The following is a 115343-nucleotide window of genomic DNA, read 5'->3' as shown; positions in this document are numbered from 1 at the left end:
CGTTGTGTTCATAATAAGCGAAATATCTTTTTAATTCATTTTTTGTTATTTGATAATTAGGATCTGTTGAAACGGTCAATTTTTCCATTTGATTGATATCTTTATTCCTCACGATCTCTATCATTCGTTTTAGCTGGTTCTCTTTACTGTAATAATTTTTTGCTGTAAAATAGCTTCCTATAACTAAACAGAAAAGGATTGCAATGATTGCTAAGAAAACTCTTTGACTTTTTTTCATTCGCACTTTATTCTTACTCGTTTTACTTCCTTCTGATTGCAGTGAATTTGTGTGCGATACTGATTCACCACAGGCAGGACAAAATCGAGCCTCTTCTTCTATCAATGAACCACATGAACAAACTATTTTGCTGTCCTCTTCTACTTTTTGGCTTACTTCAAATTGTAGTCCACAGTTTTCACAATAGACTGCATCCTCGTAATTTTCATGCTGACATGACTGACAACTTTTCATGTTTATCTCCTATTTCTACAATTTTTACTCCCTACCTTATCATTCTATTTCGCAAACAAAAAGTCAACTATTTTTGTGATTAAATTGGAAATAAATGAAGATTTATAAAAAAAGAAAGCCTATGCCATCGATTTAAATAACAGTTTTCATTTAATCCGTTATTTTTGACAAAAAAATAAACACATGAGATGCTCTAGTCGTAATCAACAAAAAATGAGAGAAGGTTGGATCTTATGGCAACAATGGTTTTTGTAAATTTCCCAGTCACTGACGTAAAACGTTCTACTGAGTTTTATGAAAAATTAGGGTTTAAAAAGAATCAAGACTTTTCTACAGACGAAACAAGTTCGATGGTGTGGGATGATAACTTTTGGATCATGCTCTTAAATCATGCGTTTTACAGTAAGTTTATTAAGGATAAAACAATTGCAGATACTAAAACAACTAGTGCTACATTGATCGCTTTTAGTTTGGATAGTGCTGAAGCGGTGAAAAAATTTGGTGAAACTGCAAAGGCCAACGGCGGTGACTTTTACAAAGTTGATATGGGGATTTCAGAAGATCAAATGTTTGGTCTTGAAGTACAAGATCCTGATGGCAACTCTCTAGAACCAACTTGGATGCAGATGTAAAAGGGAACGAATAAACTTGATTTTTACAGAGTAGATTTTTCTACTCTGTTTTTATTTTCTAACTAGTAACCAGCTTTATTATTTGGTAGAAGCAACTTCTAAGTTATCATTTAAGCGAGTAATGCAAAGTTAGGCTTAAATCTTAGTTGCAGGAGGAATAGTTAATGAAAAATTTTATAAAAAATCACTTGATGTTATGCCTAACCATTGTGATTGGAATCTTTTTAGTGTTTGTTTTAATTATCCATCAAACCGTTTCACCACATTGGATGCTTTATCAATCGATTTAATGGACAAAACATGGAATGAAATACAGGAGTTAGATAAGTTGAGTAAAATTAATTGATTTTCATCATAGAATATATTCAAGTACAGCAAAAATTGTAGCGATTATCAAGCTAGGCTGGATAATCGCTACAATTTTTCATTACGTAAGACTTTAAGCTAATTTAACTAACGTTATGAACTCTTCTCAATCAAAAAAACGATTCTTACTCTTCGGACGAAAAGTGGTTTTTACATCCCTCTCCCCAAAATCAAATCGAACAACTGTTGTCTGTCTTTTATTCCTGTCTTTGATTGTATCCTGCATGTTAATAATGACTGATTTTACAACCTCTTGCAATTTAAGTATTGACGTACGATTCGTTGCATAACCTATTCTGATACTAAACATCGTTTCCGCTAGATCTTCATCTGAAAAATCATTTTCAATGATCTCTTTATAAATTGGTTTCAATTCATAAACCTGTTCTAAATCAACGTTGAAAATAGCTACTTTTAAACAACTAGACGTCACCTTTTCCAGTTCCTCAGGCAATCCATCTAACAACTGCTCATAACTCTTATTTGCAATCATATTTTCAACTAAATAGTCTGCTTGTTCTTGTTTTTTTACTATGACCTCTTTTGCTTCTTCATACAGACTCAGTTTATATTTTGGTATCAGCGAACACTTTGATTCTAAGACCTCGTCATCGATATCATATTCAGAAACAAACTGACTTAAACGACTAAGAAGGTTCTCAGCATAAGCGTCTGATACTTTTTGAGCATCTGTTATCATTAAGTTAAACATCAGGAAGGTAAATTGTTCATTTTCAAAATAATTAGCAAAAAGATTGTCTCCAATCTCTTGATTTGTTATCATCCTTTTTAGTATGTTCTTTCGTTGATCAGAGATAGTTCCTAATTGATTGATTTTTTTTGGAAAAAAATAGTACATACAATAGTATTTTAACGCTCTGAGCGCTTCATTTTTATTAGAATATCTATTATAAACATTCTGACTGCTTTTTAACCAATGATCAAAGTCTTTTTGATTAAACAGTGCATCTTTCACTAATCTATTGGGCAGTATCTTGTGTAAGTAAAACTGTCTTTTCACACCGTTGTTCTTGTAGCGCAAATAGATGATATACGCCATCCCAATAAGAAAAACCACTGCGGCCACTGTGATGATCCGTTTCATGTTCCCAAATTCTTTTTGCTTTTTTTTATCTGCTCTGATTTTATCACTGTCTTGCGTGATTTTTGCTAGTCCCTTTTCCGCATAAGCTTTTTTTACATCGGCGTAGACACGATCACTTGCTTCGATGACTGCTTCGTTATAGTTATCTGTTTTGATCAATTCTAATAATTGATGTTTCAGTTTTTCATCTTCATTCAACGGCTCAAATATTGAAGTAAGTTTTTCACCATGCGCAAAGTATACCTCGTCTTGCGCTAAAACAAAGATGAGAAGACTATTTACAGGAGCATTTCTAGTTTGAAAATCAAAATTTCTAAATTTATTGCCTAAATGTAATTCCAGGCTATTTCCTTGAGGTTCCACATCATGAGTGATGACAACACCATATTCCGGCTTACCTTCTAGAACTGAAAATTTTTCTTGATTTAAGTTAGAAACATACTCTTTAGTTTCTTGATTGATTTTTCCAGTTTGATCTTCAATATAAGATTCTGCAGACACATGTTTGTCACCAATAATTAAAAAAAGCCCAACTATACAAATAAATAACAACCCATACCTAATTCTTTTCATTTACTCCCTGATCCTTTTTTATTTTTATTGTAACATAGACTAACGGGCTCTATAAAAAAATTTAATGAAAATAAGGTCAAGACAAATAAAAATCGAGCCAAAACGTACACGTTCTAGCTCGGACTATTCACTCAACTTTATTTTTAGCTCTTTTCAAATCGAGACATACTCGTAGGAACAAACAGCTTAGGATTGATCTTAAGCACCAATAGCAGAACTACTGATGTTGCAATTGCAGTAGCCAACCCGCTTAAGCCATTCATTATAAATGAAAACAACCAAGGATTCATCCCCCACAAAGCAAAACTGCCCCAGAAAATAACTCCAGCAAGAAAATGCCAAAAATAACGCATTGCCGTACCTAAAAATGTTGCATAAAGAATAATGCGACTGCTCTTTCTAAAGTCTCCTGCTTTGATCGTTTGTTGTAATTTCCCACTATAAAGCCCCGCAAAACCGGCAAAACCAAAAGCTAAGATATATTCAATTATGACTTGAAGTGGCGTTAAATAGTACACTTGGGCTGATGGAAAATGAAGTAATCCCCAAATGAAAGCAGAAAAAAATCCTGCTTTGGCTCCTCTTCGCAAAGCATATAATGTGATTGGAATCATGCCTAACGATATGGAAAAGCTACTACCAATGTTCATCGGAATAAATGACAAAACCATTGCGATTGCAGCAACTATCGTTCCTTCAATCCAAATTTGTAACGCTGCTTTTCTTTGCATAAAAAAATCCTCCCTGTAGAACGACCAATTCACAAAGGAGGAGTAAACGAATTTATTTACTCCATCACAATTCCTACGCTCGTACTAACGAACAGGTTCAAGGGTTTAGAGTGGTTACTCATTCTCAGCCATGGGCTCCCCTTTGTGATGGGTTCTATTTAATTTTTTGTGTTTATCTTCTTTTGAGATAACACTAGAACTTTAACATGATATCCTGAAAAAGTAAAGATGCACGTATGTTTCTATTTTAAGTGGAAAAATTCTTTGAGCTTAGCACTTACATCCCAAGCTCAAATTTTATCATAAGTATTGTTTTACTTAATCTTATAAAATACCAAAATAGGTAGCGATCACTTTAGCAATCAAAAGAAAGATTATCGTTGCTGCCGTGTATTTTCCTGGGGTCTTTATATGTAAGGAAATAAGGATTGATAAATAATAGAACAGACGAAATATAGTTTTAATCTAATTATCTCATTCTAATCTAAAAAAAAGTTGTAAACTTGGTTATTCTTTATTATAGTTAGAATAAGAATGAGGCAAAATGCACCTCACTCTTCGTTTCCTATTTTTCTGTCAGAGCTAAACGAGTTCACTCCACTTTTAGTTTAGGGAGGTTTTAAGTTTGAAGATCCTTTATATATCAATATCTGGCAATACGCGTTCTTTTGTTAAGCGTCTTGCTGAATACGCTTCTAAGCAGTATGCTATACAAATTGACGTACAAGAAATTCATGAAAACTCTGTTTTTGAAGATGAGGAAAGTTCTTTTTTCACTTTTGTTCCAACTTATTTAGGTGGAGGAAATGGCTTAGATAATGGTGATACGGAAATTTTAACAGACACAATGCGAGAGTATTTGGACTTTCATGAAAACTTTCGTTATTGTTTGGGAGTTGTCGGTAGTGGTAATAAAAATTTTAATCATCAATATTGTCTAACTGCTAAACAATATGCTCAAAAATTTAATTTTCCTTTTTTAGCAGATTATGAACTTCGTGGCACACAGGAAGACATAGAGTACGTTTTAAATACGTTGATTGAGGCAACCGATAAGCATTAACTATTTTTAATTCGATTACACAAAAAACAGAGAATCTTATAAATAAGAATTCTCTGTTTTTGGCTGATTTCTACAATAATTCTTTCCGTAATTCCTCGTCTGTTCGAGGTGATAAATACTTCGGCGGAATATCCAAAACAGTATATGCACCAAATTGTTTTTCTTTTGCTAAGCGAACACACGCTCTCGCATAGGCTACCAATACACTCGCAGTAAATTCTGGGTTACTTTGTAAGTCCAAATTGTATTCGATAACTTGTTTGGTATTTTTATGTGTTATTCCAGTGTGAAGAACCGTTCCGCCATGAGGCATTGCTTTGTGTTCTTGGTCTAGTTCACTCTGTGAAATAAAATGAACTTCTGTATCATAATCAGCAAAATAATTTGGCATCGAGATGATTTCCTCACGAATTTTTTCTTCCTCAGCACCCACTTCCAATACCACAAAACATTCTCTAAAATGTTTATCACGAGTCGTTAAAGTCAATTGTTCTCCAGCTTTTAGTTTTTTAATAACTTCACTATTTGGAATGGTATATTGAACAGCATCTATTACGCCTTCGATTCGTCTTAAAGCGTCTGAATGTCCCTGACTAACACCTTTTCCCCAAAATGTGTTTGTCTCTCCAACTGGTAAAATACTTTGCGCATATAAACGATTTAAGCTAAATAAACCAGGATCCCAACCAGTCGAAATGATTGAAGTCGTTTGATTTTCTTTTGCGACTTGATCCACCTTGGTAAAATGTTCTGGTATTTTCGCATGTGTATCGAAACTGTCAATGGTATTGAATAAATGCGTCCATTCTGGCGTTTGTGTGGGTAAGTCTGTTGCTGAACCTCCGCACAAAATACAGACATCAATGTCCCCTTTTTTTAATGTTAGTTGATCCATTGTAAAGGCTTTTGCGCCTTCTGTTTGAACACTTTCCGGAGTTCTTCTTGTGTAAACACCTACCAGTTCCATATCTTCATTTTGTTTGATTGCGCGCTCAACCCCACGCCCTAGGTTCCCATACCCGATGATAGCTACTTTTATCATACTTACATTCCTCCACTTCTATAGAATGAATTATACCAAAACAAAAGATTCCCTGACAATAACCCTTAAGAAATTTGATCAGCTTTTCCGCTTACTCTTGTTAAAATACTTTTTTTTTGCTTATACGGATTAAAATCTTATTCAGCTTCTGCAATAACCAAAAAGAACAAGTGTATCCTTTAGCTGAAGGTACCCGTTTATAGTAAATATACTCTGGAAAATATTCAGCCCCTCTTGAAAGCTTAAAGGGCCCCACTCCTGAACTCATATGAAATATCTGCTCGTCATTCACACGAAGGAGCGTAAAATACGTTAATAATCGATAAATACCAGCCTCCTTTGGATAACTCAAATCATAGCCTAAAATGGGAACGGTCAAGACGCCGTCAAAAGACCAACTCATCGTGACTCCAATCAGTTTTTCATCATCAAAAATGCCTATAAATTGAGTATTTTGAGCATCTGTCATCGCTTCAATAAACACAGTTGTATACAGCGGATTGATCTTAGAGTATTTTGAAATATACAATTGCGAGTATAGTTCGATAATCCGTTCAGTATAGTTTTCTACATCAAAGTCTATTCGTATATCAAACATTGTGTCCTTTGCCAATTTACAGTCTTTTTTGAAACTCTTTTTGCGTTTGATTACTTGGGCTTGATGTGCAATGAAAACCTGTCGTGATATAAAGGGTTGATAGTCTAATACATCCAGATGTTCCATTAGTTCTTGATTTAGAAAGCTATTTTGTGAACGATAAACAATCGTTTTATTTGGGAAATGTTTATTCAAAAGAAGCTCGATTGCCTGTACTTCTTCCAGCGTAAAATTTGGAAAAAGGTTTGTCGATACTAAATAGTTTCCTACATAAACGGCTTCATCTATTTTTTGAGGTACAATCGTCTTTAATAGTCGGAAAGCCCCTGACAATAGTTTTTGCCCTTTTATCTCAGTCAACGCTAATTCTTCTTGGGCATAATCTAAATATTGCGCTCTTAAGGATGTCGGATATGTTTGTCCTGCCTGAAACTGTGCATCCACAACCAAAATAAGCTCTTTACCAAATTCGATTGCGTAGCAAGTGGCATTCCTACAGTTTTCTACTAGACAGGAAATATCATGGTTTAGAAAGGTTTGAATATAGCTATATAAAGGATGCTGAGTCAATTGACATTTAGAAAAATCGGTTTTTGAATACAAACGAACGTCATTCATCCGATCCCTCCGTTCCCTCATTTTTATCTACTTGATACGAAATATCCTGTACAACAAAATCGGTTATGCTTAATTTTTGTTTTTTTGCTTTAAGAAAATATTGAGCTAAGACCCATGGCAGCATCAGCCAGGTCTGCCAAACAAATGCTTCCGCCAAGACATCTTGTGTTTTAAGATAAGTCGGATATGTTTTTCGCCAGTTTTTTTGTGTGATTATTTTACCTAGCCAAAGCAGTTTGATTCCATAAGATGTCGTTATCCTTTTGTTTATTTCTTTGACAGGCGTATCTAAAAGGCCTGCAATGATCCGTTCATTATCCAAAACAGCACCAAACGTTAGACGTGGGTTACATTCAATCGGATAAAAGGTTGTGCCATCAAACATAAAATCAAAGCTAAAAAAACCATTTTGGCTTAAATGTTGACTCAAAATTTCAATGATCTGCGTTAATTTAGGATGCTCAAACGGTACATACGTAATGCTGGCAAAGTTTTCGATTCCTAGATTTGTATCATAGGCACAAGCAGAAATCAGTTGACCGTTTTTGAGCATCAGTGAGAGACAGATTTGCTGTCCTTCAATTTTTTCCTGTACGATATAGTTTTCAGAATCTATCGTAGTAATAGCTTCTTCAGAAAAGAACACAGATTGACCAAAGCGCGAATAGATAGGCTTGACTAATTGCTTAGAAAAATCAACAGCCTGCGCCACATACAACTCACTTTTTGGTACTAACAATCCAATCGCTTCACACCAAGTGATAAACGTCAATTTATTGTGTAGTGTATTTAGTAATTCTTGTTCACCAATCAAAAAGCTAGTCCCCCTATGTTGGATCTCTTCTTGAAGTAATCCATAGTAAAGGGTTTCTTCATTTATCGGTAAAAGAAGATCGATGGCATTTCTCTCTATAAAAGATAGAACTTCTTTTCTAAAAGTTTCAAACTGTTGCGCGGGTGGTGCAATCACTTCAATTTTTGTGAAAATATTTGTATAATTGGCAAATGTTGGACTAAAGTGTTCCAGCATATACATTTCATGACCCATCTGCTTTAATTTCTGCCCAAAAAACAGCGCCAAAGGGGAACGCCCCCCTGTTAAAACTATACGCATCCATTAGTCACTCCTTTTTACGTATGAGATAACACGCCGCATTTTCTTACCATACTCATTGGTCAGGTTACCAATGCTTACATTTATGTTGATCCGAGTCTGTAAGCTTGATGGAAATACTTTGTTTAACTGATCTATAACGATTGGAATAATCGTTTGCTCAGAACTAGCTGATGATAACTCTAATTTAAGATCAATACGTTCTTTTGTTTGCTGAATGCATTGAAATTGTAGAATTTTATCACTGCTCCGTGCTATTGCATAGCGGATGAAGTCTGGAAAAACAATCTGCACTTCATTCTCAACATAGAAAATAAAGCAATCATCTTCTCTGCCTTCAATTTTTTCTAGTGCAATAAATGAGCTACCACAAGGACATGGTGTTTTACGCTCAATCAGGATATCAGTATGACGATAACGGATCAATGGTTGTGTGGTTCGGTATAAATCCGTTATGATTGGAATAAATCGATTAGATGTTTCAGAGAGATATTCTTTTTCAATAAACACAATGTCCTCATTTAAGTGTAATGTTCCATGATGACAACTGATGCCTAGGAATCCTTCTGTTGCTTGATAAATTTCTTTTAGACGACAGGATAAGCTTGTTTCAATGTATACTCGATCCATTTCTTCTAGTACTTCTGCAATACTGAATACTTCTTTTAGCTTGTATTCTAATGAATGATCTCCATAAAAAGCAGCGATCAAGCGCAACATAGAAGGTTGCGCTACAATAACGTTTGGCTTCAGTTGATCAAGTCTAGCTAAATTTTCATCGATAGGATTCATCAAGTCAAAAAAATGCAGCCGAATTTTGCCCTGATTGATTGTTTCATATAAATTATTATTGGCTCGCATGAAAAATGCAATGACAATCGTTTCTCCTCGAAATTTCCGTCGATCAATCGCTTTTTTCATCATCGCTGCTGACCATTGGATTGTTTCTTGATCACTCACTAAAAAAACGCCTTGGTTTCCTGTCGTACCCGAAGAAAGGCCAACGGAAATCGTTCCGATTTTCGGTGCAAAATCTCGATTTTCTTCTGCCTTTAGAGCCACTTGCTTCGCCTGTTTTAATGAGATTCGTTTCGTGTTCAATGTATCGAATTCATTCATCATCACGTCCTTGTTGATTATCGGAAACTGATCGTAAACAATTTTACCAGATTCATTTACAAAACGACTATAAAATGGGGATTTAGGAACAATTTTTTCTAAATGTTTTTGTAATCGTTTCTTTTGATAATGACGAAATTTTTTTGGGCGCTTTTTGCTTAAATAATCCTGATAAGAAAGGTCAATATACGTCCTCAAAAATGGTTTAATTTTCTTGATATCCAACGATTGCGCCTCCTCGTTTTTGGTTCCATTCAAGTAGCTGAGTAAGCGACGTTTCACAATGAGATAAGAAAATGGGCAGCTCTGGCTGTTGTTCATGGATCTGAGCTAAACAGGTTATATCTTGTTTCATCTGAGCAAAATCATGAACAATTACTTTTGTTAATCTATTTGGCAGCCGACCTTCGGTAATTGATTCTAAGTGCCAAGCAACATCGATTGCTAACAATACTGGCCCTTGAATCGTTTGTAGATAAAAAATAAATTGTCCTAAAGCATGTCCTGGCATGTTAATTGCACAAATACTTTGATCACCAAAAAGATCATGCGCATTCAGTTTTAACTCAAAAAGTTCTATCAACGGAGCTGCTTCAAAATAGTTCATTTGCTCAAAGGATTGCGGTAATAATTCCCGAAAAAAACCTTGACGTAATTGCATGACACGTGGTTGCTTTTTCAATTGCTCAATGGCAGCTGATAATTTGAGTTGACGATAGTTTACTTCACATACCCCACCCAGATGGTCCGGATGGAAATGAGATAAGAATAGCCAATCATAATCTGAGTTTAAAAGCATTTGTTTTTCCATTTTTTTCTGCTCTTTTTCTATGAATAATTTTCCATAAACAGTTTGGGGCAGTTTTTTTAATCGAGATAAAAAGTGGGTTCCATAGCCGGTATCAATCAAGATTTTCCCTTTGGTTTCATGTTCCAGCTCAATACAGTAAATGGGGTATTCTTTTTTTTGGAAAGAACCACCTGCCATTGTCAAAAAAGGCCGTTGTCTGGCAGATCCTGTTTTTATTATGTTGATATGACGGATCATCGGCGATTCACCTTCAATAATTGTCCCCCAATTGACATCCCCGCACCTGTTCCTAATAAAAGTACCAACTTATCTTGAAATTGGTCTTCTCGTTTTAATAAATGTTCGAATGTAAACGGGATTGATGCCGCAATTGTATTTCCAGTTTCTTCAATAATATCAACCATTTGTGTGTGCGAAAATTTAGCCATTCGCGCAGCAATTTTCATACCAGGACCACTGGCTTGGTGAGGCACCACAAAATCAATTTCTGAGACTTCTGTACTGCCTTCTGATAAAAGTTCGCCAAGAAATTCTGGCAATTTACGGCGCATTGCTTTAATTAATTCAAAACCATCCATATGAAAATATCGGTCTTGTTCATGCTCAGGAATAAAATCAGCACTCCCTCCCGCTTTGATCTCGGCACTATGGGCATATTCGGGATATGTCATGAATTTTGCACTCAACACTTCTACGTCATATTGTGCCTTTGGTTGTTCAGCCGTAGAAAAAATGAAAGCGGCACTAGCATTTCCAATCAAAGCGCTACTTTCAAATTCAGTTGGATCAAGTGCATCATCCCCAGCTTCAGCTGAAACAACTAAAATCGTTTTATATTTACCTGTTTCAATAAAAGCTTGTGCGATTTCGCAAGCACTAATAAAACTCAAGCAGGTTGCATTCACATCAAAGCAGGGAATCTGATGATTCTCTGCTAAAAAATGCTCTGCAATCAAGCTAGCCGTACACGGAATTGGCTGTTCAAATGTACCTGAAGCACAAATCATAATATCTAACTCTTGGTAATTCATTTGTGCATCCTTTAGGGCCGCTCTGACAGATTTTGCCGCCAATTTGGATGTTCCCTCATCGTAAAAATGACGTTTGGCAATGCCTGTTCTTCGTTTTGTTTCTCCTGGTTCCAGTCCAAACTGCTGATCGATTTCATTTGATAAAACAACTCTTTCAGGCAAATAACTGCCTGACCCAACGATTGTAAAGTTCATTTTTTTCACCCATCCAGTTTCATTTTATAATCCGTAATATATTTTTGGATTCCTTCATCGATCGTCATGATCGGTTGATACCCTAATTTCTCTTTTGCAAAACGAATATCCAATGTTTGGCTATAAGCCAAAATACTGACCGTATAACGTGTCAATAGCGGTTCTTTTTTTAGTTTGAATAAATAATGGAATTTTTCTAATAAATGTGCAATTTTATAAATAAACTGTTCATTAAATTGACGATAATGGACCTCTTCACCCAAAAGCTGAAAAATTCGATCAATCAGTCGTTTGAAAGAAATAGGCTCATCATTCGTGATATTAAAAATGCAGCCATTTATTCCATTTGCCTCAACACATAGTCTGAGGGCATAGGCAACGTTTTCTACACATGTTAGGTCCATGATATTGCCTTGCCCATTACGAAATAATGGGATGCCAATTTTTTGATTGACTGCCATCAATCTAGGAAAGATACTGGTGTCACCAATTCCAAACAAGCCTCTAGGGCGAACGATTACGAGTTCAATCTCTTCTTGATAGTGATGAAGTAGCCTTTCCGCTTCGATTTTTGTTTGAATATAATTATTTAAATACGGCGGATCGAAGGCTTTATTCGTTAAATCTACTTCTTTAATGTTAAAGTCGTCTTTGCATTTAGCGTAAATACTAGGAGATGACACAAACACCAAGCGTTTTACTTGTTTGGCAATTGAAGCCTCGATTACGTTTTTTGTTACTGCTACATTTGCTTCGTAAAAATCTTCATATGGTCCATAAACTGTTGACAGCGCAGCACAATGTAGACACGCTGATACCTCTTTAGGCCACAATCTAAAAACTTCACTTCTATGATTTAAATCTAGCATTAAAGGTGTAATAGTATATTCTTCCTCTAAAAAGTCCAACTGAGCTTTATTTCTACCAACTGCAATCACATCATAATGTTGTGCAACTAATTCTTGAATAACGTACTGACCTAAAAAGCCTGTTGCACCCGTGACGATTATTTTTTTTTTCACATGCTCCCCCTTAAGCTTTTTTCTCTTATACACTATTGATCAGGTGATACACGTTCTATTTTATCATAGATAAAACACTATAATCTATAAACAAAAAGCCAGAAATGACGGTAGGAAGTCATTTCTAGCTTTTTATCTTATTTTATTCATCCAACTCTTCAAATTGTGAATTGTAAAGTGATGCATAATAGCCACCTTGAGCAAGTAATTCCTCATGAGTTCCTTGTTCTTTGATATCACCATCTTGCATATAAAGAATTTTATCTGCATCTTTGATGGTTGACAATCGGTGAGCAATAACGAATGATGTACGCCCCGCCATTAAGTTGTTCATGGCGCCTTGTATCAATCCTTCCGTTCTTGTATCTACAGAAGAAGTCGCTTCATCAAGAATCAAGATTGGTTTATCTGCTAAAATTGCACGAGCTATTGTTAATAATTGTTTTTGCCCTTGAGAAATATTGGAAGATTCCTCATTTAATTCCATGTTGTAGCCACCAGGTAATGTTTGGATAAAGTGATGAACATGAGCGGCTTTGGCTGCTTCATATACTTCTTCATCCGTTGCATCTAAACGACCGTAACGCAAGTTTTCCATGATCGTTCCTTTGAATAACCAAGTGTCTTGTAAAACCATTCCAATATTTTTACGTAAATCTGCACGGTTAAAGTCTTTAATATTATGACCATCGATTTTAATCGCACCAGATGTCACATCGTAAAAACGCATTAATAATTTGACCATTGTGGTCTTACCAGCGCCTGTTGGACCAACAATTGCCACGGTTTGACCTGGATCAACATGTGAACTAAAATCGTTGATAATGATTTTATCTGGTGTATAACCAAAACGAACATGGTCAAAATCGACCATTCCTTTGGCTTTATCGATCTTAACAGGATTTGGTACAGTTTGTGCTTCCTCATCTTCTTCAAGAAATTCAAAAACACGTTCAGCAGCGGCAGCCATTGACTGAAGTAAGTTAGAGACTTGAGCCAATTGAGCAATAGGTTGTGTCAAGTTACGAACATATTGGATAAAAGCTTGAATGTCCCCAACGGTAATGGTTCCGTTATAGGCTAAGATCCCACCAAAAATTGCCACTGCAACATATCCGAGGTTTCCTACAAAGTTCATGATTGGTTGCATCAAACCAGAAAGAAATTGAGATTTCCAGGCTGATTTGAATAGGATATTATTTTGTTCTTCAAAATCATTCAAGGAATTTTCTTCATCATTGAATAAACGTACGATATTGTAGCCGCCAATTGTTTCTTCCACTTTACCATTGATCACCCCAAGATATTCTTGTTGGGTTTTAAAGTATTTTTGCGAATTTTTCACAACAATCATAATTAAAATCATTGAAATTGGCACAATCAAAATGGCAATACCAGTCATTTGCACAGAAATCGAGAGCATCATGACGATAACCCCAATAATGGTAAAGACGGATGTAATCAATTGTGTGATTGATTGGTTCAATGATTGTCCTAAGGTATCCACGTCATTGGTAATGCGAGACAAGACTTCTCCTGTTGTACGACTTTCAAAGTAATTCATTGGCATACGATTGATTTTTTCTGAAATTTCTTTACGCATCCGATAGGTTATTTTTTGCGAAATCGTTGACATGATCCAACCTTGGATGATCCCAAAGGCTGAAGCTGCTAGGTAAAGTCCTAACATGAATAGTAAAATCCCGCCGATTTTACTAAAATCAATCCCGCCAGTCCCTTGATATTTTTTAATCAAACCATTGAATAATTCTGTGATCGCTTGTGATAAGATTTTTGGGCCCCAGATATTAAAGATGGTTGACGCAATTGCAAAGATCATTACAAAGAAAACAGGTATTTTATAAGCACCAATATAGGAGATTAATTTTTTTAGTGTTCCTTTAAAATCTTTAGCTTTTTCCACTGGAGCGCCATTTCCAGGTCCGCGTCCGCCACGAGGGCGATTTTGTGTTTGTTCTGCCATTATTTTTCGCTCCTCCCTACTCAGCTTCTTCTATGCCTAATTCAGCATTGCTCAATTGTGATTGGGCAATTTCTTGATAGACAGTGGATGATTTCATCAATTCATCGTGTGTTCCATGATCTACAATGCGACCTTCATTTAATACAATAATGTTATCTGCATGAAGAATTGTTGAGATTTTTTGGGCAACGATGATTTGTGTGGCGCCTTTGATATTTTCAGATAAAGCTTTACGTAATGCCACATCAGTTTTATTATCGAGTGCAGAGAATGAATCATCAAAGATCAAAATTTTAGGATTTTTCGCTAAGGCACGAGCAATTGATAGACGTTGTTTTTGACCACCAGAAACATTCGTTCCTCCTTGAGAAATTTCGCGATCATAGCCTTTTTCATTTGAATCAATAAATTCTTCTGCTTGTGCAATTTCAGCTGCTTTTCTCATTTGTTCATCTGTTATGTCTGCATCACCAAATTTAATATTAGAAGCAATGTCACCAGAGAATAGAATCCCTTTTTGAGGCACAAATCCAATAATTTCATGAAGCTTATGCAAACTCATTTCGCGAATGTCGATTCCATCAATCGTGATTCTTCCGCCAGTTACATCGAACAAACGTGGAATCAAGTTAACGATAGTTGATTTACCTGAACCAGTGGAGCCAATCAAAGCAGTTGTTTGACCTGGTTTAGCAGTAAAGTTGATATGATGCAAGACATCTTCATCCGCATCTCCATATCGGAATTCTACCGCTTCAAATTTCACTTCACCTTTAAAGTCATGGTCATCTTTAGGGTGTTCAGGATCTTTGATAGTTGGTTCTGTTTCAAGTACTTCTTCCACACGTCCAGCAGCAACGTTGGCACGAGGTAAAATAATTGAAACCATTGATAACATCATAAAGGCCATCACAATTTGCATTGTATAGGTGATAAAGGCCATCATATCCCCCACTTGGAGTTGACCGTTATTCATATTATGTCCACCGACCCACACGATCAAAACAGAAATACCATTCATCAATAACATCATGACAGGCATCATGATAGACATTGCACGGTTAACAAATAATTGAGTTTTCATTAAATCAGTGTTCGCACGATCAAAACGTTTTTCTTCGAATTTTTCACGAGAAAACGCACGGATAACAGGCAAACCAGTAATGATTTCACGAGAAACCAAGTTTACTCTATCGACTAAGTTTTGTAATGCTTTAAACTTAGGCATTGTTGTTAATAGTAGGCTACCTACCAAAACTAACACAGCGGCAACTGCCACTCCGACAATCCAGCCCATGCCTGTTCCTGTTTGATAGACATTGTAGATCCCACCAATACCTAAGATCGGAGCATATAACACAATGCGCATGATCATCACGATCCCCATTTGCATTTGTTGGATGTCGTTCGTATTACGTGTGATCAATGAAGCAGGAGAAAATTTCTCCATCTCAGTATTCGAAAATTGTAGTGTGCGTTTGTATTGTCCTACCCGTAAATTTCGACCAACTGATGCAGCAACTAATGAAGCAATCAATCCTACAATGATCGCAGCTATAGCTGATACAAGAGTTAAAAGAACCATTTTTGTTCCGGTTTTGACCATATAATCTGTTTGAATTTGTTGGGTATTCATATCTAGTGCTTTATATTCAGCTAATGTTAGTTGAATGCCCACAGTTTTCATTGAATCTGCACCGAGATCACCTAAACTTTTTTCTGTTGCTTTACGAGCGGCTTCAACTTTTGCTGGCATAGCTGCTGTCTTTGTTTTGATTGAATCTGCTAGGTCTTTTGCTGCTTCACCTTTTGCCTGTGCTTGGGCAGCTAATTCTTGTGCTTGCGTTCCTTCTTGGGTTGCTGTAGCAATATCTGTTGCAGAGGCAGCTGCTTCACCTGCCGCTTTTGCCTGTTCTCCTAAAGCTGTTGCTTCTTCCCCAAGTTGTTTTGCCTTAGCTGCATCTTCTCCAATCGCCTTATAGTCTTCAATGATTGCTTTGGCTTCACTTCCACTAGAAGAATCTTTTGATTGAGATGTTCCTAACATCATCATTGGCAGGTTAAAAATATCTGCAAGCTTTGCTTTTGTCATATTGTCTTGAAGATTTAATTGATACACTTCAACTTCTTTGCCATCGATTTTTTCAGTTGTTTGTTTATAATTGTCTTCAATCGTTTTCTTCTCATCATCCGTCATAAACATTTCAATTCCCTGAAGAGTTGTTTTTCTAATCTTTTCAGGTGTGGAGTATTCAAGCCCTCCTTGTTGAATTCCGACATCGACGATTCCCGATGTTAACTTTGGTAAGCTTAAATCACTATTTGCCTGTACAACTAAAAGCACAAGAACTGCGATGACCGCATACCAGTATTTGCCGAGATATTTAAAAATCTTCACTATTGGTCACCTTCCTCTTTCCGGGAAATTTGTTGGGAGTAGTCTACGAATTTCGCAGTTAGCTCGATGAACTGTTTTGTGTCCGGCTCTCCCATCAATTTAAAAATTTTAACAATCTTATCGCGCATTTCTTTTTTTTGAAACTTGGCTGCTTTTTTGCCACAATCCGTTAAAGTGACATTAATACGGCGACGATCATTTGGATCCATATTGCGCTCAATTTGACCTTTTTTTTCTAAACTACCTAAAACAACTGCAATACGAGCGCTAGACAAATTAAGCGATTCAGCTAGATGTTTTGGGCTAGTCGGTTTGCCATGACGAGCAAGAAATTTGATGACAATACTCTCACCTTGATTACTCTTTTCCAGTCTACTAAATGCGCTATGTCGATTTTGAACCATTAAGCGCATCAGCTCTTGTTCGGCCTCTTCTGCGAATGACATATGACTCCTCCTTCTTTCAAAATAATTACTTTCACAACTAATAGCTAACAGTATTAGTAACTAATGCTATTTGATATTAATGCAAATACCTTTCGATGTCAATAGAGTTGATTTAAAAAATAAAATAAATACGGTTTCATTAAAAAAAACTAAAAATTTATGATATTTTCGATAGAAATACTCCTTGTTTCAGAGAAAAATAGAACCGCCGATAATCAGCGGTTCTAGACTAAATTCTTCAATTTCTGGTAATTTTCCCAATGCTACACCTTACTCGTAATTCATTAGACAGGCCCGTTACGGTATAAAACGATTATTTTGCATTTAAAGCAGCCATCGTAATATAATTGTAGGGTTGATTAAAATGTGGTAAAAAGAATAAATCTAGCAGTTTTAGTTCATCAATAGTCATGCTCTTTTGGATTGCAAGAGAGAATAGATGAATCGCCATCGAAATATCTGTACGTGACGACATTTGCGCACCGATAATACGACGACTTCCTTTTTCATAAACAATTCGGATCGAAACCGAATCATTATCATTCATAAATGCTGGTTTTTGCAAATCAGTATAATCTGTATACAAAACTTCTATCTGATATTTTTTGGCAGCTTCTAATGAAAGACCAGTAGAAACCATGTTCAAGCCAAAAATAGAAATTCCATTTGAACCTTGAACGCCGATGGATGCAAGTGAAGCGCCACCAACATTATGGCCTGCGACAATGCCAGATCTTACAGCATTTGTTGCTAAAGCAATATAAGTAGTTTTCCCTAACGCATTAGAGTAGAGAGTCGCACAATCTCCCACTGCATAAACAGATGGATCACTTGTTTGCTGGTATTCATCAACAAGATAAGCGCCATTTCCAAACAACTCTAGATGATTTTTACCTAAGTCATTATTTGGTAAAAAGCCAATAGCATTAATCACTAAATCAACAGCATATTCCCCTTTGTTCGTTACAATTGCTTCAACTTTCTCTGATCCTTTGTAGGCATTGGCGATTTCATCAAAGTGTAGTTCGATCCCATTTTCGGATAAATTAAGATCCATTTCAGCTGTAAAATCTGGATCATAATAACTGGACAAAGAACGTGGTGCGCCATCGAAAAGTAAAACGTCTTTTCCACGTCTTTTAATGGCCTCAGCAATTTCAACACCTATATAACCTGCGCCTATAACCGCAACTTTTCTAATGGAAGCCATACCAACTAATTGATCCACTATTTGACCATCTTGAAACTTTTTCAAAAAGTGAATATTTTCTAAAGTATTCCCAGGTATTTGCGGTGTAATTGGGATTGAACCTGTTGCTAAAATCAACGTATCATAGTTTTTACAAAAATGAGAGCCATCACTTGCTTTGCAAAAAACTTTTTTATCGTAAAAATCGATTTGGTCAACAGCGGTTTCTAAATAAACATTTGCTCCTTTTGCTTCAAATTCTTCTTTATTTGTATAAAATAATTGTTCATATGATTCGATTTTCCGACCTACCCAGAGTGCTGTTCCACAGCCTAAATAACTAAGATTAGAGTTTTTATCGATCATGGTCACTTCTTGTTCTGGATAATTTTCCAACAGTGCATTGGCTGCAGCAATACCTGCATGGTTTGCGCCAATTATAATTGTCTTTTTCATGTAATGTCTCCTTTTATTGAATAAAAAAGACGAAACACATAAATTTTTGCTGTGTTTCGCCTTTTTCAGAATTTTATTTGTTACGCTTGCGTAATAGGCAAGATATTTTCAACTTCTGAGTGTGGACGAGGAATTACGTGGACTGATAATAGTTCACCAACACGTTGGGCTGCTGCTGCACCTGCATCTGTGGCAGCTTTGACAGCACCGACATCGCCACGTACCATCACGGTCACAATGCCACCTCCAACTAATTCTTTTCCTACTAATGATACGTTAGCTGCTTTGACCATTGCATCTGCCGCCTCAATTGAACCAATTAATCCTTTTGTCTCGATCATTCCTAGTGCATCTGATTTCATTATAATTTCCTCCTAAGATTCTATATGTTATTTTTTTTGATCACAATTTCAGTATTTGGCGTTATTCCTAGTGCATTGGCTTCTTCCGTATCAATGTGGCACTCTAAGCCAGAGTTCTCAACTGCGCGGATAATGACATTTGCTAAGGTCCCGCCTCGTTCTCCTGAAAACTCGATTGTTACGGATTCACCATCACGAACACCAAATTGAGTAGCTTCATGTGGCAGCATGTGAATATGACGTTTTGCAACAATCGTACCTTCAACAATTTCTGCCGATCCTTTAGGACCAATAAGTGTGACATTACCTGATCCAGCTAAATCTCCGGATAAACGCAACGGGGCTTTCACTCCTAATTTAAACGAATCGCTTTGTAAAATTTCAACTTGTGTTTTTTTTCTTACTGGCCCTAAAATGCGAACCTTTTCAATCGCCCCTCTTGGCCCACAAACCATTACGGTTTCTTTACAAGCAAATTGTCCTGGCTGAGAAAGATCCTTTAATTTCGTTAATTGATAGCCATAACCAAATAATTTTTCTACATCTATTTGGGATAAGTGGATATGCCGATTTGAAATTCCTACTGGAATCTTTTGAGCGCTTGATAATATTGGTGGTTGTGTTTGGTTTGGTTCAGCCAATTTTTCCATCAATTTACCAAGTAGCTCTTCATAATTGTCCAACTTTATCACTCCTTTTTTCAATTAGTTCATGTTAGCTAAAACTTGGCGGACGACATTTGCCAATGTTTCTATATCTGCTTCGTTCGTTTTATTCGTATCGATAGGCGTTGAGATTGCTTTTTTGACTTCAGCCATTTCTTGTACTTCTGTTTTTTCATAAGTAAAGGTTGGATCATCCTCTATTAAACTCGTGACATCCTTTAACCCATACGCAACTTTTTTGATGTTTAGTAAATGTTTTGGTCCAACATTTTCTGAAACCGAACTGCCGCCAAAAGTGCCGCAGCCTAAGGTAAATGAAATTGGTAATCCTGTACTGATCCCGGTTCCTCCTTGGCTTCCACCTGTATTTACTAAAATTCGTGACGCAGGCTTAGCTGCAAATTTCAACACGATATCACGATTGTTAGTGTGCAAGCTCATCGTATGTCCAATGCCATTTTGTAACAATTCAATACTTAAATCACATGCTTCTTCCCAGTCATTTACAACATAAAAAGCTAAAACAGTCGTTAGTTTTTCAAATGATAAAGGATAGCCTTCACCAACGCCACCTTGGGGACCAATCAATACTTTGGTTCCTACTGGAACAGTGATTCCTGCTGCTTGTGCAATCACGTTCGCACTACGACCAACAAATTTAGCATTCATGGCATAACCATTTTTAAAAAGTAATTTACATACTTTTTCGGTTTCTACTTCTGACATAAAGTAGCCACCTTGTGCTTTTAATTCTTGCATAACAGCTTCTTTATTGATTTCTTCGCAGATGATTGATTGTTCTGATGCACAAATTGTTCCATTGTCAAACGTTTTTGACGCTATGATTTTTGCTACAGCACTTTTTACATCGGCCGTCCGCTCAATATAAGCGGGAGAATTACCAGCGCCAACACCCAATGCTGGTTTTCCCGAACTATAAGCGGCTTTCACCATTCCAGGACCACCTGTTGCGATGATTAGACTCACTTCTTTTGCAAGTAATAATTCATTTGTTCCTGCCATCGTTGGAACAGCTAAGCAACTGATAATCCCTTCTGGCGCTCCAGCCGCTACAGCAGCACGGTTCAATAGATCTGCTGCTTTTTTGGTACAGTTGACTGCCGTTGGATGTGGCGAAAATACAATTGCATTTCTTGATTTCAACGCAATCATTGCTTTAAAAATAACTGTAGAGGTTGGATTAGTTGACGGGATGATACCGAGAACAAGCCCTACTGGTTCTGCTACATCAAATGTACCTTTTTCAGTATTTTCTGCAATGATTCCGATAGTTTTCTCATGTTTGATCTCTTCATATAGTAATTGAGATGCCGCATGATTTTTATAGGTTTTATCCATTACTTTGCCGAAACCAGTCTCTTCTACTGCCCTTTCAGCTAAACCAATAGCATATTTACTTGCTGCATTCTTCATGTTTTGTAAAATTTGATCAATTTGTTCTTCTGAAAAAGTTGCAATTTGATTTGCCGCTGCTTTTCCTTTACGTGTCAAATCACGTGCTTCTTGAACAGAACATAGATCTTTATCAAACATTTCCATTTGTATTCCTCTATTCGTCTATTATTAAAATGTCACTTAGCGCTTTTACTAATTTTTCCTTATTTGTACGGTGAAAATTTTTTTGTGGGATACTAAAATTAGGTTGCTCTTTCGCTAACTTTCTCAACTCTGTTACTTTCATTTGTTGGAGTTTGTAACGGACTATTTTTTTTGATCTGTTTCAACAATTTCGGTGTTTTCTATTTGATCACTTGTTTCTATTACAACTTCTTCTCGTTCATTTGGTTTTGACTCTGCTACCTTTTGAATTTCGTCTACAAAAGTTGTCGCTTCTATATGTGGTCGGGCAATGACATGGGAAGCCGTTAAAAGATCTTCACCCAAACGTTGTACGCTTGCACTGCCTGCTTGTACAGCTGTTTCCACAGCTGCCACATCACCAGAAATCAAAACCGTATTTAAACCGCCACCAACCTGTTTTTTACCTAAACAACGAACTTCAGAAGCTTTTAGCATTGTATCTGTTGCTTCAATCAAGGCTATTAGTCCTTTGGTTTCAATCATGCCAATCGCTTGCTTCATATGTTACCCCTCACTTTTAAATTTTCCAGATAGAATGGTGACTTTGCTTGTTGTCGACCAGCAAATAGCGGAATGTTTCGGAGCAAAAACAATGTCGCCTTGATATGCATCATACGTTATGCCGTCAATAGTTACATGAAGTTCGCCATTTACCACGTAGTTTACTGACTCTAGCCTATCTTCTTGATAAAACTGACTATTTTCGATTTCTAAAATTCCAAGCTCGAAATTATTTTCTTCTGATGTTAAAATTTCTTGATAACGTAGCCCGTTATTCTCATTATTTAATGGCGACAATTTAACTGTAGAACCGCGAATAATTTTTAAACCACCACTATGTTCTTGGTATTCAAAGGGCGACTCAGTAAAATCTGTTATTCCGGCTTCCTTCAATAGTTTTTTTAATAACGTCACTAAATACTCTTTTGAGACTTCTTGTGTGTTTGCTAAGAGATTTTTATTTTCAGACACACCCATTTTAAAGCTCATCTGATAATCTTCTGCTAAATCTTTAGCTGAAGGTGTGATTATGGTCTCTTTGTCTATACAAATAACTTGTTCTTTTTTGCTGTGAAGTTTTTCAATATCTTTTGCACATATCAATTTTTTCATTTTGTCACACTTTCTTTAAACAGATTCACAACTTTCATCAATGATTCCAATAACTGCTGCGTCTACGGGGATAGAATCATCTTCTAACATGCGTCTGGCTGCTGATCCTGTAGCAATGATTACTCGGTCACCGATACCCGCACCAATCACATCACAGACAATCATTCGCTCCCCTTCTCTAGAGCCACCAGTGACTTCTGCAAGCATTAGTTTTAATCCATTTAATTTTTCTGATTTTCGAGTTGCCCAAATTGTGTCCATCAATTTTGCAATTACCATAAGCGATTATTTTCTTTCTTTTTAATCTCTTCCATTGCTGCAATAACCGAAGCTGTATCCCCAAAAATAGCCAACAAAATCATATTTTGAGGGCAACTCCCTCGAATATCCTCAACTGTAACACCCACTGCTTTTTCGGCAATATCTGCAGCACAAACCATTTCAATCAACTTCCCTTGAACTAGTCCTACAGCATCAGGAACGCCTAAATTATCTTTTGAGCCCTTGCGACGATTTAAAATAGCTAATGTTCCTTCACTTGGCGACTTAATAATGCGACAATCCATTTAGATTCCTCCTTATTTTAAAAGCAAAACAAATCGCTTAATCCTGTAGAAAATTAGGAAATTGGCATTGAAACGTTCTTTGTTTCACTGACGATTTGTCTATTTTCATAAGGATTGATTTGTGTAGCTAGCTATGTTAAAACTTGATTGGTACAACTCATAGCAATCCCAAGCGGCGTCACAAACATTGGATTCATTGGTTTATATGTTGGGATTCCTGTTGTCTTTTCAATAATCGTCTCTATATTCTTAAGACAGGCTGTACCGCCAACCAAATAGATTCCTTCTACTTTGTATCCTTGCGTTTGCTGAATAATAATTGAAGAGATCTTCTCAATTACCGGCTTTAAGCTAGTCAATAATTCATCATGATTTTTCCCATTTCGTTTATACTTTTCAGCTGCTTCAAAAGTAAGCTTATATGCTCCAGCAATTACTAAGGATAAATGTGTACCACCTGTTGCTTCATCCGCTACTTTAACGACTTGCCCATTTTCTACAATAGAAATACCTGTTGTCCCTCCACCAATATCAACGACTGCACCATCAGTTATTTCTAATAATTGATTAGCTGCTGTTGGTTCATCCAATAAGTTTGTTAATTCAAATCCAGCGCTTTGAACAACGTTTTTAATGACCCCGCCATCCAACTCATCTGTACCAGGCGGTAATGAAGCAGCAGCATACACTAATTCTGTCTTCAATGTTTGTTCTATTTCCTCTTTAAGTTCTCGAACAAGTTCAACTGCACCAATATAATCAATGACCATCCCATCTCGGACCACATCTGCGTATCGATAAGCTCCTGCTACAGGCACATGATTTTCATCTAACACAGCAAGTACAACACAAGCAGTTCCTAGATCGATTCCCGTATAGTAAGTTTTTGACCGTTTTTTTTTCGGCTTTTTTATGACTTCTTCAAACGCTGCAACAAATTGATTACACGTTTTCATTGAATGTTTTTTCATTTGTTTCTCCTACTAATTGTTTCTTTAGATCATTTATTTTTTGATTTGCTTCTATTAGTATCTTGCTGTATTGAGGATATTCAGCTTGGATCAAATGGATCATGCCATAAATTTTCTTTAGTTTGATTAGTAACAACCCTCGTTCACTAAAAATATAAACTGCATCCAATTGAAATTCTTCTGTTTTTTCTAGACTAGCTTCTTCATCTGACACTACTTTTTCTAGTGCCGGAAGCAGCGTTTTTTCTATGTCGATGATTTTTTGACTCACATTCAACTGCTGATCTATCGCTAAACGAGCGGCTTCAAAAAGTTCTGAAGATAAAATTTCTTTATAGCCAGTCAATGAGTTTAATTGACGTTCAGTAGCGTTATCTTTCTTTTTTAGTTCTGCCTCAGACATTATTTTAATTCTCTTATCTAAAAGAAATTGCTTCGCTCCAGGTGTTAGGCGTAACTGATTATTTAAGTAAAATTGTGTAAATGGTTCTTTTTGAAAATCCATTCTAAGTTCACTTTCTGTCACAAAATGCATTCATAACCACCTCTTAGCAACCTCTTATATAATTGTTCTAATTCCTTATGGGTCGGTTTTCTTGGATTAGTCATCGTACATTTATCTTCCATAGCTTTTGTTGCCATTTCTGGAATCGCCGCTAAATATTCTTCTCGATCAATGCCATATTCTGTAATTACATTGGCTACATTTAACTGTTTCAACTGACGATTCAAGCCGTTGATCATTGCATGAACGGTTGCTTTCGGGGTTCCTGCTTGAAATCCTAAGATACCTGCAATTCTTTGATAAACTGCTAAGCTAGGAATTTCTTTTTCTAATTCTAAACCGGCATTGTAACGAATAACATGTGGTAATAATAAGGCATTTGCTCGACCATGAGCGATATGAAACTTTCCGCCTAACGCATGCGCTAAACTGTGACAAATTCCTAATGACGCTTCACTAAAAGCGATACCAGCTAAACAAGAGGCATTATGAACACGTTCTCGAAGTATTAAATTTTCCCCATCATTGACTACAGCTACTAAGTCATTCCAAATGATCTTCATGGCTTTTTCGCTTGCTGCATCCGTAAAATCGGTTGCAGCTGTTGATGCCAAAGCTTCTATACAATGGGTGAACACATCGATACCTGTATCAGCTGTCACATTTTTAGGTACGCTAATGGTTAATTCTGGATCTAAGATTGCCAAATCAGGAATCATTTGATCTGCTACAAGTGCATATTTGCTATCATTTTTAGGATCTGAGATAACTGCAAAAGAGGTTACTTCGCTACCTGTTCCGCTTGTTGTTGGAATACAAATCAGCCGAACCGTTGCCTTTTTCTCTGCGCTGGTATAGATATGACGAATCACCTTAGCCGCATCCATCGCTGAACCGCCACCTATCGCAATTAAGCCATCCGGTTGTAATTGAATCGCTGCCAGCAAGCCTTTAGTGACAACCTCAATTGTTGGGTCAGGTACAATCTCTGAGAAAACACTACAACAAATATTCTTCTCTTGTAGTAACTGTTCGATCTGATTAACCGTACCATTTTCTTCCATAAATGGATCACAAATAATCAATACTCGTTTAAGAGCAAGAGTTTGTACTGTTGCCAACGCATCAACACCTGTCACAATTTTAGTAGCCATTTTAAATTGCTTTAACATTTACGCTCCTCCTTTCATCTAATTTCTTCAACAAATGCCCTGATCTCTTCCTTATTTATATGCAGCCAATATTGTTGTTTTATACAACCAATTTCTTCTAACATTTTTTTTGTAATTATTTTTTCATTTACTGTATGTTCTTTTTCCTTATACATTACAACACCTATTACAGGAACTCGAAGTGCGTAAGCAAAGTTTGGAGGGTAACTTTTTTTTATGCTAGGAATCGGAACTAAAAATAACGCCTTGCTCGCTTTTTGTTGTAATGAAATAATATGTTTATGCATCCAGGGACTTTCTAAATAGGAATTTGGAACAATGATTGTTTCATTGGTATATAAGATATTTGCTACTTTGCGAATTGGTTGCTCAGAATCTTCAATCGCTTGTGCAATTATGTGATTATGTTGCTGATTTGGTCCGATAATCAAAATACGTTTCTTCATGTTCTACTCACTGGAACGATATCGTAATTTAATTTTTCTTTCAAAATCGTTACGACAGCTTTTAAAGCTACTTCAACACTTTGAACATCCCCATTGATCAATACCGAGCCTGTAAAGCGATCTAAGAAACCAACATTAATACCAGCGCTTTTTCCTGCTACATCTGCCGCAATAATGGCAGCTTCAACGGGGGAAATTGTCAAGATGCCAATTGCCCCCTCCGCTTCAATGCCTAATGATTCATAGACTTCTGGAATTGGTGAAGCAATAACATGCGCTAAGGTTACTTGTTTTCCTGGAACGGATTCTTCAATAACTCGCTTTGGCGCGTTTTCTTCCATAATGATTACGCCACCCTTTCTAATGACGGACAACTCGAACTGGGAACTCATACTCTTTGATCCATCCTTCAATCCGATCTAAATCTTCTTCTGATAATGATGGGTCTCCAGCTACTGGATATTCCATGCCTAGTTGGCCATATTTATTGACGCCTAATTTATGATAAGGTAATAAATCGATACCTAAAAAATTGGGATATTCTTTATATGGAAGTAAAAAATCAATAATTTGTTGAATCTCATCATGGCTATCATTGATCATTTTCAACATTGGCATCCGAATCTGAACTTGGTGTCCAGCCTTTAAAACTTCTTGTAGATTTTCTAAAATCTTTTCATTACTGATACCTGTTAATTCATTATGTCGAACTGGATTCATATGCTTTAAATCAAATAAGAATAAATTGACATATTCAGCTAATGCCAATAATCGCTCCATCCTTGAATGACCACATGTTTCTATCGCAGTATGGATTCCATCAGCTCGACATGCTTGTAATAAGGCTAGTGCTGCTTCTGGCTGTGCTGTACATTCACCGCCGCTAAGGGTTACCCCACCACCAGATTGTTCATAAAAAGCATCATCTTCATGAATGACTTCCATTAATTCAGAAATTGTTTTGATTTCACCAGTAATATTTAGAGCAGCCATTGGGCAAACATCAACGCACGCGCGACAGCCATTACAGGCAATATCGCGTCGTACTTGATGATGATCGTTCTCATCCATGTAATGAATCCCCATCGGACAGACTTCTACACACGCACGACAATCACTACAGACGCTTTCCTTATACATTACTTCGAATTTTCGTTCTAGTCCTTCAGGATTGGCGCACCACTGGCATCTTAAGGGACAGCCTTTGAAAAAGACGATCGTGCGAATCCCTGGACCATCGTACAAACTATATTTTTGTACATTAAAGATCATCGCTTGTCGTTCAATTGTCGTTGTGTTTTGAGTCATCATCTATTCATCTCCTGCTCTTAAAACTTCGTTAACATTGTTCGGCTGATGATTTCATCTTGAACATCCTGACATAATTCAACAAAGAAGGCACTATAACCTGCTACTCGAACAATTAAATCACGATATTGTTCTGGATGTCGTTGTGCTTCCAACAATGTCTCGTTATCTAAATAGTTAAACTGCATTTCACCATTTCCTAAAATACTCGCAGTTTTTAATAAAGTAATTAAACTTTCTTCACCTTCTGGTGTATCCAGTAATCCATTCATGATCTTGAAGTTATGCACCATTCCCATATTCATCGTATCATTTGCCATTTTAGAAATAGATTTCACAATAGCTGTTGGACCTTTAAAGTCAGCTCCTTGAGATGGACTAATACCATCTGATAATGGAATCCAAGCTTTTCGTCCATTTGCTGAAGCACCAGTCATTTGACCTAGTGGCGTATTGTTTGAAATCGACAATGTTCCATGACAAAGCTCTGAATAAAGTGTTTTGTATTGGCGATGCTCCGCTTCTGTAAAATGAATCAATTCGGCCGCAATTAAGTCTGCATAGTCATCATCATTGCCGTACTTAGGCGCATTCAAGCAATCCGTGCGGATTTGGTCATAGCCGACAAAATCAGCTTTTAACGCACGATTCAATTCTTCTAAGGTATATTTTTTGTCATCGAAAACCAGCTTTTTGATTGCTGCCATCGAGTCTGCATAGGTTGCTAAACCTGACCAAACAACTCCTGGTCCAAAATTATACATTGCCCCACCACTCGAAACATCTTTCCCACTTTCCATACAGCCTTCATACATCAAAGACATCAACGGTTTTGGTGCTAGATCGCGGTGGACTCTTTGGGTGATAACTGTTGCAACCGACGACCACTTCGTAATATATTTAATTTGTTCTTTAACAGCTTTTTCAAATTGTTCATAGGTTTTAAATTGAGAAATATCGCCCAAGTCTGGACAAACCTCTTTGCCATACCATAACGGTACACCTCGGTTTAAAACAAGTTCGATACAAATTGGCCATTGTGTATAGGCTGTTGAAGTCCATTGATATAAACGACCAGATTTTTGCGGTTCAACACACCCCATTAAACAATAGTCTCGTGCGTCCTCGATCGACACACCTTTAGCCAACATCATTTTGATATGGGTATCGTCAAAGTGACAGGCGGGAAAACCAATACCTGCCCGAACAACATCCACTATTTTTTTCAAGTATTCACGCGGTGAGCGATTATGAATCCGACAAGCTAAAGATGGTTGGTACACTTTTACGTGACGGACGGCATCCATTAATAGATAGGTTAATTCATTGGTTGCATCGTGGCCTTCACGTGTCACTCCGCCAACGCACATATTCACGAATGGTTGATAGCCCGCGAAGAACTTAGATCCGCCTTCACTTGTGATCCACATCATTTCAGACATTTTAATCAACATACAACCCGCTAATTCAAAGGCTTCAAACTCATTCATCTTGCCTTTATCTAAATCATTTTTGAAAAAAGGATACATGTATTGATCCACACGTCCAATTGACATTCCAGTTTGATTTTCTTCTACAACAAGCAAGGATTCAATTGTCCATATTGCTTGGATGGCTTCCCAAAAGGTTTCTGGTTTATTTGCAGGAACTTTTGCATTGATTTCTGAGATTTTTTGTAATTCTGCTTTACGTTTGGGATTCGTTTCCCGTTGCGCTAACTGTGCTGCATATTCAGACAGACGACGAGCGTAGATCATGACGCCCTCCGTTGTATCGATCAATGATTTGTAAAAGTAGATTTTTTGAATATCATCAGGGTTTTGATAATCTAATTTTTCTAAATGCTCTTTTGCCTCTTTTTGAATATCCAACATCCCTTTTTTCATTAAAATGACATCATAGCCTGGATTAGAATCACCACCGCCATTTAGTTGATGATAAGAACAGTCTGAAACAAAAGATTCGCCAGATAGTTCCCAAACTCCGGCTTCACGGAATTGATCTTCACAATACTCATCGATCGATCTGCCCTTCCAAAACGGGAATAATTCTTCACGCATAATCTTTTTGTCTTCATCCGAAATAAAGAAAGGATCTTGCGGACGGCTTGAAATTGTATCGATTTCGTCTTCCATCCAACGCCACGCAATATCTGGAGAAAAAGCGCCGGCGCGTGGTGCGCCATTTGGTGCGCCTACGATCAACTCATTGTCTTGAATTACAAGTGGTGCAGTTTCACAACAACGTTTGAATGACTTTGCTCTTAAAATATTTTTAGGCATTCCTGGATTTTCTTTTGCAAGTTCAGTGATCACTCTAGCTCGATGAGTTGTGATAGTCGGTTTTTGTTTTAAATAATTTACTTTTAAAGCATCTAATCGAGCAGTTGACCCATTTGGAATACTTGATTGATCATCAGAAGCAAAACCGCCACTTGTGGATGTTTCATCGGCAACTGTCGCAAACATCTTCATCAATGCGTTACGTTCTTCTGAACTTAACTCTTTTGTTGCTTCGGCTAATTTTGCCGAAAATTCTTTAATGTCCATTTTATTCCCTCACTTTACAACAATTTATTTTTCCATTATTTTTTTTAAGATTTTTTCTAAAATGTCTGTTTCTACATCACTTTTCGTTTCTGATTGTTTATTCTCTGATAATGATTCAACAGGATAGCTAATCTCTCGAACATAAGTTAAATCTTTTGCAGTAATATTTTTGGCACTTATGCCTCGTCCAGTTGTAAATCCCCCTAAAATGACGGACACTGGTAAAGTCGATTGCAAGCCCATACTTGCCATACTCGCTGGGGCATTAACAATCATGCGACCAACTGGTTTTTTTAACGCAAATTCTTTCAACACTAACTTATTGTGAGAATGAATTGCGAGTGTATGACCATTATTTTTTTCTTTTAACAAACGGATCGATTTCTCACAAGCATGCATCCAATCCGGTTCTAAATAAAATGCTAAAACTGGGCACTTCATTTCATTGGCAAAAGGATCTTCGTCATACATGTAATCCTGTTCTGAAACTAGCACTTTGGTTGTTGAAGTAACACCTATATTTGCCTCTTTGGCCAGCCATTGGGCATTCTTGCCCACACAAGATGGATTAATTTGGTTATTTTTAGGCTGTAAAAGTGCTAGTAAGTTTTTTTCTTCTTCTTTTGATAAAAAGTGTGCACCATATTCTTGTAACAACGCTCTAACCTCAGAAGCGATGACTCCTTCAGCTATTAGGTACTGTTCTGTAGCTGGAAGTAAACCACAATCATAAGAACGACTATCCACGATTGCCTTCACTGCTTTTTTAACATCTGCTGAACGCTCGATAAAAACAGGTGTAGCACCTGTTCCACCATAAATGATCGGCCGTTGGTAATTGGCTGCGTTGATATAGTTTTGATTACCAATAGCTAAAATCATTGCACTATCCTGACTGGTTAAAATCTCTTTTACACCTTTATCGGTTAAAGAGCTAACACATCCTAAACAGCCTTTTGGTAAGCCATTTGCTTCACAAATCTCTCTAATTTTTTGAAAAACAAGATATGTTGTCTTTTGTGCTTTTGGATGTGGAATAAGCACCATAGCATTGCCTGATTTTATCCCAATAGTTAGACTGTACAGAACATTTAATGTTGTATTTTCTGCTGGTAATAGGATTGGAATGACGCCCAATGGAACGCCAACTTGTAAAACATTCCCCGCTGAATCTTCTACAATATTCCCCACACAAAGCTGTTGATCCAGCTCTTTAGATAACGCTTTCAATAAGCGTTCCATCAATATTTCTTTATCTTTATAACATCCTAGATTTGTTTCTTTTATTTCAGTTGCTAAAAATCTACTTATATCTGGTTTGATCTCTGCCAACAGTTTTTCCACTATTGCATCGAGATTTTTTTGCTCATATTCTTTTACTAGGTGCTGTGCATCTCGTGCTGTTTCTACTAAAATCCGCCCTTCTTGAATAGATAATAAATCTTCATCTACTTGTTGCATGTATTATGCATCTCCCTCCTCAACAGGTAAAAAATCACCTAATTGATAACGATCAATCATTTTATTTAAATCGCCATGTGGGCTTGCAATCACGACCGAGCTGTAGATGTTTGCACCCATTTTTTCAACAGCTGCAATACCTGCTTCAACCGCTGATTGGCACGCCGCAACGTCTCCTTGTACAATCACAGAAATATATCCTGAGGCAACATTTTCATATCCTACCAACTCAACATTGGCCGCCTTACACATTGCATCACATGCCTCCAAAATAAAAACTAAGCCGAATGTTTCAATTGCACCAATTGCTTCGTATGTTCTCACTCTTTCTCCTCCTTGCACTACCGATCAATATCATGAACGGAAACAATGTCTCCAACGTATGAAATTGGTCGTGGCATCACATTGTGTGCAGTCAATTTGCCAATTGCTTCGGCAGCCTCAGCTCCTGTTGCAACAGAAGCTTCAACAGCGGCAATGTCTCCTTTAATCATGACCGTTACTAAAGTAGACCCAATATTTTCATATGAGATCAGTTCAACATTTGCAGCTTTCAACATTTCATCAGCAGCCTTTAGTGCTGGAACTAAGCCAATCGTTTCTACTAACCCTAAAGCTTCTTCGCCACGATATCTCAATGTATCTCCTCCTTACGCTGAACGATATTTTTTATCAACATATTTATCGACGGTTGCTCTACCTTCATCAGTAATTTTGTAATAAATAACTAGGTTCTCGTTTTTATCTAAATCATATGTTGCTAGCTCGACTAATCCATTTGCTTCTAGCGCCATCATATGCTCCAGATACAATTTTTCATTGAATTGTTTCTCTTGCCCATATTGTGGTTTTAACGCCTTCATGATTTGGGCAACATCTATTTCTCTTTGGTCATACATTTGATTTAAAACAGCTGTTCGACTAGGCAAAAGCATCTTACTCTTCCCCCTTTTTAAATAAATCTAACGGATTCATCGTAACTAAAATCGCGCCGATCACGATAATCACTGAGCCTATAACCATTGTTGGTGTTAAGGTTTGACCAAGGAAAATAACACTGAATAAGACACCCCAAAATGCATAGGTAACATTTAAAGACATGCCGATCGCAGTTCCAACCATAGCGTTCGCTTTGTACCAGGTCAAAAATGAAACCGCAGCGCTTAATCCGGACAAAACTAACCATAGAACTGGTGTTACTGCAGCCAATGTACCGAATAATAAATTAAATGCCCCCACAGCTGGAACAACAATGATCAGAACAACTAGACCAGAAATCAATTGACGTAAGTTTACCGCCACATCTGTATCGATCATCGCACCACCAAAGCTTGAAAATACACCTTCTAAACCCCAAGCAATTGCAGCAATCAATGCACAGACGATTCCTAGCGTAAAGTTAGGCGCTCCTTCTGGCTTCACCATGTTAATCGTAATAGCTCCGACAACGACAACGACCATACCTAATACAATTCGAGCAGTTGGCTTTTGCTTTAAGAATATCCAAGAAAATAATGCGCCAAACAAGCTACATGTCGCTGAAATGGGGATCGCATACGCACCCGCCATAGCTAACCCAACAAGATAAGCCCCGTTAGCAATTGGTCCACCTAGGAGAAATCCGATTACTAATAATTTCCCTGGTTTTGTATGCAATGTTCTGACTAATTCTTTTAATCTTCCTTGCTTTGCGTTATAGAATAAAAGTAAAATACCTGCAAAAAAATCATTTAAACCTGAACAAACAAAAGGTGCTGCCAAGAAGCCAGCCGCACTAACTAACGGGTCATAACCACTTGCTACAACGACTAGTGTTGAATAAATTCCATAAGTGATACCTGAAATAATCCCATTGCTGATTCCTTTCACTCGGAAGCCTTTTTTGGCTTGTTCCATTTGAACGTCAGCACTAGTACAAGAAATATTTTTTCCACTTTCCATGTCTATTTCTCCTCAATTGTTATTTTTCAATTATCTATTTGGCAGAATATTTTCAACTTCACTGTGCGGGCGTGGAATAACATGTACGGATAATAACTCTCCAACGCGTTCAGCTGCAGCTGCACCAGCATCCGTAGCAGCTTTTACCGCACCTACATCACCTCTGACCATCACGGTTACAATCCCACCACCAACAAATTCTTTACCAATTAGTGAAACATTAGCAGCTTTTACCATTGCATCTGCTGCTTCGATCGAACCAATCATTCCTTTAGTTTCTACCATTCCTAATGCATCATGTTTCATTTCTTTCTTCCTCTCATTTTCAAATTAAAAAACGCTTTCTTTATTGACAAATCAATCATATTGGATGACCTTAAGGGCGTAGTCAATCTATTTTTTTATTTCTTTTCTGTATATAACACAGAACTATCTGTACTAGTACAAATACTATTCTCAATTAGCTTTTTTAATTAAGAATAATCTTTACTATTAGCGCTATAATATTTACTTATTCGGCAGTGATAATTATTCTAATTCTAATTCTTGATTTTAATAACAGGATTCGAATTGATACACCTCATGATCATTTTTTCACATAAAAAAATAGCAGCTCGTTACAAATAATTTCCAATTGCTTTTAATTTCTATCATCACAATCATTTAATAACTTCAAAATAGACAAAAACACTATATTATGAACGAATAAAATATATTTAATAACAAAAACAAAAGGTTCCCCTAAGGGGGAACCTTTTGTTTTTGCATTCACAATAAAGAGGAACATTAGTGATCTACTCTTCAGTCCACTTGTTCCTCTCACTACCTAAGTTCTAATTTTCTCTGCGGGAATCAGTAACTCAACAACAAAATTATCCACATTCATAGTTGACCAATAATCAATGACATAGCGTTGATATACCTCATTTTGACATTGATAGTTATTTTCTTTTGCCCAAGTTTTCATCTTTTTGTATTGATATGAAAGTTTAGCCAGATCACCAATATGATAACTAGACAAAAACATTTGGCCACCTATCATTCTTTTTGGTATCTTAGGGTTTGGTATACCAATTGGTTTTTGCATTATCATCATTTTTGAACCTTGAAAATTACTAGATTCACAATCTTCAAATCGAAGAATAACCGGCCCTGTGATTGCACAGTTGTGTTCTTCTAAATAGTTAACCCAAGGAATATTTATTACCGCATCCATGTAGTTATGACAAAACTCTTGCTCCAAAAATACGTAGTTTTCTTGCTCAAAATACTTGACGTTCACACTTTGAATGCTGTTTTCACTGGCTAACGTTCCTTCTCTGATTAAGCCTAACCAATCTGAAACTGCAGTATAGCTATTGCGAATTCTTCTTTCTTCAAGCTTTAATTCCTCTAATTTTGTTAAGAATATATTTTCTTGATAGAAATAATCTCCTGTTTGCTGAACCCCTTTCATTTCCTGCAACTTAAAGCCCATCTGTTTATAGTATTTGATTACAGGAATACTATTCATTGTTTCTTCGGTGTAATACCGATAACCATTTTCGTTACTTACATGATCTGGTTTTAATAATCCTAATTGCTCATAAAAGCGTAATGTTTTGCGGGAAACATTACACAATTTCGCAACTTCACCAATAGAGTACATTTGATTAGTCTTTTTGCCTATTTTTGTATTATTCATTAGACATCTCCATTACTCGCAGCCACTTATATTATTGAGAATATCTACACAATTGTCAAGTAAATTTCGAGGTTATTGGTGTTTTATTTTTCGTCAAATAACAATCACTATCGTTAATTGTAAAGATACTTCTCACTATACATTTTACTGGTATAATTTGTGAAACAAGCCTATTTAGTTAACATAAAAAAAGGTATAAATATTGACGATCCAATATCTATACCTTCTTTCACTCTTTTAAATACGTAATGTACTTCTAATAAAAAATCAATCGGTATTAATCGCTGAATGATTGATCAATCGATTGATATGGACACCTAAGTAGACAATTTCATTTTCTGGTATCCGCGTGTGGTAGGTTTGATCAACATATTTTTTTACTTTTGTTGCACTTTCCATTGCAACAGGGTAAAGTGACCACATTTGGCGATACAATTCATCTTCTTTCTCTTGGAGCAGAGCATTGGAAAAAAATCGATCAACGAAAAAACGAACATGCGTGATAAAACGAGAATAATGAACCGAATTCGTATCGATTTCCTGTCCCAACGAATACCTCACCATATTAACGATTGTCCCTACTAATTTTGCTTTTTTTAAGCCATCTTGGTCCTCGTGATTTCCTGATTGCGCATTAATCAAGTGAAAAGCAATATTAGATGCTTCTTCATTTGGTAGTTCGATTTGATAATTTGCCTTCATTTGCTCAAGCGCAATCTCGCCAATATGAAATTCTTTTGGATAATAATTTTTGATTTCCCAGTATAAACGATTGGAACTATTTAATCCTTTTTCACTCCGTTCAACCGCAAAATGCAAATGATCTGACAGAGTTAAATAAATACTGGTATTCAATTTATAATCTAGCGCTCCTTCTGCAATTGAGACAACTTCTTTCGTTATTTCAAAAAATTTCATTGGAATTTCAGCCACTAACTCAGCAAATTGAGAAGACTTTTTCTCTTCGATTGGCAAGAAAATTTTATCAACAGAAGAGTCAGAAATAACGTCACCGATTTTCTTGTCATAACCAATCCCTTTTCCTAATGCAATCATCTCTTGCCCTTCTTTTTCAACAAGGACAACGCTTGTATTCAGCACTTTTTTCACCAAAATCATCGAAACCAACTCCTTGCTTCCTACTCCACTAAACTTGCTCCATTAGTTGCTATCACTTCTTGATACCAATCAAAAGAATCTTTTTTTGAACGGTCATATGTGCCATTCCCTTCATCATCCGCATCAACATAAATAAAGCCATAACGTTTTGACATTTGCGATGTTCCTGCACTTACTAAATCGATTGGTGCCCAGCTAGTGTAGCCTATTAAATCGACCCCTTCATCGATTGCTTCTTTCATTTGCTTAAAATGTTCTTTAAAATATTCAACTCGATAAGGATCATGAATGGCACCATCTTCCACGATATCCACTGATCCCATGCCATTTTCTACGATCATTAAGGGTACATTGTAGCGATCATACAATTCGATCAATGCAATTTTCAATCCTTTTGGATCAATTTGCCAGCCCCAGTCAGTTGATGGTAGATAAGGATTTTTAACACCTAAAACCGTATTTCCAGGTGTTCTTTCAGCATTTGGGTCACCAGATTCTGCCATTGACATATAATAACTAAATGACAGAAAATCAACTGTATTTTCTTTTAAAATTTGCCGTTCTTCATCAGTTATTTCAATATTGATCCCATTATTTTTCAATGCTGTTTCGATCATTTTAGGATATTCACCTTTAACTTGGACATCTGTATAAAAATTATTTTCAAGATTTTTCTTTAATGTTAATTCTACATCGATTGGCGCACAAGTTAAGGGATAGGTCATTAATTTTGTCAGCATACACCCAATTTTGTTGTTGGGATTTTTTTCATGTGCAACTTTGGTAACCAAAGCACTGGCAACAAATTGATGATGCAGGGCTTGGTAAATCTCTTGTTCTTCTTTTCCAGGTGTACACTTATCTGGCACAATTCCAGCCGTTGTAAACGGGTGCCGGTGAATACTATCGATCTCATTGAATGTTAACCAATACTCTACATACTCTCCAAATTCTTCAAAACAAACTGTCGCAAATCGGACAAAATCATCAATTACTCGACGGTTGACCCAGCCATTATAATTTAAACTAAGTGCTAATGGCATCTCGTAGTGTGACAATGTAACGATTGGTATAATCCCGAGACGTTTCATCTCTTTAAATACCGCTTGATAAAATAAAATTCCTTTTTCATTTGGATATTCTTCTTCTCCTGTGGGAAAAAGTCTAGTCCAAGCAATCGATAAGCGTAATGTCTTAAAGCCCAGCTCACTAAATAAAGCCAAATCTTCTTTATAACGGTGATAGAAATCAATACCACGACGTTTAGGATACCATTTATCCGTTTCATCTGCCATCGCAGCTTCTATTGTTGCAGTAGAAATATCCATATGAGCCGCATAGTCTTTATTATCAACATCTGGTTTATAACTTGCGATATCCGCTACAGATAAGCCCTTACCATCGAGGTTCCAGCCTCCTTCTACCTGATTTGCAGCGATTGCACCGCCCCATAAAAAATCGTTTGGAAATGTCTTCTTATTTTGCATAATATCCTCCTAATTTTAGAGTTGAAAGAACTCAATCGACTTCGACTAAAAAAAACTGTTCATCTACCTAAGTGGGGCAATAGACAATACGTTTGTCTGATTTGTCACCCTTTCTAAATGATGCAATAATTGCATATGATAGGCTTCTTTATTCGTTACAACACACACGACCGTCGGATCAAGTCCGGCAGACTTGATTTTAGCTAAATCAAAAGTAATCAGCTTCTGTCCTTTGACAACCTTATCGCCAACTTTGACAAACGTTTCAAAACCCTCACCGCCTAATTGAACTGTGTTTAAACCAATATGAAATAGAATTTCTGCTCCATTATTTGTTTTCAAGCCTAATGCATGCTTTGTTTCGAATACCATCGTAACCTCACCTGATTCTGGTGCTACTAAACAGTTGTCTTCTGGAATAATTGCAAGTCCTTCACCAATTAAACCACTTGAAAAAACATCATCCTTCACTTCCGACAAAGAAATTACTTTGCCAGAAACTGGACTAATCAGCTGTTCCGTATCGGATTCAGACACAACTTCCATCCCATCTGCCTTTTCTAAAGCCACTTCATCCTTATAAATAAATAATACCGATAAGAATCCAACAATAAACGAAATCCCCAATGTAACAAATGCCCAAATTAAATTCATTGAATTTGCTTTGTCTACAAACATTGTAATACTAGCTAATCCCGGACCAACTAACGCAAATCCTTTGATTGCCATAATTCCGGCAAAACCGCCACCAACTAAACTGGCAAACATTACGCTATACAATACGCGCTTATTTAAGATCGTCACACCATACAATGCTGGTTCCGTAATACCGAACAACGCAGATATTCCTGCTGATATTGCAGTAGAACGCAATTTTTGATCCTTCGTCTTGATACTCACAGCAAAACAAGCACCAGATTCAGCAATGTTATGCGCTAAAGAAGCAGGTAAATAGAGTAATTCAGCACCAATTTCGCTCATAGAAGATACAGCATAAGGAATCATAGCCTTGTGCATACCTGTCACAACCATGAAGGGTAAAACAGCAGCTAAGACACCTGTCGCTACCCACCCAAAATGAGTATACAACCAAACAATCACCGTTGAAAAAACAGTCCCTACATTGTATCCTAATGGGCCTAAAATAAGTAACGCAATTGGAACTGTAATCAATAGACTCATCATTGGAACAAAGAATATCCGAATCGGTTTTGGCGAATATCTTGTAAATAATTTTTCAATTTGCGCATAAAACAACACTGTTAAAATGGCCGGGAAGACCTGTGAAGCATACGCAATATTCGTTACATCAAAGCCAAGAAAATTGGCGCCTCCTGCTAACATCGTAGACATATCTGGCAAGATCAAGGCACCCACTGCCGATACAGCAACCAGTTGATTCACTTTCAATTTATTTGCTGTTGTCATTGCAACTAAAATAGGTAGAAAATATAATGGCGCACCGCCAATTAAATTAAGAATTTGATACGATTGGCTTTGATCACTCATTAATCCCGTCACAGAGGCAAGCAATAATAATGATTTTAGAACACCTCCACCTGCGATGGCAGGAACTAAGGGTTGAAAAATAGAGATGATAAAATCAAGTATTACAGATCCTATTTTTTGTTTTCTCTTCTGACTATCATCTGCTGGCAATTCCCCAAGAAGAGCTTTCATTTCATCATAAACTTCTACAACATCATTCCCGATTATGACTTGACACTGAACATTTTGACGTACGCCGATCACCCCCTCGACCTTTTCGAGTTTTTCAACATCTACAAGAGAATCATCTTTTAAGGTAAAACGTAACCGTGTTGAGCAATGTTCAAGATGAGAGACATTTTCTTTCCCGCCGATCCATTTTAAGATCGACACAGCAGTTTCTTTATAGTTCATCACTTTTTCTCCTTCATAATTAGTTACGCAAAATTGGCCAAATTTTACGCAAAAAACAGACAGAAACTAAATAAAACACTCACCAGAATCAAACTCAATCTGTTGAAAAATGCTTTATTTAGGTCCTGCCTGCATTACCAGTCACATGCCTGTTATTAATTGACTTTATGTTAGCACAGATTTTTTGAAAACGCAACCACAAAAGAATCTCAGGATTTTTGGGTGGTTGAAGGAGGAATCAAACTGTTACTTAAAAGAATCCACCCAAAAAGGGGAACTTGATTTAGATTGCTATCGAGAACTGTCAGAACACTTTATCAGGTTGGTACTCACTTTTAAGGTAAAATTATAATTAATATCTACATGTGTCAAAAAAGTAGCTTTTTAGCACCAGTAGATTCTTAAGTACCCAATAGATTCAAATTTACAGCTAATTCATTTTCATATTCCTAAATTTATTAAACTACCAATCCTATTAGTTTTAAAATTAATAGGATTGGTGGTCAGTATAATTTGAACAACTATCCTAAGTAAAATTGCATTCCAAAGTTTTAATATTTTAGTGTGTTACTGCTATGCTTGCTTCGAAGGTAAAATTGTCATTTCAGTAATACCGACTGATTCTGGCTGAGATATCGCAAATAGAACAGTTTGCGCCACTGCAACTGGAGTAATTGCAATTTGATAGAATTGTTCCATCCCGCTTTTTACTTCTGGTGTGGAAATCGTTTCTAGCAATTCAGTTGCAATTGCTCCTGGATAAAGAGTAGTTGTGCGAATATTCGTTCCTTCCATTGCAGATTCCATGCGAAAACCATCCATAATAGCACGTACTGCATGTTTCGTTCCAGTATACACACTGTTACCAGGGAAAACCTTAAGTCCCGCAATCGAACTTGTTGTAATCACGTGACCTGACTTTTGGGCTGTGAATTCTGGTAACACTGCTGCTAATGAATTAAGCATCCCATTGATGTTAATATCAACCATGTCATACCACTCTTTTGTTTTCAATTCACTCATATTTGAAGCAGGCATAATCCCAGCATTTGCAAATAAAACATCAACCTTACCAAATTTTTCTTTAGCAACTTGCACAAGTGTTTCTACCTCTTTTAGGTTACGAACATCTGTCACAGCATAAACACTATTATCACCAAATTTTTTCACGAGTTTTTTCAACCGTTCTTCTCTCCTAGCACCTAAAACCACCTTTGCACCATTCTCAATCAATAGTTGAGCTGTTGCTTCTCCGATTCCAGATGAGGCACCTGTGATAACTATAACTTTATCTTTTATATTGTTATTCATAAAGTTGACTCCTTTTTATTTTTTTATTTACACACGCTATATCTCAACCATAGCGTATCTTCTTCGATGATATCGACTGATTTTAATTTAAACCCAACTGGTGCTATTTCGGGCAGGCTATCTGCTCTTTCAAAAATTGTATTGGTATCTGTTCGTCCATCAGTTGCTGGTGTCATCACAATACTCACTTCATCAATCAATCCCTCTTGTAAAAATGACCAATTGATATAACCACCACCTGATACCATTAATGTTTTGATCCCAAATAAAACCAATAATTTTTCTGAAGCAAGTGTACAATCAATCAATTCTTGTCCAGCAAAAATATAAGAGATTTGTCGCTCTCAAAGATAAGCAATATACTCATCACTAGCTTTATCCGTTAAAATTTCAATAACGTGGGCTTCTGGACGACTTTCGTATTGAACGGTGTTTTCAATCCAGCCAACTTTACCAGAAGGATCAGCTGAAACAATATACATTTGGTCCTTTGCTTGTGCAACATAATCCGTTCTAGGATAAGGTGTTTTTATTTCTTTCAACTCAGGTTTATTGAAATTAGTAAAATTCTTTTCCATCGTAACTCTTCCACATAACCACGCTTGGCTAAGGTAGCTGTCATTGGTTGTTTCATAGGTTTCACCACCAGCAATAGCATATTTTGAACTCATATAACCACCGCTAATTTTTCCATTGATAGAAGTCAACATATGGCAAATAATTTTTGGCCTTTTCATCATTTTTACTTGCCTCCATTGATTTTTTGTTTTTTTGTTATGGTGCTGATTACAGTACAAAAAGCTAGCAACATCATGATCATACCTTCTACCATAAAAATGTCCGTGTTTTCGTTAGAAGGAAGGATATTGCCTAATAGAGAAATCGAAATTGGAGCAAAAGCCGCGCCAATATTGAAGCCTATCAATAGCAAAGATGTACTCTTTTCTGACTGGCCATTCGTATCTTGATTCACCTCATTAAACAAATATGGGATAAAGGTGCGGAAAGAAAAACCGCACAATACTACAGCAATTGAAATTGACACTAAATTTTGAGAAGAGGCAATCACAAACATTGATAAACTTAAGACAAAAAAGGATAGTGATAATGTCCATTTTTTTGTTATTGTAACAATTGACCCAAATAATGCACCGGCGGTCATGGCACCTAAACCTACCAAGGCAATTAAATTGCTACCATCTGTTGCATTTCCAAAACCTTTTTCAAGAAGCAAAGAGGTGATTTTGACGGTAACAGACATATAAATTGTTACAACTAGAATCAATAAAGCGATGTAGCCATATGTTGAAGGATTGATTGTCTGATCCTTTGTTTTGCTCTTATTCTCCTCATTTTCAAGAGCAACATCTGGTACAAAAGATGAAAATAGAAGTAAAATCGGTAAAGCTAACAGATAAGCTAAAAACGAACTCCGCCAGTTCATTACCAGCAATTGACCTACTGTAAACGTAATGACCATACCGCCAATTCCTTCGAATGCACTTTGAAAGCCAATCACAGATGAAAGTTCTTTTCCTTGGTACATTTTTCCAGCTAGAGAAAAGAGTAGCGGATTAAATAATCCAATCCCAATCCCAAATAATATTCTGCTGAAAAATAAAAACCAAAAGGACTGTACAAAGACAGGTATAATCCCTGTACCTAAAACAATACCAATACCAATTTGTACAGATAACTTGTACCCAAATTTCTTAGCGAATATATGGCTAAATGGCACGGTTAAGATAATAAACAAAGAAGGGATTGTGGTAATTAATTCTACTAAAGTAGGATTGATCGTCGGATAAGCTGTCATAATCGCTGGAATATTCGCAGCGATTGCGCCACCCGATACCACAAGTAATGACACAGATAATAATGAAAACTTGGTTAGTTTATTCACTAAGTTGTCTCCTTTAAAATACGCAAAATATAGTCCGTATTTTTATTCACCAAAAATTTCTTTTGCTAGAGCAAACGCGGACCATGCTTTTGGCCATCCTGTATAAAAAGCTAAATGAGTGATTAATTCCACCATTTCTTCTTTTGTCACCCCATTTTGTTTGGCGATGTTCATATGGGCTTCTAATTGGGGTACGTCTTGCGTTAATAAGCTTGCACAAGTAATCAAGCTACGATCACGCGGCGAAAGTTGTTCTTCTCTAGACCAAACTTCACCAAATAATACATCATCATTTAATTCTGCAAATTTTGGTGCAAATGCACCTAATTGATCTCTTCCTGCTGTTTGTTTTTTCATTAGGTAGGACTCCCATCTTTTATTCATTTTTATAATTGATTGTATAATTCATCTGAAACAGGTTCTAACCATTCTGGCGTACCAGCTGTAATTGCTAAATGTTCAAACCAGCTATTTTTTGCGGCACCATGCCAATGTTTCACGCCATCATGAGTAACAATTACATCTCCAGCAGTTAAAAATTGCGCTGGCTTCCCCTCTTCTTGATACCAGCCTTCGCCACCCGTTACTAATAACAGTTGGAAACCATCATGGTGAATATGCCAGTTATTGCGACAACCAGGTTCGAATGTGACATTTCCTACTCCTACATTAACTTCGGGATCTGCAATTAAATTCTTTAAATAGCTTTGACCAATAAAGTATTGCGCATATGCGTCATTTTTTTCTCCCACTGGAAAAATCAAACCATTTTTTACTTCTTCAAATTTTGCCATTTGTTATTCCTCCAATTCCTTTGTTTTCTGAGGGTTCATGTTGTAACCAATTTTTGATTGCGGTATCTGATTTTTCAACTCTAGAACCACGAATAGGTAACCCAATATGGATGGTTGAATTAGGACATAATTTCTTTAGATCAGTAATACTATTGCCCATTCCACTGCCTTCATGGGTGCAAAAAGGATAAATATTTTTTTCTGATACATCATTTTCCTCTAAAAAAGTTGCGACGATCATCGGAAAAGTCCCCCACCAATTTGGATACCCTAGATAAATCGTTTGATGTTTTGCTTAGTTAAGGGAGACAGGTTGATATTTGGGTCGCTCGTTTGTTATTTTTTCCTGTTCCGCTTGAGCTACCACTGCTTGATACGCTTTTGAATAGGCTATTTCTGGAATGAGTTCAAAATCATCAACATCGAGTATCTCGGCAATTTTTTGTGCAGCAACTTTTGTATTTCCAACAGACAGCTGTTCCTTCTTTCCATCAATCAAATTTTCAAAAGGTCGAGAAAAATAAATGATAGCAGTCATTTGATCACCTTCTTTTATCTTTTACTTATGCAAAAACAGGCTGCATCATCTACTTACAAGTAAATGATACAACCTGCTTCTCTACACGTCTAATGCCTAAATCCACTAGTTGCTATGCCTTAAAAGCATCGTTAAATCGTTGGATAAATTCTTTAACTGCCGGTGTTTGAATTCGATTTTTTTTCCAAACAAGGACACAATTTGTTTTAACCTCAGGAACTAATGGGACAAATGTCAGCCCCTCATGTTGCCCATTGGTCGTTGCGCCTTCAATCGTTAAAGCAGAGCCCACACGATTTTCCACTAAAGAAAAAACATTAAAAATCAAATTAAACGTGCCAACCACATTTAAAGATTTTAACGGCTTATCAAGCCAGCTTTCAAGCATCAACTGAACTTCTGAACGATTAGAACTTAATAGTGGAATTCCTTCTAAATCATTGGGACAGATAGCTTTTTTTTGTGCAAGAAAAGAGTCATTAGATACTAACAAACCCCATTTTTCTTCTCTGGGCAAAATAATTTTTTCAAAGTTAAGCGTAGCAATCGGTTCTAATAAAATAGCGAGGTCCAAAATGCCCTTTTCCAGTTTATCGCTAATATCATCGCTAGTCCCCGAAACAATATTAAAGGTCACTTGAGGATAATCGCTCACCAATTCCTCCAACATCATGGCCATCGTATCTGAATTATCTGCTTCAACACACCCAATTGAAAAATGTCCACTTAAAAAGCCTTTACTCTGTTCTTCAAATTCACGTTCTGTTTGGTCAGCTAAGGTTAATATCTCAGCAGCTCGCTCTTTCAGAAAATATCCTTCTTCTGTTAAAGTCAATTGCCTTTTTTCTCGGATAAAAAGCGGTGTGCCTAATTTCTCTTCAAATTCTTTGATTTGTCGACTTAAAGTTGGTTGCGTAATATGCAAAACTTGTGCTGCTTTAGAAAAATTCCTTTCTTCTGCAACGGTCCAAAAATAACGTAGTTCTCTTAATTCCATTGTGGTTCTCCTTTTTAAGTTCACATGTTTATTTTACAATAAAACAGAACGAATTTCTAAAAGAACCGTTTTATACCTTATAAGGTTTCCATATCAATCACAACGCGGTAGTTGCTATAGGCTCTTTGGCTGGTATACAAGACTTCTTTCGCTAATAGCACTGTTGACTTTCTTTATAGTGTTTTCACAAATATAAACGGATCTTTTTTTTAGATCGAGAAAGAATTTTTTTTAGATTTATTTCGCTACTATTCGTCTTTGAAGTTCAGCCTTTGCTGCTTCTAGTCGATTGATTTGTTCTTGCAACTCATTTTTTTGTTCAGTCAGTAGTTCTTTTCTAGCTTGGACTGTTCTTTCTGGTTGATTCGATAATGTTACATATTCGATCAATCCTTCGACAGAAAGACCAACCTCCCTCATTTGCTTGATGAAACAAATCCAACCCGCATCATCTTCAGTAAACTCTCTTAATCCATCATGATTTTTCTTTACCTGTGGAATCAAGCCAATTCGCTCAAAATAACGAATGGTATTGATTGGCGTATTGGTTTGCTTGCTCATTTCTTTACTATTCATATGCAGTGCACCCTTAATAAAAAAAGGTTTTGCTCAATCAGTATTAGGCTCGCTCACACCTAAACTGGTCTTCGCGTACTGAACTGGCTCATGAATAATCGTCATAATCAGTCTAGCTACAGCTTCTCTTGTTACTTGAGCACCAATGAATGGTTCACCTTTTTGGGTCAAGTCATAGTCTTCATTGTCTTTTTGATTGTATAACCAAGTTAATCTTAAAATGACATAATCTAACGAAGACTGCTCTAGCGCTTCTGCTGCTGCTAAATAGCTATGGGTAGCTGATCCAACCATATTAGCATTCCAGCGCCCAAATGCCCCCGCAACTTCATTGTAAATGCCTAAAACATTCGCTCCTATTAGATAATTTACCCCTGAATCTTCCATTGCTTTCACAATTGATTGGGTTACAGCTGGCGAACTCATATCATTCAAATACGCAATATCCACTCCAATTAAGGCTTTTTTCAATTTGTCTTGATCATTAAAATCACCTTCAATAATGACTTCTCTCGTTGGATCTTTCACAGAAATCCGACTTGAAAGATTGCGACCATATAAAACAAGATCATGATCTGTTTCTGTTAAAATCAATTCTGTAACCATTTTTGAAATTTGACCTGCTGCACCTAAAATTAGTATTTTTATCTTAAATCCCTCTTTCTAAATCACTCTCTTTTTTATTTATGACCAACAATGACATGAGGAACATAAGGTTCTTCTAGATAGTGCACTTCTTCTTCCGTCAAAATTAAATCCAATGCAGGAATCGCATTCGTCAAATGACTTTCTTTTGTTGCGCCAATAATCGGTGCGACAACTGGCCCTTTTTGAAGCAACCAAGCAAGTGCCACTTGGACACGTTCCACTCCACGTTTTTCCGCAATTTCAGCAACTCTTTCAACGATGATACGATCTTGATCTGCTGTTGTATCATATTTTGACCTCGCTGTTTTATCTGTTTCAAAACGTTTGGTTTGCGCGCTCCAATCACGGGTTAAGCGACCTGAGGCCAATGGACTATAAGGTGTCACCGCAATTTTTTGATCTTCACACAACGGTAGCATTTCTCTTTCTTCTTCACGATATAACAAATTCAAATGATCTTGCATGGAAACGAATTTTGTCCAACCATTTTTTTCAGCTACTGCTTGGGCTTTAGCAAACTGCCACGCAAACATCGCAGAAGCACCAATATAACGTGCTTTTCCAGATTTCACGACATCATGTAAAGCTTCCATCGTCTCTTCAATTGGGGTGTTGTAATCCCAACGATGAATAATGTATAAATCAACATAATCCATCCCTAAACGTTCTAAACTCGCATCAATTTGATGGAAAACTTCTTTTCTTGAAAGTCCACCACTGTTTGGAACGTCTTTTTTCATGGTAGTAAATAATTTGGTCGCCACCACGATTTCATCACGATTCGCATATTCATTCAGTGCCTTACCAAGAATTCGTTCACTTGCACCATATGAATAAACATTGGCAGTATCAAAGAAATTAATCCCTAAATCTAACGCTTTTTTGATAACTTTTTTACTTTCTTCCTCTTCTAAAACCCACTCGTGAAAGCCACTATTCGGATCACCAAAGCCCATTGCCCCTAAACAAATTCTTGAAACTTCCATTCCTGTATTGCCAAATTTTACATATTCCATTGTATTTCCTCCTCTATTTTATTTTTCGTTTTCTTCGGGTAATATTTCATTGATACAATTTAATGCGGTTAATGTTCTTGGATAGCCGATAAATGGTAGTAGAACGGTAATCGTTTCGATCAATAGTGGCTTTTCATTGCCAACACGCTGATTGTTGCGAATATGCCCTTTTAGTTGTGCATCCGCTCCACCCATTGAAGCCAGCATTGTGAAAATCAGTAATTCACGTTCTTTCGATGTTAGCCCATTTCTTGTAAAATAATCACCAAAACAATTATCAGCTAAAAATGTAGCAAAATGTTTTTGATTTTCCGGCATCGTTGTGAGCATCTGATCCACAGCATCTCCAGCAACTTCCCGTACAACTTCCAAGCCTTTTTCATAACGATTTTTATTGGTGGTTGTTCCTTGTTTTTCCAAAGGAAGTGAATTGCCTCTTTCGGTCAGCTCTTCATTGGTCGCGTGTAAGAAATCGAACACCTTCCCTAAACCGGCATATGGCACTGCTTGATAGACAATTTCTTTTATCTCAACTGGAGAAACACCCACATTTAAAGCTGCATTCATCATTACTTTATACTCATTAACACATTGCATTGCGATTAAAGAGGCCAGCGTTACTTTCATACGTAACCTTACATCTAGGTTTGAATAATGAAACACTTCATCGAACGTAAAATTGTCAAAAATTTCAATAAATTCTGGATCCGTTTTAGCTAATGCTGACTCATGGTTTGGAAATAATTCATCATGATTCTTCTGTGCAGTTTGACTGATTAACATAGCATTCCTCCTCGATTTAAAAGCAGTATCATAAATGAGCACTTTTTCTTACTAACAACAACAGTTTAGCTCTTGGAGTTCACTCCAAGTCAAGGGATTTGTTAAAATAAACAAAAAACTTCTAAATCAGACTTCCTCTATAAAATTTAGAAGAAAGACACGATTTAGAAGCCATTCATTTGCTATTATCTATTCATATTAAAATCTCTTAAGGCATTTTCAGCTGGGATCATATGCTCATCATAGTTGGCTAATTTAAACTCTAACCGTTCAATAGCTGTATTTAATTCCGAGGCTTTTTCTTTCAATTCCTCAATTTGATCTGCAATAATTTCTTTACGAGCAGGCACTGTTTTACTGCCCACTTGAAATAAGGTTAAATATTCCACTAACGATTCAATAGATAAGCCCGCATTTCTCATTTGTCTACTAAAAACAATCCAACGCAAATCTTCTTCATCAAAATTACGAATCCCATTATCATTACGTTTGACAGGTGGAATCAACCCAATTCGCTCATAATACCTGATGGTATCTGCAGACACCCCACTTAGTTCACTTACTTTCTTTATATTCATGCCCCATTCCTCCTCCACGCATTCCTTAGCTCGTCTACTTCATTTTCATTATAAAACAAACTTAGCCTCTTTTACAAACTTTCTTATTGACTTAGAGTCTACTTAAAGAGATAAACTAGCCCCAGAATGAACAATTTGTGGAATGCAATATGAAAAAACAAACTTGGCTAATTACTGGTGTCAGCAGCGGATTTGGCTTAGAATTAACAAAGCAATTATTGGCGAATGGACAAACTGTTATCGGGACGGTACGCAAGGATACAACTGTACAAGACTTAATGGCACAATATCCAGAAACCTTTGATCGAGAATTTTTAGATGTAAACGATGCAACTGGTATCAAAAATTGGTAGATAAAGTCTATGAAAAATATGGCGCAATCGATGTGCTTGTAAATAATGCTGGTTACGGCTTATTTGGAGCGGCGGAAGAATTAACGGATCAAGAGGCAGCTAAAATTATCGCAACTAATTTAACAGGTTCTATTCAAATGATACGTGCTGTGACTCCTTTTATGCGTGAGCAACAAGCTGGTCGCATCATTCAAATTTCTTCATATGGTGGACAAGTCGCTTTTGCTGGAAATTCTATGTATCATGCGACTAAATGGGGAATCGAAGGTTTTTGCGAGTCTGTCGCTCAAGAATTAGCGCCATTTAATATTGGCGTAACGATTGTTGAACCTGGTGATGCACGTACAGAATTCCACTATGGCAGTGCACAAGTTGCTGAATTGATGCCTGAATATGACAATAATCCAGCGTATGCCTTTTTAACTATGTTAGACCCAGTAAATGGATTGGCCGCTGGTGATCCAGAAAGAATGGCAACAAAAATTATTGAAAGTGCGGCGATTGAACCTGCTCCATTACGGATGGTTCTAGGATCACAAGCCTTGGATAGTACAATTCAAACATTGGAAAAACGAGTGGCAGATTTTAAAAAGCAAACTGAATTGGCCGCTTCGACTGATTTTTAATGGTTTATTGTAAAAAAATCATCAATTGATAGATGGATTGCGTATTTTTATAGTGTATAAAAGTAAAAAAGATGGTGGCTAACTCTCTGATAAAGGGGTGATGCCTATGGTTCTTGGCTTTATCCCTAGAAAGGAATAAGCATGTCCGTTTTTGAAGCACTAACGCTAATGATTGCCTTTGCAACTTTAGTTGTGCTATTGATGGATAAAAATAGACCAAAAAAATAACCATCTAACCTTTACTTTGGACAGTAATTAGATGGTCAAAACATTTAACGATAGCCACCGTCTTTTGAACGGGTCTACAGGAGAGGCGGGGTTTCCCACCTCTTTTCATTTATAATCGTAACACAATTTTTTTTGATTGTCAGTATTTTTGAAGCAAAAAATAAATCGCAAAAGATTCATCAAAATTCTGTATTTTTTGCGTATTTTTATAGTGTAAAGATGGTGGCTAACTTTTTGATAAAGGGGTGATGCCTGCGGTTCTCGGCTTTATCCCTAGAAAGGAATAAGCATGTCCGTTTTTGAAGCACTAACGCTAATGATTGCTTTTGCGACTTTAGTTATGCTGAAGACGTACGCTTAAAAGTAAAAAGCCACTAAACGTGAGCGTATAAGCACTCGATATCCATAAAAGAGTTGTAGCAGAGAGTCCTAAACTTTGTCCTATCTGAACTGAATTTGTAATAATAATTGAGTTATCCATTAATATCAAAAAGTAAGCTAGTAATATTATGGGTAATACGAGCCCAAATTTCTGTTTATTCAATTTTTTTAACTTCCTTCTAGTTATTACATTAATAGGATTTTTTATTAATATATTCTATTAATACTTAAAAATATTTTAATCTATTAATTCTATTTGATTAAACAAATTATCAATTGAGTCCGGCTGTAACGCCCAACGATAAGCTGGATGAATTTCATAAGAATAACCAAAATCAGTAAATGAATTATATATATATTGATTTTCATCATAATAAACACGTTGAATTTCACCATTAGATAAACTTTTTCTTGCAGTAATAAAATTTATCTTATATAAAAATGCAGCTACCCTTTCTGGATTAACTTCATCTCCATTACTAAAATAATATGAGCTCATAGACAAGATATTTTCTATTTTTTTTATTAATTCTTCTCTTGTAAACAAAGAAGGATTATCTTTTTTTAATTCATTTCTAGAAGGTTTCATTTTCAGTAACAAATCTCTTACATTAGAAAATTCAGCTTGATATTCAGTAGATGTATCCATTAATCTGTCATTTGAATAGTTTCGAAAATTACTTTCTAAGTCAAATGTCATTATCTTTAAATGATCATTTATAATTGAACTTCTTGCAGCCAACGTACATAATTTTATCATGTCTCTAGGTCTCTTCCTAATAAGCGACATTATAACCCTATAGATTGGTGCATTTTTCCAATGTCCTTTTCCTTTAAAACGTTCTTCAAACACCGGAATAAGATATGAACTTAACTCATCTTGAGATTTGCTCAGCAATTTACTTTCATCTACATTTCTAGAAAAATAAGTTTCTATTCTTTTAATAAGCATAACAAGAATTTGATGATTAGTCCATGATTGCCAAACTACGCTACCATCTATTTTATCTGTTGTTTCATCAGATGTTCTAACAGAATAGTAAATATCTGACCTTAACGAAATTCTAAAATGTACATTTTTTAATTCTCTACTTAAATCTCTAATAGCATTTATCATAGCAGATAGACTTTCAATATCATTTTTAGAATTTTTCCATCCCCTATCTAAATCATCTAAATAGATCATAATTTTTTCATTAGTAAAACCTAGTTTATTTATTAACATAATGAATTCATTACTATTAAATCCAATTTTTTTATCTTGAAAATCTTCAATCTTTTTTCCAAAAATATTTTTTGAAACATCAATTACTTTCCTGAATATTGAATCTTCAGTAGTAAATTCATCAACAAACATTAACGATTGGTTTAGCAACTCTGTAACTAATAGATTGGATAAGCCTTCCTTCCAAATTGAAATCTTTCTTAAAAAAACTTCTTTAGTCATATCAATTTGCAACACATCATCTGGCTGTATTTTCAATGCTATTATTTTATTTTCTTTATCTTCTTCCTCCATAATGTTCAGTAAAGCAGATTTCCCAACACCTTTATGTCCCACTAAAATTAATAATCTACGATTACTCCGCATCGTTGAGTATACATCTGACTTAACATAATATTCCATTAATCTACTTCTATCCTCATCTTCAGCAGCCTCATGACCAAACATTTCTGCTATAGCATCTTCACTAAATCTAAATGAATTATCCATAAAATCCCCCCTATTATAAACAAAAAGTAATTTATAACTATTATAACACAAAATATATTTTTTAAAATCAAATACTTTTTAATATACACTCACTAAAGAACTTACAAAAAAATTAGGCCTCACTGAAAAAGAATTAGAAATTCATATTGTAAAAATTAGCTTTTTATTGACAAAAAAGATATTTTCATTATCTGATACAGCTAAATTTACAGTCAATAAGGTAATTAATTTATCTTAAGTAAAAGAAAGATGAAGAGAAAAATAATTAAAATACTTTACAACATTGATTAATGGATAACATTTCAATACAAGAGGTATCAGTAGCTCCAGCAAAGCATCAAAAACCAAATCACTGATTATTAATGATAACCTTAACCGCTACTATGTCTCATCTCTAAATTCACAAATAATCTCTTTTATCAATTCTTGTAAGAAGCCCTCTTGATAGGCAACTTTTTGTTCTTCATGAATCAACTTTCCTAGCATTACTAATTGATAATCCTTAAGACTATCTAGTTTCTTCAATCGGCTGTTACTCATAGTCAAGTCAGATTTTACTAATTTAAAATTTTGTTGGTTCATTCCTAAAATTTTTAATTGAGAACCAAAAGTGTTTTTCAATTTTTGAGCCATTCCTAAACCTTCTGGATCAATATCACCGCTATAATAGATACCGGTTCCAGTAGATGCTATTTTACGCAATAACTGCCAAATAGCAAAGGTGAATTGGCCACTAGAGCAAAGAATTGGCACCTCTGGTAGTAATTCCACTAAAATCGAGTAAATACCAGAGTTCTCTACTACCAAAACCTTTTCACCAATATAGGGATGAATCGTCGTCATTCGTAAAATTTCTTTTAAAGGAACATTCCAACTAATTCCTTCAATACAAGCCTGTCGCCACATTTGATTTTCTTTATTTTTTGCATCTCGTGCAGTCAATCCTCGGATAGCTGCATAATTCATAATGTCATCCTTCAATAAGTAAAATTCATTTAGTAAACCATGACGTTGCTCCGCTTTTTCCAGCTCAATTTGATTCTCTAGCAGTTGATTTGACATTGCTGTCAGCATTTGTAAAAATAACACTCCGCCATCATTATTTTCATCAAATGCATGTGGCAAACCTGTAACTTTATAAGCAAATACTGGCAAGCGTAAAAAATCATTTTTAGGCAAGCTTTTTATAGCGTTTGATACTTGATTAAAGATAAGCAAATTCGGCAGTTTCTTCTTCCACCACTCTTTCAGTTGACGCTCTGTTAGTAATGAGGTAAAGCTAGCATCAATTGTGTTTACAGTCGCTTTAAAATGTTCAAAAGCAAGTGCTTCTGACTGTTCAAACGTTGCTTTTAAAGCTAATGGTTTCTTTGTAATGAAAACAACAAAATCTGATAATGACCATTCTAAGATACTTTCTACAAAAGCTTGCTCTAAATCTACAATCTGAATTCGTTTCTTTTGATCCCAAGAAAGTACTGTCATGCCAAGAAAAGATCGCAATGGATCAGTGTCTACTTTACTAAAAAGAGACAAGCCAACACTATTTCCAAATGCTCCGTTCAACCAGTACCGACGCAATAATTCCTTACCCAACAAATGAAAAACAGGTTGTTTAAAGTATTCTTTAGGATCAGACAAGTTCCTCACCTCCTGTTAGCAAATGCTTCTTTTGTCCATCCCAATAATAGCAGATTGTTGTAACAAAATTGACATTCTGTGGTCGTAACAGTTCATAAATCGCTAATTTAGAAACAGTAGGGTAATCCCCAAAAAGTGCCTGTGAATTCATCACATAGTTAAAATTAAGCTGCTCACAGGCTTTAAAAAGCTCTGCAATATTTTGATCATCAATTCCTGCAAAAGCTTCATCCAAGGTAATGACTCGAGGACATTGCTCTCCAGCATCTTCATAACGAGAATAAGTTGCAGCAAATAGCGGTAAATACATTGCTATCGCTTTTTCTCCTCCAGAGAATTGATTAAAACGACGATCAGTTAATGGTTGAGGCTGATAGCCTTCATTTGCCCGCTTATATTTCAGCTCAAATTCAAACCAATCTCGATAATCTAACACACTTGCAATGGCTTGGAATAAAGTACTTCGATCATCTGGTTCATTGTGTAATTGTTCTTGAGCTAAACGAACTTTTTCCTGAAAATGGCGAGAAACTAGCTCTCGATCATCTTCTGACAAGAGTTCCGTTGGTTTTTCTAATAGACGAACAAGTTGATTGGTGCTAAGATCATGGTCAGAATTAGCAGAAACTCCTTTCCAGCTAATACTTAAAGATAATCCTGAAGAATTTTTTTGTTCTTGCAACAGTTCGTTCATCTGCGCTACCCACTGCTGGGCTTGCTGAATGCGGATCCGAAGGACTTTTCCCACAGATTCCAAAATAACCTTTTTAAAGAGCTGCTCATCATCCTTCTTCAATAACTCCTGTAATGTCAATCGCTGTTCTTTCAGTCGCTCCAGCAACTCACTAGTTGTGGTTAACTGTCCATCTTCTAAAAATCTTGGTTCCTTATTGTGATTAAAGGAAGCAAATTCGCCCAATCCTTGTTCTTCTTCCGCTGACAAGTCCACTCCACTAACATTCACCAACTCAGGTCGATAACTCTGTAATTGATCTGCGATAAAACTAAACTGAGTTGAAAAACGATCTTCTAGCCTTTTCAAATCTTTCACATTTAATTCTTTGCCTTGCTTCTTAGCGATCATTAATAGATCCGTGCTTGGAAGATTGAATCTTTGTAGCTCTTTTTCAAATAGAGCACGCCAATTACTTTCTAACTTGATTAATTGAACCAAGCGAAGGTCTTCATGCTCTATATCCCCTGTAATTTTTGTCCTAGCCTTTTCTAACTTAATTTGCTCTTGATTTAACTGTTTGATTTCTTGTTGGTACTGCTGTTGCTCCTCTGTTGCTGCCGTCAATTTAGCAGTGAGTTCTGCAACATTAATAATTTGCTGCTGTGCTTCGTTCTCTTTAATTAGTCGTTCCAATTTAGTTATTTCACCTATTAACACACTCACTTTATCCAACAAAATAAGCTCTTCTTCTTGATAGTTACTAACATGAGAAGCAATGGTCTCTAGCATTTCCTGTTGCCGATAGAGTTCTGATGATTTACTGAAAGCCTCATGAAGGTTCTGTTCATAGTTTAGTGCATATTGTAACGCCTCTTCATACGTTTCCTCTTTTTGATTCAGTTGATCTCCAGCTGCTTTCTCCGTTATTTGCGTCTTTATCATTAAATATTTCTGTTGCAAAGCCTTTAATTCAACATTTTTAACAGTCAATTCCTTTTCCTTAACTGTTAATGCTAGCGCCAAATTTTTTGTTTCCATATATGTTTGATACACTTCTGTTCCTCTAGGACGCTCTTGATAAGCTTCTTCAATTAATTGAAGCTTATGCTTTTGTTCTCTAATTTGAGTAGAAAGCTCCTGATTTGCTTCTTCTAATTGCTGAATCTCTGTTTTCAGTCTCTGGATTTGCTCCTGACGATATCGTTCTTGACTGGCAACCCCAATAAAGGAAGCCTTATAATCAACAGGCATTTCACCACTAAGGTTGGCAATCTGAAAACGGCCATCTTGATGTATTATTGGTAAGTCTATCATCGGGTTCATCTCATTGTAAAAGATACTATCTAGCACATTTGCAACCTGACGCTGCAACTCAAGAGGCAAATCTGAATTTACAGTCAAAACGCTCGCTAAAGTAGAAGACATTAACTGTGGGTTGGATTTAATCATCCAGTCATCTGCCAATTGTAACGCTTCCTCACTAATGACACTATCTAAAATACCTGACGTGAATAAAGCTCCTTCGATGCAATTTCGTTCTTCTTCTGTTACATTTGCTTGAAAGTCTACCCCTTCATAAAATAAAACATACTTAGCAGCCTCACTCCAGCTCTTTCGATTGTTTTTTCGCCCTTCATTCTGATATGGTTTAGGCGCTTTCTGCCCTTTCCATTCTTCAATCTCCAGTTGAATATCCTCAATTTTAGTTTGATTTTCTTCTAAACGAGATTCCAAAGGTACTAATGCTAATTGCTCCTTTTTCAACGTCTCCTGATAAGAAACTGTCAAAGGAGATAGAACAACTTCCTCACGCTCTTCTGTTTCCAACAGACTATCAATGCAATAAAGCAACTCATGATATTGATTCTTTGATAATTGAAATGGAGACCTAGTCAACCAGTCATCAATCGCTAATTTCCACTTTTCTAGCTCATCGAGTCGTGTTTGTTGCCAATGCCGAAGATCCCGTTGCAACTCATCCAGTTCTTGCTGCACATTACCAACCAAGCGTTCCAGATCCACCTTCTGATTCTCTAAATGTACCAATTTCGATAACATCTGCAATATTTCTCGGAAATGACTTTGTTTTTGACGAACTTGTTCTAACCAATATTTTCGTTCAAAGGTTGTAATGGTTGTACGTAACTTTTCTGAATAGGAACTATCTAACTCTTCAAAACGCAAATAAGAAAGATATTGTTGGTTATCTTGAATTAGTTCTTCTAAATCATTGCAAAGCTCCTCCTGTAAATATTTTCGATTTTCCAATTCCATTTGTTGCTCTTTCACTATCTGTTGTTTTTTCACCAATTGCTCTTTCGTATAAGCTAAATCCTCTGATGTTTGAGTAAGTCGCTTGTTGAGTTCTAACCCCTGATGGACTAAATTCATTCCTTCGTGCTGACTTAATTGTGAGATAGTGGCTGTCAAGGCCTCTACTTCCTGCTCATTTCTCTCAAAATTCTTCCTGTTTTCCAATAAATCTATGTTATGATTTTCCAATTGTTGTTTAAGTTCAGCAACTTGTTTCTCTAATTGTTTCATATCATTAAAAAGCTGGTACCACTTTCCAGCAATTTGAGAGACTAATTCATCATGCCAATTATGATAATTTTTAGCAAAAGAATTTAGTTCTTTCATTTCACGGGTTAAATCTTCCAAACGTTCTCGATGAAGATCCAATTTTTCAATCGTTTTCGACAATGTCAATAATTCGTCTTCTTTCATTTTTGGTAAAGAGTTACGCAAAATGCCATAAATCACAGATGGACGAAAATCCTTAGATAGTTTTGGAGAACGTAGCTGCAACAATAACGTAATCAATTCATCAAACTGATCTAAATGATCAAATCCAAAAATCCGCTGATTAACAAATTGCTTATACTCTCTTTGTGTTTCAAAAATGCGGCCTTTTCCCGCTAAACGATTCTTTAATTTTGCTTTGGTTAAAGGTGTCAATTCATCTCGATGAAGTTCTTCATAAAGCTCAAAATCTTTGCCCACTCGCTGATTATTTTCAATAGCAAAAAACCATTTTTTGAGCGTTCCGCCTCGATTCGCATGCATGCCAATCCCAACAGTCAAATATTCCTCTCTAGTTTCCCGTTTTACTTCTAAAAATAGATAGCCTATCCCTTCATCTCGTTGAGAAACCCCTTTTTCACCTAATAAATAATCTTCCATTTTTCGATCTCTGGAACCAAAAGAATCCAAACGATAGGCACTGGTGTCTCCATCAAATAGCACTGGAAATAAACTTTGCATTGTCAATGACTTTCCCGACCCATTTGTCCCTCTAAGAAGCATTCGGCCTTCTGCTAATTCAAACGTTTCTTTTGTATAATACCAAAAATTTAGCAGGCCCACTCGATTCATTACCCATCTATTCGTCATTTTCTTTCCTCATTTCCGCAACTAAACGACCAAAAGCTGGTTGAATAATTATCTTATCTTCTACGCACTCAAACATCCCCCAAGAAGCGCCTCGATGAAATAAAGTGTCAGATAGCTGACTTAAAGACTTCTCTTTGAACTCCTTTGACCAAAAAATGCAATAATTTGCTTGCAGTTCTTTCACAAGACTACGCCATTGATCCTCTGTCAAGTAGACCTCTCCGTAAGCTGTTGGAACGAATTCATCCTGCCGTAAAACCGTGGCTAATTGTATTAAAATCTCATCCACTACTTGTCTACTAGGGAATAATTCCTGCCAATTATCTCGCTGTTCCAATGTAAAAGCCGCATAATCTCTATAAAGTTCAAAATGAAAGGGTGTATTGCTTTCAACATATTCCTGAGTATAACGGTAATAATTTCTCATTAAAGCAAAAATATTTTCATTTTGAGCCGTTCGCTTAATCTGAGGTGTCATTAACAATCGTTGATAAATCACTTGATTTCGTTCTAGACTGCTGCGACTCTCCTCTAAGTCTACTTTAAATTCACCAAAGGACTCATACTGTGTGTAAGACTGTGGTGCTCTTGCCAAGAAAGCACGAGCCATTGGTGTCGTCATAAATAAAATCTCTGTGTTGTCTTCCCCTTGCTCAAAAGCTGACACTTCTCCTTCAATTCTCTTAATTAACCGTAATTGCTCCATTTTTTTTACAGCTCGGACTAAACTCTTACGATGATTATAATTTGTCCAATCTATAATCAAGGCTTCAGGAATCATGAGTTGAATACCCTGTACAAGCTCATGCATCATAAAAGGCGCATCTGTTTCCAGTTCCTCCACATAAGCCATACCACAACAAAATAAAGAAAAATCCATAGGCATGGTGAATTCATGATTGCCCATCCATGCTTCTAATTGAAACGGACGTTTTAGCACCTGTATGTATTGAGGACGAATCGTAACATTTAACCCAAAACGTTGTCGGAATTCTCGTTGAATATACTGCTGATGGCGACGTAAAAAATTGTAATTTTCTGGTTGGTCTTCTCGAATAATCCAAAAATTTTCAACTAACAATTTTAACGCCAATCCAAACTCTTCTGGTTTCATCCTTCCACCCTTTCCATCACGACATAAGGCATAGTTAGCTGACCATCAACACATCCTACTTCAATACTTTGACTCAAGTCGATTTTAATCGTAACCTCAAAGTCTAATTCAGTTACGATTGTTTGCTGTACTATTTTTTCTATCTGTTGATGATTAGGTACTTGCATAGAAATTGCACTACTAATCCATTTTAAAAACATTTGACGAGCTCCAGCATCTAATCGATCAAGCGTTGAAAATTCAAGTATGCCCTCCTTGAAATAGCTATCAATCCGTTCACGCTGTGCTAAAACTCCCTGACGATACTGTTCTTGTGCTTCAAACTGAGCAGCCACATTCATTTTGAAACTAGAAGCCTTCCTTTCCTGACGCGCTCCATGTCCTCGTTTATTAAGAAAAAGAGTTCCTGGAGTTAATGTCCAACTATTTTCCCGATTGCTTGTTGCATCGGTACCTTCAGTCACATAAAAATGACGAGAATGCTCTAAACCAAAAATTCCAGCATACATTTTCTGTGCTTCTGACAACTCCTCTACTTGGGCAAACCAACTTGCTAGATGAAGATAATCCTTTTTCCGACTTTGATATTGTCTAATTTCCTGTCCAAAATAATAAATCAAGTTTGTGATCTTGGCGATCATTTGATTGGTTTGCTCCATCAAGTTATCATATTCACTAGGTCGTTGCCCACCACCTATAAACCAATCATGAAGTGCATTCATTTCCCCAACTACTTGATCAGCTACCTCAGATTCAGTAATGCCATCAAAAATAGGAACTTCTTGTTCTTTTAAATATAAACCAGCAATTAACTCCTGCTGATTGATAGTTGAAAATTTTTGAATCACTTCTTGAAATCGAAAATAAAGATTTTGTACACTAACAATAAATTCCCGCAAATAGTTCATGAAATTATCTTTATAAATGAGAAAAGCTTCTGTTTTCATTCGACTATCAACTTCTGGACTTGTAATATAGCGGATGTAATTTGCTGTTTTTTTACGAATCTGCCCAAACTCGGCACGAATGTCCAACCATAATTCTACTGGATCTCCAGCATTATTAATTAAATCTGTTAATAATTGTAATAATCTACGGAAGTCCCCTTCATCTAGCGCCCCTTTTGAAACTTGCTTAGAATGTGTTATTTGATAGACCATTTCTTCCACTAGTACACCCGCTTCAGTGATTTGATAGCGGAAATTTTTGTTACGCCACTCTTCAATAGATCGAGGTTGGATCATCTCTTGCTGCTTCTCTAAATTTCCCCATGAGACTAAATTTTCCAAATCCTGATCAACTTCTAATGCGCCATACTCTTCCGAATAGTCTTGCTGCATCATTTCTATTACTTCTGGTCGATATAAAGAACCTTGCATTTGACGATGACGTTGATAAAAACGCCCCATAATTCGTCTATAACGTTCAAAATTTTCTACTGTCAAATAATTGGCTGGCATTATTTTCTTCACTACTTAAAAACCTCCCAAAAACATATTAAGTAAGCAATCATCGATTTAGAATAATCAGATACCTAATTGGTAAAAAGAAAATTATCTTCGTCTCTTTTTTTCGTTTAAAATTACTTGACAGTAACTTATTCTACTTCTCAATATCTATTGCTTCATTAAACTACTATTTATTTAATCCATTATCAACTTCAAGTTAATTATAACACCATTTTGTCTTCATTTTCAGACAATATAAAAAATAAATTCCGTTTAGTTTTGTTAAAAAATACTTAAATCGCACCTTATGTTTTGGATTGGTTGATATAATAGTAAGATGAATATGGACGATGTTCTCTCATATAGCAGTTTCTTTTTTGTTTGATATCAAAACAAAAAGGCAGAAGCGCCATGATTCAAGCGATTCTAACCTCTATAGAGTTGCTCTTTATTTTTTCTGACAATGTAATGTTTCATCTCTTCTACATCGTGCTTTTCAGGCTCCCAGCCTTCAATCATATTTGTACTCAAAGCATACCAGACGCCTTTAAAATCTTTTTGGGAATCAAATTGTACACCCATGATTGTTAATTTTGATTTATCTATATTTAAAGTTATAGTCCACACATCCTTTGATATAGTAGTTAGCTACTATTATACTAGATTTTGAGTGAACTTTTAGAAAATGAATCTTGTTATTTCATGCTAACATAGTTTTTTATTCTTTAGGATCATTTAAAAATTAATGACATCGTACAACAAATCCGAATTTTTGTTCGCTTTTTTCTCTGTTCGCCTTGATTCTCGCTGTCGATTTATTTATACTTAGTGTATAGAATGGAAATAAAAAAGCTGAGTAAGTCCTGATTCAGAACATCACTCAACTTTATGACAATTTAATCCTTGGCACCTTTTTGTTTGGCTGGCACTGAACGGAAATGGTCTTGAAAACAGCAACCACTGCCCACACAAGTATGCCGATAGTAAATGAATCACTAGCTTTTTTGTTGTGTCTCTTTTTGAGCTACCACTAGAAAGGATTGCTAGGTTTCTTTAATGTACTATTGACTTATTCAGGTATTGGACATTGCGCCAATGCCTTTTTTGTTTCTATTCTAGGTCTGATTTTATTGATGGTGGTGATAACGAAACGTAACGATGTACAAGTTTAAAAATAGAAAAATAAAAAACGGCACCTTACAACCTGACTGGCATCACGTTGCAAGGCCCCGAATAAACAGCAACCACTGCTTATCCGAGTTGCCGATAGCGCGTACCGAAGTACTCGCATGTTTTATTGTACTTAATTTTGATTGATTTTACTAGTCTCTTTGCTAGATTCTTTCATCTTTTTGGCGATTTCATGTGTTCTTTGACGAACTATTGCACACGATGAGGCACAGATAGGTCTGATCGTTTTTTATTTTCCTGTTGGTTTTTCAAAAAAAAGGAATGGATGTGTAGTGATGAGTAAAGAACAGAATTTGAAAGCGGTACCTTATCAGGATATTTTGGATGTGAGGAGTGAGTTGATCAAGCTTCGGTCTTGGCAGAAGTCGTTGGTTTATTTGGATGAGTTTTTTGACGGGAAGGTTACGAGGAATAAGAAGGATATGCGGATGCGGTATTATTCTTGTCAGCAGTTGTATCAGGTTTTTTCTGGGGATTTTGAGGAGGTTTTGAAGGAGAGTGAAGAGATTGTAGCGAGGATGGTTCAGAGAGGGAAAGTTCAGTAGATATATCTATAAAAAAGCTAAAATCAATTTGTTCCCTTGGTGATTTTAGCTTTTTATGTGCATTGATTTTATACTAAATACCTTTCCATTTGACTTAAGTATTTGAAAAATTAAAAGTATCAAAGGATTCAATTATTTTTAAGAAAATTAAAATCGGTATAAATTTTTTTCGTCTTTGAAACGGATTAAAATCAAGATTATTAATTATTAAAGCTAAACATTGCATTTAGAAAAAACCTTTTCATAATGAAAATATAACATAATCGATTCTAACTTATTAATTTTTTTCAATTGATTTTTTACATTATAGAGTTTATGTGTACACCTATAAGAGACAATTTTTAAATTACTCTTCAAAAAGTAACTGTTTAAGTAAAGTATTTATTAATATCTAATTTTAATAGTAGAATTTTTAATAATTGTTTTAGGTGACTTGAGTTCAACAATTGGGCGCCAATAACTACAGTCGTCGCTATTAACACCGAAAACAACTTCTTCGAGTACTACGGTGTCAATTTCTAAATAGAGTTTAGGACTGTTTAAGTCATACTTAATATTAAAAATATCATCTTCAAATTTTGATACTATAGCCAATAATCTATATTCGTCCTCATATTCATATATTGAATTTTTAATTAAAAATTTGATCCTATCTAATTCAGAAGAAACAAACTGACTTATAAAATTTAATAATTCAGGCTCATCTATTTTCTCAACTAAATCACTAAGAGTTAGAAGGTCATTGACTACTTTGTTTAAAAAAACATTATCAAATTTATCTACAGTAGTAGAATCTTCTATATAATAAATTTTATACAGAGAAGCTTTCTCATTTAGAGTATAATAATTCCCTTTTCCAGTTAGGTAATTATATGTTTTTAAACTCATATTTTCTTCTTCATAATATTTACTTTTCTCAAATGGTAGATTACTGAATCCTAAAGATACGCCTTGGCTATCTTTACCATACATTGACCACATAGGTATTGCATCACTATTTGATGTTAAAGATGCAATAAATGCACGACTAACAACATGATTAGGTTCTAATATTTCATTCAAATTATGACTTTTATGACTCTTCGATATTATATTTAATAAATATTTTCCTTCCTCAGGATCATTCATGTAGTCAGTATTATATAATCGAATTTTGATATTGTTATCTTCTTTATTTTTATTAACCTGCCTCCCTAAATTAAGTATGCTGCCTAAAGTACTTAACGACGTATATTGATATAGTGTTAATTTTTTATCTTGTTTAACAGATAAACTATCTTTAAAATTATTTATATTTACTAATAATTTTATTATATTAGAGTATAATTTTCTTTTGTCATTGAAAAATTGTTCAGTGCTAAGCACTAATTCATATAAATTACTATTATAAGAATATAACTTTTGAAAAACAATATTAAATTCCTCAATAGATACTTTTTTCAATAATCTTTTAACATCTTCAAGTTCAATTTGAAAATTTCCTAGATTAGATAATAGAAGAACTAAGGCTTCACAAAAATCACTCATTTTTTCTAAGACAAATGATAACCTTCTCTTATATAAAACATTTTTTTTGTCAATATAAATAGCTTTTTGATACATTTTTTCAGCTTTTTCAAAGTCCTTCAAATTTATATATAATTCACCTAACTCAGCATAAGGAATATCGACATTTGAATCTAGAAAGATACTTTTTTCAAAATATTTTATTGCTTGTTCAAATTTTTTTTTCTCACTATACAACTTGCCTAAATTATAATAAGTGCTACCAATATTTGGATCTATATCAATAGCCTTATTATAGCTATTTTCAGCTTCTTTATATTTCTGTTGGAGATAGTATGTGTATCCTAAGTTATTATGTGCAGAGGTATCATTTGAATCTACATCAATAGCTTTTAAATAGTTCATTTGAGCCTTTTCATATTTGTTTTGTAGTAAATATAGATTACCTAGATTATAGTATGCTAATTCAGAAGCAGCATTTATTTTAATAGCTTTCTTGTAGTATTTCTCTGCTTCTTGAAATCTATTTAGTAGTACATACAAATTGCCTAGATTATTACATGCTATTTCGTTACTACTATCTAAAACTATAGCTTTTTTAAAAATTTTCTCTGCATCACTATACCGTTTCTGCTCTACATACAAACTTGCAAGATCATCATAAGGAAGAACATATTGAGGTTTATTTTCAATAGATTTTATATACATACTTTCTGCTTCAGAATAGTCACCTCGTTCAAAACATATTTTCCCATAATTATACAATGCTTCTGGCAATTTAGAGTTTATATTAAGTGCTTCTTTATAAGATTTTTCTGCCTCAAAGTTCTTATTTTGATCCTTATATAAATTACCTAAGTTGTTATGTATAGAAGCAATATTTGAATTCTTTTTTATAGCTTTTTTATAATATCGTTCAGCTTTAGAATATTGATTTTGCTTTTTATACAAATTACCTAGGTCATAGTAGGGTTCATATCTTTTAGGATTCATTTCTTTAGCTTTATTAAGATTTTTTTCTGCCTCATTATAATTTCCAGCTTCCGTTTGAAGTTCACCTAATAAAAGTTGTTTCATAAACTCATTTTCTGAGGATAATTTATTATTTCTCAATTTTTTTCTCCCTTTTAGTAATTTTAAACAATATTATCATATAAAAACAATTACAATACAATCGTATTACTCATAAAAAAATCAATTTTTGAATATTCTTTCAGTCTTACTTTAAATTCCATTTACAATACATATTTTCCAAAATAAAAATCAACTATAAAACAAATTAAGAAGACACAATGTAGGATTATCAACTCATTTTTTTCTACAGTCTAATACTAGAATTATCTAATGTTTAATCTTTTTTATAAAATTTCTTTTATTGACTTTGGAATATAATTAATTCCTTTCATAAAATCCTCAAATGTATACTCTAACCATTCAGTTGGAAAAGTAAACTTTGATTTATTTTTTCGTATCGTATTTTTGAATAGTTCAAATTCTTGATAATCGTCTACATGCAAGAAATCCCCTCCCCGCACTTTGTAACAGCCTACTAACTTCATTAAATTGATTGTTGCTTGTGTCTCCATTTTTAAATATGAAAATTCACTTGAAACACCTAAATCTTGAACAAATAGAATACATTTAGGTTTATATCTCTTTGTATATAGGGCTGAATGTGCTTTACTATTTGTGTGTTGATAAAATCTTTTGTCAGGATTTTTACTAATTCCTACATAATATCGCCCGTCCTCTAAGGATAGACAATATATATACTTTTTTTCCGAAATTAATTCAATGTTTTTTTTAGTAGGCAGTTGTATAGAACCTTCATAGGTTAGTATTTTATGCTTAATCAAAGTTCTTTTTAAAATCTTCTGATCAGAAACCACATATTTCCCACCTCTTACATTTTCCCATCCATATTGTTGCATGTATTTAATTACTAAACTGTTAACTAAGATTTCTATTTCAGCACTTTCTAAGTTTGAAATATCTTTTGATTCAACAATAGATAGTGGTTTGTATTTCTTTGTCCATATAGCTCCTTTTCCATCAAATTGTTTTTCCATTGTTTTTTTGTAATTAGATGTATATCCAATATAATAATTATTTTTTTCTAACTTTAATACGTACAATATTTTTCCAGTAGTTTTCATTTAATCATCCTTTCAGACAAAAGGTTCTATATAATTTTATCACATATAAAAATAAGGTCTATCCATTATTTAAATAAATTTAGAGATAATTTTATTCCTAATACATTCGTTTCTATTCTATTTGTTGTAATGTGTTACCCAACTCACAAAATTAACTTTTAATATTGTCTATCTCTTCCGAATCGACATCGGAGAATACAAAATTTTTTTCTAAATAGAGCTATTTTAGCTAATGATTTTTTCATCTTTAATATCAATTGCTAAGTAATATTTCAAGAAATTTACTATTAATTTATTTTCTGCTTGCAATTTTTCTTTCTCAAAAAAAATCCTTTACTATAAAAATATCAGTGAACTATCACGCACTTTGTTAATTGAATCAACTTTATCTTTTTTTATTTAATTCTTTCAAAATTTTTCGAACAATACCTTCAAAAAATATTGAATCTAAGTATTTTACATAGTTGTTACTTACCTATATCGCTTTCTTGTTTGTTAAGATAAACTAAAAGTCCCCCTTTTTCCTCTTTACTTCCTTTTCCAGATAAATAAATTTTTTGATATACAACCTAAGTCTTCTAAAAGAATGTTTAGCGCTATTGGCTTGAGTTTAATGGTTCTAGTTCAATTAATGGTGAATGAAGTTATTTTCGTTTTAGCAAAGATAGTTCTAGCTTCAAAATATCCTAATAAAGAAGCTGGCAAGGTGGTTCAACAACGATTAGGGCATGAAAACAGTAAAGTGACATTAGACAGCTATGCACATATTACGAACAACGCACCTAAGAAAACTGGTCAAGACTTTGCTGATACGATGGCTCATCAGTAAAAAAGCTGGTCATTTCTACTATCAAGGTAAAATAAAAAAGCTAGAATCCTTATACATCAAGGGTTCTAGCTCCTATAACAGGTTTATCCTACACTGCCTTCCATCTCATAACTAATCAATCGATTCAGCTCAACCGCATACTCCATCGGCAATTCTTTCGTAAACGGCTCCACAAATCCCATAACGATCATCTCAGTCGCTTCAACCTCAGTCAACCCACGACTCATCAAATAATAAAGCTGCTCTTCCGAAATTTTCGAAACCTTCGCTTCATGCTCTAACGCCACTTGACTGTTATGAATCTCATTAAACGGAATCGTATCCGATTTAGATTTGTCATCCATAATAATCGTATCACACTCAATATGTGAAATCGAACCAGCACTATCTTTCCCAAACGTTACTTGACCACGGTAATTCACTTCACCGCCGTCTTTGGCAATTGATTTAGAAACGATCGAACTTGACGTATTTGGTGCATTATGAATCATTTTCGCCCCTGTATCTTGGATTTGGTTTTCGCCAGCAAATGCAATTGAAAGCATTGTGCCGCGAGCGCCTTTTCCATCAAGATAAACACTTGGGTATTTCATCGTTGTTTTAGCACCTAAGTTTCCATCGATCCACTCAACTGTTGCGCCTTCATAAGCTTTGGCACGTTTTGTTACCAAGTTATAAACATTATCAGACCAGTTTTGGATGGTTGTATAACGTGTATACGCATCTTTATGCGTAAAGATCTCAACGATCGCTGCGTGTAAGCTATTGCTTGTATACGTAGGTGCTGTACAGCCTTCTACGTAGTGAACACTTGCGCCTTCATCCACAATGATCAGCGTACGTTCAAATTGTCCTGTGTTTTCCGCATTGATTCGGAAATATGTTTGTAATGGCACATCCACACGAACCCCTTTTGGCACATAGATAAACGTTCCACCAGACCAAACTGCTGAGTTTAGGGCTGCTAATTTGTTATCTGTTGGTGGAACTAATTTTGCAAAATATTTTTTGAATATATCTGGGTATTCTTTCAATGCTGAATCTGTATCAGTAAAGATGATTCCTAATTTCTGGAATTCTTCTTTCATATTGTGGTAAACCACTTCTGATTCATATTGCGCTGAAGCTCCCGCTAAATACGCACGTTCTGCTTCTGGAATTCCGATTCTTTCAAAAGTTTCTTTGATTTTATCTGGCACATCATCCCAGTCACGAGCGGGTTTATCGCTGGCTCTTTGGAAATATTTGATTTTTTCAAAATCAATATCAGATAAATCTGGTCCCCATTCTTGCATAGCCATTTTGTTGAATTGTTCCAATGATTTCAAACGGAACTCCAACATCCATTCTGGTTCTTCTTTTTTACGTGAAATTTCTCTAACAACTTCCTCTGTTAGTCCATTTCCCGTACTGAAAATTGGTTTCACATCATCATGAAAACCAAATTGATATTCTTCTAACTCAGGTACAGTACTCAAATTATCTCACGTCCCTTTCTTAGGTTGAGAATCAGGCGTTTAGGTTCGAGCTGTTGGACTAAAATAAACACAATCCGCTTTTTGGATTTTGATTATTTTAGGAAACAGCCGAGAACCTGCCTGACTTCTCACTGATTACTTAGTTTGAAAATCAGTCTGATTTCTCACCGCTTCAATTTATTTCTATTCTTCGCAGTGTAATTGTCCTGCGGTTCCTTGTCCGTCATTTTCAACTGCTTGTTCTAATGCTTTCCAAGCAAGTGTTGCACATTTGATCCGTGCGGGGAATTTGGCCACACCGCTAAGCATCGCTGCATCACCTAATTTTTCTTCTTCTGGTACATCATTTCCTTGTACCAATTGAGAAAAATCTTCAGCTAACTGTTCTGCTTCAGCTAATGTCTTCCCAATCACCGCATCTGTCATCATACTAGCACTCGCCGTACTAATCGAACACCCACTTCCGCTAAAGGCAATATCTTTAATAACATTGTCTTCAATAGCCACTTGCAATTCGATCACATCGCCACAAGTTGGGTTATTCATTTCGATTTTCTTGCTTGATTCTGCCAATGTTCCATGATGATGAGGATGACTTGAATGATCCAAAATCACTTGACGGTATAAATTATCTAATCTAGATAGAGCCATGTTGGAAAAACTCCTTTGTCGCTAAAATTGCTTCGATCAATCGATCAGCATCTGCCTTGGTATTATATAGATAGAAACTCGCTCTCGCTGTCGCTGAAACGTCTAAATAGTTCAGTAATGGCTGCGCACAATGATGTCCTGCACGAACTGCCACTCCTTCCATATCCAACGCTGTCGCCGTGTCATGCGGGTGTAAGCCATCTAAATTAAACGCCAAAACGCCTGTATGATGGGCTGGGTCTTGCGGTCCGTAAACCGTCAGACCTTCGATTGCTAATAATTTTGGTAACACATAAGCCACTAATTCTGCTTCATGTTGATGAATTTCTTCTAATCCGATCTCTGTTAGAAAATCGATGGCCGCACCTAGAGCAATTGCTCCAGCAATATGGGGGGTACCTGCCTCAAATTTCCAAGGCAGTTCTTTCCAAGTACTATCATATAAATTCACGAAATCGATCATTTCACCACCGTATTCCACGGGTTCCATTTGATCTAGTAATTCACGTTTTCCATATAATACACCAATTCCAGTTGGACCACACATTTTATGCCCGCTGAATGCGTAAAAATCAGCATCGATTGCTTGAACATCCACTGGCATATGCGGTACAGCTTGGGCACCGTCGACAACTAAGACAGCACCGTGACTATGAGCTAGCTCTGCCAACTCTGCCACTGGATTGATCACACCTAAAACATTAGACACATGCGCGATAGAAACAATCTTGGTTTTATCCGTGATTTGTCGTTTCGCACTTTCCATATCTAAAAAGCCATCTGCTGTGATCTCGATATATTTCAAGGTAGCGCCTTTGCGTTCCGCTAATTGTTGCCAAGGGATAATATTAGAGTGATGCTCCATATAGGAAATCACGATTTCATCCCCTGCTTCAACGGCTAAATCACCATAGCTTTTTGCGACCCAGTTTAAACTAGTCGTTGTGCCTCGGGTAAAGAGCGTTTCCGCTGTTTCTTTGGCATTGATAAAGGCTCTAACTTTTTCACGAGCTTCTTCATACTCTTTGGTCGCACGTTCTGCCAACGTATGCACACCACGGTGGACATTGGCATTATCATGTTCGTAATAATAAGTCAGTTTATCTAAAACTGCTTTGGGCTTTTGAGTTGTTGCTGCATTATCCAGATAAACAAGCGGCTCGTCATTTACTTCTTGAAACAAGATGGGAAACTGCTGCCGAATCTTATCTGCGTTTATCATGCATTCAACTTCCCTTCGATTACGTCTACAAATTCTTTTTGAACATCTTTCACAGGAATCGCTGTGATCACTGACCCTAAGAAGCCACGGATAACCAAACGTTCCGCATCATCTTTACGTAGGCCACGGCTCATTAAGTAGTACATTTCTTCTGGATCGACACGACCAACGCTGGCTGCATGTCCTGCAGTTACTTCATTTTCATCGATCAATAAGATTGGATTGGCATCGCCACGGGCTTTATCAGAAAGCATTAAGACACGACTTTCTTGTTGGGCATCTGCTCCTTTAGCCCCTTTTAGGATATGGCCGATTCCGTTAAATGTTAGCGTACCACGTTCACGGATAACCCCGTGTTGTAAAATATGTCCCACTGAGTGAGACGCTTTATTCGTTACACGTGTATCGATTCCTTGTGTTTGTTTGCCAGCACTGATTGCCACAACTTTGACTTCTGAATGAGAACCTTCACCCACTAAATCAGAATCAAAATCAGCAACCACGTCACCATCGTTCATCACGCCAAGCGCCCAATCAATAGATGCATCACGCATGATATGTCCACGACGATTCATGTAAGTTGAAACCTTTTCGCCTAATTGATCCACAGCTGAATATTTCACTTTTGCACCAGCTTTTGCAATCACTTCAACCACGATATTCGCTGACACTTTAACTTTTTGCTCGCCAATTGTTTGGAATCGTTCTAGGTAGCTGAATTCGCTATGTTCGTCCGCTACAATCAAGACATGTTTGAAGAATGATTCTTCACTCGCCGAATCTTGGATAAAGATTGCTTCAATCGGTTCTTCAATAACAACATTTTTCGGTACGTATAAGAACACACCACTATTCATAAAAGCTGTATGGAATGCTGTTAATTTATCTTCATCCATTTCAACTGCTTTATTCATATAATATTCTTTGACTAAATCGCCATGTTCTTGCAAGGCTGTAAACATATCAGTGAAAATCACCCCTTGATCGGCTAATTTCGCTGAAAGTTGTTCAAAGGCAGTGATCGATCCTTGTTGCACGATCACTGGATTATCTTTCATTGCGTCAAAGCTTGGAATGTTCATTGTTTCAGGTGCATACTCTTCAGTATTCACGTTAAACAAAGGCCAACGGTGAAATTTCACACGTTCGATCTTTGGTAATTCTAAGTTTTCAGCTTTTTCTAAAGCCGCTACACGTAAGTCGGTCATCCAAATAGGTTCTTCGTTACGGGCTGAAAAAGCGTTGATGTCGTCAAGATAATTCGCTGTTGTGATTTCCTTCATTTATCTTGTCCTCCTTATGCTTCTTCTTTAAATTCAATACCTAATTCTTGGCTGATTCCTGCATAGCCTTCTGCTTCTAAACGTTTGGCAAGTTCAGCACCGCCAGTTTTCACCACACGGCCTTCCATCATGATATGCACCACATCTGGTGTGATGTAGTTCAATAGACGTTGGTAGTGGGTGATGATCAAGGCGCCAAAGTTTTCCCCGCGCATTTCGTTTACGCCTTTTGAAACAACTTTTAATGCATCGATATCTAGACCAGAATCGATTTCATCTAAGATTGCAAATGTTGGTTCTAACATCAATAATTGTAGGATTTCATTTCGTTTCTTTTCCCCACCAGAGAAGCCTTCGTTCAAGTAACGTTCAGCCATTTCTTCTGGCATATTTAAAAGGTCCATTTTTTTGTCTAATTTTTTGATGAATTCCATCACTGAAATTTTATCGTCTTCATCACGTTTGGCGTTGATTGCCGCACGCATGAATTCAGCATTGGTGATTCCTGGAATTTCACTTGGGTATTGCATGGCAAGGAATAAACCTAAACGAGCACGTTCGTCCACTTCAAGATCTAAGACATTTTCGCCGTCAAACAAGATTTCACCTTCTGTGACTTCGTAATTAGGATTTCCCATGATCGCCGCAGATAAAGTTGATTTACCTGTTCCGTTTGGCCCCATGATTGCGTGGATTTCACCTGTTTTCATCGTCAGGTTAACCCCTTTTAAAATCTTTTTATCTTCGATTGATACGTGTAAATTTTTAATTTCTAAAACGGACATTTACAATTCCCTCCAACTTAAAATAATTATTTTATCGTTCTCATTCATTTTATCCTAATTGAGAATGATAAGCAATCTCTTTACTAGAATAATTCTTATTTAGTCTAGGTTTTCTTTGTGAAAAAATGGACTTAATTAGAATCTTTCTAAAATGGTTATTCTTTTCCTTTCTCATTTTTATAGTCTTTTCTCGGCTATACTTGATGAACTATTGACTACTAACAACCTAAAAAGTTTTGATTTCCCTCAACCTTTGTGAGATAATTTACAACGATTTCAGGAAATTTTTAACTAGAACAAAAATTACTTTGTTCCAGCCATTTGAAGGAAGGTTTTTCAATGTCTAAAAAAGGAATCATTATCGTTAATCTTGGTACACCAGATAAACCAGAAACCAAGGAAGTTCGAGCTTATCTTAAACGCTTTTTAGGAGATAAACGTGTTATTGACATGAACCGTTTGATCTGGCTACCGGTTTTATATGGGATCATTCTACGAACGAGACCAAAAAAATCAGCTGCTTTATACCAACAAATTTGGCAAGAAGCGGGTTCTCCTTTACTTATCTTTACTCGATCACAGACCAATCAATTGCAAGCGCGTTTTCCAGATCGTATTGTGCGGTATGCAATGTCTTACAGTAAGCCTTTGATCCCAGAAGTACTAAAAGAAATGCACGATCTTGGTGTTACTGATTTAACGATCATTCCATTATATCCACAATATTCAACCACTACCACAGCACCTATTTTTGATGAAGTTGCTAAATTTTATTTGAAAGCTCAAGCAATTCCTACTTTGCATTTTATTCAGTCTTTTTATGATGAGCCTTTATATATTGAAGCTTTAGCGAATCTAATCAAACAAGCGTTATCTAAAAAAAAGATTGATAAGATTGTTTTCTCTTATCACGGCATTCCGGTGTCTTATATTGAAAAAGGCGACCATTATTTAGAACACTGTGAACAGACAACTCAAGCTGTAATGAAACTGGTTGGCGATGTTCCTTTTATCAGTACATTTCAATCAAAATTTGGACCAGCTGAATGGCTGACACCAGCGACAGACCAAACGTTAAAAGAACTTCCTAAACAAGGTGCTAAAAATATTTTGATCCTGACTCCTGGTTTTGTTTCTGATTGTTTAGAAACAGTCGAAGAAATCGAAGAGGAAAATTATGGTTATTTTATGGCGCATGGCGGAGAGTATTTCCATTATATCCATCCATTTAATGCCGATCCAACGTTTGCAGATATTCTGGAAAAACTTGTAAAACAACGCTAAATATTACTCAAATCAAAATAATCTCTTATTGTTTGCCATGTTAAAATAAGTAGAATTGTCTTCTATTGAGAGTCAGTTCTACTTTTCTATTTATTAAACTTTATTTAACTTCAACATAAATTAATATAATTTCAAATCAGCAGATAATTAAAATACAAAAAAAGTGAGTGGGACATAACTCTTCGAGTCATATCCCGCTCACGTGGAATCCGGATAAACGGTGGGAGCAGACGCAACCCCTTCGGAAATAAGCTGAAATTCACAAAAATTTGAAGAACAATTTTCGTGAATTCCCTCTTATTTCTCGGGGTTTAACACTTCTGTCCCATCCTCTTTCAATAGTTTATTTTTCAACAGGTTTTACTGATCCATCCCATTTTTCAAGGATCCAATCTTGGATTTCTTTACTGTGTAATGCATCAACTAATTTTTTGATTTTATCACTCTCTTTATCTTCGGAACGAACAGCCACGATATTGACATATGGTGAATTATCTTTTTCCAACAATACAGAGTCTTTCAATGGATTTAAGCCTGCACTATAGGCAAAGTTAGCATTAATCGCTACAAGATCAGCTTCATCGTTATTATACGTTGTGGTTAACACCTCTGGATTAATGTTATGAATAAATTTCAAATTTTTAGGATTCTTGTCAATATCTTCAAAGGTTGCAGTTTCTAAATCAACGCCATCTTTTACAGTTACTAAATCAGCATCTTGTAAAATTGTGATAATTCGACCCCAATCAGATTCTGAATTTGATGTAATGATTGTTGCACCATCTTTCAAATCCTTGATATCTTTAATCCGTTTTGAATATAAGCCCATTGGTTCAATATGGATACCGCCAGCATTCGCAAAATCATAGTTGTTTTCTTTCACTTGTAAATTAAAGTAAGGGATATGCTGGAAATAGTTGGCATCGATATCCCCTTCCGCTAAATTTTTGTTAGGTAAGATGTAATCATCGAATTGAACGATTTCTAAATCAATACCTTCTTTTTTTAGAATTGGTTTTACTTGTTCCAAAATTTCCGCATGAGGTGATGCAGATGCGCCTACCTTTAGAACAGAAGAATCTTTGTCAGCACCTGAGACTTTGCTATCATCTGTTTTACTATTTCCACCACCACATGCAACTAATCCTAAAGTGACAACTGCTAGCGCTGCTAAACCGAATAATTTCTTTTTCATACTTACTTCCTCCAATATTTTCTATTTGATTGTTTATCGTTTGTCAGAACGTTTCACTAGTTGATCCCCAACAAATTGAATAATAAACACAATAACCAAGATTAAAACTGTAGCAACCAATGTAACTGTATTATTGTTGCGGCTAAAGCCTTCTTGGTAAGCTAAACCACCAAGACCGCCGCCGCCTATGATCCCCGCCATAGCGGTAAAACCGATCATCGTGATTGTTGTAAGCGTCACACCCGATAGTAACGCTGGGGTACTTTCAGGAATGAGCACTTTAAAGATTTTCTGAATTCTAGAAGCACCCATGGCGTCTGCTGCTTCCAACACACCACTGTCAACTTCACGAAATGCAATTTCAACTAAACGAGCATAAAAAGGGGCAGCCGATACGATCAACGAAGGAATCGCTGCTTTGGCACCAATCCCCGTACCAACCAGTTTTCTTGAAAAGTCCATCAATAAAATGATCAATACGATATAAGGAATCGAACGAAATATATTGCTGACCACTGATAAAATACTATAACAAACTTTAGCATAAGGTGATGAATTTCGACTTAAACTATAAAGCAGTAACCCTAATAAAAAACCAATAATAATAACAAAAACCATTGCAACGATTGTCATGAATAACGTATCGATCGCCGCCTGTTGCATTGATTCTGGATTCACTCGACTAAAGTCTAAATACTTCTCAACAAAGGTTTCATTTGCCATCGTGAATCACCTCCAAAACTACTTCTTTTTCTGTAAAGAAGGTCAATGTTTTTTCCACTTCATCTTTTGTGCCAGTGATCATCACAGTCAAAGAACCAAAAGCACCTTCTTTGGCTTGTTGAACCTGTCCTTGAACGACATTGATATCCACATCAAACTTACGAATTGCTTGAGAGATAACTGGCTCATTGGCATTATCCCCACTAAATTGAAGAGTTGCTACAAGACCTGCTGGATTTTCCTTGATCAATTCTTGCAATAGTTCTTCTGTATCTTCTTTCGGCTCTAACTCTTGTTGAACAAAACGCTTTGTAACCGCCTGTTTTGGCTGTCTAAAGACTTCTAAAACGTCTCCTTCTTCAACGATTTGACCAAGTTCCATTACAGCTACTTTGTTACAGATTTTACGGATCACATGCATTTCATGAGTGATCAAAACAATTGTTAGATTTAGGGTTTGATTGATTTCTAAAAGTAAATCTAACACTTCATCAGTCGTCTGCGGATCAAGTGCACTGGTCGCTTCGTCACATAACAGAATTTCTGGATTATTGGCTAATGCTCTAGCAATCCCCACACGCTGCTTTTGTCCTCCAGATAGTTGGCTAGGATAGGCATCTCCACGTCCTTTTAAGCCAACTAAATCTAAAAGTTCTTGTGCCCGTTCTTTTCTAACTTGTTTTGGCACATTGGCTAACTCTAACGGTAACATAATATTTTCTAAAATAGTTCTTGACCATAATAAATTGAAATGCTGAAAAATCATCCCAATTTTTTTACGAAACTGGCGCAGACCTTTATTCGTCAGTTGCGCAATGTTTTTTCCTTGAATAATCACTTCACCTTGAGTAGGTAATTCTAAACCGTTTAATAAACGAACTAAGGTACTCTTACCAGCTCCAGAATACCCAACGATGCCGTAGATATCACCTTGTTCGACAGATAGAGAAACATCTTTCACCGCTGTAACTTGTCCATTTTTACCGGAAAATTGTTTTTGTACTTGTTGCAATTCGATTAGAGGCATTTTTTCCCCTCCGCTTTCTTTGGTTTTACTTCATTTTTATTATACTACATGGTTTGCACTATGTTGTATGATAATCCGCAGGTTCATTCTTTTATTTTGCCAACTGCGTCGATCATTTCTTGTGCTACTCTTCTACCCTTTATTGACGTGATAACTTGATGGTGATTCACTAATACGGAAACTTCTCTCACTTCGTTCGCCAAGTACTGTTCAACATCAGTATACTTTGTAAACTGATGTTGAACATGCAAAAAGCCTCCGTCCTTCGTCACTAAACTGACAAAGGACGAAAGCCTGTCTTTCGTGTTACCACCTTGATTTACCATTATCTCACAATAATAGCCTTATACAGTACAAAATTTCAAATACTGTGGTGCTGTAACGGGCACTCCCGTAGTAAGTTCACATCCGCTCGCTTATTCCGCTCAAAGACCATCTTCCATTTCAATCATGTTGCCCATTTTCAGCGAACAGGGCTCTCTTAAAACACTTTTGATACGTACTCTTCTTTTCAAAGCTTTTACTTTATATTGATGAAATTATAGCAACATCCAAATCGCTTGTCAATCATTTTTAATCTTATTGCAACTCTGTTCCATCTACATCTGTTAAAACAGCGATCCATGCTTTGGTTTGATCTGCGTCGTCTAGGACACTTGGGTCTTGTTCAGCAGCCACATTGATTGCTGAAATCGTACCACTGATTGGTGAACTAAATTCACTGACCGCCTTTTCAGCTTCTAACTCTATTAAAGAGTCCCCTTTTACAAGGCGTTGACCAACTTTAGGCATTGTAGCAAAGGTGATCGTACCTAAATCTTCTTGCGCATCATTCGTTAAACCGATTTTATACCCTTCAGCTGTTTTTAAAACCCATAAACTATCAATAATCTTGATTTCTTCAGACATTATTTAATAGCTCCTTCATAATCAGATTCTTTAAATCCGTTTGCTAAAAATTGATAACCTTTAACAAAAATCGGACGTTTGATCAACATGCCATCAGTTGCTAATAACTCACTAGCTTCTTTGATCGAAAACTCATTGACCTTATCTTTTAAGCCTTGCTCTCTATAACGAATTCCACTTGTATTAAAGAAACGGCGAATCGGTAAATCACTTTGCTCCATCCAGCTTGCCAATTGTTTTGCAGTGGGTGGATTTTCGATCATATCGATCGTTTCATAGGGTACTTGACGCTCATCTAACCAGACCTTTGCTTTCTTACAAGTTGAACATTTTGGATACCAGAAAAATGTGTACATTTTACCGCCTTCTTTCATTTAATATTCTTCAATAGTTGCTTCTTTTTGATATTTCATCGACATGATCAGGCCTACACCTATCATATTCCCTAAAATCGAGGAGCCACCTTGGCTAATAAATGGTAATGGAATCCCTGTTAATGGTAGAAGTCCAATATTCGCTCCTATATTTTCAAATACGTGGAATAGAATCATCATGATGATCCCAGTTGCAATGTAGGCATAAAACTCATTGTTGGTCTCAAAGCAAACACGAATCATACGGTAAATCAAAATAAAGTATAACAGAATGATAAAGCAGCCGCCAATAAAACCAAAGTTTTCGCCAACCACTGTGAAAATCATATCTGATTCTCTAACAGGAACGTAAACATCACTGACATTGAATCCTTTTCCAAGCAGACCGCCGGAACCGATAGCAGTAATGGCCAATGCCGGTTGGAAGGAGCGGTCTGGATCATGATGAAACGGGTTCATCCACAAATCGATCCGGTCAAACTGATACGGTTTAAATCCCACAGAATACAAGAATTCACGACCAGTAGTAGTTGTTACCAAGTAAATAGTCCCAGCGCCTATCAAAATAGCAGCTAGAAAGGTTGGTAAAATAATCTTCCAAGAAATTCCAGACATTAAAAATACGCCGCCAAAAATAGCTAAAAAGACTAACATCGTCCCAAAATCATCTTGTAGTAAAATGAGGATGATCACCGGTAGTGTAACTAGCATCATTTTACCAATCAACCAAAAATCAGATTTTATCGTCCGATTGACGTTTTTTACATTATGCATCGTTACCACATAGGCCAACATCAAAATAAAAGCGACCTTCATCAATTCCGAAGGCTGGAAAGTTGTTCCGCCGATACTGATCCAGTTTTTAGAACCTGTTTGGGATTCTAGAAAGGGATCATAAAATTTCAAAAGCAAGCCCATCATGATCAGACCTATCACATAAAAAATCGGAGTCAATCGCCAAAGTAATTTAGAACTAAAATTCATCACAATCACAATACTAACACCGCCGACTAAATACCATAACCCTTGTTTCATCAGCATATTGCCGATCTCTGGTCGATTTGGATCGTTACTCAACGCTACATAAAGTGACAGTATCCCAATGATTGAAAGAAGGAATACTGGTAAGATCACACCATAATCAATTCTATTATCTAAATTACGCATTAGTTTATTTTTATTCATTCGTCATCCCTTTTCCTTAAATCATACGCCTTTTATTATAACTTTCTATAGGAAGAAAAGAAAGTATAGACTTGATGATTTTGGAAAAACTTTAAGGAAAAGCAATGAACCGAAACGAGTGTGACAAGCATACCTTTATTTCATTCTTTTCTCTTCTTATCGATTGATTCTTATTCTTGTGAATGTAGCTAATTTAGTTATTTCTTAAGAAAATATTAAGAAGTCGCTTTTCTATGTTACGAAAAAATGTTTTATATTGCAATTATTACATAAACGTTACAGATAGGAGTAAAACTGAAAAATTGTTTTGATTCATCGGCTATTATTCGTTTAGGCAAACAAAAATAAATTTATGAAAGGTGTAAAAAAATGAAAAAGTCCGTTGTATTACTATTAATGGTCCTATTTACAGTTGGATGTTCAAAGCAACCAACTAGTACAGCAAAAAAAGAGGCAAGTGATTCTTCAACAAGTACCGCACAAACTACCGCTTCTTCTGAAAAAATAAAAACAGAAAAGAGTAAAATTTCATCAGTAAAAACAAGTATTTCTAGTGATACCACAACTACTCAAACAACTGACATGGATGCAACTGTAAATTTACCAGAGCAAGCATCTGAAATGGAGAATAGTCCAGAAAATACGCCCTCTGCAGCTCAAACATTTGACCTTACAAGCTATCTTACTGCCAACTATCCAATAACAGGTGCTCACTACACCGTTTCAAACGATTCATTTAATAATGATACTGGCCGCTATGAATATTCGGTTACGATATTACCAGATACAATTGAGAGTGACAAAATCATTACTGGCGCGTTTCAAGTTTCTCCTGAAGGAAGTGAAACTACAGCAATTGTACTCGATGCTGCGAAAAGGTTGATGACTGATTTGCCAAAAATTGATTCTTCACTGCATATTCATCATGTATCTTTTATTTCATATGATGGCAGTTACGATCTAATGCTGATTCAAGATCGCGCTCAGGACACGCTTAAATAACGAATTCATGCATTGATTAATACTAATTAAACTGAATGGGAGAATTAGATAAAATGAAAAAAACAATTATGCTTATCACACTTTTACTAGTTACAGTTGGTTGTACTAAGCAAACGACTGATTCTACAAAAAAATCATCGGAACATTCAGCAACAAAAAATAGCTCTATTGTTTCTTCTACTATAGTTTCGACTGACAAAGTATCTGAAGTACCTGAAGCCTCAGAACAATCTAGCAAAGAATCAGAACCATCAGAAATAACAGCAACCACTCCACAAAATTTAAGAGGGTCTTGGATAGGGAACAATGGGGAACAAGATCTTGAAGTAACCATTACAGAAAATACTATTATTACCAACGGACAAACATATAAAGTAACAAGTTATACTGAAAGCAACAATACCTTTACCATATTATGGGATATAGATAGCGTAACTGTCCCTGGAAACCCTCAACCATTTATTTATACGTATGTTCCAGAGACAGATCAGATGACAAATGGTATTACTTTTCATAGAAAATAGACAAGTATTCTGTAAAAAAATAATGAAAGAAGAGAAAACATACTTAGTTTCCTTTTCTTTCATTATTTCTAATTGTTTTGGCTATCGTTACGTTGTTAAGTCATTATTTTACAATATCCAAAACTTCTTCATAAGCTTCGATTTGAGCATATAAACGTTGGATTTGCAATTCATTTTCAATATAATTGATTGAGTTACCAAGATTTGTTTGACGTTTATCTTCTAAACGTTCAACTTCTTTTTTCGCTTCATTCGCTAGTTTTGTAATTTTATCAACTTTTTCTGACATGATGCATTCCTCCTATATCCTTAGTTATAAATTAAGTGTAGGCTCTTTTTTGTAAATACACAAAAATTATGTCTTTGTATTTGGAGAAAGTCCAATCAAATAAACAACCCTATACTTTTAATTGGTAAATAGTCTTCCACTGGTTAGTAAAGAATCATACATGTAATTAGTATCTTCTTAAGTACATCTATTATTTGAATATAGCCGTTTTCTCTGACAACTGGAAGTGAGACGGTTAACGTTGGTATGACTGGACAGAGTCTCGCCTTTTAAGAAAACAGAAAAAAAGACCAACTAATTAGTGGTCTTTTATTCTGGTGTTCCTATCAAAGCAATATAGCTATCTATGTTCACGATGCGCATATGTTTTACATCAAATTGTCCTCTGCTATTATAGTTTCCTTTTACCTCAATTTCATATTGGTGCATCGGTAGCGATAGGACATACGTGGCAAACGGTCTATTTTTGATGACGCAATTAATACAGATATCGTTTTCCCAAATTAGCATGCCTGTTATAGCATATGGCTTTTCTTTAAACACCTTGATGTGGGTTAAAAGTCCTGTATGAGTTTCCATATCTTTATGATACACGAAATCGCTTCAATGTCCACTCTCATGTTCTATCAAGAAAATATGCCAGCTGTAGGAATCGAACCTACGACCTACGCGTTACGAGTGCGTTGCTCTACCGACTGAGCTAAGCTGGCAATATAGTCAAAATTATAAAACTAAACCAACCTTTTGTAAAGTCAAAGACAGTTCTTTTTTTTAATAAATTTAGTTTTCTGAAATTTCCCTTCATATGTGGTATAATAGAAGAAGTTAAGAAAGGAAGTTTTTTTGAATGTCAAATTTCGGTAACTTTAATCGTCCTGTTGAGCCTTCTGCAGAAGGGGATTTATTCACTGTTGATACCCAGGTCACTTTCTTGATGCATGGTCAACCGCAAACAGGAATTATCACGAAACAATTAAATAATTCCGCTGTGGTAGAAATTGATGAAAACTCTGATAATACTGATTTAATGGTTAAAAGTAACGGCGTCATCGTCATCAATTACAAAAAACTTAAAAAAGTATAGATCCTTCCATCCATTATTATTGGATGGATTTTTTATTTGTAAAAAATAGCTACTTGAAACATTTCAATGTTTCAAGTAGCTATTTTAGTTCAATTACTTAGTACCAAATAAACGATCACCAGCATCGCCAAGACCTGGAACAATATAGCCATCTTTATCTAAATACTCATCTAACGCTGCAGTATAAATATCGATATCTGGATGTGCTTCTTGTAAAGCTTTCACGCCTTCTGGTGCTGCAACGAGACATACAAATTTAATATTGCTGCCGCCGCGTGCTTTCAATGCATCGATTGCCATGATTGCTGAACCACCTGTAGCTAACATCGGATCAACGACAAATAATTGACGTGCATCAATATCTTCAGGCATTTTCACAAAGTATTCAACTGGCTCTAATGTATCATGATCACGGTATAAACCGATATGTCCAACTTTTGCTGCTGGAATCAATTCCAAAATACCATCTACCATTCCAATACCTGCGCGTAAAATAGGTACGATTGCGACCTTTTTACCAGATAATGTTTTTTGTGTTGTTTCACCGATCGGTGTCTCGATCACAACATCTTCTAAAGGCATATCTCTTGAAACTTCATATGCCATAAGCATTGCGATTTCATTTACGACTTCACGAAAAACCTTTGTTCCACAATCCTTATCTCTAATGATTGTTAATTTGTGTTGGATCAGTGGATGATCAATAACTTGGAATTTTCCCATGCTCATTCTCCTTCAATAATTTATTCCTTCCTATTGTAAAACAAAATCGAGCGATTGACTAGTCAATCACTCGAAACTTTTACTTATAAAGTGGATATTTTTTTGTAAGCTCACTAACAGACGCTTTAACTTCTGACAGAACCACTTCATTTTCATGATCTTTTAAGACTTTTACGATTAATTTTGCCACTTCTACACAGTCGTCTTCTTTAAAGCCTCGTGTTGTGATCGCAGGTGTACCAATGCGAATCCCACTTGTTTTAAAGGGACTAAGTTGTTCAAATGGAATGGCATTTTTATTTGCTGTAATATTGACAGTATCTAAAATGGCTTCTGCTTCTTTTCCATTCAAGCCAAAGCCACTAACATCGATCAATAATAAATGATTATCCGTTGAACCACTTACTAAACGAGCTTCTGGGGTTTGGTTGAATATTTTTGTCATCGCTTTCGCATTTTCAATAACTTGTTCACTGTATTCTTTAAACGAAATATCTAATGCTTCTTTAAAAGCAACTGCTTTGCCGGCAATCACATGCTCTAATGGTCCGCCCTGAATCCCAGGGAAAATATTGCTATTGATTTTTTTAGCTAATGCTTCATCATTTGTCAAAATAAGTCCGCCACGAGGTCCGCGTAATGTTTTATGTGTAGTTGATGTTGTGATATCAGCGTATGGTACTGGATTTGGATGTAAGTCTGCTGCTACAAGACCTGCAATATGAGCCATATCCACCATTAATTTGGCACCCACTTCATCCGCTATTTCACGGAATTTTTCAAAGTCGATCGTACGCGAATAAGCACTGGCACCTGCCACGATCAATTTTGGTTGATGTTCACGAGCTAAAATACGCACAACATTATAATCGATCACTTCTGTTGTAGGATCAACACCGTAACTTACAAAGTTATAGGTTTTTCCACTAAAGTTTACTGGTGAGCCATGAGTTAAATGTCCTCCCGCAGACAAATCCATCCCTAAAACAGTATCTCCAGGTTCGATCAATGAAAGATAAGCTGCTGTATTCGCTTGTGAACCTGAATGAGGTTGGACATTCGCAAATTTTGCACCAAATAATTCTTTGGCGCGATCAATCGCCAAATCTTCAACGATATCGATAAACTCACAACCACCATAGTAGCGTTTACCTGGATATCCTTCCGCATATTTATTTGTCAAAATACTACCTTGTGCTGCCATTACCCCTTTTGAAACAACGTTCTCTGATGCAATCAGCTCCAAGTTGTTTTCTTGACGGTCGTTCTCTTTGGCAATTGCATCCCATAAATCCGGATCAAATGTTTTATAATCCATTAAACAAGCCTCCATTTCATTTGTTTGTACCGATTGTATCATACTTAAATGCTCTCTACTCGAAAATCGAATCAATTTTTAGAATTTTTTGATTTGCTGCTTTTTTCAGCCGATTCATGTAAGCGATCCCTAAATCTACTTCTGGGAAAGCTTGGGCAAAAATCACATCGATACTTTGTTCATCTAAATTTCTGAGACCAGCAAATAATAACTTAGTGGCCTGGTCAACTGACTCTTCTCCAAAAGAAAAAACAGCCTCTACTTCATCCGAAAAAATCTCGATAACTCGATCGTCTGCAAATAAACCAATCCGTTGATTTTTACTTTTAGCTGATTCGATTGCTTTTCTAAACGTCTCCTGATCGCCATCTACAATCCAAACAGGGACATCTGGTGCATAATGTTTGTATTTCATTCCAGGCGCTTTAGGCGCTTCTTTTTCGCTGATTAAATGCTGATCGACTAATATCTGTCCAACAACTTGTTCCAAACGTTCTTTGGTGACAGCTCCTGGTCTTAAAATTACAGGGATGCCATCTTTTGCCGTTAAATCTAATACCGTTGATTCTACTCCGATTTGTGTTGGACCGTCATCTAAAATGCCAGCGATTTTGCCATGAAGATCATGATACACATGTTGCGCTGTTGTTGGGCTAGGCTTACCCGAAGTATTCGCACTGGGTCCTACTATAGGAACACCCGCTGCTTTAATCAATTCTATTGTTTTCTGATTATTTGGCATCCGAAAAGCGACAGTTTTTAAACCACCTGTTACTGTGGTAGAAAATGTTTGTGGTTTCACCTCAAATATCAACGTCAAAGGTCCTGGCCAAAAGGATTCAACTAAAGCTTTCGTATGTGCTGGAAAGTCTGTTACGTATTGTTTGACCATCTCAAAATCACTGACATGAACAATCAACGGATTATCACTAGGTCGTCCCTTGACGACATATACTTGCTTCACTGCTGCCTCATCCAAAGCATTTGCGCCAAGTCCGTAAACAGTTTCAGTGGGAAAGGCAATTAGTGCTCCTTGACGAAGTAACGCCGCAGCTTGGTCAAGATCAATTGCTGTAAATTGTTTGGTTTTCACTCTTTATCCCTCCTCTTCTTTAGATGAAATAATCACCATTCGATCGTTTCCAGATAAGTCTTGGGCGATTTGTATTTGTTTATTTGGGAAAGCTTGCTGAAAAAGCTGTTTTACGGATTCACCTTGCTGAAAACCGATTTCTAAATAGATTTTTCCATTCGGATTTAGTCGGTCTTTTGCTTCTTCAGCCAATTGCTGATAAATGGCTAAGCCATCATTTTTAGCAAATAGTGCGGTTTTCGGTTCAAAGGTTCGAACACTTTCATCCATCAAGTCCCATTCAGCGTTACTGATGTATGGAGGATTTGAAATTAGGATGTCGATTTTGGTATCGCCTATCGGTTTTAAGCCATCGCCATGAATAAAAGCAATCGGTGCATCTAAGCATTTCGCATTTTGTTCTGCAATCTTCAATGCTTCTTCTGAAATATCGATTGCCGTAACGTGCCAATTTGGTCGAGCTAATTTTAAACTGATTCCAATCACACCTGTTCCAGTACCAACATCGACAACGGTTAAGGGCTTATTTAGATTTTCTTTTAAGCAACGATCGACTAGCTCTTCTGTTTCTGGTCTGGGGATCAATGTATGCTCATTCACTAAAAAACGATGATCGTAAAAATCGCTATACCCTAATAAATAGTGCGGTGGATAGTTTTCTGTAAGTTTTTTTAGATCTTCAGCGATTTGCTGCTCATCTTCTGGCAATACCTCTTCTTTCAAATGAAGTAGCCAATCCGTTTTAGTCCAGCCTTTTCTTTCTAAAAAGACGAAAAGAATGTTATATCCTTCTATCCCTTGTTTTTCTAAAAAAGAAGAAGCCCGTTCAAGGACTTCAAAATAACGGTTACCCATTTTGCATCTCTTCTAATTTTGATGTTTGATCGTATAACACTAAAGCATCGACGATTTCATCTAATTTACCAGCTAAAATTTGATCTAGTTTTTGAATCGTTAAACCAATACGATGATCGGTCACACGGTTTTGAGGAAAGTTATACGTACGAATTCGTTCAGAACGGTCTCCTGTACCCACAGCAGATTTACGATTTGCATCGTATTCGCTTTGTGCTTCTTGTTGCATTTGGTCATAAACCCTTGCACGTAAAATTTTCATCGCTTTTTCGCGATTTTTGATTTGAGAACGTTCATCTTGCATAGCAACCGCAATCCCAGTTGGAATATGGGTCAAACGAACAGCAGATGCCGTTTTGTTGACGTGCTGACCACCAGCGCCACTTGCATGGTAGATATCTGTACGGATGTCTTTATCTGCAAGGTCCAACTCAACTTCTTCTGCTTCTGGTAAAACGACAACCGTTGCTGTTGATGTATGAATACGGCCTTGTGATTCAGTTGATGGAACACGTTGTACACGATGTGCCCCACTTTCGTATTTTAGTTTAGAAAAGACATTGTCTCCTGAAATCATCATAATGACTTCTTTGTAGCCACCAATCCCAGTGATGTTGGCTTCCATGACATCTGTCTTCCAGCCTTGTGACTCCGCATATTTTTGATACATCCCGAATAAGTCACCCGCAAATAAGGCCGCCTCATCTCCTCCAGCCGCACCACGGATTTCCATAATGATGTTTTTATCGTCATTTGGATCTGTCGGCAATAGCAAAATTTTGATTCGCTCTTCTAACACTTCTTTTTCTTTTTTTAATTCTGATAGTTCTTCCTTCGCCATGTCAGCCATTTCGGCATCTAGTTTTTCACCTAGTAATTCTTCCGTATCACTGATTCCTTCAACTACTTCTTTATATCGGCGGTAAACATCAACTGTTTCACGAGTGTTCGCCTCTTCTTTAGATAATTGCATAAAGCGTTTCGTATCACTAATCACTTCTGGGTCGCTTAATAATTCGCCCAGCTCTTCATAGCGATCTTCGATTGATTGTAACTGATCGTACATAGTTGGTTGCTCCTTTTTATTTAAGTAAGTGTCTTTTATTTGTCATTTTTTACTTGTTCACCATCGATTGGCGGATGAAAATAGTGATTTCGGCATACTGGATAATAAGCTTCATTACCACCGATCTGGACTTGAGTTCCTTCGTAAACGGGCTGGCCGTCGATATAATGAAGATTCATTGTGGCTTTTTTGTGGCAGAACCAGCAAATTGTTTTTAGTTCTTCTAATTTATCTGCGTACAACATTAAGTATTTTGAGCCTTCAAATAACTCATTACGAAAATCATTCTTCAAACCAAACGCCATGACAGGAATATTCAGTTCATCTACGACCCTAGCAAATTCGATTACGTGCTTTTTCCCTAGAAATTGGGATTCGTCCACTAAAATGCAATACGGTTTATAATCTAGTTTTTCGATTAATTCATAGACATTCGTTTCTTTAAAAATTGGGATTGCTTCTCGTCTAAGTCCGATACGACTTGAAACGACACCTACACCATCTCTAGTATCAAGTCCGCTTGTCATAATCACAACAGGTTTGTCCTGTTCTTCATAGTTATGTGCTACTTTTAAGATCTCAATGGTTTTGCCACTGTTCATTGCGCCATATTTAAAAAATAATTGTGCCATTCCTTCGTCGTCACCTCTCGTTTAGTTCCTCTCGTATTTTACTATAAAACCGAAGTTTTTTACAGTGGTAAATTTAAGGTGGATGTATTAAGGGGGTCTCTTTGATAACAACTTCTATATTTGTAGTCCCACTTGCTTTTATTTTAAGAGAATAAAAGAGAGTTGCCCACTTTCATCAGTGAACATTTATGTCATCTGCTTTATCAGTTATTTCAACTATGTAATTTGAACTTGTATGTTTATAACTAAATAATAACTCCTTGCAAAGTAATGTTCAGTGTGTTTATTTTTTTGAAAAAGTTAAGCATTGTAAAATAGCCAAAATTCTTCAACTTTATCTTTAAACTCTTTTGTAGGAAATGTTCCTCGTAAATTAAACTCGTGCTCTGTTGCATCGGCAAACTTTATCTGATATTTATAAAGGATTTTCACTTTATTATCTTGTTGTTTAAAACAGCCAACATCAATAATATCTCTCCATTTTTTTGTGCGCAATTGTTTATTATCGTAATAAGTTAGTCCATTTTCGTTCATTAAATAGATTACACCTTGATATTTCAGCAATATTCTTACGTCATAGATTCCTGATATGATTAGCATAAAGGAAAAACTTATAGCTAAGTAAGCTAAATAAAAAACGCCACTTATGAGAGCAAAAATTACTAACACAAATAAGAAAAAACGATTGAACACATCAAAATTTTTAAATACAGGAAGTAAGAACCAAAGTATTATACCTAAAGTTATAAAAAATATGAAAAAACCAGCTAATATTTCTATGCAGGTCTCTTTCCAAGTAATTCGAAGTTCAAAATGTTTATTTTCCATAGAATTGCTTCTCCAATATCAATTATTTTTTGACTTGCTACAATTTCTAGTTCAATTTTATCAAAAGTGTATTGAAATTGATAGTGCGGTTAAAGCTATATGATACGCCTCAATAAATTAATTTTTATTTTACTGGTATAATTTCTACTTGCTCTGATGCAGTTTCTTCCATTGCATGTTCGACTCGATTTTAACTAAAAAAGAACCCGTCGACAAACGCGAGCGTTTTATTCGACTGGCTCTTTTTGACTTATTTATTTATGTGCTGAAGCAAAGTTTGCCGCTTCTGTTCCTGATTGACGTCCAAAGATAATGATGTCGGCTACAGCGTTTCCGCCGATCCGGTTTGCACCGTGTAGTCCGCCAGTTACTTCACCGGCTGCATATAAGCCTTTGATTGGTGCACCGTCTTCTTTCAATACTTCTGTCTTTGTATTGATTTTTACTCCACCCATCGTGTGATGAATGCCTGGTGCGATTTTGATTGCATAGTAAGGACCAGTGGACAAATCATGATCCATACCTGTTGCACGATTAAATTGTGTATCTGATTTTGCTTGGACCTCTTTGTTCCATTGCGCTACTGTTTCTTTTAATGCTGCTTCTGGCATATCGATTTTTTTCGCAAGTTCTTCAATTGTTGCACCTTCTACAACAAAGCCTTGTTCATCATAAAAATCGATTGCTTTAGCACGATCACGAACACCTTGATCGAAAACTAAGTAAGCAGATTTTTCTGGTAAGGCTGTGATTGCTGCCGAAACTTTATCACGTGTATCCATTTCATTCACAAAACGTGTTCCTTCTTGTGAGGCTAAAATAGCTCCTTCACCACGAACTACTTCACCGATCAGGAATGATTTGTCTTGTTGGACTGTTGGATGGATTTGAATCTCTTTCATATCCACTGTAGCACCACCAAGTTTTTCGATCATCTTGATTCCATCACCTGTTGTCCCTTCTTGGTTTGTCGTGACATAATCTTTTAATTTTGGATCGTATTGTTCCAGCATTTCTTTATTCGCACCAAAACCACCTGTTGTCACAATAACAGCATTTGATTTGATTTCTTTGGTTTCTTTGTCATTTAGTTTGACTTTGACACCGTTGACTTGACCGTCTTTTTCAGTGATTTCAGTGACGTTGGCATTTACAAATAGCGGAATTTTTTCTTCTTTGACATTGCGAACGAGTCCGTCTACTAAGTAGCCGCCGATTGCAGAACCATCAGATGGACGGTGAGTGCGTTTTTCGCTCATTCCACCAGTAATAGTTAAGTTGCTCAGTTCAATTCCTTTCGTATCTAACCAATCGATCGCATCTGCTGAATGATCGACGAAAAAGCGTAATAGTTCTTTGTCATTCGTTCCTTTTCCACCTTTAAGTGTTTCTTCAAAGAATTTATCGTTGCTGTCGCTAATCCCTTCTGCTTTTTGGTATTTGGTTTCAGAAGCATTCATACCTGATGACGATTTGATCGTATTCCCACCTGCAACGGGCATTTTTTCTAGAATGGCTGGATTCATTCCAGCTTCTTTGGCTTGTAAAGCGGCCGTCATTCCAGCTCCACCTGCACCAATGATCACGATATCGTATTGATCTTCTAATTCACTTAAATCTGTATAGCCGTTGGCTGATGCGCCAGAAGTAACTTCTGTGCTTTCTTTGGATTCTTTACTTTTCTTAGCTGTCTTATCTTGATCGCTGGTACACCCCACAGCAATTCCAGCAAATAAGCTCAATGATAGTAAACTCATGATGACTTTTTTCATTTTTTCCCCACCTCAGTAATTTTTGACCAGTCAACCTTGATTACTCAATTTTTTGATAAGCTTTTTTGTAATGTGATTGTATTCACATTACAAAAAAGCTTAATTAACAAACAAAAAAATTGATTTTGCTCCTTTTTAAAAAGAATAAACATATGAATGTTACTTCTCTCACAATAAAAATAGCATGTTCTGGTGAATTTGTGTTATATTCTGATTTTTTTTAATCAATTTCTTATTTCTTCTAAGTCTTTATTCTTTGTTTGCCCATCATTTATTTTCTGCTATACTTGTTTTAACGATGTTCAGGAGGTCCATTATGAATCGATTTCGGCTTTTATGGCTGGCTCAACGCAAGGGAAGGCGTTTTATTTCCAATCATTTTTCATCTATTCAAATTATTGTTTCTTATTATATTATTATGACGATCGTCTCTTATATCTTGTTTTGCCTACCATTTTTTAGAGAACCAGGCTCTCATGTCGGTTTTATCGACATGCTATTTATGGCGATCAGTACCGTGAGTGTCACAGGGTTGTCTACCTTTGATATTAATTCTGTTTTTAATGATCGTGGCGTGTTGCTTCTAGAAGTTCTCTTTCAGGTCGGTGGTTTGGGGATCATGATGATTTCTACGGCCTTTATTATTTTATCCAAACGGAGGATTTCCTTAAAACAGCGACAATTGATCATGACGGATATGAATCAACCAAAATTAAGCGGGATCGTTCGCTTGATTCGAATTACCTTTACAATCATTTTATGGTTTCAAATGATTTTTGGTACATTTTTTTCTATTTACTTTTATTTTTCCGGCTATTATAAAACCTGGTCAAAAGCGATTTTCTTTGGTTTTTATCAATCGATTTCGGCAGTGACTAACTCTGGCTTTGATGTGACTGGCGATTCGATCATCCCTTTTGCCAATGACTATCTTTTTTTGATTGTCATCATGTTCTTGATTTTTGTTGGAGGAATTGGTTTTCCAGTATTGATGGAATTTCGTGAATGGCTATTCTTTAAGAAGAAAAAACGAGGTTTACCTTTCCGTTTCTCATTGTTTAGTAAAATTGCTGTTTTGGCCTTCGTGATTCTATTTGTCGGCGGAACGGTTTTGATTTATTTATTGGAAAAAGATCATTTATTTGTGGGAATGGGTGAAGTACAACGCTGGATCACGTCTATGTTTTATTCGATGACCACACGAAATGCTGGTCTGCAGATCAACGATTTAGGTGATTTTCAGGTGACAACATTGATTGTCTTTTCTCTATTGATGTTTATTGGCTGTAGTCCTAGTTCTGTGGGTGGTGGGATTCGGACAACAACTGTTGCGATCATTGGTTTGTACTTATACGCTTTTTTGAAAAGTGAGGACAAAATCAATGTATTCGGACGTCGGATTGATGACGATGATGTCAAAAAATCGATTGTGGTCTTTATGCTTTCGTTGATAATGTGCTTTTTCGCCGTTTTATTTTTGACTGCAACTGAAGATCACCCGCTGATCGCAATAATCGTTGAAGTCGCATCTGCTTTTGGTACAACTGGTTTATCTTTGGGTATCACTTCTGATTTAACAACTGTCGGAAAATTGATGATCGCTCTATTGATGTTTATCGGACGAATCGGTATGTTATATACTTTGATGTTGTTCGTACCAAAAGAAACGCGAGATATAGGATATGAATATCCATCTGAAAAAATTATTATAGGCTAAAAAATGACTCACCACGTCTCAATTGTGGTGAGTCATTTTTTTACTAAATCAATACATTAACAATCAAATACGTCAAAAATAAGCCCGAAATCAACCACATTGGTAATGGAAGTTCTGTTTTTTTCCTAGCAAACAATTTTGTTACTGGATATGCTACAAACCCAAAGGCCATGCCATCAGAAATGTTCATTGTAAATGGAATCAATACAATCATCAGCATTGCTGGAAAATAATCACTGAAATCCTCAAAATGCAACGCTTTGATTTGTTGGATCATCAAGAAACCCGTTATAATGATTGCTGGTGCTAATGCCGAATCTGGAATGTAAGACAGCAACGGCAGAGCGAATAAAGCGAAAATAAAGCAAATCCCGCTAGTGATCGAAGTAAGCCCTGTTTTTCCCCCTTCTTCAATTCCGGTTGCACTTTCAGCGGCAGCTATAGTTGGGCTTGTACCCAAAATGCTGGATAGCAGGGTAATAAATCCTGTCACACGATAGGCTTGTAAATATTTTTTTTCATCTGCTTCTGGCATCAAGCCTTTAAGTAATCCCATTGACTCAAAAATCAAAATCATCGATAAGGCAAAAACTCCGAGTAAAAAGCTTTTAGAAAAAATAGTGCTGAAATCTAGCTTTGCAAAGATTTGAGTATAATTTCCTAATGCGCTTAAAGAAAAATGTTCTGTTGGTGTTACCATGCCAAAAATATTTGCAATCAGAGTGACAACCACAATTCCAATAAAAAAACTGCCTTGAATCCCTTTAATAAAAAGAAATACAGTCAAAAGCAATGAAAATAATGTTAATAATGTCAAAGGATTATCTAACGAAGCCAGTTGTAAAAAAGTATGTTCACCACCAATAATCAAGTGTCCTTTTTCCAACCCAATCAGCACAAGGAAAAATCCGATTCCCACTGTGATTCCAGTCTTTAAGGTTTCAGGCACAACTTCCGCAAATAATTTACTCAACCGTGTAAAGGCGACGAATAAATAAACAATCCCTGCACAAAAACTGACTGCTAATGCCTGCTGCCAGGTCAATCCTAATGATAAAACTAAGGTATAAGTGAAGAATGAATTGACACCCATTCCGGTGGTTAAAACAATTGGCGCATCTGCACTAAATCCCATCAAAATCGATCCAATAATTGAAATGAAAATTGTACCAAAAATCGTCAATTCTTTTGGCATCCCTGCCTCAGCTAAGATTACTGTATTTACCATAATAATATAGGAGATGGCAAAAAATGAAGTTGTTCCTGCTAATATTTCTCGTTTAACATCGCCTTTTTTTAACTTTTTCCAATTAGACATAAAAATCCTCCTTATTTTTAAAAGTGTAATGCGCTCGTTTTGATTAGAGAGAAAATATATAAATTTTTTAATAAAATTATTTTTTACTGAAATTATACCACTGTAAGGATACCACATTGTAAACGCTTTTTAAAATTTCTGAACACTTTTTCTTTTAATGATTTCCGCAAAAAAAAAAACTGAGATCAAACTCAGTTTCAGTTTGATCTCAGTTGCCTTTTTCTTATTTTTTAACCTGACTCACTAATTTAACATAATTTTCTGAGCGATCTTCTGCATCATCTTTTGTTTTAGTTAAAAGATCTTCAACGATTTCTTGGTTATCTTTGATGGTATGCAGTGCAGAAAAACGTGTTTGTTTTTCAAGGAAATCACGCATTTTAGTAAAATCTGCTTTTTTATAGTCAATCACCATCGGATCTTTGCCTTTTTCAATAAGTTGTGGATTATAGCGATACAGTTGCCAATAACCAGACTCTACTGCTTCTTTGGCTAATGACAATGTTTCGATCATACCACCTTTGACTCCGTGATTGATACAAGGCGTATACCCAATGATCAGTGACGGTCCAGGATAGCGCTCGGCTTCGTCAATTGCTTTGATTGTTTGCATTGAATTCGCTCCTAAAGCAATTTGTGCTACGTAAACATTGCCATATGTCATTGCCATCATACCCAAATCTTTTTTAGAAGTCTGTTTCCCTCCTGCAGAGAATTTAGCAATAGCCGCAGCTGGTGTTGCTTTGGATGTTTGACCGCCGGTATTGGCGTATACTTCATTATCCATAACAAAGATATTCACATCGGCTCCACTAGCTAAGACATGATCGATTCCACTAAAACCAATGTCATAGGCCCAGCCATCACCACCAACGATCCATTGGCTGGTTTTTACAAGTAAGTCACTTTGTTTGTAGATTTTTTCTAAGCGTGGATCGATTTGACATTCTTCACTCAAAGCCGCAGCAAGTTTGGTTGCGCGTTGTTGTGTACCATCCCCTTCTAGGTAATGGTCTAGCCAATCCTGCAATAGCGCTTGAAGTTCATCTGAGCCTAAATCGTTATCGATTGCTTCTTGTACTTGGTCTGCTAAATATTGTCGTTTTGTTCTATTAGCTACATACATACCGTAACCGTATTCAGCGTTATCTTCAAATAATGAATTGCTCCATGCAGGCCCTTGACCACATTCATTCGTCGTATATGGAGTTACTGGGGATGAACCACCCCAAATAGAAGAACATCCTGTAGCATTAGCCATCATCATGCGATCACCAAATAACTGCGTTAAAAGCTTGATATAAGGTGTTTCCCCGCATCCTTCGCATGCTCCTGAAAATTCCATCAATGGTTGATTGAATTGAGAGCCTTTAACAGATAATTTTCTGACTGGGTTTTCTTTTTGTTGTAAAGTCATCGCAAATGCCCAGTTGATTGCTTGTTCTTTTTGTTCTTCATAAGGCTTCATCAAAATGGCTTTTTCTTTGACTGGACAAGCTTGCACGCAAAGACCGCAACCTGTGCAATCCTCTAATGATACTTGGATTCGATACATCAAGCCATCAGCACCGCGCATTTCTCTAGCTACAAAGCCTGCTGGTGCTTCTTCCATTTCTTTTTCATCTGCTAAAAACGGTCGAATAGCCGCATGAGGACAGACAAAAGCACATTCGTTACACATTGTACATTTATCCATCTGCCACTCAGGAACTTCTAAGGCGATTCCCCGCTTTTCATAGGCTGCAGTTCCCATGGGCATTTCTCCGGTTTTCATTCCATTGTCGATTAGATCACCAACGGTCAACGCATTGCCTTCTTGGCGATTGATTGGTTGTAAAATATTGGTAATATATTTAGGCAATGTCGTATCTTTCTTTTCTGGCTCGATAACGATCATTGCCCATTCAGAAGGAACATCAATTTTTTGAAGAGAATCAAAGGTTCCGTCGATAGCTTGGAAATTTTTCTCTACGATTTCTTTTGATTTCTTTCCATACGTTTTTTGGACTTCTGCTTTTAGTAGGGGCATATATTCGTCACGCGTCATAATATCCGTCACTTCAAAGAAGGCAGTAGACATGACTGTGTTGATTCTGCGACCTAACCCTACTTCTCGCGCTAATTCAACCGCATTGATAATGTAAAATTGAATATCATGCTCAGCCATGTATTTTTTTAGTTTTGCAGGTAAGAGGCGATAGACCTTTTCTTTGTCCCAAATTGTATTTAATAAAAATGTTCCGCCATCTTTCAGTCCGTTTAACAAATCATAATTGTGAATGTAAGAGGCGTTATGGCAGGCGATAAAATCAGCTTGTTCTACTAAATAAGTTGATGTGATCGGTTCTTCACCAAATCGTAAATGAGAAAGTGTCAAGCCGCCAGACTTTTTAGAATCGTAGCTAAAATAAGCTTGGGCATATAAATCAGTGTTATCACCGATAATTTTAATCGCTTGTTTATTTGCACCAACGGTTCCATCCGAGCCAAATCCCCAAAACTTAGCTTGGAAGGTTGAATTTGGCGTTAAGTCCAAAACATGTCCTTGCGGCAATGAACGATACGTCACATCATCGACAATTCCAATTGTAAAACGTTGTTTTAATTCGCCCAAAGGTAATAATAAATGATCGTAGACCGCTTTGATCTGATTCGGTGTCACGTCTTTTGAACCTAGTCCATAACGTCCGCCTATCACGATTGGACGATTCTCGTGTTGATATAACGCACTCTGGACGTCCAAAAGTAATGGTTCTCCATCAGCTCCGGCTTCTTTAGTTCTATCTAAGACAGCAACTTTTTCTACTGTTTTTGGTAATTTTTCTAATAGATTTTCTGTTGGAAACGGACGGTATAAATGAATGTTGATCAACCCAACTTTTCGACCTTGTTCATTTAAATAATCCACCGTTTGTTGAATAACTGGCGATGCAGATCCCATAGAAATAATAATTTCTGTTGCATCTTCGGCACCATAATAATCGGTTAAATCATAATTAGTACCGCGTATATCATTGATTTGTTTCATATATTTTTGAACGATTCTTGGCATAGCTTCGTAATTGGCGTTGACCGTTTCTCTTTGTTGGAAATGGATGTCCGGATTTTGAGCCGTTCCTGAGACAGTTGGATGATTCGGATTCATGCCTCTCTTTCTGAAACGATCCACAGCGTTTTGATCAAGCATTCCTTTTAAATCAGTGTAATCGAGTACTTCGATTTTTTGGAGTTCGTGACTTGTTCTGAAGCCATCAAAAAAATTGACAAACGGTAAACTGCCTTCAATACTAGCTAAGTGTGCAACTGCTGAAAGATCCATCACTTCTTGTACGCTGGATTCTGCCAACATACAAAAACCAGTTTGACGAGTTGCCATAACATCGCCATGATCGCCAAATATGCTCAAAGCGCTTGTTGTGATTGCTCTCGCAGCGACGTGGAAAACTGCTGGTAAAAGTTCTCCAGCAATTTTATACATATTTGGAATCATCAACAGCAACCCTTGGGAGGCAGTGTAGGTGGTTGTTAAAGCACCTGTTTTTAAAGAGCCATGGACAACGCCAGCGGCTCCTGCTTCTGACTGCATTTCAATTACTTGGACTTTCTGTCCGTAAATATTCTTCAGTCCAGTTTCCGCCCACTCATCTACCAATTCGGCCATTGTTGAGCTAGGGGTGATTGGATAGATTGCCGCTACTTCTGTAAAAGCGTAGGAAATGTAGGCCGCTGCTGTATTTCCGTCCATTGTCTTTGTTTTTTTCATTTTTCTCACCTTTTATCTTTCCTCAGACTTTTGTTGTTACAGGCGTTTTCATCTTTTCTTGTACATAGTTGTCGATTTGTACTGCTGCGACTTTTCCGGCACCCATTGCTAAAATCACTGTTGCAGCACCTGTCACGATATCTCCGCCGGCAAAGACGCCTGGAATCGATGTTTCTCCCGTTTTTGGATCCGCCTCAATGTAGCCCCATTTTGTCAATTTAAGTTCTGGGAAAGTGGATAATAAGACTTTATTGGACCCTTGACCGATGGCTTCGATCACTGTGTCAGCTTCGATAATAAATTCACTATTTTTAATTGGAACAGGGCTGCGTCGACCAGATTCGTCTGATTCACCAAGTTCCATTTTGATACATTTTACACCACTCAAGTCACCATTTCCGTTATCTATATATTCGATTGGATTTGTTAGCCAATGATACTCAATGCCTTCTTCAACAGAGTGATGGTACTCTTCTATGCGTGCTGGTAATTCTTCTAAAGACCTTCGGTAAACGATACTGACGTGTTCTGCACCTAGTCGTTTAGCACAACGGGCTGCATCCATCGCTACATTTCCGCCACCAATCACCACTACCTGTTGCGAGCGTTTGATTGGCGTATCATATTTAGGAAATTCATAACTATGCATTAAGTTGATTCGTGTCAGGTATTCACTAGATGAATAGACGCCATTTAAAGCAGTTCCAGAAATTCCCATAAAATTTGGTGCCCCTGCACCCACAGAAATATAACAGGCATCAAATTCTGACCTGAGCTCATCCATAGTGATCGTTTTTCCAACTACAACATTGGTTTCAATTGTCACACCTAAGGCTTTAATACTTTCGATTTCTTTTTTGACGATTCGTTTTGGCAATCTAAATTCTGGAATTCCGTATGTTAGCACACCACCTGAATCATGTAATGCTTCATAGACAATCACTTCATAATTTAATTTAGCCAAATCACCAGCTACTGTTAACCCAGAAGGACCAGAGCCAATTACTGCAACTCTGCCAATTTTAGGCTGATCACTTTGAGATAATTTAGAAAAGTCTTGATTTTCTAATGCCCAATCTGCGACTAATCGCTCTAACTTGCCTATTGCAACAGGTTCAAAATTTTTAGCCATCCCTAATTTGCAGACTTGCTCACATTGTTTCTCTTGCGGGCATACCCTACCGCAAATAGCTGGTAGATTCGTGTAACTACTTAAAATTTCAGCAGCTTCCTGCATATTTCCTTCTTTGATAGCTAGGATAAATCCAGGAATATCGATCATGACAGGACAACTTTTGATACAAGGAGCATCTTTACATTGCAAACAGCGGATTGCTTCTGCTTGTCCTTCTTCGATCGTGTAACCTAGACAAACTTCATTAAAATTTGAGTTACGAACTTTGGGTTTTTGTTCAGCAATTGGTGTTTTCGTTCTACTTCTTCTAGCCATTATGGATCACCTGCGCTTTTTGATAATCTGCCAAACATGCGTCTTCCTCATCTGTGTATTGCTTCATTCGGCTGATAAATTCATCCCAATTGACTTGTGTTCCTTTAAATTCAGGTCCATCCACGCAAGCAAACTTGATATTGCCATCTATCGTGACCCGACAACCACCGCACATACCCGTTCCATCGATCATAATCGGATTCAGCGAAACATTGATTGGTAAATCATAGTTGGAGGCCGTCTCTGTACAAAATTTCATCATAATACTCGGTCCAATCGCCCAACTATAATTGATTGGTTCTCTAGCTATCACTTGTTCCATTGCCTCAGTCACAAGACCTTTCATTCCTAGCGATCCATCGTCTGTTGTAATAATCAATTCATCGGAATACTCTTGACATTCTTTTGCAAGAATCACTAATTCAGCAGTTTTTGCGCCAAGAATCGTAATCACTCGATTACCAGCATTTTTTAATCCTTTGACGATTGGAAAAATCGCGGCGATTCCGACACCGCCTCCTACGATCAATACCGTACCATAATCTTTAATTTCCGTCGGCATCCCAAGTGGTCCTGTTAAATCCAAGATAAACTCTCCTACATTGAGCTGAGCAAGCTCAGCCGTCGTTTTACCGATCACCTGAAAAACAAGTCGAATCGTGCCTTTTGTAGCACTAGACTCAGCAATCGTCAATGGGATGCGCTCGCCACTATCATTAATTCTCAAAATGATAAATTGTCCTGGTTGTGCTTTAGTCGCAATTCGAGGTGCTTCGATCAAAAAATCATATTCGTTTTGCGAAAGCTGTGTGCGTTTGGTTATTTTATACATAGGGCGTACCATTAATGAATGAACTCATTCATTTTTTCCTTCTTTCGTATAATTTCAGCGTTATTCTATAAACTAGCTGTCAACTCTTTAACAAATTTTTTCAATGCTTCGATATCATCAGCTTCTGCATTGTTCTCGATTTCTACTGTTTCAGCAACTTTCTTAGCACCTGACTTTTCTAAAGCTGTAACGAAGTCATGAGCAGATTTACAGAACAAATCGCCATATTCACGATCTCCTGAACCGACAACACCAAAATTTTTCCCTGTTAATTCTTTTTCTTCTAACTCGTCATAAAAATCTTCAAATTCAAAAGGCAATTCTCCATCCCCATATGTATAGGTAGCAATAATACAGGCATCTGCATCATCAAAAAAGTCAACATCTACTTCTGAACATTCTTCTCTTTCTACCTCAAAGCCAGCTTCTTGTACAGTGTTTTCTAAAATTTCTGAAATCTCTTCTGTGTTTCCTGTCATACTTGCATATACGATTTTTACTAGTGCCATGTTTTACTCATCCTCTCATCTTTTTTACAAAATATTTTAAAGTACAAAAAGTTTCTGTAACCCTTTTCATTCCTCTCGTACTTACTAGCACAAATTGATACAGTTCTAGACTAGTTACGTAACTTCCTCCTTCAAATTACTTTTTTCACATATTAGAACCTTTCTTTAAAACGCTTTCTTTTCTTGGTATACAATAGGTTAAAACTTCACTTACACTATAACATAAACGCGTCGTTTAAAACAATAATTTTTAGGTAAAAAAAATATTTTTTAGCATACGCTGCTGGTTTAAGCATTTGTAGAAGGATTCATTGTTTTTTCTTTTAAAATAACCCTCTTTGGCACCCTAACCAAAGTACAGCTTCCAAAACAGCTCCACCTAAGGCTCGCGCTTTATCTGATATCGTAAAACAATCCACTTGTTCCACCGAACGTGGATCGACATCAGCACATTTCAGTCCTTTTTGGCACAACACTTTGTCTGAAATCAGTCCTCGCAACACACCATCTAAGGGGGAAACTACAGCTATTTGATCAATATAAAAGAGTACTTCTCCTTTTTTCACAATCGCGCCAATCGTTTTCACATGCTTTACCTTACCTGAAGCTGGCGCATGAATCACTCGCTCCGCACTTTTACCGTTAATTTCTCCTGGGATACCAGTATTTGGGATTGCACTGCCTTTAAAGTAGAGCTTGCCTAAATAGTGCCCTCTCATGGTTTCCACTACTGCATTGACCTCATTAGACGCTGTGAATCCTGGTCCTAACGCAATAGTGATGGGGGCCATTTCTTTATTTGTGCCTAAATTTTTTTTTGCTAAAATTGCATCCACAAGTACTGTCGGTTTTAATTCTTTCAATGATTCTGCTTTTGAATCAATTAGTATTGGAATTTGATGATTGTTCCAGATTACGGAACATTCTGATACAGAAGAAACCAAGACTGCTTCTAAATCTTCTACCTGCTGTCTGCCTTGAAAAACGGCATTACAGAATGCTACAGTTCGACGAATAGCTAGTGGTTTAGCTGTTTCTAAAATGATTACTTTAAACCCTGCATGAACTAATTTTTGAACGACTCCTGTCGCAAGATCACCGCCACCGCGTACAGCAACGATTGTTTCAGAAATCGGTCTTTTTATTTTTCCCATAAAATGATTCCTTCCTTTGATTGGATATTACAGGCTATTACTTTACTCAACCGTTTCAATAGCATATTTGGCAATAAAGATACGATTTTTTTAGCTTGGAGCAATTGTTCAGAAGATTCTACCTGATTGATACACAGAATTCGCTGACCTTGACTTTTTGACCACAATCCAGTTGGACTGGTGATGATTTCAGCTAATGTCTCTTCTTTGATTTTTACTCCCTGAACCGTATCCGTTGCACGCAAAAAAAGAGGCAAACGATGCACAGTCGTTTGATCTACAGTTTTGCCTAAAACAGAAATTGGAATCAAGCCGATTGTTGTCGTTGTTTCAGGTAAAATAACAGGTTCAAATGTTTCCCACCCTTTTAGTGGACGCTGCTTTGATCCATCTGCTTCTAATAAGACTTTATCAAAATGCTGTAAAGACTCCTCAAAAACGTGTACTGGTGGTGAACTAAGCTTATATCCATTGCCCATGACGTTTCCTGCTAATGTGATTCCTATCCCATCTTTTCCTAAATTCGAAAATTCTTCACTATAAAAAAAATCATAATTACGCTCTGTAGGATAGCCGATCTTAGTCGTTGTACTGACTAACACACGTTGATCATGATAACAATTCGCTAGATACCACATCAGGCTTGTTTTCCCACCACTACCGATCAGTGAAATCACTTGTCGCCCTTGAAAGTCGAAGCACTCGATCAGGGAATCCATCTTTTATACGTCCTTTCTTTATTCACTCCTTCTATTGTAAAAATTCCTTCTATCGGTATCTCGGCCTTGTTCAAATACACTCTTCCTTTGTCTAAATCTTGTGCAGCTATCCTTAAACAGATTCCACAAAAATCCCCAAGACTTGTAGGAAGAGCCATCACTGAAACAGGCAAGTTATTTTTGATGAATATTTTTTCACTATGAACTGCATAATGAGTATTTTGAAATGTTAAAAGATAGGCCATATCTTCACCTCGTCCATTAGATATTAATGACTTTTTTTGCTTGTGCCATAACTTCTGTAATGCCATACATATTTGTGATTTCACCGACTGCCAAGGTATCTTTGATTTGATAAAAGTCTAGACAAGCACCGCAAGTGCTAATTTGAGTCCCTTGTTCTGCCAATGTTTGTAAATCTTTTAACGCTCCTGAATTTTGATTCGTCAAAAACGCGCCAGCATTGAAAAAAAGTAAATGCTCAGGCGGTGTATCTAATTCAGTTAGAGAATAAATATAACTTTTCAATAATATTTCTCCTAAATCTGCGTCTCCTTCTCCCATTGTTCTTTTCCCAAAAGCAATCACCAATTCACTATTTGATATTTCTGATTTTGTTTGTTCCTGTTCTTTAGGAACGTCGATCGACATGATGAATTTATCTTTTTCCAATTGAATTTGCGTCATTTTCAAGCCAAGACCTACAGCCATTTTTTTGATATTTTGGACCGCTATTTCATTATCAACACTGATTTCTATTTGGCCTCCGTCACTTTTCATTTCTCTAACTACTTTTTTAGTCTCGATGACGGGAATTGGACAAGGCTTACCAATCGCATTGATTTTCTTCATCAAAGCCCCTTCTTTCTTATAAAATAATAATTTCTTGATCTTCTTCTCTTTCACAGACTTCACCGATGATCCTTGCTACTGGATCGTTTTTTTGGATTGCTTCAAGACATTTCGCAGCATTTTGAGCTGAAACACTGAGCAGTAAACCACCTGATGTTTGCGGGTCAAATAAAATCTCTTGAAAAGCTGGTGTAACTGAAGTCAGATCAATTCTTTCTCCTATAAATTCGCGATTTCTTTGTCCAGCAGCAGTTGCTAGAAATTCTTCGGCATAGTGATAAGCATCAGGCAACAGGGGCAACTGTTCTGAATCAATCACTAAGGTAGTCGTGTCACCAGCCATCTCTAATGCATGGACTAACAAGCCAAATCCTGTTACATCAGTACAAGCATTGACTGAAAAATCAGCCATTGTTTCTGCTGCATATTTATTTAAGCGTTCCATAGAAGCAATGGCTACTTTTTCTGTCTCCTCTGATGCCATACCTCCTCTTACAGCAGATTGGATCAAACCAACCCCTAATGCTTTGGTAAGAATTAAGCTATCGCCTATTTTGGGTGTGTTGTTATGAATCATTTTATTAGGATCAACTTGTCCAGTTACTGCTAATCCATATTTAGGCTCGTGATCATAAATCGAATGCCCTCCTGCCAATGACGCCTTGGCCTCTTTAAGCTTCTCTGCCCCACCAATCAGAATTTCTGAAAGCACTTGTTTCTCCATTTTTTCAGGAAAGCAAACTAAATTCAATGCAAACAAAACTTGCCCGCCCATAGCGTAAACATCGCTTAGCGCATTTGCGACGGCAATTCGACCAAATGTACGAGGGTCTTCTACCATTGGTGAAAAAAAATCGACTGTTGAGATCAGCGCAAGCTGTTCTGATATTTGATAGACAGCAGCATCATCCGATGTATCAAAACCTACTACTAATTTTTCATCTGAAAACTTAGGTAAATTACTTAACAATCCAGCTAAATCATTCGGACCAATTTTGGCGCCACAACCACCAGATGTACATTGCGATAAAAAATTCATTATTTTTCTCCTTAAGCTGATAAAATTTCTTTGATTGCTTGCAAGGTGTAATCAATTTCTTCAACACTCGTATTCCACCCAAAACTAAAACGAACAGCTCCGCTTTTTAAAGTTCCTGCCGTTTGATGAGCAAGGGGGGCACAATGTAAGCCAGAACGCGTAATGATTTGATAACGGTCAAATAACAGTTGAGAAAATTCCCCTGCATCAAGCCGCGCTACTGTAATGGAAACAACTGGAACCCTGCTAAATGGATCGGAGGTTCCTAAAACAGTGACTGGTAACTTTTCTAATCCTTCTAGAAATCGTTTCGTTAACAGTTGTTCGTGAGCAGCTATATTGTTTAACCCAATTCGCTCAATTGATTGGATTGCACTTTTTAAACTTAGAATGCCCAACATATTTAACGTACCAGGCTCAAATTTGTCTGGTAAAAAAACAGGCTGTTCAAAAGACAAGGATGCACTCCCAGTTCCACCAGTCAACCAAGGATCAATCATGGGTTCTCTATTTTTAGCTAGCGCAAATCCGCCAATTCCAGACAACCCCATCAAGCCTTTGTGACCTGTAAAAGCAAGTACATCGATGGACATTTCCGTCATATCAATTGGTAAAAAACCTGCTGTTTGGGCACTGTCCAAAACAGTGATCACTCCATGATTTCTTGCGATTTTAAAGCAGTCGCTCACAGGAAGTATCGTTCCTAAAACATTTGAGGCGTGCGTCATCACTAACACTTTGGTCTCAGGTCTTATCATTGATTTGAGTTGATCAGGATCAAGCTGGCCTTTTTGATCACAACACAAGCGTGTAACAGAGATTTGCCCCTCTACCTCCAACCTATGAAGTGGTCTGGCCACTGCATTATGCTCTACTGCGGTGGTTATGACATGATCTCCTGTTTTTAACAACCCATTAAGAATCATATTCAGTGAAGTTGTTGCATTTGCTGTAAAGATAATATGCGCAGGATCAGGTGCCTGAAAGAAATTTGCCAAAACTTGGCGCGCATCAAAAATCAATTCAAGTTCGTCGATGTTTTGAGATCCACGATTTGTATTCAAATTATTATTTTCTGTTAGATAGTGACACAATTCTTCAACAGTTGCAGCAAATTTATGGTTTGAGGTAGCTGCATGATTCAGATACACTGGCTGTTTCATCTTTTTGTTTCCTTTCTGACACTTAAAAATTTTGATTCACTAGTTTTATATAATCAGTTGGCGTATCGATATCGATCAACCGCTGTGGATCCGCCACTTGAATTTTATGCCAGGCCTCTGGGTGTCTATTGCGAACAGCACGTCCACCGTTTTTCCCAGTAACCTTCAATAATTCGGTTCGAAATTTATTTCCAAAGAATATCGGACTACATGGCGCTAGCATTTTATCAACTGGGAAGACAATTGCTTCTTTGGAGTAGGCAGGCAGCAAAGACTCGATCAAGGTACGATTTAGTAATGGTTGATCAACTGTCAAATAGAGATACCCCCCGCCAGATGCAGCCTTTGTTCCTAAACGAACACTTGTACTTTGACCTTTCTCAGCTTCTAGATTTTGAATTATTTTCAGGTCTTTTGGTAATTTTAAGCCATGAAGATTCTCTGGGGAAATAACTAAAATACGCTCAAAAAAAGAAATTTCACTTGAGAGACTCAACGAATGTTCTAAAAAAGTTTTCCCCTGATAGTCAAGAAATAACTTGTTAACCCCCATTCTAGACGATTTTCCCGAAGCCATAATAATTGCACTGATCTTTAGCACTCCAGTCGCTCCTTTAAATTTATTCTGCCAAAAAAGAAACACCTCCAATTTTACTTATCGGATGTGTTCCTTTCGCTATTCGTGCGTTGCTTTCAAGCACATCACAGAATCATTTATTTATTTTTTCTTTTTTGATAAAAAGTATCTTCCATCGGCAATGTGGGTCTTAATTTTCCATCTAAGGCATAATATGCGCCAGCTAATGCTGGAGCCGTTGGGATCGTTGCCAGTTCACCAACTCCTTTGATGCCATAAGCCAAGCCATCATGAATATTCTTTGCTTGCACTAAAATCGTTTCGATTGGCGGAACCTGTGTTGCATTTAATAAGCCTAATGTTGCATATTTTGCTTTTACATAGCCTTCTTCCATAACAAATTTTTCTGTTAAAGCATAGCCCATTCCCATCACGATACCACCTTCAATTTGACCTTGAGCGGCTTTGGGATTCACGACTTGTCCCATATCATAGGCAGCTACAAATTTTTCAACTTTTCCTTTCTCATCCAACACTGCGACTTCTGAGGCGTAGCCATAACCTGCATGACTGACAGGATTCTTTTTGTCATTGATCAAAGGATCTGTTTTGGCTGAGTATTCTCCATAAAATTCTTGCCCTTCTATGTCAGACAAAGCACGTCCCATATCTAACTCATAACGTAATTGCATCGCTGCTCTCCTTGTTGCTTCTCCTGTAAATAAGGATTGGCGAGAAGCTGTTGTTGTACCAGAATCCGGCGTTCGGTGAGTATCCGGCGCTTCTGCAATGATCATTTCTGGTGGTAAATCTAACGTTTCACATGCAACTTGCGTTGTTACAGTGGCCATCCCTTGGCCAATACAAGCTGCACTCGTTCTAACATGAACTTTCCCTTCTTCTACAGAAACAATACAACGCCCCACATCGGATAAGCCTACACCAATCCCACTATTTTTAAAGAAACAAGAAATGCCAGCGATTTCGGCTGTTTCGTATGCTTCTTTAACAGCGAGTAAGGTTTCTTTTAGTGCTGCATTTTTAGACACTAACTGACCATTTGGTAGTGAGTCACCTTGTTCAACTGCATTTTTATATCGGATCTCCCATTGTGAAATCCCCACTTTTTCGGCTAATAAGTTCAGGTTGCTCTCTATAGCAAAGGCTGTTTGACAGACACCAAATCCCCTAAAAGCACCAGCTGGTGGATTATTCGTATACACTGCAAATCCTTCGACATCTATATGCTGATATTTGTATGGTCCTGCCGCATGTGTACAGGCTCGTTGCAAAACTGGCCCTCCTAATGAAGCATATGCACCAGTATCAGCATAAATCACCGCTTTCATAGCAGTTAAATGACCTTCTTCATCACAACCTGTAGTGAAATCCATTTCCATTCCATGTCGTTTGGGATGGATCATTAAGCTTTCTTGTCGACTAAGCAACACTTTCACTGGCTTTTGTAAACACCAAGCTGCAAGTGAAGCATGGTGTTGGACACTCATATCTTCTTTACCACCAAAACCTCCGCCAACTAGTTTTGCTTGAACATGGATTTTTTCTTTGTCAACTCCTAACATACGGGCAACCTCTCGTTGCTCATCATAAATACTTTGACCCGCACTATAAAGTAAAATTCCAGCTTCACCTTCTGGCATAGCGATGGCACATTCTGGTTCCATGAATGCGTGTTCATTAATAGGAACTGAATAATGCTGGGTTACGACATACTTAGACTTTGCTAACTGCTCATCAGCATGACCACGAATAAGGTGCTCATGTGATAAAATATTTCCTTTTTCATGAATCTGAGGAGCACCTTCTGCTAACGCTTCTTCACAAGTGATCATTGGTATCAATTCCTCATAAGTTACATCTACTAACGCTCTGATTTCTTCCAAGGATTCTCTATTTTTTGAAACCACTAGTGCAACCGCATCTCCAACATAGCGTGTGATTTCACCTTCTGGGATCAAAACATCCCAATCGGAAATAAATTCTAAATGTCCTATTTTATTATTTCCTGGGACGTCTTTTGCAGTCAAAACAGACACACAATCCGGATGTTCCAATGCTTTTGCAGAATTGATCGTGACCACTTTAGCCCTAGGATATTGACTGCGAACAGCAGAGGCATGAAGCATATCAGGCAGTGTAATATCATCTACATATAAACCTGTCCCCAACGTTTTTTCAACAGCATCCACTCGTTTAAGATCTTCTCCCAATTTTCCAGATGATTGTTCTGCTGGGATGCTCAGTTCTTCACGAAACAGTTTAGCAGCTAGCTGAATTGCTTCAATAATTTTGACATAGCCTGTACAGCGGCAAATATTACCTCGAATCGCTTTTCTCACTTCTTCATCACTAGGTTCAGCTTTTTTATTCAATAATCCTTGAGCCGAAATGACGATTCCTGGTATACAATAGCCGCATTGAACTGCACCCGTTTTGGCAAAGGCATAAGCATAAACTTCTTTTTGCCGTGGTTCTAAGCCTTCGATTGTGACAATTTCTTTACCAGTTAACTTCTCTAATGTGAATAAGCACGCTTTGGAAACCCTTCCATTTATAAGCACTGAACATGCACCGCAAGAGCCTTGATTACAACCATCTTTTGTTCCAGTCAAACGTAAATCTTCCCGAAGAAAATCCATTAATTTCTTATTTTTACTACAGGTTTCCGTCTTGCCATTTACTACTAATGAATACATTTTTTCTTTACACCTCAATTTCTGTTATAAATATAGCTTTTATTCACTATGATTATACCACAAATCTTTGGTCTAAAAAATTTTTTTTAGCAAAAAAACTTTTTTTGTTTACGTTTTCTGAATTCCAATCATTGCAGACCCAATGGCACCAGTATATTGTGAGAATTCTTGGTCATAGTATACTTCTTTTTTTGTCTATTCAGCAACTAATTCTACGGAAGAAAGAAATCGTGAATACAAGAAAAAATAGTAGCATTAAACCGCCTATAATGATTTTTTCTGATTAATTGTTGATCGTTTCTCTGTCACTAAACTCACGCCTATTTTCGCCTGATTTCTTATTTCGATAGAGCTGCTCTTTTCTCGATTAATTCCCCTGCGACACTAATCGCAAGTTCTGCTGGCGTTTCAGCATTTATTTTTAAGCCGATTGGCATATTGATTCGATCAATTTCCGCCATTGAAAAACCGCTCTCTTTGAGTCGCTTGATTTGTACAGCAATTTTTTGTTTACTACCCATCACACCAATATAATAGGCGTTTGTTTTTAATAATTGTCGTGCTAATTCAAAATCGAATTGATGACCACGTGTCATAACCACCGCATAATCTGCTTCAGAGATGTGGATTTTTTCTGCAATATTTCCTAGATCAGCTATGATCCGTTCATCTGCATCTGGGAAAAACTCTTTTGTAACTAATGCTTTGCGATCATCCAAAACAACACAGTAAAATCCTAACATTTTTAATACTGGTACTACAGCTTGTCCAACATGACCGGCACCAAATATAAACACTTTTCCGACTTCCAACAAAGACTCGATTAAATACGTCGCTCCATCCACCACTACTTGAACCTGACCTTGCTTAAATATTCTCTTTTGAAGCTCAACTGTTAAACGACCGATCAAACCTGTATCTAGACTATAAAAACCAACTGCCCCAACTGCTGTAGTAGTGATTTCTGTAATCAGCCAACATTGTTGATTTGTTGCAAAATGCTTGTTGATTTCCTCGCAAATAATTGCAATGACAGGATCTTTATAGGACAAGTATTGAAAAAAAACAGCCACATTACCTCCACAGATCATCCCTAAATCTGCACTATTATTTGGTGTCAAAATGAATTGTTCTGCTCTTCCTTTCTTACTCTTTAAAACTTCTTTAGCAAGCTTCTCAGCACGAAATTCAACCGCACCACCACCAATCGTTCCAGCCAAACAACCATTATTTGATACCAACATCCTGGCTCCTGCTCCTCTTGGTGTTGAACCTGAACTTGCGGTCACAGTCACTAAAACAGTGTCTTCCCTCTGCTTGATTGCTTCACCTAAACGTAGAAAAAGTTTCCTCATTCTCTTTCCTCCAACTCCAAATCGTCTCTAAAAATTTCTGTAAAATATTGGTTTGTGATTTGGTAGGTCTTTTTTTGAAATAATAAAAACTTTGTTGTTAATCGTTTTCCATGAATTGTCACAGTAGAACCTCCACCATTGCTTCCTCCCACACTTTTGACAATCAAAGGATAGCCCAGCTCTGCTTCTGCTTTTTGGATCATTCGCCAGGCTTTGTTGTAGGACATCCTCATTTGCTTCGCTGCAGTATTTAATGAGCCAGTTTGAGAAATTCGTTGAAGTAACTCTACAATACCTGGACCAAAAAATATTTTATTTGTCCGTAATTTCAAATTCAATGTATAGTCAAATGCTGCTTGCTCCTTCATTTCATGTTCTCCTTTCGTTATACTTTAAAAAGATAACGCTTGAAAAAAAAATATTTTTTTAGAAAAGCGACTAATTCTTTTTTTGATCAGATGCAAATTATTTTCCTTCAGCTCTACTAATTGCCCTTGATTTCTATAAATTTCTCGTTTTAACAGCACTCTTTGTTCGTTTACCTCTAGCTTTTCAATTGTAAGCTGTTTTTGGTGTTGGTAATTGCGCTCTGATTTAAATACACCTACTATTTTATTCGAATGACGAACGACTGCTAATAATTCCGCTAATAATGGTTCTGATAATAACTCAATTCCACCAATTTCATCAAGCAAAACCACATCTGCTGGCACTTTTTTTATTTCCTTTAATAACTCTATACCAAAAGTTTCAAAGACAAACAAATTTCTTATTCGTTTCCCTTCTCGCGTCTGAATAAAACAGTGCTCCGTAATTGTTTTCATTTCAGCTTTTTGCTGTAATAACTCTTTGGCTGCTCTGAGCTCAAAAGCAATGATTTGTCCTCCATCATTGATTATGCGGTTAACATAAAAACCATTGACAGATGAACAGGTCAACCGAAGCACCTTTTGAAGCAATGTAGATTTTCCGATAAATTTGTTTCCTTCTAAAAATAAACTATTCACGCGACACTTTCCTTTACTAAACTTATTTCATTAAAATAATGCAAAAGACAAATCCCTTTATTCATTTATCTTTTGCATCTTTTTAAGGAGACAATCTTTACTGTCACTCGATTGCGACTTGTTTATGCTCTTTCAACAAGACATTCAAAATAACGGCAACAATTGTTGTTAAAATAACTTCTGAATTACCAAAAATAGTTGTCACCCACGGTGGGAAACCGCTCAAACAACCAACAGACAATGTAACACCAATTCCAAAAGCTAAGGAAATCCCGACAACTCCTGTATTTCTAGGCGTTAATTCTTGTGATGAAATCATCCGCACTCCTGTCATTGAAATCGAGGCAAAAACGGAAACCGTCGCGCCGCCAATTACAGCATAAGGTATTGTCGTCAAAATCGAAGCAACTTTTGGTACAAAACCTGCTACTAACAAAATGACTGAAGCAAAAACCATCACATATTTATTTATCACTTTCGTCACGGTCACCAATCCCACATTTTGACCAAATGTTGCGACTGGTACTGATCCAAAAAAGCTCCCAATAAAATTAGAGAAACCGCTTCCCATAATACCACCAGACAGTTCCTTATCTGTAGGCTCCCGATCCATTGCACCAACAGTTGTTGCAGTGAACTGACCAATTGCTTGGACTGCATCTACGATAAACATCACAACTAAAGTCATAATCGGTACAATTTGAAAGTCCAGTCCAAAATAAAGTGGTGTAATCACTTGAAATACTGACGCTTCTTTTACAGGGGTGAAATTGACCATCCCCAAAACAAGAGAAACAACATAGCCAACAATCATCCCATTTAAAATAGAGGATAATTTAAGAAATCCTTTTGAAAAATAGTTAAAATAAAAGACTACGGCAAATGTCAGCAACGCGACCAGCCAATTTTGTGCTGATCCAAAATCTGGACTACCTGCTCCTCCAGCCATATATTTGATTGCAACTGGGAATAAGGACAAGCCAATACTCAAAATAACAGTACCAGTAACTAATGGTGGAAATAATATTCGAATTTTTTTTATCGATAATCCGACTAAAATGACTAAAATACTGCCAACTAGCTGTGCACCAAAAATTGCTGCAATCCCAAAATCTCCTCCAATCGCCATTAAAATCGGTACATAAGCAAAACTTGCACCCATCATTACTGGCAATCTTGAGCCAACTTTTCCAAAAATCGGAAATAATTGGATCATCGTTGCTATAGCAGAGAAAATCAGTGACGTTTGAATCATGATCGTTGTATCACCAGAACTTAGGTTACAAACTTTTGCAATCATGATTCCTGGGGTAACAATTCCAACTACTGCTGCGACTACGTGCTGTAAGCCCATAGGAACAGCTTCTTTAATCGACAACTTAGCATCATAATCAAACAATGCTTGTTCTTCTTTTTCACTCATAGGCAAGTTTCCTTCTTCGCTTTTTATTTTAAAAAGGACTGCACTTATCCGAGTCTTAAAATTCGCAACCCTTTTCTTTGATCAGAATTGTTTCAAAAATTAATTTTTGACTGCGATTGCTTCTACTTCAAAAAGCCCATTTTTAGGTAATTCACATACTTCAACACATGAGCGGGCCGGCAACGTGTTTGAGAAGTATTTACCATAAATATCGTTGATTTTTGCGAAATCTGACATGTTTTTTAGAAAAACCGTTGTTTTGACAACATTGTCATAGCTCATATTTGTTTCTTTTAGAATTGCCCCTAAATTGATCAACGCTTGTTCCGCTTGTTGCTCAACCGTTTCTTTCATTGCCCCACTTACTGGATCTAAACCTAATTGACCAGAGATGTATTGGGTTTGTCCAGCTAATACTGAGTGCGAATACGGTCCCACAGCCGCTGGGGCATTGCTTGAATTAATCATTTTGTTTGACATCAACTCACTCCTTCTCATGCTTGTGTTGCTTTTATTGTTCAATAATAGTTCCCGTTTTGCCAACGATTCCATCTTTTGCTTTTTCCAATAACGTGATCAAGGTTTTGCGTCCTGGTTTTGATTCAGCAAATTGAATCGCTGCCTCAACTTTTGGAAGCATTGATCCTGGTGCAAACTGTCCAGCTGCAGCATGTTTCTTCATTTCAGCTGTTGAAACTTGACTTAATTCTTTTTGCGTTGGTTTGCCGAAATCAATACAAACTTTTTCAACTGCTGTTAAAATGATCAATAGATCGGCATCAACCATTTCCGCCAATAATTCACTACAAAAATCTTTGTCGATCACAGCTGCGATACCACTTAAACGATTGTCTTCTTTGACTACTGGAATACCGCCACCACCACAAGCGATGACTGTTTGACCTGCATCAATCAAAGAAGTAATTGTTTGGATTTCAATAATTTCTTTTGGTTTTGGTGAAGCTACAACTTGGCGATAGCCACGACCAGAATCTTCAACGACTGTTACTTGTTTTTCTTTTACCAATGTATCAGCTTCTTCTTTTGACATAAAGCGGCCGATCGGCTTGGCTGGATGAGCAAAGGCTGGGTCTTTTGGATCAACAGCCACCTGAGTGATCACTGTGCCAACTGCTTGGTCTAGATTACGACTCAATAGCTCTTCTCGTAACGCATTTTGTAGATCATAGCCAATGTAACTTTGACTCATCGCTACGCAAACAGATAAAGGGATCGTCGGATATTTGCTTGGATTACTTAACGAAAGTTCTTCCATCGCCAATTGAATCATGCCCACTTGAGGACCATTTCCGTGAGACAAAATAACTTCATATCCTGCTTCAATCAAATCTGCAATAGCTTTCGACGTTTCTTTTACTGCCGTCATTTGTTCTGTTAAATTATCGCCTAGCGCATTTCCGCCAAGTGCGACTACAACTCGTTTTACCATTCAGCGATTCACCTCGTTTTCAACTTTATTGTTCGATTTATATATTATTTTAAAAGTAAGATGCTTTCTTCCCCAATAAATCACCTGATGATTGCTAAGTAAACGCTGGATTTTGCATGAAGTAGTCAGAATCTGTGGACAACAGATTCGTTTTAACCCAGCTTTATTCTTAACCGACAGTCTACATACATGGACTTGGAAAGGTCTTATGATCACATAAATCAATCTTTTGATACTATCATCATCAATCAAGAAAGCATCTCACTTCATGCCAGTAATTCGTTGTTTCTTATTTCACTTCTCTAGGTGTAGCTTTCTTTTCAAGTTCTTTCAATGTCGCTTGTGGACTTTTCACCTTACTTAAGAAGATCATGGCTGCAATGATATATGGTTTATAACTTGCTTCTTTGTATAATTCCACACGGTAACGATCAAAGACAGAGGCTTCAACTTCTCCTTCTTCACAGCTTACGCCCGTGATATCAGCAGGTAAACAGTGCATGTACAATGCTTTGCCATCTTTGGTTGTTTTCATTAATTCTTCTGTACATTCCCAATCCTTATGATTGGTATTTTGAGCAAGTAATTCTTTTTCTAATTTATCGATTCCTGCTTGATCGCCTTCTCCGTATAGTTGTGTACGTTTTTCCATGGCAGCAAACGGTGCCCAACTCTTCGGATAAACAACATCTGCATCTTTGAACGCTTCTTCCATGCTGTTTGTTTTGATAAATGAACCACCGGCTTCAGCGGCATTTTTCTTCGCCACTTCTTCAACTTCCGGCATGATTTCATAGCCTTCTGGATGTGCTAAGACAACATCCATACCAAGACGCGTCATTAATCCAACGATTCCTTGCGGCACTGACAATGGTTTACCGTAAGATGGCGAATACGCCCAAGTCATCGCTACTTTTTTCCCTTTTAAATTTTCAACTCCGCCAAATTCATGGATCAAATGCAGTGCATCTGCCATCGCTTGCGTTGGGTGATCAATATCACATTGTAGATTGACTAAAGTTGGACGTTGTTCTAGCACACCATCTTTATGTCCTTCTTGAACAGACTCTGAAACTTCACGCATATAGGTATTCCCTTTGCCAATATACATATCGTCACGAATCCCGATGATATCCGCCATAAATGAGATCATGTTGGCTGTTTCACGAACGGTTTCACCATGAGAAATTTGACTTTTTCCTTCATCCAGATCTTGCACTTCTAAGCCTAAGAGATTACAAGCAGAAGCAAAACTAAAACGAGTTCTCGTTGAGTTATCGCGGAATAATGAAATGCCTAAACCGCTGTCAAAAATTTTCGTTGAAATGTTATTTTCACGCAAATATCGTAACGTATCTGCTACTGTGAAAACTGCTTCTAATTCATCACGTGTTTTTTCCCATGTTAAGAAAAAGTCATTTTCATACATTTTATCAAATTCTAATTTGTCCAATTTTGCAATGTAGTCGTTAAAAGTTTCCATGTCATTTCTCCTCTATATAAGTAATTCGATAGCCGATATTCTAACGTCCTTTACTCATCAGAATATCGGTTCGTTTTTCCCTTGTATTTTTAATTAGTTATTTTCGCAGTATACCGTTGGTAATGCCGCATACACTGCAGCACAACGTACTAAATCGTCTTTCCAAGTTTTCTCATTTGGCGCATGAGCTTGCGCTTCGGCGCCTGAGCCAAAGCCAATACAAGGAATTCCGTTTCGTCCCATGATCGACACGCCGTTGGTTGAGAATGTCCATTTATCTAATAGTGGACGAGCTTTCCGCATCTCAATGGTTTCTTTTGAGCCTTCACGTTCTTCTCCATATAGATTTCTGTGTGTTTCCATCAACGCTTTTGTTACACCGTGCTCTTCTGGAATTACCCAAGTTGGGAAGTAACATTCTATTGGATAAGTTAAACCTGTATAAGATGGACGATCGTAGTCATACATTGAAACAACGACATCATCGCCATATTTTTTAACCGCTGGTAGGTTGCGAATTTCTTCTAAACAACTTTCCCATGTTTCGCCCGCAGTCATTCGACGATCTAATGAAACTGTACAACCATCTGCTACTGCGCAACGGCTTGGTGATGAATGGAAGATTTGCGATGCTGTAACGGTACCTTTGCCTAAGAAACGAGCTTCTTTCCATTCAGGATTGTATTTTTCGTCAAGCATTCGTACTAAGCCTCTAATAACCGTACTTTCTGTGTCTCCATTATTGTTCAA

General features: G+C 36.6%; 116 protein-coding genes, 1 tRNA gene, 3 pseudogenes, 1 riboswitch and 1 other annotated feature (2 of these 122 cut by a window edge). Of the genes and pseudogenes, 14 read left to right on the top strand and 106 right to left on the bottom strand.

Annotated elements, in window-relative coordinates:
• Positions 1-472, bottom strand: the beginning of a protein-coding gene (locus tag BCR24_RS07585; protein ID WP_069639942.1) for a zinc ribbon domain-containing protein. It extends 1061 nt beyond the left edge of the window; only the first 472 of its 1533 coding nucleotides appear in the window; its start codon is at positions 470-472; its stop codon lies off the left edge, out of view.
• 233 nt (positions 473-705) lie between these two features.
• On the opposite strand from BCR24_RS07585, the gene BCR24_RS07580 reads away from it, so the two are divergent.
• Positions 706-1104 (top strand): VOC family protein, encoded by a 399-nt coding sequence (locus BCR24_RS07580; RefSeq protein ID WP_069639941.1) that lies wholly within the window; start codon positions 706-708, stop codon positions 1102-1104.
• Between the two features lie 164 nt (positions 1105-1268).
• Positions 1269-1394 (top strand): hypothetical protein, encoded by a 126-nt coding sequence (locus BCR24_RS17275; RefSeq protein WP_275579374.1) that lies wholly within the window; start codon positions 1269-1271, stop codon positions 1392-1394.
• Positions 1395-1576: 182 nt separating this feature from the next.
• Here BCR24_RS17275 and BCR24_RS07575 read toward each other — a convergent pair whose 3' ends face one another.
• Both BCR24_RS07575 and thiT read right to left on the bottom strand, forming a co-directional pair.
• Positions 1577-3148: a hypothetical protein gene (locus tag BCR24_RS07575; protein WP_069639940.1), complete on the bottom strand. Its 1572-nt coding sequence runs from the start codon at positions 3146-3148 to the stop codon at positions 1577-1579.
• 143 nt (positions 3149-3291) lie between these two features.
• Positions 3292-3879: an energy-coupled thiamine transporter ThiT gene (thiT, locus tag BCR24_RS07570; RefSeq protein ID WP_069639939.1), complete on the bottom strand. Its 588-nt coding sequence runs from the start codon at positions 3877-3879 to the stop codon at positions 3292-3294.
• Between the two features lie 53 nt (positions 3880-3932).
• Positions 3933-4031: riboswitch (TPP riboswitch) on the bottom strand.
• Positions 4032-4504: 473 nt separating this feature from the next.
• Between thiT and nrdI the strand changes: the two genes are divergently transcribed.
• Entirely contained in the window at positions 4505-4942 is a 438-nt protein-coding gene (nrdI, locus tag BCR24_RS07565) for a class Ib ribonucleoside-diphosphate reductase assembly flavoprotein NrdI (RefSeq protein ID WP_069639938.1), read from the top strand.
• Positions 4943-5012: 70 nt separating this feature from the next.
• Here nrdI and BCR24_RS07560 read toward each other — a convergent pair whose 3' ends face one another.
• The 49 genes from BCR24_RS07560 to BCR24_RS07330 form a co-directional block, all read right to left on the bottom strand.
• Positions 5013-5984, bottom strand: a complete 972-nt coding sequence (locus BCR24_RS07560) for a diaminopimelate dehydrogenase (RefSeq protein WP_069639937.1) — start codon at positions 5982-5984, stop codon at positions 5013-5015.
• A gap of 100 nt (positions 5985-6084) precedes the next feature.
• Positions 6085-7200: a hypothetical protein gene (locus BCR24_RS07555; protein WP_069639936.1), complete on the bottom strand. Its 1116-nt coding sequence runs from the start codon at positions 7198-7200 to the stop codon at positions 6085-6087.
• Positions 7193-8314, bottom strand: coding sequence for an ATP-grasp domain-containing protein (locus BCR24_RS07550; RefSeq protein WP_069639935.1), 1122 nt, complete (start codon positions 8312-8314; stop codon positions 7193-7195). The genes BCR24_RS07555 and BCR24_RS07550 overlap by 8 nt, the downstream gene beginning before the upstream one ends.
• 3 nt (positions 8315-8317) lie before the next feature.
• Complete coding sequence (locus BCR24_RS07545) at positions 8318-9658, bottom strand: F390 synthetase-related protein (protein ID WP_157804624.1); 1341 nt, start codon at positions 9656-9658, stop codon at positions 8318-8320.
• Positions 9639-10481 (bottom strand): MBL fold metallo-hydrolase, encoded by an 843-nt coding sequence (locus BCR24_RS07540; protein ID WP_069639934.1) that lies wholly within the window; start codon positions 10479-10481, stop codon positions 9639-9641. Before BCR24_RS07540 ends, BCR24_RS07545 begins: the two co-directional genes overlap by 20 nt.
• Entirely contained in the window at positions 10478-11470 is a 993-nt protein-coding gene (locus BCR24_RS07535; protein WP_069639933.1) for a 3-oxoacyl-[acyl-carrier-protein] synthase III C-terminal domain-containing protein, read from the bottom strand. The genes BCR24_RS07540 and BCR24_RS07535 overlap by 4 nt, the downstream gene beginning before the upstream one ends.
• Positions 11471-11475: 5 nt before the next feature.
• Positions 11476-12492 carry an NAD-dependent epimerase/dehydratase family protein gene (locus BCR24_RS07530; RefSeq protein WP_069639932.1) on the bottom strand — a complete coding sequence of 339 codons (1017 nt, stop codon included), beginning with the start codon at positions 12490-12492 and terminating at the stop codon, positions 11476-11478.
• 142 nt (positions 12493-12634) lie between these two features.
• Entirely contained in the window at positions 12635-14476 is a 1842-nt protein-coding gene (locus tag BCR24_RS07525) for an ABC transporter ATP-binding protein (protein ID WP_069639931.1), read from the bottom strand.
• A gap of 16 nt (positions 14477-14492) precedes the next feature.
• Complete coding sequence (locus BCR24_RS07520; RefSeq protein WP_069639930.1) at positions 14493-16874, bottom strand: ABC transporter ATP-binding protein; 2382 nt, start codon at positions 16872-16874, stop codon at positions 14493-14495.
• Positions 16874-17320: a MarR family winged helix-turn-helix transcriptional regulator gene (locus tag BCR24_RS07515; RefSeq protein WP_069639929.1), complete on the bottom strand. Its 447-nt coding sequence runs from the start codon at positions 17318-17320 to the stop codon at positions 16874-16876. Before BCR24_RS07515 ends, BCR24_RS07520 begins: the two co-directional genes overlap by 1 nt.
• A 313-nt stretch (positions 17321-17633) precedes the next feature.
• Positions 17634-18965, bottom strand: coding sequence for a H2O-forming NADH oxidase (gene nox, locus BCR24_RS07510; RefSeq protein WP_069639928.1), 1332 nt, complete (start codon positions 18963-18965; stop codon positions 17634-17636).
• 80 nt (positions 18966-19045) lie between these two features.
• Positions 19046-19327 carry an ethanolamine utilization microcompartment protein EutM gene (eutM, locus tag BCR24_RS07505; protein ID WP_025868624.1) on the bottom strand — a complete coding sequence of 94 codons (282 nt, stop codon included), beginning with the start codon at positions 19325-19327 and terminating at the stop codon, positions 19046-19048.
• A gap of 20 nt (positions 19328-19347) precedes the next feature.
• Positions 19348-20010 (bottom strand): phosphate propanoyltransferase, encoded by a 663-nt coding sequence (locus BCR24_RS07500; protein ID WP_069639927.1) that lies wholly within the window; start codon positions 20008-20010, stop codon positions 19348-19350.
• 21 nt (positions 20011-20031) lie between these two features.
• Complete coding sequence (locus BCR24_RS07495; protein ID WP_069639926.1) at positions 20032-21552, bottom strand: acetaldehyde dehydrogenase (acetylating); 1521 nt, start codon at positions 21550-21552, stop codon at positions 20032-20034.
• Between the two features lie 162 nt (positions 21553-21714).
• The gene (locus BCR24_RS07490) at positions 21715-22095 is read right to left on the bottom strand and encodes a BMC domain-containing protein (protein ID WP_204638575.1); all 381 of its coding nucleotides are present in this window, start codon (positions 22093-22095) and stop codon (positions 21715-21717) included.
• A 3-nt stretch (positions 22096-22098) separates the two neighbouring features.
• Entirely contained in the window at positions 22099-22707 is a 609-nt protein-coding gene (locus BCR24_RS07485; RefSeq protein ID WP_069639925.1) for a cupin domain-containing protein, read from the bottom strand.
• A 15-nt stretch (positions 22708-22722) separates the two neighbouring features.
• Complete coding sequence (locus BCR24_RS07480; RefSeq protein ID WP_069639924.1) at positions 22723-22986, bottom strand: EutN/CcmL family microcompartment protein; 264 nt, start codon at positions 22984-22986, stop codon at positions 22723-22725.
• A complete protein-coding gene (locus tag BCR24_RS07475; RefSeq protein ID WP_069639923.1) occupies positions 22980-23273 on the bottom strand; it encodes a BMC domain-containing protein in 294 nt (97 codons plus the stop codon). The genes BCR24_RS07480 and BCR24_RS07475 overlap by 7 nt, the downstream gene beginning before the upstream one ends.
• Positions 23274-23404: 131 nt before the next feature.
• Entirely contained in the window at positions 23405-24244 is an 840-nt protein-coding gene (eutJ, locus tag BCR24_RS07470) for an ethanolamine utilization protein EutJ (RefSeq protein WP_069639922.1), read from the bottom strand.
• Positions 24216-24779 carry a hypothetical protein gene (locus BCR24_RS07465; RefSeq protein WP_069639921.1) on the bottom strand — a complete coding sequence of 188 codons (564 nt, stop codon included), beginning with the start codon at positions 24777-24779 and terminating at the stop codon, positions 24216-24218. Before BCR24_RS07465 ends, eutJ begins: the two co-directional genes overlap by 29 nt.
• Positions 24767-25921 carry a 1-propanol dehydrogenase PduQ gene (locus BCR24_RS07460; protein ID WP_069639920.1) on the bottom strand — a complete coding sequence of 385 codons (1155 nt, stop codon included), beginning with the start codon at positions 25919-25921 and terminating at the stop codon, positions 24767-24769. Before BCR24_RS07460 ends, BCR24_RS07465 begins: the two co-directional genes overlap by 13 nt.
• Positions 25922-25935: 14 nt before the next feature.
• Positions 25936-26367 (bottom strand): EutP/PduV family microcompartment system protein, encoded by a 432-nt coding sequence (locus BCR24_RS07455; protein WP_069639919.1) that lies wholly within the window; start codon positions 26365-26367, stop codon positions 25936-25938.
• Positions 26364-26708: a BMC domain-containing protein gene (locus tag BCR24_RS07450; protein WP_069639918.1), complete on the bottom strand. Its 345-nt coding sequence runs from the start codon at positions 26706-26708 to the stop codon at positions 26364-26366. Before BCR24_RS07450 ends, BCR24_RS07455 begins: the two co-directional genes overlap by 4 nt.
• Before the next feature lie 19 nt (positions 26709-26727).
• Positions 26728-27678: a choline TMA-lyase-activating enzyme gene (gene cutD / locus BCR24_RS07445; RefSeq protein ID WP_069639917.1), complete on the bottom strand. Its 951-nt coding sequence runs from the start codon at positions 27676-27678 to the stop codon at positions 26728-26730.
• A 17-nt stretch (positions 27679-27695) separates the two neighbouring features.
• Entirely contained in the window at positions 27696-30224 is a 2529-nt protein-coding gene (gene cutC / locus BCR24_RS07440; protein ID WP_069639916.1) for a choline trimethylamine-lyase, read from the bottom strand.
• Between the two features lie 24 nt (positions 30225-30248).
• Positions 30249-31685 (bottom strand): aldehyde dehydrogenase family protein, encoded by a 1437-nt coding sequence (locus tag BCR24_RS07435; protein ID WP_069639915.1) that lies wholly within the window; start codon positions 31683-31685, stop codon positions 30249-30251.
• Positions 31686-31688: 3 nt separating this feature from the next.
• Positions 31689-32009 carry a BMC domain-containing protein gene (locus BCR24_RS07430; protein WP_069639914.1) on the bottom strand — a complete coding sequence of 107 codons (321 nt, stop codon included), beginning with the start codon at positions 32007-32009 and terminating at the stop codon, positions 31689-31691.
• Positions 32010-32026: 17 nt separating this feature from the next.
• Positions 32027-32323 (bottom strand): BMC domain-containing protein, encoded by a 297-nt coding sequence (locus BCR24_RS07425; RefSeq protein WP_069639913.1) that lies wholly within the window; start codon positions 32321-32323, stop codon positions 32027-32029.
• A gap of 12 nt (positions 32324-32335) precedes the next feature.
• Entirely contained in the window at positions 32336-32620 is a 285-nt protein-coding gene (locus BCR24_RS07420; protein ID WP_069639912.1) for a hypothetical protein, read from the bottom strand.
• A 1-nt stretch (position 32621) separates the two neighbouring features.
• The gene (locus BCR24_RS07415; protein ID WP_069639911.1) at positions 32622-33626 is read right to left on the bottom strand and encodes a DMT family transporter; all 1005 of its coding nucleotides are present in this window, start codon (positions 33624-33626) and stop codon (positions 32622-32624) included.
• Positions 33627-33656: 30 nt separating this feature from the next.
• Positions 33657-33932 carry a BMC domain-containing protein gene (locus tag BCR24_RS07410; RefSeq protein WP_069639910.1) on the bottom strand — a complete coding sequence of 92 codons (276 nt, stop codon included), beginning with the start codon at positions 33930-33932 and terminating at the stop codon, positions 33657-33659.
• Between the two features lie 520 nt (positions 33933-34452).
• On the bottom strand, positions 34453-35310 hold the full coding sequence (locus BCR24_RS07405) for a MerR family transcriptional regulator (protein WP_069639909.1): 858 nt from the start codon (positions 35308-35310) through the stop codon (positions 34453-34455).
• Between the two features lie 267 nt (positions 35311-35577).
• Entirely contained in the window at positions 35578-36429 is an 852-nt protein-coding gene (locus tag BCR24_RS07400; RefSeq protein ID WP_069639908.1) for a PRD domain-containing protein, read from the bottom strand.
• Positions 36430-36449: 20 nt separating this feature from the next.
• Positions 36450-37916 (bottom strand): glycoside hydrolase family 1 protein, encoded by a 1467-nt coding sequence (locus BCR24_RS07395; protein ID WP_069639907.1) that lies wholly within the window; start codon positions 37914-37916, stop codon positions 36450-36452.
• 63 nt (positions 37917-37979) lie between these two features.
• The gene (locus BCR24_RS07390) at positions 37980-39818 is read right to left on the bottom strand and encodes a beta-glucoside-specific PTS transporter subunit IIABC (protein ID WP_069639906.1); all 1839 of its coding nucleotides are present in this window, start codon (positions 39816-39818) and stop codon (positions 37980-37982) included.
• A 573-nt stretch (positions 39819-40391) separates the two neighbouring features.
• The gene (locus BCR24_RS07385; RefSeq protein ID WP_069639905.1) at positions 40392-41129 is read right to left on the bottom strand and encodes an SDR family oxidoreductase; all 738 of its coding nucleotides are present in this window, start codon (positions 41127-41129) and stop codon (positions 40392-40394) included.
• Positions 41130-41152: 23 nt separating this feature from the next.
• Positions 41153-41437, bottom strand: a complete 285-nt coding sequence (locus BCR24_RS17080; RefSeq protein WP_239574034.1) for a dihydrofolate reductase family protein — start codon at positions 41435-41437, stop codon at positions 41153-41155.
• A gap of 36 nt (positions 41438-41473) precedes the next feature.
• Positions 41474-41869, bottom strand: coding sequence for a hypothetical protein (locus BCR24_RS17075; protein WP_239574035.1), 396 nt, complete (start codon positions 41867-41869; stop codon positions 41474-41476).
• 2 nt (positions 41870-41871) lie between these two features.
• A complete protein-coding gene (locus BCR24_RS07375; RefSeq protein WP_069639904.1) occupies positions 41872-43032 on the bottom strand; it encodes an MFS transporter in 1161 nt (386 codons plus the stop codon).
• 42 nt (positions 43033-43074) lie between these two features.
• Positions 43075-43389, bottom strand: coding sequence for a carboxymuconolactone decarboxylase family protein (locus tag BCR24_RS07370; protein ID WP_069639903.1), 315 nt, complete (start codon positions 43387-43389; stop codon positions 43075-43077).
• Between the two features lie 29 nt (positions 43390-43418).
• On the bottom strand, positions 43419-43826 hold the full coding sequence (locus BCR24_RS07365) for a cupin domain-containing protein (RefSeq protein WP_069639902.1): 408 nt from the start codon (positions 43824-43826) through the stop codon (positions 43419-43421).
• Positions 43813-44067, bottom strand: a complete 255-nt coding sequence (locus BCR24_RS17070; RefSeq protein WP_239574036.1) for a flavodoxin — start codon at positions 44065-44067, stop codon at positions 43813-43815. The genes BCR24_RS07365 and BCR24_RS17070 overlap by 14 nt, the downstream gene beginning before the upstream one ends.
• A gap of 54 nt (positions 44068-44121) precedes the next feature.
• On the bottom strand, positions 44122-44364 hold the full coding sequence (locus BCR24_RS17065; RefSeq protein ID WP_239574037.1) for a hypothetical protein: 243 nt from the start codon (positions 44362-44364) through the stop codon (positions 44122-44124).
• A 112-nt stretch (positions 44365-44476) separates the two neighbouring features.
• On the bottom strand, positions 44477-45361 hold the full coding sequence (locus tag BCR24_RS07355; RefSeq protein ID WP_069639901.1) for a LysR family transcriptional regulator: 885 nt from the start codon (positions 45359-45361) through the stop codon (positions 44477-44479).
• 237 nt (positions 45362-45598) lie between these two features.
• Positions 45599-45937 carry a MerR family transcriptional regulator gene (locus tag BCR24_RS07350; RefSeq protein ID WP_069639900.1) on the bottom strand — a complete coding sequence of 113 codons (339 nt, stop codon included), beginning with the start codon at positions 45935-45937 and terminating at the stop codon, positions 45599-45601.
• Positions 45938-45970: 33 nt separating this feature from the next.
• Positions 45971-46573, bottom strand: a complete 603-nt coding sequence (locus tag BCR24_RS07345; RefSeq protein ID WP_280513422.1) for an NAD(P)H-binding protein — start codon at positions 46571-46573, stop codon at positions 45971-45973.
• Positions 46574-46617: 44 nt separating this feature from the next.
• Positions 46618-47601, bottom strand: coding sequence for an aldo/keto reductase (locus BCR24_RS07340; protein ID WP_069639898.1), 984 nt, complete (start codon positions 47599-47601; stop codon positions 46618-46620).
• Positions 47602-47619: 18 nt separating this feature from the next.
• Positions 47620-48384 (bottom strand): carboxymuconolactone decarboxylase family protein, encoded by a 765-nt coding sequence (locus BCR24_RS07335; RefSeq protein ID WP_069639897.1) that lies wholly within the window; start codon positions 48382-48384, stop codon positions 47620-47622.
• 185 nt (positions 48385-48569) lie between these two features.
• The gene (locus BCR24_RS07330) at positions 48570-48962 is read right to left on the bottom strand and encodes a MerR family transcriptional regulator (protein WP_069639896.1); all 393 of its coding nucleotides are present in this window, start codon (positions 48960-48962) and stop codon (positions 48570-48572) included.
• A gap of 149 nt (positions 48963-49111) precedes the next feature.
• Here BCR24_RS07330 and BCR24_RS17060 point away from each other — a divergent pair, with 149 nt between their 5' ends.
• The 4 genes from BCR24_RS17060 (at position 49112) to BCR24_RS17390 (ending at position 50530) form a co-directional block, all read left to right on the top strand.
• Positions 49112-49315: a Rossmann-fold NAD(P)-binding domain-containing protein gene (locus BCR24_RS17060; RefSeq protein ID WP_239574038.1), complete on the top strand. Its 204-nt coding sequence runs from the start codon at positions 49112-49114 to the stop codon at positions 49313-49315.
• Positions 49309-49941, top strand: coding sequence for an SDR family NAD(P)-dependent oxidoreductase (locus BCR24_RS07325; protein ID WP_239574039.1), 633 nt, complete (start codon positions 49309-49311; stop codon positions 49939-49941). Before BCR24_RS17060 ends, BCR24_RS07325 begins: the two co-directional genes overlap by 7 nt.
• Before the next feature lie 141 nt (positions 49942-50082).
• Positions 50083-50169, top strand: a complete 87-nt coding sequence (locus BCR24_RS17055; protein WP_275579387.1) for a putative holin-like toxin — start codon at positions 50083-50085, stop codon at positions 50167-50169.
• Positions 50170-50458: 289 nt separating this feature from the next.
• Entirely contained in the window at positions 50459-50530 is a 72-nt protein-coding gene (locus tag BCR24_RS17390) for a putative holin-like toxin (protein ID WP_379896720.1), read from the top strand.
• Here BCR24_RS17390 and BCR24_RS17050 read toward each other — a convergent pair.
• From BCR24_RS17050 to BCR24_RS07295, 7 genes and pseudogenes are all read right to left on the bottom strand, one after another.
• A pseudogene (locus tag BCR24_RS17050) lies at positions 50516-50713 on the bottom strand (MFS transporter); the annotation flags it as partial. The gene BCR24_RS17390 and the pseudogene BCR24_RS17050 sit on opposite strands and share 15 nt — an antisense overlap.
• A 75-nt stretch (positions 50714-50788) precedes the next feature.
• Positions 50789-52264, bottom strand: coding sequence for a P-loop ATPase, Sll1717 family (locus BCR24_RS07320; RefSeq protein ID WP_069639895.1), 1476 nt, complete (start codon positions 52262-52264; stop codon positions 50789-50791).
• A gap of 381 nt (positions 52265-52645) precedes the next feature.
• Positions 52646-53905 carry a DUF2399 domain-containing protein gene (locus BCR24_RS07315; protein WP_069639894.1) on the bottom strand — a complete coding sequence of 420 codons (1260 nt, stop codon included), beginning with the start codon at positions 53903-53905 and terminating at the stop codon, positions 52646-52648.
• A complete protein-coding gene (locus tag BCR24_RS07310) occupies positions 53898-57974 on the bottom strand; it encodes a TIGR02680 family protein (RefSeq protein ID WP_069639893.1) in 4077 nt (1358 codons plus the stop codon). The genes BCR24_RS07315 and BCR24_RS07310 overlap by 8 nt, the downstream gene beginning before the upstream one ends.
• On the bottom strand, positions 57964-59088 hold the full coding sequence (locus BCR24_RS07305) for a TIGR02678 family protein (protein WP_069639892.1): 1125 nt from the start codon (positions 59086-59088) through the stop codon (positions 57964-57966). Before BCR24_RS07305 ends, BCR24_RS07310 begins: the two co-directional genes overlap by 11 nt.
• Positions 59085-60560 carry a TIGR02677 family protein gene (locus BCR24_RS07300; RefSeq protein WP_069639891.1) on the bottom strand — a complete coding sequence of 492 codons (1476 nt, stop codon included), beginning with the start codon at positions 60558-60560 and terminating at the stop codon, positions 59085-59087. Before BCR24_RS07300 ends, BCR24_RS07305 begins: the two co-directional genes overlap by 4 nt.
• Before the next feature lie 402 nt (positions 60561-60962).
• A complete protein-coding gene (locus BCR24_RS07295; RefSeq protein WP_069640008.1) occupies positions 60963-61154 on the bottom strand; it encodes a hypothetical protein in 192 nt (63 codons plus the stop codon).
• A gap of 848 nt (positions 61155-62002) precedes the next feature.
• On the opposite strand from BCR24_RS07295, the gene BCR24_RS07290 reads away from it, so the two are divergent.
• Positions 62003-62272 carry a hypothetical protein gene (locus tag BCR24_RS07290; protein WP_069639890.1) on the top strand — a complete coding sequence of 90 codons (270 nt, stop codon included), beginning with the start codon at positions 62003-62005 and terminating at the stop codon, positions 62270-62272.
• A 384-nt stretch (positions 62273-62656) separates the two neighbouring features.
• Here BCR24_RS07290 and BCR24_RS07285 read toward each other — a convergent pair whose 3' ends face one another.
• A complete protein-coding gene (locus tag BCR24_RS07285; RefSeq protein ID WP_069639889.1) occupies positions 62657-64891 on the bottom strand; it encodes a tetratricopeptide repeat protein in 2235 nt (744 codons plus the stop codon).
• Between the two features lie 245 nt (positions 64892-65136).
• Positions 65137-65934, bottom strand: coding sequence for a GIY-YIG nuclease family protein (locus BCR24_RS07280; protein WP_069639888.1), 798 nt, complete (start codon positions 65932-65934; stop codon positions 65137-65139).
• Positions 65935-66628: 694 nt separating this feature from the next.
• On the opposite strand from BCR24_RS07280, the pseudogene BCR24_RS16670 reads away from it, so the two are divergent.
• Positions 66629-66763: pseudogene (locus BCR24_RS16670) on the top strand (site-specific integrase); the annotation flags it as partial.
• An 83-nt stretch (positions 66764-66846) separates the two neighbouring features.
• Here the strand turns inward: BCR24_RS16670 and sufB are convergent.
• The 5 genes from sufB to sufC form a co-directional block, all read right to left on the bottom strand.
• Positions 66847-68241, bottom strand: a complete 1395-nt coding sequence (gene sufB / locus BCR24_RS07270) for a Fe-S cluster assembly protein SufB (protein ID WP_010772886.1) — start codon at positions 68239-68241, stop codon at positions 66847-66849.
• Between the two features lie 183 nt (positions 68242-68424).
• On the bottom strand, positions 68425-68892 hold the full coding sequence (gene sufU, locus BCR24_RS07265; RefSeq protein WP_069639886.1) for a Fe-S cluster assembly sulfur transfer protein SufU: 468 nt from the start codon (positions 68890-68892) through the stop codon (positions 68425-68427).
• Positions 68879-70114 carry a cysteine desulfurase gene (locus tag BCR24_RS07260; RefSeq protein ID WP_069639885.1) on the bottom strand — a complete coding sequence of 412 codons (1236 nt, stop codon included), beginning with the start codon at positions 70112-70114 and terminating at the stop codon, positions 68879-68881. The genes sufU and BCR24_RS07260 overlap by 14 nt, the downstream gene beginning before the upstream one ends.
• Positions 70111-71397 (bottom strand): Fe-S cluster assembly protein SufD, encoded by a 1287-nt coding sequence (gene sufD, locus BCR24_RS07255; RefSeq protein ID WP_069639884.1) that lies wholly within the window; start codon positions 71395-71397, stop codon positions 70111-70113. Before sufD ends, BCR24_RS07260 begins: the two co-directional genes overlap by 4 nt.
• Positions 71398-71411: 14 nt before the next feature.
• Positions 71412-72182: a Fe-S cluster assembly ATPase SufC gene (gene sufC, locus BCR24_RS07250; RefSeq protein ID WP_069639883.1), complete on the bottom strand. Its 771-nt coding sequence runs from the start codon at positions 72180-72182 to the stop codon at positions 71412-71414.
• 339 nt (positions 72183-72521) lie between these two features.
• Between sufC and hemH the strand changes: the two genes are divergently transcribed.
• Complete coding sequence (hemH, locus tag BCR24_RS07245; RefSeq protein WP_069639882.1) at positions 72522-73466, top strand: ferrochelatase; 945 nt, start codon at positions 72522-72524, stop codon at positions 73464-73466.
• Between the two features lie 206 nt (positions 73467-73672).
• Here hemH and BCR24_RS17350 read toward each other — a convergent pair.
• From BCR24_RS17350 to BCR24_RS07210, 8 genes and pseudogenes are all read right to left on the bottom strand, one after another.
• A pseudogene (locus tag BCR24_RS17350) lies at positions 73673-73795 on the bottom strand (DUF3788 family protein); the annotation flags it as partial.
• A gap of 14 nt (positions 73796-73809) precedes the next feature.
• The gene (locus BCR24_RS07240; RefSeq protein WP_069639881.1) at positions 73810-74661 is read right to left on the bottom strand and encodes a MetQ/NlpA family ABC transporter substrate-binding protein; all 852 of its coding nucleotides are present in this window, start codon (positions 74659-74661) and stop codon (positions 73810-73812) included.
• A 33-nt stretch (positions 74662-74694) separates the two neighbouring features.
• Positions 74695-75384, bottom strand: a complete 690-nt coding sequence (locus BCR24_RS07235; protein WP_069639880.1) for a methionine ABC transporter permease — start codon at positions 75382-75384, stop codon at positions 74695-74697.
• Positions 75374-76411 carry a methionine ABC transporter ATP-binding protein gene (locus BCR24_RS07230; protein WP_069639879.1) on the bottom strand — a complete coding sequence of 346 codons (1038 nt, stop codon included), beginning with the start codon at positions 76409-76411 and terminating at the stop codon, positions 75374-75376. The genes BCR24_RS07235 and BCR24_RS07230 overlap by 11 nt, the downstream gene beginning before the upstream one ends.
• Before the next feature lie 83 nt (positions 76412-76494).
• Positions 76495-76662 carry a hypothetical protein gene (locus BCR24_RS07225; protein WP_157804626.1) on the bottom strand — a complete coding sequence of 56 codons (168 nt, stop codon included), beginning with the start codon at positions 76660-76662 and terminating at the stop codon, positions 76495-76497.
• Positions 76663-76690: 28 nt separating this feature from the next.
• Positions 76691-76935 (bottom strand) — a binding site (T-box leader).
• A 55-nt stretch (positions 76936-76990) separates the two neighbouring features.
• On the bottom strand, positions 76991-77320 hold the full coding sequence (locus tag BCR24_RS07220) for a glycine cleavage system H family protein (RefSeq protein ID WP_069639877.1): 330 nt from the start codon (positions 77318-77320) through the stop codon (positions 76991-76993).
• Positions 77320-77676: an arsenate reductase family protein gene (locus tag BCR24_RS07215; protein WP_069640007.1), complete on the bottom strand. Its 357-nt coding sequence runs from the start codon at positions 77674-77676 to the stop codon at positions 77320-77322. Before BCR24_RS07215 ends, BCR24_RS07220 begins: the two co-directional genes overlap by 1 nt.
• 18 nt (positions 77677-77694) lie before the next feature.
• On the bottom strand, positions 77695-78879 hold the full coding sequence (locus BCR24_RS07210) for an FtsW/RodA/SpoVE family cell cycle protein (protein ID WP_069639876.1): 1185 nt from the start codon (positions 78877-78879) through the stop codon (positions 77695-77697).
• A 369-nt stretch (positions 78880-79248) separates the two neighbouring features.
• Here BCR24_RS07210 and BCR24_RS07205 point away from each other — a divergent pair, with 369 nt between their 5' ends.
• Together BCR24_RS07205 and BCR24_RS07200 are read left to right on the top strand one after the other, a co-directional pair.
• The gene (locus BCR24_RS07205) at positions 79249-79881 is read left to right on the top strand and encodes a putative periplasmic lipoprotein (protein WP_069639875.1); all 633 of its coding nucleotides are present in this window, start codon (positions 79249-79251) and stop codon (positions 79879-79881) included.
• 53 nt (positions 79882-79934) lie between these two features.
• On the top strand, positions 79935-80405 hold the full coding sequence (locus BCR24_RS07200; protein WP_069639874.1) for a hypothetical protein: 471 nt from the start codon (positions 79935-79937) through the stop codon (positions 80403-80405).
• Positions 80406-80508: 103 nt separating this feature from the next.
• Here BCR24_RS07200 and BCR24_RS07195 read toward each other — a convergent pair whose 3' ends face one another.
• From BCR24_RS07195 to BCR24_RS07185, 3 genes are all read right to left on the bottom strand, one after another.
• The gene (locus tag BCR24_RS07195; protein WP_069639873.1) at positions 80509-80694 is read right to left on the bottom strand and encodes a hypothetical protein; all 186 of its coding nucleotides are present in this window, start codon (positions 80692-80694) and stop codon (positions 80509-80511) included.
• 309 nt (positions 80695-81003) lie between these two features.
• Complete coding sequence (locus tag BCR24_RS07190) at positions 81004-81288, bottom strand: hypothetical protein (protein WP_240604479.1); 285 nt, start codon at positions 81286-81288, stop codon at positions 81004-81006.
• Positions 81289-81331: 43 nt separating this feature from the next.
• Positions 81332-81404, bottom strand: a tRNA-Thr gene (locus BCR24_RS07185).
• Between the two features lie 137 nt (positions 81405-81541).
• Here BCR24_RS07185 and BCR24_RS07180 point away from each other — a divergent pair.
• Entirely contained in the window at positions 81542-81778 is a 237-nt protein-coding gene (locus tag BCR24_RS07180; RefSeq protein ID WP_010763354.1) for a hypothetical protein, read from the top strand.
• 93 nt (positions 81779-81871) lie between these two features.
• Here BCR24_RS07180 and upp read toward each other — a convergent pair whose 3' ends face one another.
• The 8 genes from upp to BCR24_RS07140 form a co-directional block, all read right to left on the bottom strand.
• Complete coding sequence (upp, locus tag BCR24_RS07175; protein ID WP_025868560.1) at positions 81872-82501, bottom strand: uracil phosphoribosyltransferase; 630 nt, start codon at positions 82499-82501, stop codon at positions 81872-81874.
• 79 nt (positions 82502-82580) lie between these two features.
• Positions 82581-83819: a serine hydroxymethyltransferase gene (gene glyA, locus BCR24_RS07170; protein WP_069639872.1), complete on the bottom strand. Its 1239-nt coding sequence runs from the start codon at positions 83817-83819 to the stop codon at positions 82581-82583.
• A gap of 55 nt (positions 83820-83874) precedes the next feature.
• A complete protein-coding gene (locus BCR24_RS07165; protein WP_069639871.1) occupies positions 83875-84912 on the bottom strand; it encodes an L-threonylcarbamoyladenylate synthase in 1038 nt (345 codons plus the stop codon).
• 3 nt (positions 84913-84915) lie between these two features.
• A complete protein-coding gene (gene prmC / locus BCR24_RS07160) occupies positions 84916-85767 on the bottom strand; it encodes a peptide chain release factor N(5)-glutamine methyltransferase (RefSeq protein WP_069639870.1) in 852 nt (283 codons plus the stop codon).
• Entirely contained in the window at positions 85760-86833 is a 1074-nt protein-coding gene (prfA, locus tag BCR24_RS07155; protein ID WP_069639869.1) for a peptide chain release factor 1, read from the bottom strand. The genes prmC and prfA overlap by 8 nt, the downstream gene beginning before the upstream one ends.
• Before the next feature lie 35 nt (positions 86834-86868).
• Positions 86869-87465 (bottom strand): thymidine kinase, encoded by a 597-nt coding sequence (locus BCR24_RS07150; protein ID WP_069639868.1) that lies wholly within the window; start codon positions 87463-87465, stop codon positions 86869-86871.
• A 300-nt stretch (positions 87466-87765) separates the two neighbouring features.
• Positions 87766-88293, bottom strand: coding sequence for a hypothetical protein (locus tag BCR24_RS07145; RefSeq protein ID WP_069639867.1), 528 nt, complete (start codon positions 88291-88293; stop codon positions 87766-87768).
• A gap of 254 nt (positions 88294-88547) precedes the next feature.
• Positions 88548-90065 carry a flavocytochrome c gene (locus BCR24_RS07140; RefSeq protein WP_069639866.1) on the bottom strand — a complete coding sequence of 506 codons (1518 nt, stop codon included), beginning with the start codon at positions 90063-90065 and terminating at the stop codon, positions 88548-88550.
• 316 nt (positions 90066-90381) lie between these two features.
• Between BCR24_RS07140 and BCR24_RS07135 the strand changes: the two genes are divergently transcribed.
• On the top strand, positions 90382-91782 hold the full coding sequence (locus tag BCR24_RS07135; RefSeq protein ID WP_069639865.1) for a TrkH family potassium uptake protein: 1401 nt from the start codon (positions 90382-90384) through the stop codon (positions 91780-91782).
• A gap of 43 nt (positions 91783-91825) precedes the next feature.
• Here BCR24_RS07135 and BCR24_RS07130 read toward each other — a convergent pair whose 3' ends face one another.
• The 21 genes from BCR24_RS07130 to BCR24_RS07030 form a co-directional block, all read right to left on the bottom strand.
• On the bottom strand, positions 91826-93100 hold the full coding sequence (locus BCR24_RS07130; RefSeq protein WP_069639864.1) for an NCS2 family permease: 1275 nt from the start codon (positions 93098-93100) through the stop codon (positions 91826-91828).
• 223 nt (positions 93101-93323) lie between these two features.
• Positions 93324-96863, bottom strand: coding sequence for a pyruvate:ferredoxin (flavodoxin) oxidoreductase (gene nifJ, locus BCR24_RS07125; RefSeq protein WP_069639863.1), 3540 nt, complete (start codon positions 96861-96863; stop codon positions 93324-93326).
• 22 nt (positions 96864-96885) lie between these two features.
• Entirely contained in the window at positions 96886-98313 is a 1428-nt protein-coding gene (gene gltA, locus BCR24_RS07120) for an NADPH-dependent glutamate synthase (protein WP_069639862.1), read from the bottom strand.
• Positions 98306-99145, bottom strand: coding sequence for a sulfide/dihydroorotate dehydrogenase-like FAD/NAD-binding protein (locus BCR24_RS07115; RefSeq protein WP_083244350.1), 840 nt, complete (start codon positions 99143-99145; stop codon positions 98306-98308). The genes gltA and BCR24_RS07115 overlap by 8 nt, the downstream gene beginning before the upstream one ends.
• Positions 99146-99210: 65 nt before the next feature.
• Positions 99211-99654, bottom strand: a complete 444-nt coding sequence (locus BCR24_RS07110) for a flavodoxin (RefSeq protein ID WP_069639860.1) — start codon at positions 99652-99654, stop codon at positions 99211-99213.
• Between the two features lie 323 nt (positions 99655-99977).
• The gene (gene yqeB / locus BCR24_RS07105) at positions 99978-100808 is read right to left on the bottom strand and encodes a selenium-dependent molybdenum cofactor biosynthesis protein YqeB (RefSeq protein ID WP_069639859.1); all 831 of its coding nucleotides are present in this window, start codon (positions 100806-100808) and stop codon (positions 99978-99980) included.
• Positions 100796-101527, bottom strand: a complete 732-nt coding sequence (gene yqeC, locus BCR24_RS07100; RefSeq protein WP_069639858.1) for a selenium cofactor biosynthesis protein YqeC — start codon at positions 101525-101527, stop codon at positions 100796-100798. Before yqeC ends, yqeB begins: the two co-directional genes overlap by 13 nt.
• Positions 101515-101772: a putative Se/S carrier protein gene (locus BCR24_RS07095; protein ID WP_069639857.1), complete on the bottom strand. Its 258-nt coding sequence runs from the start codon at positions 101770-101772 to the stop codon at positions 101515-101517. The genes yqeC and BCR24_RS07095 overlap by 13 nt, the downstream gene beginning before the upstream one ends.
• A gap of 16 nt (positions 101773-101788) precedes the next feature.
• Positions 101789-102379, bottom strand: a complete 591-nt coding sequence (gene yedF / locus BCR24_RS07090) for a sulfurtransferase-like selenium metabolism protein YedF (protein WP_069640005.1) — start codon at positions 102377-102379, stop codon at positions 101789-101791.
• 16 nt (positions 102380-102395) lie between these two features.
• Positions 102396-103418 (bottom strand): selenide, water dikinase SelD, encoded by a 1023-nt coding sequence (gene selD, locus BCR24_RS07085; RefSeq protein ID WP_100630353.1) that lies wholly within the window; start codon positions 103416-103418, stop codon positions 102396-102398.
• An 11-nt stretch (positions 103419-103429) separates the two neighbouring features.
• Positions 103430-104581, bottom strand: a complete 1152-nt coding sequence (sclA, locus tag BCR24_RS07080; protein WP_069639855.1) for a selenocysteine lyase SclA — start codon at positions 104579-104581, stop codon at positions 103430-103432.
• A 22-nt stretch (positions 104582-104603) separates the two neighbouring features.
• Positions 104604-105182, bottom strand: a complete 579-nt coding sequence (locus tag BCR24_RS07075; protein ID WP_083244342.1) for an NTP transferase domain-containing protein — start codon at positions 105180-105182, stop codon at positions 104604-104606.
• A gap of 113 nt (positions 105183-105295) precedes the next feature.
• Positions 105296-107875: a selenium-dependent xanthine dehydrogenase gene (gene xdh, locus BCR24_RS07070; RefSeq protein WP_069639854.1), complete on the bottom strand. Its 2580-nt coding sequence runs from the start codon at positions 107873-107875 to the stop codon at positions 105296-105298.
• 338 nt (positions 107876-108213) lie between these two features.
• Positions 108214-109230: a xanthine dehydrogenase accessory protein XdhC gene (xdhC, locus tag BCR24_RS07065; protein WP_069639853.1), complete on the bottom strand. Its 1017-nt coding sequence runs from the start codon at positions 109228-109230 to the stop codon at positions 108214-108216.
• A complete protein-coding gene (locus BCR24_RS07060) occupies positions 109227-109598 on the bottom strand; it encodes a winged helix-turn-helix domain-containing protein (RefSeq protein ID WP_069639852.1) in 372 nt (123 codons plus the stop codon). The genes xdhC and BCR24_RS07060 overlap by 4 nt, the downstream gene beginning before the upstream one ends.
• A 24-nt stretch (positions 109599-109622) precedes the next feature.
• Entirely contained in the window at positions 109623-110237 is a 615-nt protein-coding gene (locus BCR24_RS07055) for a nucleoside-triphosphatase (protein WP_069639851.1), read from the bottom strand.
• Positions 110238-110340: 103 nt separating this feature from the next.
• Positions 110341-111660, bottom strand: a complete 1320-nt coding sequence (locus BCR24_RS07050) for a nucleobase:cation symporter-2 family protein (RefSeq protein ID WP_069639850.1) — start codon at positions 111658-111660, stop codon at positions 110341-110343.
• A gap of 99 nt (positions 111661-111759) precedes the next feature.
• Positions 111760-112140, bottom strand: coding sequence for a RidA family protein (locus BCR24_RS07045; protein ID WP_069639849.1), 381 nt, complete (start codon positions 112138-112140; stop codon positions 111760-111762).
• A 31-nt stretch (positions 112141-112171) separates the two neighbouring features.
• The gene (gene arcC / locus BCR24_RS07040) at positions 112172-113110 is read right to left on the bottom strand and encodes a carbamate kinase (RefSeq protein ID WP_069639848.1); all 939 of its coding nucleotides are present in this window, start codon (positions 113108-113110) and stop codon (positions 112172-112174) included.
• Between the two features lie 289 nt (positions 113111-113399).
• Entirely contained in the window at positions 113400-114593 is a 1194-nt protein-coding gene (ygeW, locus tag BCR24_RS07035) for a knotted carbamoyltransferase YgeW (protein WP_069639847.1), read from the bottom strand.
• A 93-nt stretch (positions 114594-114686) separates the two neighbouring features.
• Positions 114687-115343: the 3' end of a YgeY family selenium metabolism-linked hydrolase gene (locus BCR24_RS07030; RefSeq protein ID WP_069639846.1), read on the bottom strand. 660 nt of this gene lie beyond the right edge of the window; the window shows 657 of its 1317 coding nt (coding positions 661-1317); the start codon falls outside the window, past its right edge; its stop codon occupies positions 114687-114689.

It is taken from the genome of Enterococcus ureilyticus, from assembly GCF_001730315.1.
Lineage (GTDB): Bacteria > Bacillota > Bacilli > Lactobacillales > Enterococcaceae > Enterococcus_L > Enterococcus_L ureilyticus.
This window is presented reverse-complemented; position numbering and strand designations above follow the sequence as displayed.

Coding starts and splice junctions, on each gene's coding strand:
- BCR24_RS07580 (WP_069639941.1), top strand. CDS start 706: ATGGCAACAATGGTTTTTGTAAATTTCCCAGTCACTGACGTAAAACGT.
- BCR24_RS17275 (WP_275579374.1), top strand. CDS start 1,269: ATGAAAAATTTTATAAAAAATCACTTGATGTTATGCCTAACCATTGTG.
- BCR24_RS07575 (WP_069639940.1), bottom strand. CDS start 3,148: ATGAAAAGAATTAGGTATGGGTTGTTATTTATTTGTATAGTTGGGCTT.
- thiT (WP_069639939.1), bottom strand. CDS start 3,879: ATGCAAAGAAAAGCAGCGTTACAAATTTGGATTGAAGGAACGATAGTT.
- BCR24_RS07560 (WP_069639937.1), bottom strand. CDS start 5,984: ATGATAAAAGTAGCTATCATCGGGTATGGGAACCTAGGGCGTGGGGTT.
- BCR24_RS07555 (WP_069639936.1), bottom strand. CDS start 7,200: ATGAATGACGTTCGTTTGTATTCAAAAACCGATTTTTCTAAATGTCAA.
- BCR24_RS07550 (WP_069639935.1), bottom strand. CDS start 8,314: ATGCGTATAGTTTTAACAGGGGGGCGTTCCCCTTTGGCGCTGTTTTTT.
- BCR24_RS07540 (WP_069639934.1), bottom strand. CDS start 10,481: ATGATCCGTCATATCAACATAATAAAAACAGGATCTGCCAGACAACGG.
- BCR24_RS07535 (WP_069639933.1), bottom strand. CDS start 11,470: ATGAACTTTACAATCGTTGGGTCAGGCAGTTATTTGCCTGAAAGAGTT.
- BCR24_RS07525 (WP_069639931.1), bottom strand. CDS start 14,476: ATGGCAGAACAAACACAAAATCGCCCTCGTGGCGGACGCGGACCTGGA.
- BCR24_RS07515 (WP_069639929.1), bottom strand. CDS start 17,320: ATGTCATTCGCAGAAGAGGCCGAACAAGAGCTGATGCGCTTAATGGTT.
- nox (WP_069639928.1), bottom strand. CDS start 18,965: ATGAAAAAGACAATTATAATTGGCGCAAACCATGCAGGTATTGCTGCA.
- eutM (WP_025868624.1), bottom strand. CDS start 19,327: ATGAAATCAGATGCACTAGGAATGATCGAGACAAAAGGATTAATTGGT.
- BCR24_RS07495 (WP_069639926.1), bottom strand. CDS start 21,552: ATGGAAATGTTTGATAAAGATCTATGTTCTGTTCAAGAAGCACGTGAT.
- BCR24_RS07490 (WP_204638575.1), bottom strand. CDS start 22,095: ATGAAGCAAGCGATTGGCATGATTGAAACCAAAGGACTAATAGCCTTG.
- BCR24_RS07485 (WP_069639925.1), bottom strand. CDS start 22,707: ATGAAAAAATTGATATGTGCAAAAGATATTGAAAAACTTCACAGCAAA.
- BCR24_RS07480 (WP_069639924.1), bottom strand. CDS start 22,986: ATGGTAATTGCAAAATTGATGGACACAATTTGGGCAACTCGAAAATCA.
- BCR24_RS07475 (WP_069639923.1), bottom strand. CDS start 23,273: ATGGATTGTCGCATTATTAAGTCGCCAAGTGAAGGAACATTAGCTATT.
- eutJ (WP_069639922.1), bottom strand. CDS start 24,244: ATGAAAAAACATTCAATGAAAACGTGTAATCAATTTGTTGCAGCGTTT.
- BCR24_RS07465 (WP_069639921.1), bottom strand. CDS start 24,779: ATGCATTTTGTGACAGAAAGTGAACTTAGAATGGATTTTCAAAAAGAA.
- BCR24_RS07460 (WP_069639920.1), bottom strand. CDS start 25,921: ATGTTAAAGCAATTTAAAATGGCTACTAAAATTGTGACAGGTGTTGAT.
- BCR24_RS07455 (WP_069639919.1), bottom strand. CDS start 26,367: ATGAAGAAACGTATTTTGATTATCGGACCAAATCAGCAACATAATCAC.
- BCR24_RS07450 (WP_069639918.1), bottom strand. CDS start 26,708: ATGGAAGAAAACGCGCCAAAGCGAGTTATTGAAGAATCCGTTCCAGGA.
- cutD (WP_069639917.1), bottom strand. CDS start 27,678: ATGATGACTCAAAACACAACGACAATTGAACGACAAGCGATGATCTTT.
- cutC (WP_069639916.1), bottom strand. CDS start 30,224: ATGGACATTAAAGAATTTTCGGCAAAATTAGCCGAAGCAACAAAAGAG.
- BCR24_RS07435 (WP_069639915.1), bottom strand. CDS start 31,685: ATGCAACAAGTAGATGAAGATTTATTATCTATTCAAGAAGGGCGGATT.
- BCR24_RS07420 (WP_069639912.1), bottom strand. CDS start 32,620: ATGCTTTTGCCTAGTCGAACAGCTGTTTTAAATCAAATGTATGACCAA.
- BCR24_RS07415 (WP_069639911.1), bottom strand. CDS start 33,626: ATGGAAAGTGGAAAAAATATTTCTTGTACTAGTGCTGACGTTCAAATG.
- BCR24_RS07410 (WP_069639910.1), bottom strand. CDS start 33,932: ATGAAACATGATGCATTAGGAATGGTAGAAACTAAAGGAATGATTGGT.
- BCR24_RS07405 (WP_069639909.1), bottom strand. CDS start 35,310: ATGAATAATACAAAAATAGGCAAAAAGACTAATCAAATGTACTCTATT.
- BCR24_RS07400 (WP_069639908.1), bottom strand. CDS start 36,429: ATGATTTTGGTGAAAAAAGTGCTGAATACAAGCGTTGTCCTTGTTGAA.
- BCR24_RS07395 (WP_069639907.1), bottom strand. CDS start 37,916: ATGCAAAATAAGAAGACATTTCCAAACGATTTTTTATGGGGCGGTGCA.
- BCR24_RS07390 (WP_069639906.1), bottom strand. CDS start 39,818: ATGAACTATAAAGAAACTGCTGTGTCGATCTTAAAATGGATCGGCGGG.
- BCR24_RS07385 (WP_069639905.1), bottom strand. CDS start 41,129: ATGAATAACAATATAAAAGATAAAGTTATAGTTATCACAGGTGCCTCA.
- BCR24_RS17075 (WP_239574035.1), bottom strand. CDS start 41,869: ATGATGAAAAGGCCAAAAATTATTTGCCATATGTTGACTTCTATCAAT.
- BCR24_RS07370 (WP_069639903.1), bottom strand. CDS start 43,389: ATGAAAAAACAAACAGCAGGAAGAGATCAATTAGGTGCATTTGCACCA.
- BCR24_RS07365 (WP_069639902.1), bottom strand. CDS start 43,826: ATGGCAAAATTTGAAGAAGTAAAAAATGGTTTGATTTTTCCAGTGGGA.
- BCR24_RS17070 (WP_239574036.1), bottom strand. CDS start 44,067: ATGATCGTCGCAACTTTTTTAGAGGAAAATGATGTATCAGAAAAAAAT.
- BCR24_RS17065 (WP_239574037.1), bottom strand. CDS start 44,364: ATGACTGCTATCATTTATTTTTCTCGACCTTTTGAAAATTTGATTGAT.
- BCR24_RS07355 (WP_069639901.1), bottom strand. CDS start 45,361: ATGGAATTAAGAGAACTACGTTATTTTTGGACCGTTGCAGAAGAAAGG.
- BCR24_RS07350 (WP_069639900.1), bottom strand. CDS start 45,937: ATGAATAGTAAAGAAATGAGCAAGCAAACCAATACGCCAATCAATACC.
- BCR24_RS07340 (WP_069639898.1), bottom strand. CDS start 47,601: ATGGAATATGTAAAATTTGGCAATACAGGAATGGAAGTTTCAAGAATT.
- BCR24_RS07335 (WP_069639897.1), bottom strand. CDS start 48,384: ATGTTAATCAGTCAAACTGCACAGAAGAATCATGATGAATTATTTCCA.
- BCR24_RS07330 (WP_069639896.1), bottom strand. CDS start 48,962: ATGAATATAAAGAAAGTAAGTGAACTAAGTGGGGTGTCTGCAGATACC.
- BCR24_RS17060 (WP_239574038.1), top strand. CDS start 49,112: ATGAAAAAACAAACTTGGCTAATTACTGGTGTCAGCAGCGGATTTGGC.
- BCR24_RS17055 (WP_275579387.1), top strand. CDS start 50,083: ATGTCCGTTTTTGAAGCACTAACGCTAATGATTGCCTTTGCAACTTTA.
- BCR24_RS07320 (WP_069639895.1), bottom strand. CDS start 52,264: ATGGATAATTCATTTAGATTTAGTGAAGATGCTATAGCAGAAATGTTT.
- BCR24_RS07310 (WP_069639893.1), bottom strand. CDS start 57,974: ATGACGAATAGATGGGTAATGAATCGAGTGGGCCTGCTAAATTTTTGG.
- BCR24_RS07305 (WP_069639892.1), bottom strand. CDS start 59,088: ATGAAACCAGAAGAGTTTGGATTGGCGTTAAAATTGTTAGTTGAAAAT.
- BCR24_RS07290 (WP_069639890.1), top strand. CDS start 62,003: ATGAGTAAAGAACAGAATTTGAAAGCGGTACCTTATCAGGATATTTTG.
- BCR24_RS07280 (WP_069639888.1), bottom strand. CDS start 65,934: ATGAAAACTACTGGAAAAATATTGTACGTATTAAAGTTAGAAAAAAAT.
- sufU (WP_069639886.1), bottom strand. CDS start 68,892: ATGGCTCTATCTAGATTAGATAATTTATACCGTCAAGTGATTTTGGAT.
- BCR24_RS07260 (WP_069639885.1), bottom strand. CDS start 70,114: ATGATAAACGCAGATAAGATTCGGCAGCAGTTTCCCATCTTGTTTCAA.
- sufD (WP_069639884.1), bottom strand. CDS start 71,397: ATGAAGGAAATCACAACAGCGAATTATCTTGACGACATCAACGCTTTT.
- sufC (WP_069639883.1), bottom strand. CDS start 72,182: ATGTCCGTTTTAGAAATTAAAAATTTACACGTATCAATCGAAGATAAA.
- hemH (WP_069639882.1), top strand. CDS start 72,522: ATGTCTAAAAAAGGAATCATTATCGTTAATCTTGGTACACCAGATAAA.
- BCR24_RS07240 (WP_069639881.1), bottom strand. CDS start 74,661: ATGAAAAAGAAATTATTCGGTTTAGCAGCGCTAGCAGTTGTCACTTTA.
- BCR24_RS07235 (WP_069639880.1), bottom strand. CDS start 75,384: ATGGCAAATGAAACCTTTGTTGAGAAGTATTTAGACTTTAGTCGAGTG.
- BCR24_RS07230 (WP_069639879.1), bottom strand. CDS start 76,411: ATGCCTCTAATCGAATTGCAACAAGTACAAAAACAATTTTCCGGTAAA.
- BCR24_RS07220 (WP_069639877.1), bottom strand. CDS start 77,320: ATGTCTGAAGAAATCAAGATTATTGATAGTTTATGGGTTTTAAAAACA.
- BCR24_RS07215 (WP_069640007.1), bottom strand. CDS start 77,676: ATGTACACATTTTTCTGGTATCCAAAATGTTCAACTTGTAAGAAAGCA.
- BCR24_RS07210 (WP_069639876.1), bottom strand. CDS start 78,879: ATGAATAAAAATAAACTAATGCGTAATTTAGATAATAGAATTGATTAT.
- BCR24_RS07205 (WP_069639875.1), top strand. CDS start 79,249: ATGAAAAAGTCCGTTGTATTACTATTAATGGTCCTATTTACAGTTGGA.
- BCR24_RS07200 (WP_069639874.1), top strand. CDS start 79,935: ATGAAAAAAACAATTATGCTTATCACACTTTTACTAGTTACAGTTGGT.
- BCR24_RS07195 (WP_069639873.1), bottom strand. CDS start 80,694: ATGTCAGAAAAAGTTGATAAAATTACAAAACTAGCGAATGAAGCGAAA.
- BCR24_RS07180 (WP_010763354.1), top strand. CDS start 81,542: ATGTCAAATTTCGGTAACTTTAATCGTCCTGTTGAGCCTTCTGCAGAA.
- upp (WP_025868560.1), bottom strand. CDS start 82,501: ATGGGAAAATTCCAAGTTATTGATCATCCACTGATCCAACACAAATTA.
- glyA (WP_069639872.1), bottom strand. CDS start 83,819: ATGGATTATAAAACATTTGATCCGGATTTATGGGATGCAATTGCCAAA.
- prmC (WP_069639870.1), bottom strand. CDS start 85,767: ATGGGTAACCGTTATTTTGAAGTCCTTGAACGGGCTTCTTCTTTTTTA.
- prfA (WP_069639869.1), bottom strand. CDS start 86,833: ATGTACGATCAGTTACAATCAATCGAAGATCGCTATGAAGAGCTGGGC.
- BCR24_RS07150 (WP_069639868.1), bottom strand. CDS start 87,465: ATGGCACAATTATTTTTTAAATATGGCGCAATGAACAGTGGCAAAACC.
- BCR24_RS07145 (WP_069639867.1), bottom strand. CDS start 88,293: ATGGAAAATAAACATTTTGAACTTCGAATTACTTGGAAAGAGACCTGC.
- BCR24_RS07140 (WP_069639866.1), bottom strand. CDS start 90,065: ATGAAAAAAGTCATCATGAGTTTACTATCATTGAGCTTATTTGCTGGA.
- BCR24_RS07135 (WP_069639865.1), top strand. CDS start 90,382: ATGAATCGATTTCGGCTTTTATGGCTGGCTCAACGCAAGGGAAGGCGT.
- BCR24_RS07130 (WP_069639864.1), bottom strand. CDS start 93,100: ATGTCTAATTGGAAAAAGTTAAAAAAAGGCGATGTTAAACGAGAAATA.
- nifJ (WP_069639863.1), bottom strand. CDS start 96,863: ATGAAAAAAACAAAGACAATGGACGGAAATACAGCAGCGGCCTACATT.
- gltA (WP_069639862.1), bottom strand. CDS start 98,313: ATGGCTAGAAGAAGTAGAACGAAAACACCAATTGCTGAACAAAAACCC.
- BCR24_RS07115 (WP_083244350.1), bottom strand. CDS start 99,145: ATGTATAAAATAACCAAACGCACACAGCTTTCGCAAAACGAATATGAT.
- BCR24_RS07110 (WP_069639860.1), bottom strand. CDS start 99,654: ATGGCACTAGTAAAAATCGTATATGCAAGTATGACAGGAAACACAGAA.
- yqeB (WP_069639859.1), bottom strand. CDS start 100,808: ATGGGAAAAATAAAAAGACCGATTTCTGAAACAATCGTTGCTGTACGC.
- yqeC (WP_069639858.1), bottom strand. CDS start 101,527: ATGGATTCCCTGATCGAGTGCTTCGACTTTCAAGGGCGACAAGTGATT.
- BCR24_RS07095 (WP_069639857.1), bottom strand. CDS start 101,772: ATGGCCTATCTTTTAACATTTCAAAATACTCATTATGCAGTTCATAGT.
- yedF (WP_069640005.1), bottom strand. CDS start 102,379: ATGAAGAAAATCAATGCGATTGGTAAGCCTTGTCCAATTCCCGTCATC.
- selD (WP_100630353.1), bottom strand. CDS start 103,418: ATGAATTTTTTATCGCAATGTACATCTGGTGGTTGTGGCGCCAAAATT.
- sclA (WP_069639855.1), bottom strand. CDS start 104,581: ATGAAACAGCCAGTGTATCTGAATCATGCAGCTACCTCAAACCATAAA.
- xdh (WP_069639854.1), bottom strand. CDS start 107,875: ATGTATTCATTAGTAGTAAATGGCAAGACGGAAACCTGTAGTAAAAAT.
- xdhC (WP_069639853.1), bottom strand. CDS start 109,230: ATGAGGAAACTTTTTCTACGTTTAGGTGAAGCAATCAAGCAGAGGGAA.
- BCR24_RS07060 (WP_069639852.1), bottom strand. CDS start 109,598: ATGAAGGAGCAAGCAGCATTTGACTATACATTGAATTTGAAATTACGG.
- BCR24_RS07050 (WP_069639850.1), bottom strand. CDS start 111,660: ATGAGTGAAAAAGAAGAACAAGCATTGTTTGATTATGATGCTAAGTTG.
- BCR24_RS07045 (WP_069639849.1), bottom strand. CDS start 112,140: ATGTCAAACAAAATGATTAATTCAAGCAATGCCCCAGCGGCTGTGGGA.
- arcC (WP_069639848.1), bottom strand. CDS start 113,110: ATGGTAAAACGAGTTGTAGTCGCACTTGGCGGAAATGCGCTAGGCGAT.
- ygeW (WP_069639847.1), bottom strand. CDS start 114,593: ATGGAAACTTTTAACGACTACATTGCAAAATTGGACAAATTAGAATTT.